Origin of the sequence: Pseudoalteromonas luteoviolacea (assembly GCF_000814765.1) — a bacterium.
GTDB lineage: Bacteria > Pseudomonadota > Gammaproteobacteria > Enterobacterales > Alteromonadaceae > Pseudoalteromonas > Pseudoalteromonas luteoviolacea_H.
Genome location: NZ_JWIC01000004.1, coordinates 57,672 through 173,014, shown reverse-complemented (window position 1 = coordinate 173,014; position 115,343 = coordinate 57,672). Strand labels below are relative to the sequence as shown.

General features: G+C 43.1%; 100 protein-coding genes, 1 other RNA gene and 1 pseudogene (2 of these 102 cut by a window edge). 37 read left to right on the top strand and 65 right to left on the bottom strand.

Annotated elements, in window-relative coordinates:
- The 13 genes from JF50_RS03905 to rsmI form a co-directional block, all read right to left on the bottom strand.
- Window positions 1–748, bottom strand: partial view of an aromatic amino acid transaminase gene (locus JF50_RS03905; RefSeq protein ID WP_039608198.1) — the 5' portion only. It extends 440 nt beyond the left edge of the window; 748 of the gene's 1,188 nt are visible here — the first part of the coding sequence; it begins with the start codon at window positions 746–748; its stop codon lies off the left edge, out of view.
- A 25-nt stretch (window positions 749–773) separates the two neighbouring features.
- On the bottom strand, window positions 774–1,172 hold the full coding sequence (locus JF50_RS03900) for a VOC family protein (protein WP_039608197.1): 399 nt from the start codon (window positions 1,170–1,172) through the stop codon (window positions 774–776).
- Between the two features lie 13 nt (window positions 1,173–1,185).
- Window positions 1,186–1,899 (bottom strand): class I SAM-dependent methyltransferase, encoded by a 714-nt coding sequence (locus JF50_RS03895; protein WP_039608196.1) that lies wholly within the window; start codon window positions 1,897–1,899, stop codon window positions 1,186–1,188.
- Window positions 1,900–1,933: 34 nt separating this feature from the next.
- Window positions 1,934–2,851 (bottom strand): hypothetical protein, encoded by a 918-nt coding sequence (locus JF50_RS03890; RefSeq protein ID WP_039608195.1) that lies wholly within the window; start codon window positions 2,849–2,851, stop codon window positions 1,934–1,936.
- Between the two features lie 19 nt (window positions 2,852–2,870).
- Entirely contained in the window at window positions 2,871–4,199 is a 1,329-nt protein-coding gene (locus tag JF50_RS03885) for a phenylacetate--CoA ligase family protein (protein ID WP_039608194.1), read from the bottom strand.
- Entirely contained in the window at window positions 4,196–5,371 is a 1,176-nt protein-coding gene (locus tag JF50_RS03880) for a hypothetical protein (protein ID WP_152614453.1), read from the bottom strand. The genes JF50_RS03885 and JF50_RS03880 overlap by 4 nt, the downstream gene beginning before the upstream one ends.
- Window position 5,372: 1 nt before the next feature.
- Window positions 5,373–6,332, bottom strand: a complete 960-nt coding sequence (locus JF50_RS03875; protein WP_039608192.1) for a class I SAM-dependent methyltransferase — start codon at window positions 6,330–6,332, stop codon at window positions 5,373–5,375.
- On the bottom strand, window positions 6,319–7,269 hold the full coding sequence (locus tag JF50_RS03870) for a 2-hydroxyacid dehydrogenase (RefSeq protein ID WP_039608191.1): 951 nt from the start codon (window positions 7,267–7,269) through the stop codon (window positions 6,319–6,321). The genes JF50_RS03875 and JF50_RS03870 overlap by 14 nt, the downstream gene beginning before the upstream one ends.
- Before the next feature lies 1 nt (window position 7,270).
- Window positions 7,271–8,416 (bottom strand): pyridoxal phosphate-dependent aminotransferase, encoded by a 1,146-nt coding sequence (locus JF50_RS03865; protein WP_039608190.1) that lies wholly within the window; start codon window positions 8,414–8,416, stop codon window positions 7,271–7,273.
- 26 nt (window positions 8,417–8,442) lie between these two features.
- Window positions 8,443–9,051: an acyl-homoserine-lactone synthase gene (locus tag JF50_RS03860; protein ID WP_039608189.1), complete on the bottom strand. Its 609-nt coding sequence runs from the start codon at window positions 9,049–9,051 to the stop codon at window positions 8,443–8,445.
- Between the two features lie 452 nt (window positions 9,052–9,503).
- Window positions 9,504–16,670 (bottom strand): LamG-like jellyroll fold domain-containing protein, encoded by a 7,167-nt coding sequence (locus JF50_RS03855; RefSeq protein ID WP_039608188.1) that lies wholly within the window; start codon window positions 16,668–16,670, stop codon window positions 9,504–9,506.
- Window positions 16,671–17,033: 363 nt separating this feature from the next.
- Window positions 17,034–17,394, bottom strand: an RNA gene (gene rnpB, locus JF50_RS25985) — RNase P RNA component class A.
- Window positions 17,395–17,440: 46 nt separating this feature from the next.
- Window positions 17,441–18,301 (bottom strand): 16S rRNA (cytidine(1402)-2'-O)-methyltransferase, encoded by an 861-nt coding sequence (gene rsmI / locus JF50_RS03850; protein ID WP_039608187.1) that lies wholly within the window; start codon window positions 18,299–18,301, stop codon window positions 17,441–17,443.
- Between the two features lie 62 nt (window positions 18,302–18,363).
- On the opposite strand from rsmI, the gene JF50_RS03845 reads away from it, so the two are divergent.
- Genes JF50_RS03845 through dolP form a run of 4 tightly spaced genes read left to right on the top strand, consistent with a single transcriptional unit; the run spans window position 18,364 to window position 21,810 of the window.
- Window positions 18,364–20,238 carry a penicillin-binding protein activator gene (locus JF50_RS03845; RefSeq protein ID WP_039608810.1) on the top strand — a complete coding sequence of 625 codons (1,875 nt, stop codon included), beginning with the start codon at window positions 18,364–18,366 and terminating at the stop codon, window positions 20,236–20,238.
- 52 nt (window positions 20,239–20,290) lie between these two features.
- Window positions 20,291–20,656, top strand: a complete 366-nt coding sequence (locus JF50_RS03840) for a YraN family protein (RefSeq protein ID WP_039608186.1) — start codon at window positions 20,291–20,293, stop codon at window positions 20,654–20,656.
- A 1-nt stretch (window position 20,657) separates the two neighbouring features.
- A complete protein-coding gene (locus tag JF50_RS03835) occupies window positions 20,658–21,242 on the top strand; it encodes an SIS domain-containing protein (RefSeq protein WP_039608185.1) in 585 nt (194 codons plus the stop codon).
- A gap of 1 nt (window position 21,243) precedes the next feature.
- Window positions 21,244–21,810, top strand: coding sequence for a division/outer membrane stress-associated lipid-binding lipoprotein (gene dolP / locus JF50_RS03830; protein ID WP_039608184.1), 567 nt, complete (start codon window positions 21,244–21,246; stop codon window positions 21,808–21,810).
- A 43-nt stretch (window positions 21,811–21,853) separates the two neighbouring features.
- Here the strand turns inward: dolP and JF50_RS03825 are convergent, their stop codons facing one another.
- The 9 genes from JF50_RS03825 to zapE form a co-directional block, all read right to left on the bottom strand.
- On the bottom strand, window positions 21,854–22,306 hold the full coding sequence (locus tag JF50_RS03825) for a ClpXP protease specificity-enhancing factor (RefSeq protein WP_039608183.1): 453 nt from the start codon (window positions 22,304–22,306) through the stop codon (window positions 21,854–21,856).
- On the bottom strand, window positions 22,306–22,929 hold the full coding sequence (gene sspA, locus JF50_RS03820; RefSeq protein ID WP_039608182.1) for a stringent starvation protein SspA: 624 nt from the start codon (window positions 22,927–22,929) through the stop codon (window positions 22,306–22,308). The genes JF50_RS03825 and sspA overlap by 1 nt, the downstream gene beginning before the upstream one ends.
- A 98-nt stretch (window positions 22,930–23,027) precedes the next feature.
- Window positions 23,028–23,765 (bottom strand): cytochrome c1, encoded by a 738-nt coding sequence (locus JF50_RS03815; protein WP_039608181.1) that lies wholly within the window; start codon window positions 23,763–23,765, stop codon window positions 23,028–23,030.
- Window positions 23,762–24,985: a cytochrome b gene (locus tag JF50_RS03810; protein WP_052262168.1), complete on the bottom strand. Its 1,224-nt coding sequence runs from the start codon at window positions 24,983–24,985 to the stop codon at window positions 23,762–23,764. The genes JF50_RS03815 and JF50_RS03810 overlap by 4 nt, the downstream gene beginning before the upstream one ends.
- 104 nt (window positions 24,986–25,089) lie before the next feature.
- On the bottom strand, window positions 25,090–25,680 hold the full coding sequence (gene petA / locus JF50_RS03805; RefSeq protein WP_039608180.1) for a ubiquinol-cytochrome c reductase iron-sulfur subunit: 591 nt from the start codon (window positions 25,678–25,680) through the stop codon (window positions 25,090–25,092).
- A 441-nt stretch (window positions 25,681–26,121) separates the two neighbouring features.
- Entirely contained in the window at window positions 26,122–26,427 is a 306-nt protein-coding gene (locus JF50_RS03800; protein WP_039608179.1) for a hypothetical protein, read from the bottom strand.
- A gap of 262 nt (window positions 26,428–26,689) precedes the next feature.
- Complete coding sequence (gene rpsI, locus JF50_RS03795) at window positions 26,690–27,082, bottom strand: 30S ribosomal protein S9 (RefSeq protein WP_152614452.1); 393 nt, start codon at window positions 27,080–27,082, stop codon at window positions 26,690–26,692.
- Between the two features lie 8 nt (window positions 27,083–27,090).
- Window positions 27,091–27,519 carry a 50S ribosomal protein L13 gene (gene rplM, locus JF50_RS03790; RefSeq protein ID WP_023397225.1) on the bottom strand — a complete coding sequence of 143 codons (429 nt, stop codon included), beginning with the start codon at window positions 27,517–27,519 and terminating at the stop codon, window positions 27,091–27,093.
- A gap of 222 nt (window positions 27,520–27,741) precedes the next feature.
- Window positions 27,742–28,830, bottom strand: coding sequence for a cell division protein ZapE (gene zapE / locus JF50_RS03785; RefSeq protein ID WP_039608808.1), 1,089 nt, complete (start codon window positions 28,828–28,830; stop codon window positions 27,742–27,744).
- Window positions 28,831–28,967: 137 nt separating this feature from the next.
- On the opposite strand from zapE, the gene JF50_RS03780 reads away from it, so the two are divergent.
- The 3 genes from JF50_RS03780 (at window position 28,968) to JF50_RS03770 (ending at window position 32,117) form a co-directional block, all read left to right on the top strand.
- Window positions 28,968–29,423 carry a YhcB family protein gene (locus JF50_RS03780; protein WP_039608177.1) on the top strand — a complete coding sequence of 152 codons (456 nt, stop codon included), beginning with the start codon at window positions 28,968–28,970 and terminating at the stop codon, window positions 29,421–29,423.
- 164 nt (window positions 29,424–29,587) lie between these two features.
- Window positions 29,588–30,940: a DegQ family serine endoprotease gene (locus tag JF50_RS03775; RefSeq protein ID WP_039608176.1), complete on the top strand. Its 1,353-nt coding sequence runs from the start codon at window positions 29,588–29,590 to the stop codon at window positions 30,938–30,940.
- 103 nt (window positions 30,941–31,043) lie between these two features.
- Entirely contained in the window at window positions 31,044–32,117 is a 1,074-nt protein-coding gene (locus JF50_RS03770; protein WP_039608175.1) for a trypsin-like peptidase domain-containing protein, read from the top strand.
- Between the two features lie 42 nt (window positions 32,118–32,159).
- Here JF50_RS03770 and murA read toward each other — a convergent pair whose 3' ends face one another.
- From murA to JF50_RS03735, 7 genes are read right to left on the bottom strand one after another with little or no spacing between them, the layout of a single operon-like run.
- Window positions 32,160–33,425 carry a UDP-N-acetylglucosamine 1-carboxyvinyltransferase gene (gene murA, locus JF50_RS03765; RefSeq protein ID WP_039608174.1) on the bottom strand — a complete coding sequence of 422 codons (1,266 nt, stop codon included), beginning with the start codon at window positions 33,423–33,425 and terminating at the stop codon, window positions 32,160–32,162.
- Window positions 33,426–33,437: 12 nt separating this feature from the next.
- On the bottom strand, window positions 33,438–33,695 hold the full coding sequence (locus tag JF50_RS03760; RefSeq protein WP_039608173.1) for a BolA family protein: 258 nt from the start codon (window positions 33,693–33,695) through the stop codon (window positions 33,438–33,440).
- Window positions 33,696–33,700: 5 nt separating this feature from the next.
- Window positions 33,701–33,994: an STAS domain-containing protein gene (locus tag JF50_RS03755; protein WP_039608172.1), complete on the bottom strand. Its 294-nt coding sequence runs from the start codon at window positions 33,992–33,994 to the stop codon at window positions 33,701–33,703.
- Window positions 33,987–34,673, bottom strand: coding sequence for an MlaC/ttg2D family ABC transporter substrate-binding protein (locus tag JF50_RS03750; RefSeq protein WP_039608171.1), 687 nt, complete (start codon window positions 34,671–34,673; stop codon window positions 33,987–33,989). The genes JF50_RS03755 and JF50_RS03750 overlap by 8 nt, the downstream gene beginning before the upstream one ends.
- A gap of 6 nt (window positions 34,674–34,679) precedes the next feature.
- On the bottom strand, window positions 34,680–35,225 hold the full coding sequence (gene mlaD, locus JF50_RS03745; protein WP_039608170.1) for an outer membrane lipid asymmetry maintenance protein MlaD: 546 nt from the start codon (window positions 35,223–35,225) through the stop codon (window positions 34,680–34,682).
- Between the two features lie 12 nt (window positions 35,226–35,237).
- Entirely contained in the window at window positions 35,238–36,014 is a 777-nt protein-coding gene (mlaE, locus tag JF50_RS03740) for a lipid asymmetry maintenance ABC transporter permease subunit MlaE (RefSeq protein WP_039608169.1), read from the bottom strand.
- A 2-nt stretch (window positions 36,015–36,016) separates the two neighbouring features.
- Window positions 36,017–36,832: an ATP-binding cassette domain-containing protein gene (locus JF50_RS03735; RefSeq protein WP_039608168.1), complete on the bottom strand. Its 816-nt coding sequence runs from the start codon at window positions 36,830–36,832 to the stop codon at window positions 36,017–36,019.
- Window positions 36,833–37,064: 232 nt separating this feature from the next.
- Between JF50_RS03735 and JF50_RS03730 the strand changes: the two genes are divergently transcribed.
- From JF50_RS03730 to mgtE, 12 genes are all read left to right on the top strand, one after another.
- Window positions 37,065–38,027: a calcium/sodium antiporter gene (locus JF50_RS03730; protein WP_039608167.1), complete on the top strand. Its 963-nt coding sequence runs from the start codon at window positions 37,065–37,067 to the stop codon at window positions 38,025–38,027.
- Between the two features lie 8 nt (window positions 38,028–38,035).
- Window positions 38,036–39,007, top strand: a complete 972-nt coding sequence (locus tag JF50_RS03725) for a KpsF/GutQ family sugar-phosphate isomerase (protein WP_039608166.1) — start codon at window positions 38,036–38,038, stop codon at window positions 39,005–39,007.
- Between the two features lie 2 nt (window positions 39,008–39,009).
- Entirely contained in the window at window positions 39,010–39,561 is a 552-nt protein-coding gene (gene kdsC / locus JF50_RS03720) for a 3-deoxy-manno-octulosonate-8-phosphatase KdsC (protein WP_039608165.1), read from the top strand.
- A complete protein-coding gene (lptC, locus tag JF50_RS03715) occupies window positions 39,558–40,109 on the top strand; it encodes an LPS export ABC transporter periplasmic protein LptC (protein ID WP_039608164.1) in 552 nt (183 codons plus the stop codon). Before kdsC ends, lptC begins: the two co-directional genes overlap by 4 nt.
- Entirely contained in the window at window positions 40,099–40,629 is a 531-nt protein-coding gene (gene lptA, locus JF50_RS03710; RefSeq protein ID WP_039608807.1) for a lipopolysaccharide transport periplasmic protein LptA, read from the top strand. The genes lptC and lptA overlap by 11 nt, the downstream gene beginning before the upstream one ends.
- Window positions 40,626–41,351: an LPS export ABC transporter ATP-binding protein gene (lptB, locus tag JF50_RS03705; protein WP_039608163.1), complete on the top strand. Its 726-nt coding sequence runs from the start codon at window positions 40,626–40,628 to the stop codon at window positions 41,349–41,351. The genes lptA and lptB overlap by 4 nt, the downstream gene beginning before the upstream one ends.
- Before the next feature lie 41 nt (window positions 41,352–41,392).
- Window positions 41,393–42,907 (top strand): RNA polymerase factor sigma-54, encoded by a 1,515-nt coding sequence (locus tag JF50_RS03700; protein ID WP_039608162.1) that lies wholly within the window; start codon window positions 41,393–41,395, stop codon window positions 42,905–42,907.
- A 26-nt stretch (window positions 42,908–42,933) separates the two neighbouring features.
- On the top strand, window positions 42,934–43,221 hold the full coding sequence (gene hpf, locus JF50_RS03695; RefSeq protein WP_023397244.1) for a ribosome hibernation promoting factor: 288 nt from the start codon (window positions 42,934–42,936) through the stop codon (window positions 43,219–43,221).
- A gap of 2 nt (window positions 43,222–43,223) precedes the next feature.
- Entirely contained in the window at window positions 43,224–43,679 is a 456-nt protein-coding gene (gene ptsN, locus JF50_RS03690; RefSeq protein ID WP_039608161.1) for a PTS IIA-like nitrogen regulatory protein PtsN, read from the top strand.
- A gap of 12 nt (window positions 43,680–43,691) precedes the next feature.
- Window positions 43,692–44,534: an RNase adapter RapZ gene (gene rapZ / locus JF50_RS03685; RefSeq protein ID WP_039608160.1), complete on the top strand. Its 843-nt coding sequence runs from the start codon at window positions 43,692–43,694 to the stop codon at window positions 44,532–44,534.
- The gene (locus JF50_RS03680) at window positions 44,534–44,812 is read left to right on the top strand and encodes an HPr family phosphocarrier protein (RefSeq protein ID WP_039608159.1); all 279 of its coding nucleotides are present in this window, start codon (window positions 44,534–44,536) and stop codon (window positions 44,810–44,812) included. The genes rapZ and JF50_RS03680 overlap by 1 nt, the downstream gene beginning before the upstream one ends.
- 305 nt (window positions 44,813–45,117) lie before the next feature.
- Window positions 45,118–46,476, top strand: coding sequence for a magnesium transporter (gene mgtE, locus JF50_RS03675; RefSeq protein ID WP_039608158.1), 1,359 nt, complete (start codon window positions 45,118–45,120; stop codon window positions 46,474–46,476).
- 34 nt (window positions 46,477–46,510) lie between these two features.
- Here the strand turns inward: mgtE and pmbA are convergent, their stop codons facing one another.
- On the bottom strand, window positions 46,511–47,860 hold the full coding sequence (gene pmbA, locus JF50_RS03670) for a metalloprotease PmbA (RefSeq protein ID WP_039608157.1): 1,350 nt from the start codon (window positions 47,858–47,860) through the stop codon (window positions 46,511–46,513).
- Window positions 47,861–48,010: 150 nt separating this feature from the next.
- Between pmbA and yjgA the strand changes: the two genes are divergently transcribed.
- The gene (gene yjgA, locus JF50_RS03665) at window positions 48,011–48,535 is read left to right on the top strand and encodes a ribosome biogenesis factor YjgA (protein ID WP_039608156.1); all 525 of its coding nucleotides are present in this window, start codon (window positions 48,011–48,013) and stop codon (window positions 48,533–48,535) included.
- Window positions 48,536–48,581: 46 nt separating this feature from the next.
- On the opposite strand, the gene tldD is transcribed toward yjgA, so the two are convergent.
- From tldD to JF50_RS03620, 9 genes are all read right to left on the bottom strand, one after another.
- The gene (tldD, locus tag JF50_RS03660) at window positions 48,582–50,021 is read right to left on the bottom strand and encodes a metalloprotease TldD (RefSeq protein ID WP_039608155.1); all 1,440 of its coding nucleotides are present in this window, start codon (window positions 50,019–50,021) and stop codon (window positions 48,582–48,584) included.
- A complete protein-coding gene (locus JF50_RS03655) occupies window positions 50,018–50,845 on the bottom strand; it encodes a carbon-nitrogen hydrolase family protein (protein WP_152614477.1) in 828 nt (275 codons plus the stop codon). The genes tldD and JF50_RS03655 overlap by 4 nt, the downstream gene beginning before the upstream one ends.
- Before the next feature lie 33 nt (window positions 50,846–50,878).
- Window positions 50,879–54,913, bottom strand: a complete 4,035-nt coding sequence (locus JF50_RS03650) for a YhdP family protein (RefSeq protein ID WP_052262124.1) — start codon at window positions 54,911–54,913, stop codon at window positions 50,879–50,881.
- Between the two features lie 6 nt (window positions 54,914–54,919).
- Window positions 54,920–56,392 (bottom strand): ribonuclease G, encoded by a 1,473-nt coding sequence (gene rng / locus JF50_RS03645; protein ID WP_039608153.1) that lies wholly within the window; start codon window positions 56,390–56,392, stop codon window positions 54,920–54,922.
- Window position 56,393: 1 nt separating this feature from the next.
- Window positions 56,394–56,963, bottom strand: coding sequence for a Maf family protein (locus JF50_RS03640; protein WP_039608152.1), 570 nt, complete (start codon window positions 56,961–56,963; stop codon window positions 56,394–56,396).
- A complete protein-coding gene (mreD, locus tag JF50_RS03635) occupies window positions 56,963–57,439 on the bottom strand; it encodes a rod shape-determining protein MreD (protein WP_039608151.1) in 477 nt (158 codons plus the stop codon). The genes JF50_RS03640 and mreD overlap by 1 nt, the downstream gene beginning before the upstream one ends.
- Entirely contained in the window at window positions 57,429–58,271 is an 843-nt protein-coding gene (gene mreC / locus JF50_RS03630) for a rod shape-determining protein MreC (protein WP_039608150.1), read from the bottom strand. The genes mreD and mreC overlap by 11 nt, the downstream gene beginning before the upstream one ends.
- Window positions 58,271–59,314, bottom strand: a complete 1,044-nt coding sequence (locus JF50_RS03625; protein ID WP_010376642.1) for a rod shape-determining protein — start codon at window positions 59,312–59,314, stop codon at window positions 58,271–58,273. Before JF50_RS03625 ends, mreC begins: the two co-directional genes overlap by 1 nt.
- A 130-nt stretch (window positions 59,315–59,444) precedes the next feature.
- Window positions 59,445–61,457: an SUMF1/EgtB/PvdO family nonheme iron enzyme gene (locus JF50_RS03620; RefSeq protein WP_039608149.1), complete on the bottom strand. Its 2,013-nt coding sequence runs from the start codon at window positions 61,455–61,457 to the stop codon at window positions 59,445–59,447.
- 211 nt (window positions 61,458–61,668) lie between these two features.
- On the opposite strand from JF50_RS03620, the gene JF50_RS03615 reads away from it, so the two are divergent.
- Window positions 61,669–62,571, top strand: coding sequence for a 1-aminocyclopropane-1-carboxylate deaminase/D-cysteine desulfhydrase (locus tag JF50_RS03615; protein ID WP_039608148.1), 903 nt, complete (start codon window positions 61,669–61,671; stop codon window positions 62,569–62,571).
- On the opposite strand, the gene JF50_RS03610 is transcribed toward JF50_RS03615, so the two are convergent.
- The 6 genes from JF50_RS03610 to JF50_RS03585 form a co-directional block, all read right to left on the bottom strand.
- The gene (locus JF50_RS03610) at window positions 62,563–64,209 is read right to left on the bottom strand and encodes an EAL domain-containing protein (RefSeq protein WP_052262123.1); all 1,647 of its coding nucleotides are present in this window, start codon (window positions 64,207–64,209) and stop codon (window positions 62,563–62,565) included. The two genes, JF50_RS03615 and JF50_RS03610, sit on opposite strands and share 9 nt — an antisense overlap.
- Window positions 64,210–64,594: 385 nt before the next feature.
- A complete protein-coding gene (locus tag JF50_RS03605) occupies window positions 64,595–65,392 on the bottom strand; it encodes a formyltransferase family protein (RefSeq protein WP_039608147.1) in 798 nt (265 codons plus the stop codon).
- Window positions 65,389–66,726 (bottom strand): DUF4910 domain-containing protein, encoded by a 1,338-nt coding sequence (locus JF50_RS03600; RefSeq protein WP_039608146.1) that lies wholly within the window; start codon window positions 66,724–66,726, stop codon window positions 65,389–65,391. The genes JF50_RS03605 and JF50_RS03600 overlap by 4 nt, the downstream gene beginning before the upstream one ends.
- 596 nt (window positions 66,727–67,322) lie before the next feature.
- Window positions 67,323–67,982, bottom strand: a complete 660-nt coding sequence (gene ssb / locus JF50_RS03595; protein ID WP_039608145.1) for a single-stranded DNA-binding protein — start codon at window positions 67,980–67,982, stop codon at window positions 67,323–67,325.
- Between the two features lie 107 nt (window positions 67,983–68,089).
- Window positions 68,090–69,457: an MFS transporter gene (locus JF50_RS03590; protein ID WP_039608144.1), complete on the bottom strand. Its 1,368-nt coding sequence runs from the start codon at window positions 69,455–69,457 to the stop codon at window positions 68,090–68,092.
- A 52-nt stretch (window positions 69,458–69,509) separates the two neighbouring features.
- Window positions 69,510–70,199, bottom strand: a complete 690-nt coding sequence (locus JF50_RS03585) for a substrate-binding periplasmic protein (RefSeq protein ID WP_052262122.1) — start codon at window positions 70,197–70,199, stop codon at window positions 69,510–69,512.
- Window positions 70,200–70,619: 420 nt separating this feature from the next.
- Here JF50_RS03585 and uvrA point away from each other — a divergent pair, with 420 nt between their 5' ends.
- The gene (uvrA, locus tag JF50_RS03580) at window positions 70,620–73,439 is read left to right on the top strand and encodes an excinuclease ABC subunit UvrA (RefSeq protein WP_039608143.1); all 2,820 of its coding nucleotides are present in this window, start codon (window positions 70,620–70,622) and stop codon (window positions 73,437–73,439) included.
- Between the two features lie 70 nt (window positions 73,440–73,509).
- Entirely contained in the window at window positions 73,510–74,559 is a 1,050-nt protein-coding gene (locus JF50_RS03575; protein WP_052262121.1) for a hypothetical protein, read from the top strand.
- A gap of 40 nt (window positions 74,560–74,599) precedes the next feature.
- On the opposite strand, the gene JF50_RS03570 is transcribed toward JF50_RS03575, so the two are convergent.
- The gene (locus JF50_RS03570) at window positions 74,600–74,989 is read right to left on the bottom strand and encodes an acyl-CoA thioesterase (RefSeq protein WP_039608142.1); all 390 of its coding nucleotides are present in this window, start codon (window positions 74,987–74,989) and stop codon (window positions 74,600–74,602) included.
- A gap of 29 nt (window positions 74,990–75,018) precedes the next feature.
- On the opposite strand from JF50_RS03570, the gene JF50_RS03565 reads away from it, so the two are divergent.
- Entirely contained in the window at window positions 75,019–75,735 is a 717-nt protein-coding gene (locus JF50_RS03565; RefSeq protein ID WP_039608141.1) for a 2OG-Fe(II) oxygenase, read from the top strand.
- 7 nt (window positions 75,736–75,742) lie between these two features.
- Here JF50_RS03565 and JF50_RS03560 read toward each other — a convergent pair whose 3' ends face one another.
- Window positions 75,743–76,114, bottom strand: a complete 372-nt coding sequence (locus JF50_RS03560) for a YacL family protein (RefSeq protein WP_039608140.1) — start codon at window positions 76,112–76,114, stop codon at window positions 75,743–75,745.
- Window positions 76,115–76,267: 153 nt separating this feature from the next.
- Here JF50_RS03560 and JF50_RS03555 point away from each other — a divergent pair, with 153 nt between their 5' ends.
- Window positions 76,268–77,176, top strand: a complete 909-nt coding sequence (locus JF50_RS03555; protein WP_039608139.1) for an AEC family transporter — start codon at window positions 76,268–76,270, stop codon at window positions 77,174–77,176.
- A gap of 100 nt (window positions 77,177–77,276) precedes the next feature.
- Here JF50_RS03555 and JF50_RS03550 read toward each other — a convergent pair whose 3' ends face one another.
- Complete coding sequence (locus JF50_RS03550; RefSeq protein ID WP_039608138.1) at window positions 77,277–78,539, bottom strand: hypothetical protein; 1,263 nt, start codon at window positions 78,537–78,539, stop codon at window positions 77,277–77,279.
- A gap of 249 nt (window positions 78,540–78,788) precedes the next feature.
- The gene (locus JF50_RS03545) at window positions 78,789–79,013 is read right to left on the bottom strand and encodes a hypothetical protein (RefSeq protein WP_039608137.1); all 225 of its coding nucleotides are present in this window, start codon (window positions 79,011–79,013) and stop codon (window positions 78,789–78,791) included.
- Window positions 79,014–79,325: 312 nt separating this feature from the next.
- On the opposite strand from JF50_RS03545, the gene JF50_RS03540 reads away from it, so the two are divergent.
- Window positions 79,326–80,639, top strand: coding sequence for a short-chain fatty acid transporter (locus JF50_RS03540; RefSeq protein ID WP_039608136.1), 1,314 nt, complete (start codon window positions 79,326–79,328; stop codon window positions 80,637–80,639).
- On the opposite strand, the gene JF50_RS03535 is transcribed toward JF50_RS03540, so the two are convergent.
- On the bottom strand, window positions 80,636–81,649 hold the full coding sequence (locus tag JF50_RS03535) for a site-2 protease family protein (RefSeq protein WP_039608802.1): 1,014 nt from the start codon (window positions 81,647–81,649) through the stop codon (window positions 80,636–80,638). The genes JF50_RS03540 and JF50_RS03535 overlap by 4 nt on opposite strands.
- A gap of 227 nt (window positions 81,650–81,876) precedes the next feature.
- Here JF50_RS03535 and JF50_RS03530 point away from each other — a divergent pair, with 227 nt between their 5' ends.
- Window positions 81,877–83,085: an EAL domain-containing protein gene (locus JF50_RS03530; protein WP_039608135.1), complete on the top strand. Its 1,209-nt coding sequence runs from the start codon at window positions 81,877–81,879 to the stop codon at window positions 83,083–83,085.
- A 25-nt stretch (window positions 83,086–83,110) separates the two neighbouring features.
- On the opposite strand, the gene JF50_RS03525 is transcribed toward JF50_RS03530, so the two are convergent.
- Window positions 83,111–84,190 carry a hemolysin family protein gene (locus JF50_RS03525; RefSeq protein WP_039608134.1) on the bottom strand — a complete coding sequence of 360 codons (1,080 nt, stop codon included), beginning with the start codon at window positions 84,188–84,190 and terminating at the stop codon, window positions 83,111–83,113.
- Between the two features lie 128 nt (window positions 84,191–84,318).
- Between JF50_RS03525 and JF50_RS03520 the strand changes: the two genes are divergently transcribed.
- Both JF50_RS03520 and JF50_RS03515 read left to right on the top strand, forming a co-directional pair.
- Complete coding sequence (locus JF50_RS03520) at window positions 84,319–86,772, top strand: alpha/beta hydrolase family protein (RefSeq protein ID WP_039608133.1); 2,454 nt, start codon at window positions 84,319–84,321, stop codon at window positions 86,770–86,772.
- 213 nt (window positions 86,773–86,985) lie between these two features.
- Window positions 86,986–87,690, top strand: coding sequence for a response regulator transcription factor (locus tag JF50_RS03515; RefSeq protein ID WP_039608132.1), 705 nt, complete (start codon window positions 86,986–86,988; stop codon window positions 87,688–87,690).
- Here JF50_RS03515 and JF50_RS03510 read toward each other — a convergent pair.
- The 5 genes from JF50_RS03510 to JF50_RS03490 all read right to left on the bottom strand — a co-directional run bounded on the left by JF50_RS03510 (window position 87,687) and on the right by JF50_RS03490 (window position 95,420).
- Window positions 87,687–89,198 carry a YifB family Mg chelatase-like AAA ATPase gene (locus JF50_RS03510; RefSeq protein ID WP_039608131.1) on the bottom strand — a complete coding sequence of 504 codons (1,512 nt, stop codon included), beginning with the start codon at window positions 89,196–89,198 and terminating at the stop codon, window positions 87,687–87,689. The genes JF50_RS03515 and JF50_RS03510 overlap by 4 nt on opposite strands.
- A gap of 80 nt (window positions 89,199–89,278) precedes the next feature.
- The gene (locus JF50_RS03505; protein ID WP_039608130.1) at window positions 89,279–89,893 is read right to left on the bottom strand and encodes a trimeric intracellular cation channel family protein; all 615 of its coding nucleotides are present in this window, start codon (window positions 89,891–89,893) and stop codon (window positions 89,279–89,281) included.
- A 534-nt stretch (window positions 89,894–90,427) separates the two neighbouring features.
- Complete coding sequence (locus JF50_RS03500; protein ID WP_039608129.1) at window positions 90,428–93,013, bottom strand: M14 family zinc carboxypeptidase; 2,586 nt, start codon at window positions 93,011–93,013, stop codon at window positions 90,428–90,430.
- A 75-nt stretch (window positions 93,014–93,088) separates the two neighbouring features.
- On the bottom strand, window positions 93,089–94,468 hold the full coding sequence (locus tag JF50_RS03495; RefSeq protein WP_039608128.1) for an ATP-grasp domain-containing protein: 1,380 nt from the start codon (window positions 94,466–94,468) through the stop codon (window positions 93,089–93,091).
- A 4-nt stretch (window positions 94,469–94,472) separates the two neighbouring features.
- The gene (locus JF50_RS03490) at window positions 94,473–95,420 is read right to left on the bottom strand and encodes an ATP-grasp domain-containing protein (RefSeq protein WP_039608127.1); all 948 of its coding nucleotides are present in this window, start codon (window positions 95,418–95,420) and stop codon (window positions 94,473–94,475) included.
- Between the two features lie 179 nt (window positions 95,421–95,599).
- Here JF50_RS03490 and JF50_RS03485 point away from each other — a divergent pair, with 179 nt between their 5' ends.
- Window positions 95,600–96,727 (top strand): M20 family metallopeptidase, encoded by a 1,128-nt coding sequence (locus JF50_RS03485; protein WP_039608126.1) that lies wholly within the window; start codon window positions 95,600–95,602, stop codon window positions 96,725–96,727.
- Between the two features lie 8 nt (window positions 96,728–96,735).
- Here the strand turns inward: JF50_RS03485 and mutM are convergent, their stop codons facing one another.
- Window positions 96,736–97,545, bottom strand: coding sequence for a bifunctional DNA-formamidopyrimidine glycosylase/DNA-(apurinic or apyrimidinic site) lyase (mutM, locus tag JF50_RS03480; protein WP_039608125.1), 810 nt, complete (start codon window positions 97,543–97,545; stop codon window positions 96,736–96,738).
- Between the two features lie 2 nt (window positions 97,546–97,547).
- Complete coding sequence (locus JF50_RS03475; protein WP_039608124.1) at window positions 97,548–98,039, bottom strand: hypothetical protein; 492 nt, start codon at window positions 98,037–98,039, stop codon at window positions 97,548–97,550.
- Window positions 98,040–98,246: 207 nt separating this feature from the next.
- Here JF50_RS03475 and JF50_RS03470 point away from each other — a divergent pair, with 207 nt between their 5' ends.
- Both JF50_RS03470 and JF50_RS03465 read left to right on the top strand, forming a co-directional pair.
- Complete coding sequence (locus JF50_RS03470; RefSeq protein ID WP_039608123.1) at window positions 98,247–99,167, top strand: manganese-dependent inorganic pyrophosphatase; 921 nt, start codon at window positions 98,247–98,249, stop codon at window positions 99,165–99,167.
- Between the two features lie 419 nt (window positions 99,168–99,586).
- Window positions 99,587–100,363 (top strand): hypothetical protein, encoded by a 777-nt coding sequence (locus tag JF50_RS03465; protein WP_039608122.1) that lies wholly within the window; start codon window positions 99,587–99,589, stop codon window positions 100,361–100,363.
- Window positions 100,364–100,929: 566 nt separating this feature from the next.
- Here JF50_RS03465 and rpmG read toward each other — a convergent pair.
- The 3 genes from rpmG to radC form a co-directional block, all read right to left on the bottom strand.
- Window positions 100,930–101,085, bottom strand: coding sequence for a 50S ribosomal protein L33 (rpmG, locus tag JF50_RS03460; RefSeq protein ID WP_005493124.1), 156 nt, complete (start codon window positions 101,083–101,085; stop codon window positions 100,930–100,932).
- An 11-nt stretch (window positions 101,086–101,096) separates the two neighbouring features.
- A complete protein-coding gene (rpmB, locus tag JF50_RS03455; RefSeq protein ID WP_023397288.1) occupies window positions 101,097–101,333 on the bottom strand; it encodes a 50S ribosomal protein L28 in 237 nt (78 codons plus the stop codon).
- 277 nt (window positions 101,334–101,610) lie between these two features.
- On the bottom strand, window positions 101,611–102,285 hold the full coding sequence (radC, locus tag JF50_RS03450; RefSeq protein WP_039608121.1) for a RadC family protein: 675 nt from the start codon (window positions 102,283–102,285) through the stop codon (window positions 101,611–101,613).
- 186 nt (window positions 102,286–102,471) lie between these two features.
- On the opposite strand from radC, the gene coaBC reads away from it, so the two are divergent.
- From coaBC to JF50_RS03435, 3 genes are all read left to right on the top strand, one after another.
- Window positions 102,472–103,671: a bifunctional phosphopantothenoylcysteine decarboxylase/phosphopantothenate--cysteine ligase CoaBC gene (coaBC, locus tag JF50_RS03445; RefSeq protein ID WP_039608120.1), complete on the top strand. Its 1,200-nt coding sequence runs from the start codon at window positions 102,472–102,474 to the stop codon at window positions 103,669–103,671.
- 121 nt (window positions 103,672–103,792) lie between these two features.
- Window positions 103,793–104,380: a nucleoid occlusion factor SlmA gene (gene slmA / locus JF50_RS03440; RefSeq protein ID WP_039608119.1), complete on the top strand. Its 588-nt coding sequence runs from the start codon at window positions 103,793–103,795 to the stop codon at window positions 104,378–104,380.
- A 118-nt stretch (window positions 104,381–104,498) separates the two neighbouring features.
- A complete protein-coding gene (locus JF50_RS03435; protein WP_039608118.1) occupies window positions 104,499–107,252 on the top strand; it encodes an alpha/beta hydrolase family protein in 2,754 nt (917 codons plus the stop codon).
- A gap of 80 nt (window positions 107,253–107,332) precedes the next feature.
- Here JF50_RS03435 and JF50_RS03430 read toward each other — a convergent pair whose 3' ends face one another.
- Complete coding sequence (locus JF50_RS03430; RefSeq protein ID WP_039608117.1) at window positions 107,333–109,546, bottom strand: YgiQ family radical SAM protein; 2,214 nt, start codon at window positions 109,544–109,546, stop codon at window positions 107,333–107,335.
- Window positions 109,547–109,791: 245 nt separating this feature from the next.
- Window positions 109,792–111,990 (bottom strand): EAL domain-containing protein, encoded by a 2,199-nt coding sequence (locus JF50_RS03425; protein WP_039608116.1) that lies wholly within the window; start codon window positions 111,988–111,990, stop codon window positions 109,792–109,794.
- 182 nt (window positions 111,991–112,172) lie between these two features.
- Here JF50_RS03425 and JF50_RS03420 point away from each other — a divergent pair, with 182 nt between their 5' ends.
- Both JF50_RS03420 and JF50_RS03415 read left to right on the top strand, forming a co-directional pair.
- Entirely contained in the window at window positions 112,173–112,706 is a 534-nt protein-coding gene (locus JF50_RS03420) for a hypothetical protein (protein ID WP_039608115.1), read from the top strand.
- Window positions 112,703–113,572, top strand: a complete 870-nt coding sequence (locus JF50_RS03415; protein WP_039608114.1) for a TIGR03899 family protein — start codon at window positions 112,703–112,705, stop codon at window positions 113,570–113,572. The genes JF50_RS03420 and JF50_RS03415 overlap by 4 nt, the downstream gene beginning before the upstream one ends.
- Window positions 113,573–113,651: 79 nt before the next feature.
- On the opposite strand, the gene JF50_RS03410 is transcribed toward JF50_RS03415, so the two are convergent.
- Complete coding sequence (locus JF50_RS03410) at window positions 113,652–114,413, bottom strand: TIGR04219 family outer membrane beta-barrel protein (RefSeq protein WP_039608113.1); 762 nt, start codon at window positions 114,411–114,413, stop codon at window positions 113,652–113,654.
- A gap of 4 nt (window positions 114,414–114,417) precedes the next feature.
- Window positions 114,418–115,343: pseudogene (locus tag JF50_RS03405) on the bottom strand (DUF2333 family protein) (it continues 60 nt past the right edge of the window).

Sequence of the window (115,343 nt, the reverse complement as noted above, 5' to 3'; positions counted from 1 at the left end):
CTCGATACAGTCCCATATTTTTTGAGTAGGATACCGAGATAAACGCATTCTCTAGATGATTAACCAGCAGCCGCAGTCCAGTAATATCTTCAGAGATCCCCTCACCAAATCCTTGGTAAGCGAGATCAATTAAAGGCATAAACCCTTTTCGATGAGCCAGTTCAGCTAAGGCCTGCCACTGCTCCAATGTGATATCTGCACCCGTTGGGTTGTGACAACATCCATGTATTAAAACGAGATCATGAGCACTCGCTTCACTCAGTGCTGCCAACATTGCAGGTTCATCTACTGTTTGGGTCAACGGATCGAGATAAGGATAATAAATCACCTCAACCCCGACAGCTGCCGCAGTTAAAGGATGGTTTGGGAAGGTCTCTTTAGGTAACCATATCCTCGCCTGTGGGCAAAGCTGTTTCGCCAGCTCAACAAACAGCCTAAGCGCCCCGCTGCCACCTGGCGTCTGCAAAGCACTTGCTCGACCAAATGCACCACTACCGCCAAGAATTAAGTGTTTGGTCGCTTCATTAAACGCCTGATTTCCAGCAAGCCCTAAATAAGCTTTTGAATGTTGTGAATCCAGAAGCGCCGCTTGAGCTTTACTCACCGCTGACATAATTGGGGTATTACCTGTCTCATCCTTGTATACACCAATGCCTAACTCTATTTTCTCAGGCCTTTGGTCTTGACTAAATTCAACCATTAACTTCATGATTGGATCCTGCCCAATCTCTTTTAAGTTGCTCAACATTCGACGCTCCTTCTTAACCTTGCTGCTATTGATTCACTTGTTCTACAAATCGGATTAAGTATCCATCTGGATCGCGAAATATCACTTGATTCACACTGGCTACCCCATCAAGTACACGATATTCAATGGTTTCAGTTTCAAGAAATATGTCCTCAGATGGAGTAGAACAATCAAGATCATCCAAGCTCTCTACCTTAAACGCGATGTTCATACCATTACCAAACGGTGTATCATTGCTATGACTCATCCAAGCGGTTTCGCCAAGTTGTTGCAACATCAGTTGAATATCGTTTTTATACAAGAAGAAAAAACCTTGTTCCTCACGTTCAAACAACACTTTAAAACCAAGCTTTTGAGTATAAAAAGACAAGCTGCTATCGATGTCCCGACAAACCAACTCAGGGATGGTATTATTAAATTCCATGACTTATTCCCTATTAAGATGCTTTTATGCCTTCGACAATTAAAAATTGCGCTTTATCTTGATTGTCACCAAATGCTGGGCAGTGCTCGACGCACTTGATATGAGAAAATCCTGCGCGACTGAAAGCATTTAGGTAATACTGAGTCGGCCAATAGACATCTTCAAGTTCTAACGTACCGTGATCAGTCTGCAATTCGGTTGTCATTTTCTCACCTGCAGAATAAACTCGGCCAGCGTCTCCATTACGCAAAAAATCAAATTGAACACCGGTGTATGCCGGATTCATTGTCAACATGGTAAATTTTGCTCCAGGCTTTAACACTCGATAAATTTCTTCGCAGATTGCTATCTGCTCATCATGTGATGGGACCTGCATTAATACGTAGCAAGAAACAACCCCATCGATACTGTTACTGTCAGCAAATGCGAGTTTATTTTCTCCTACTTGGTAAAAGGACAGGTCTTTATTTGTATACTCATTTTCACAGTGATTGATCATTTCTTGAGAGATATCTACACCGGTGATCTTTTGTTTATATTCTTCAGCAAGGTAAGCGGCAAAAAAGCCAGGACCGCAACCATAATCAATAATATGGCCTCGCTTATTGAGCGCATCTTGTTGTGATGAAATCACCCCTAAATATCCCATTTCAATCCATTCTACAGCCGTTGTATGCTTAGAATATTCTGAGACTGAGTCGCCTGACTCTAGGTTTTCGTGGATCATAATTCATTCCTTTTGGATAACTTTGACTAATTTCTTAGCGGTTGCTCTTCGTCGCGAGATTTAACTTATTAAGTACTTGTTGAGCACTGTTGTAGGCAGCAGCTAACGTCTCTTCATTGCTAATTTCAGCCTCAATTAAACTGATCAGCGGGTTATCGCCCGATAGGCTTGCATGAGGTAACACATCACAGTGCACATTTAAGTGGCAGATGAATGCGCGTAATCCATAAAGAGCGCCCAGATTCCAGTACAAGTCTGAGTACTGTGTTAAACGCTTTACAGTTCCTTTGAGCTCTACCACATTAATGCAGTCGACATCCTGTCCGACACGTACAAATGACTCATAATGTGCTGAGTTAAAACACGCTAGATCAGCACTAAGTAAGTCAACTTGCTGATCATTGAGGAGTAAACAACATGCCAATACGGCTTGTTTATAAATAACAATCAACTCACACAACCAAAGTGTGAGCTGCTCATGACTCAAACCACAGGATTGCTGAAAACACGCATATTGAAAAATGCGATGCTCCATTGTTGAACGATGTATATAAGTAAGTGGCTCAGAGTAACGCTGAGGGAGCAGATATTCGCCATGCTCAATAATATGATGGTATACCATGCCCCGTAATGCATAACGAAGTAAGTTACCGGTCTGTTGAGGATCTAGACCAAAAGTGCCTATATGAGTATCTACTTCCAACAACAATTCATGCATCCATAATGATTGCTCATCCGCACTCCCTATCTGATGCAGTTGTTGCTGAAAACGCTCATCCAATAACGTCAGTGCATTGATCACATCAGCAAACTTTTTTTGTGGCAGCGCTCTTATTACCTCATCAACATACCCAATACGTGGGTGTCTGTGAAAATTATCCTTGAGCTTGTTGACCAGATTTTCTTGGATCTCTTGATCAATCTCACAAGCGGCTTGGTAAAAATACAACATACTCGGCAACTCCGCTCATTTAAAGATTTGAAATTATTTGGTTACGTTTACCGCGCGGGGTAATTTTAATGTCATCAACAAACCGAACGGTGACATCAAAATTATTGTGCAATAGGCTATCTATCTCACTGGCAATATCGCCTTTGATTTGGTCAGTCATTTTGCTCGTCGGAATACAATCAAAATACACATTGTCTAGTGTATCTTGGATCAACTGCCACGATGCCAAATGTTCCCCGTATTTCATTAATCGTGTATAGCCGACATCCAACAGATAACCTGGGGAGTATTCCTTACCTTCACGGGTTTTAAACTTGGAGTTGCTGCGCCCTTTAAAGTCACCAATTTGTCTGAAGATGCGGCCACAGGCACACGTTTCGCCTTCCGGTTTTAACTGGATCATGTCACCTTGACGATAACGTATAATCGGCATCGCCCAGTTATACAGGTTGGTCGCAATGAGCTCGCCCAATTCGTCGTCTTCAATCACTTGATCATGCTCATCAACCACTTCTACAATGTTGATATCTTCCCAAATATGGTAACCACCGTGACGACACTGTGCAGCCACAGTACCCGCAAGCTCTTCAGAACCATATTCATCCAAAACAGGTACACCAAAAATCTCACTCCACTGATCACGCTCTTGCTGTAGAGACATTTCTGATTTCACATTAATACATTTCAAATTAGTGCGAATGGCCTCAATATCGGCTTGATTCAAACCTGTCAAAATATCTTTCAGTTTGGATGGGTAAAGCGTCAACATATGTGGTTTTGACGCCACCAGTTTTTCGCGAGAGTCTTCTACACTATCTAGGGTCCAAATATGCGTCAGAGGAAAGCGCCCTTCTGGTAGAGAAGCAAATGGATAAACACCAGTGTAAACATAAGTTTGACGATAGTGATCTGGGTAACCATCCATCATCATGTGATAGATCCGATAGGCAGTAACAACACGTTCAATCATGGTATCGTCGCTATAAGCTACACGCACAACCTTACCACTTGACCCACCGGTAATAGCCGTTTGTACATTGTCTAGGGTGTAGCCCTCAGCGAGGCTGTTATGAGGGAAGTTATCTATCAGATCATCTTTTTCAATGATGGGGAGTTTGGCAATATCCTTAACCCCTTTGATCTGATCAATGTCTACACCATGACGGTCATATTTAGCGCGATACATGGGCACATTGTTATATGCGTGGCGTACCATTTTGACAAACTTTTCATCTTTGAGTTTATTCAGTTCATCACGATTAAGCGTCTGATTATGTTTTAATTCTTGCCATATTTTGTAGCCATCAACGGATAGCTTTTCTAATTCTTCGGTCGTGAAATCTCTCATTTTTTCTCAATTCCTTTATGTTGATAGATAGCAGCTAAATAACGGCCTATATGTTTTGTCGTTAATTCTGAGTTTGAGGTATGCCGTAATGCCAAGGCGTGCCAGTGGTTGAGATTGCATAGCGAGTGATCGATTTGCCTGTCGCCATCAACAGCACCACAGCTAAACTCAAAATGATTTAGGACATCTTGACTAAAATAGCCGCGGCTACTGATAAACGTGCGAGGATCCATGCTTTGGTCATACTGACCACGCTGCCATTCAATGGCTAACAGTAATTCAATCATGTCCTTAGTTACTTGATTGCCAAGCGATCCCAAAGAAATCACACTGATCCCAGCCGACTGCTCGTGCAGGGCCATATCTTGCGTTAGCGACTCGAGTAGCTGCGCACTGTGTGAAGATTGATTGATCCCTGCTCGGCACATTTGAGTGATACAGTCTTGCTCAAAACACGTTGAAAAGAGTGAATTCAGTGTAGATCTTGCAACATCTTCTTTGGTGATGAAGCCAAACTGACTCGGATGAGCGCAAAGCTCCAACTCAGTACGGGTGTAGACGGTACTATCTCCACAGCCAATAATATGTGCCTCGTCAGTGGCCTCATACCCTATCAAAGCCCTTGGGATAGTCAGTCCGACAGAAGCATGCGCACTTTCATGTAAATTAATCAGCAGTTGATGCAGTGCGCCATTAAAATAGATTTTCCACAACAACAGGTCTCCGCCACTGATCGTCGATAATCCATGTCGGTAAGGGCAGCTGATCCCCAAACCACCAGCCCCCCCACTTGACACCTTTTGAATACGCTTTACCCCGTGTTCAAATGCCGCTTTTAAGCAATTAAAGTACGCAAACATCATTTCTGAGGCCTGTTCGAGCGACGTATTTTTAAATATTGGCACCAAGATATTGCCAACCGGTAAGCAATCAATGATGTAATCCGGTTTTAACGTTTGAATTAGCGCCGATAGTCTGTCAAAACCTTCATTGCAGAAGATGTCAAAATGAATGATATCAACGCCATCTTCTTGACCCAGCTCTTTTGTCAACGCTGTGCGCCTTTGCATAGACTTACAGTGCAGCGTTAACTTTTCTACACTATGATCCATCAACAGCCTTTGCGCACAGGCCTGTCCGACCTCCCCACATCCCAGTATCAGCACGTTCATATCATGCAACCTTGCATATCCACACATAGCTGTTATCAACAGCGAGTGGGATCTCTTTGGTAATACTTAAACGGCTATTGTCAAAAATAGACATATAATCTGCACGAGTGCGAGGGATCAATCCTTGAAGTCGGTGAATATAATCAAACCCCTTTGAAAATATGTTATTAATTTCATTTGGCTTTTCACCAGTGACCGTATCAAAAATAACGATGTATTTTAGATTTGGAAAAATTTCACGATAGTTACTCAGCAAGCGCTCTAATCGTTCGTTTGGCTCAATATGGTGTGTGAAGAAAGTAAACATAATGGCTTCAATGTCTTCATGTTGACCTTCAATTTTGGTGATATCTTGCTGTTTAAACTCCACACCGCCGACCCCTGATTTGGCCAGGTTTTGGTTCGCCAATGCAACCGCATTGGCATCCATATCCATACCTACCCCTTTCAAACCAAAGTTTCGACACAGCTTGATTAATCGCAGTCCAGCGCCACATCCCATGTCACACAATGTGCCCGTTAAGTCTAATTCAGCAACGACTTGGTCTAGTTGCTTATCAATGAACGATGAGCCAATTTCCGCGGAGTGTTTTGCAACACTGCCACCATCATAAGGGATGCGGTCGAGCTCTCCATCAAACATACGCTCTTGCTCACTGAGTAAATCACGATAGGCATACAGCCAAAGTTTAAATATCGGGACTTTCTTTTTAATCTTTTCCCGGCTGACCAATAATTGGTATTGCTCTTGCTGCGCTGAAAAAATACCGCCTTCACACAGAGAATTGAGAATTGCGTCTAAATACGACCCTTTATCTTTATATACTTCCTTCAATAGATGTTCACTGACACGGTCATTGTCATCTAGGTGCTCAAAGAGCCCCATATGCTCTGCAAGCATTAAAGCTTTACTGGTAATACAACCAGAAAATGCAATATCAAGATTGTCATACGCGCCCATGGCGACTCCTTTCATGTTGTTTAATATTGTCCACCGCTTTGGCAAGCAAAGCCTGTATTGCTTCTCGCGATTGCGCAGCAATGTGAGTCGTTGCCATAAATACCGAGGGCTCTAACGACAACAACCCATACTGATCGTTTGCAACGCCGGGCGTGTCTAGCCACTCTTGGTAATACCCATCCATGTATGCGGAGCGAATTGTTTTTGTTGTCAGCGCATTCCTTAGTGCTGTCGGACAAATGACGTGTGGGGAGCTGAAGCACAGAAGATCCAGCTCTTGATTGGCATTAGCCAAAACGTTTTCATCGATAAGCGATTCAGTTGTCTCATTGAACGTCACACTGACGACCACTAAATCACAGGTGCTCATGAGTTCAGGTAACGCTAAAAATTCAAGTCGATGGGTATCATGTAACACTTCTTTAGGAGATCTTGCATGATAGTAAACAGGCTGATCACTCACGGTGCGTATCAGCGTGAGCAAGGAGCGATTAATATTCCCAAGCCCGATCAACCCGATTTTCGACCCAGCAAGCTCTTTGTAAGGGGTTTGAAACCACGTGCCTGCTTGCATCTTTTGCCATGAAAAATGAAACCGAGTATTCCTCATTATCATGGTGGCAAAAGCAAACTGAGCCACCGTCTGGGCATTGAGCTTAGGGGTATTCATCACCTTAACCCCGCTCTCAGAAGCAGCTTTAAGATCGATAAAACTACTCGTGCCAGTGCCAAGCACTACCACCAACTCAAGCACTTGAGCAGCACTTAAAAACTGCGCTGAACAATGCTCAGGACCACCGATAATGTAATAATGACTATCCACCAACGCATCGATGATCTGTTGCTCATCTTTTGGCTCTTTGAGGTGACAAATTTGGCAATCTAACTGCGTTAATTGAGTGATATCAACATCGCCAGTAACAAGTAGCTTTTTCATATCACTTTTCCAGGATTCGGGTTACAGCTTCTTTTAACTTGCCAATCCCTTCATAGAATTCCGCATCAGGTTTCATCAGAGAAACTCGGATAAACTGCGTGTGCTGCGATTTTGAATTCCAATAAAAGAAGCGCCCTGGTAACACGGCAATATCATGCTCTTTTAGGCGAGCGGCAAAACTGACGTCGTCGTATCCTGTTGCACTGATGTCTATCCAACAAAGTGGCAGCTGACACTTTTCATCATTGTCAAAAACTTTCAATCCAGTACCCGCTAAGGCATCATTAATGGTTTCACTGCGTCTTCTCACTTCATTTTTAATCGTCGCATCAACACCAAACTTGGCTGTGACGGCAACAAACTGCTTAAGCAATGCCAATGCAAAATTACTGCTACACAGGAAAATCTCTTCATAGAGTAAGCGCATTGTGCTGCTGATGGCCTCTGAATAAACCATCAGGCTGATTTTAAGGTCTTGGGTTGGCCACGTTTTACCTGTATCTTCAATCACAACGTAATCAATGCCAGACTGCTCTAGGATCTGATAGTCATCGAAGTTAGTTTTGCCATATATTCTGAATGTTCTATCTAGCAAAATCGTAATGTTGTGTGCTTTACATTGTTCTACAAGATAGACAAATTCAGACTCAGTCATCTCCAAACCAGTTGGATTATTTGGATTGACTAGAAACAATGCATCGATGTCGCCACTACTCACTATCTGTGCTAATTGATGTTCATTTTTCAATGCCAATTCATCAAACGCACTAATATCAACACCACGACGCTTTAAAAGTAGATATAAATTATCAAAAGCAGGTTCAATCAATGCGGTACGCTTATTCTCCTTATGGAGCCACGCTGCAACAATATCAATCGAGTTTGACGCAGTCGGACACACACTAAAATGATTAGTTGAGTGCAATGTCGATGAGTCAATGAGTTCAGCAAATTGGTTTTTAAACGCTTTCTCCATATCTGGAATAGAGTGATCTTTACCCTCTTGCCAGTAGCGCTGTAAGTTATTAATAATGTCGACATAATGCTCATTAATATCATGGTAAGCATGTCCGTCTGCAAAGTTATAAAGATAACTTAGGCCTTCGACTTCAACTTCAGTCAGACTATCGTAACGATCGGTGTTCATGATGTTTCCTTATCAAATTAATAGTGTTAGCTACAGGTTTCATCCTGGACGGCGAGCATAAACTGACGATTCACCTGAATACTGAGCGCAATCGACTTTGTATTGCCAAGTAAATGTACTTTCTGGTCACCTATGCGAGTAAATGGGATCCCAATGCGCTTAAGAATGCGTTCAACTGCAGTTGTGGTTACCGTGACGTATTCCTTGATGCCGTTTTCAATGGCATAGTCATATATGCCTTTGAATAGCTTCATCGTAATACTGCTGCTTTTATTGGTTTCTGATTGAGCAAGACGCTTATCAACAGCAAAGCGACTCAACTCGTAAACGGATTCGGAAGCAGGTATGGAGTGGCCTTCAAGTAAAGTAGGAAACGTGTTTTTAAGCATATATCTACCCAAAGTTGGGAGAATTCGCCAACATCCATAAATCTGCATGCTATTGTCTGTAACGTAGAGATACTGCGCATTTGAATAGTCGTACTCATCAGACTCAAGCTGCAGATCTAACTGCTTGCTAGTATGTAGCTCCCACTTTAGGCGCTTAACAAAAACTTGATAACGCAAACGACAAATTTGCTGGTATTCTTCTTGTGGAATTGAATTATAATTTACACATTTTGTAACGACTCTCATCGGTAGCTCTCCCCTTACGACGTACCGAAATGAGTATAAAAATTCCAAATCATTTTCATACCTGTCAGATCTGACAGGTATTGCAAAAAACCGGATTAGCGTAACTTTAGGAACTGTTCGCAGCAAGTTCGGGGATATTGAAGTGAAAAAAAGACATTATCACACTTAAGGTTAAGCATTATTACGACTGTAGAGCAGTCGCGCAGATAACGATGTAATACATCATTTCTGTGTAATTACCCTTGTGCGATAGACGTGTTTAACGTCTAACATAGTTATACCGAAAAAGGACTTATCTTGGTAGAGGAGCAGATACATATGAACTTTATGCCCCCAAACTGAGTAAAACTAAATCACCATAACTCCAGTGCTTAAGTGTGTTCATTTGCGTATATGAAAAAGCCGCGACAACATTGGTATCGCGGCTTTGTAAATTTTAAGAATGAATAAACTTATTCAAACTCAATGGTCACAATCTGCTTGAGACTATATCCATTGTTGTTATCGTAAACGACATAACTAAATGAATCGCTGGCGCCATTTGCGCTGCCATTTGGCGTATAGGTAAATTCGCCTGAATATTCATTGATGACCACCTCACCATAAGCAGGCGCATCAGCGAGTCCAAACGTGATACCTGACCCACCAGGAAGCTTGCCGACAAACGAAGCATACTCAGTGGTCGTAAACTTTACATCCAGACCATGATTGACTTCAGCCGCACCAAAAATAGTGCCGTTGTATCTATCGACTGCTTTATTCTTATGGGCTTCCTGTTCAAAGTCATAATATATCAACATGTCTTGTTCACAGCCCAACACCATGTCATCTTTACACACATTGAGCTCATCTTCAGACAAAGCGCGCGTCCATATAGCGACATCGTCAATGTGACCTTTAAAGGTGTTTGAGGACGTATTTGTATGGCTATATGCTCCTATACGAAGTGGTTTATGGTTGCTCAAGTTACGTTTATTACCTAAGCCGTTACCAGAGCTGGCGACTTCATTGCCGTTAATATACAACCTCACCTTGCCACCTTCCCAATCGGCGACCACTGCAACATGATACCAACGACCCGTTTTAAACGTGCCTGCTGCGTAGGTCTTCTTGCCGTCATTGACAGCATCATGGTGATATTGCAATTTATTAGCGCTGTTAACACTTAAGCTCCAACCTTTGTAACCTGCGTTCGCTGAGATTTTTTTCGCAAAAATATTACGGTTTGACCCATTTGAACCTGGCTCTAAATAAATCCAAGCTGAGGCTGTAAAGTTGTCACCAGCAAAGTCTATCGAACCGTCGCTGGCATCAGCAATCTCGATATAATCTCCATTGCCATCAAGTGTTAAGTACGAGTCGTATTTTTCTAACGTTGGCTCGTTAACTAACGTCATGGTACTTTGACCCAACAGATCGGCTACTTGAGCATCAACCACATTATCGAAGTTGTAATAAGACACAAGCCTTGAATCAGTTAACGACGCACTTAATGCACGATTAGCCGCAATCGTCTGTTGAGGTAGCGCTTGGTTCCAAATACGGATCTCATCAATTTGACCATTTAGCTTTTTAGTCACACCATCGTTGCCTGAACCCCATACAAAATACACATTGCTTGAGTCAGCCGCGTCAACTTCAGAAATGATCAATTCACCATCTAAATACACAGATAGTTGCTGTGTCGGCTGATCATAGCTGATGGCATAGTGTTGCCATTGACCAACATTAATTGTTTCTGTCGATTTAAATGTGGTATTCGTTGCTTTAATACGTAAGCGACCATCAGAGAATATTCTGATTGCAGCTTTTGACTTGTTGTCGCTTTCTGTAAAGGTCATTAAGTTTGAATTGTCATCGGGGTTCAATGCATTCACTTTCACCCATGCTTCAATTGTATAAGAGCTATTCGGATTAAAACCTGAGTTCAGAGTTTGAACCATGCTCTGATCCGTGCCGTCAAAGACAATAGATTGACCGAAACCGTTCATAATTGATAGATCTTTGTGGAACGGGCTTTCTACATAGGTCCATTCAGAGCATGTTGGGCTACCAAGATCAGTACCATCGTCAGGTGTCACACAAAATGCCACATAGTTATCAATATCGTCTAATGACAAGGTATACGATTGATAAAGCCCACCTTCAATCACTTGTGCGTCAGTCTCATTGCCAGTTGCAGAGCGATACCATTGGAAACGTGTCGCTTCTTCGATATCCCCATCTGGATCTGAGTAAGCATAAGTCGCAGATACTGTCGATTTACCAATAAACACACCCGTTACTGTGACATCCGAGGCAACAGGCACATTATTGTTGTAAGACAATACCGGCTCTCCGCACACGCCATTGGTATTACATAAGTCAAACGACAAGTGTGTTGTATATGAATTGTCTGCAAGGGTAACTTCTGTTGGACCACCAAAATCCGTATCAGAGAACTCAAACACCCACTCACTATCCATTAACGGACCGTATGAGCCTTTTTCGTACTGAATGCCTTGCTTACCCATGAAGTAAGTTTGTGCATCAGTACACACAGCTTCTTGCACGTTGTAAGAAAACTCTAAGAATTTAAACGGCATTTTATATGACGCTTTCATCTTACTGTTGTTCACAAACTTAGACTGAACATCCACTGTTAATGTCGCGTCGATCATGCCATCGTTATTAACATCATGCGCAAGCTCAGGCGTGAATACGATGTCTTCTTCTGGGTCAAAATAAATTTCTGTGCCATCTTCCAGCACTAAGATTGCTGAAGGTTCAACGTTCAACTCAAAGTCTTGGAATAAATCCAACGTAATACTCACAAAAGTATCTAAGGTGCTGAACTTATAACTACGGTATAAATCTTCGCCCACTGGTGCATAAAAATCGTCAATACACTGCTCAGAAGTGCCTTCGACCGCTTCCATGCCCGCTTTAGCATGCCATTTGGTCCAGTTTGACCCCCAGTATACTTCTTCAGACACCCAATCAATTAAGTCATGACCGGCAAGGAAGCGTAATTTATCTACCTCTAAATTAATCGCTTTCTCAATGGCTTTTCTGGCGCTGTTTGCGACATCAGCAGCCAACGTATCACGGGTTAGATTTTTGATATACAGCGCAATCTCTTCGTCTGTCGTTTCAGCGCGAACAAAAGAGGTGATCGATGCCAATGGATCTGAGTGATCAGTGCTGATGATTTCAAACCCATCGGTCGCACCAAGGTGAGCATAAACCACATCGACAAGGTAATCGCCGTCAACCATGCTGGTGTCATACGTTAGGTTTGAACTCACTTGTTTTGCATGTGCAATGGTCGTTGCTAACGACAATTCATAATGGTGTTCTGCAATGAGCGTAGCAATTTCGTCATCCGTCAGCTCACGCGTTAAGTCATAAACTTCCACACCCTCGTCCAACTTGTAACAATCGGCACGATTTAACGCATTGGCACAGTTGTCACCATAAATACCAAATGACTCTGAACCGACGGTTTTTTCATATGATCCGTACTCTATTTCAGTTTTATCGTTTAGCTTTTCAAAAACATCTGATTGATATTGTACTAATAGGTCTTCAATAATTAATTCTGCAGAAACCTGCACCCCAGGCGATGACGCCATGAAGTTAGCGTTTGAATCTACTTTAAATTGCGTGGTTAGATTAACTGGTTGACCTACTTGAATCTCATCAGGGTACTTCAAGTCCATTGTGAGTGGAATATCGGCTTCAACCCAACCACCAAACAAATCTAAACCACCAACGTAATGAATTTTACCGTGTGCTAAAACTCTGAAGATAGTTGCTTCAGATGGAGTTTCAGTCTCCGGAATATCCCACGTCATTTTAGTTTCAGTTGATGCCCAATCAGGTGAACTCATACCAAGCAATTCAAGCACGGTATTGTTACCCCAATAACTGCCCTCACCACTTGCGTCACCAGAAAAACTGATAGTCATGGCTTCCATATCTAATACATCAACGGTAATGTTTGCCACATCTGTGGTATTGTATTGGTCATAAACGATGACTTCTAAGTTATACGTAGCGGTGTTCTCAAAGTCTAAACGAGAAATGTCAGGGCTGATGCTCAATACACCGGTTTGTGCATCTAGCACTAAGTCACCATCTGTGTTGCCACTTAGAATTTGGAAAGTAACAAAGTCGCCAACATCATTAGGGTCGGCCAAAATAGTGCCAATCTCAGTACCGCTTGCAGAGGCTTCACTCACAGTGAAAGATTGTGCTTCAATAGTCGGTGCATTGTTAACCGCAATACTCACACCATCTTGCACTAACATGGTTGCAGCACCGGCTGTAAACACTTTATAAGTGATATTTTCGATAACTTGCGTTGTGCCTGAGTCAACCCACTGGTTGTTCGCCGCACCAATGTAGTCATCATCATCACCTAAAATGCGCAAGTTTGAGTTACTGCTGACACTTTTATTCAGTGTGATTGAGTTTGCACCTGAGCCTCGAATATCAAACACTTCAACATTACGAACGCGAGATGCTTGCGCGGCGAGATTGAGATTAATACCTGCCCCGTCAAAGATTAACGTATCTGTATTACCGCCCCCGTCGATACGGGTAAACGTATTATCAGAAATGTAAATGGTATCTTCACCGGAACCTGCATACACCGCATCTGCCCCTCCATTGGTGCGAATAACATCATCACCGGTTCCAGTTGCAATATTATCTGCCGTTGCTGCACCTGCGATTGTATCATCACCCACAGTGCCCCACAGTGTCACTAAATTGCCATCGCCGTTTAATACATACACTGCACCGGTATTGCTTAAATTGTTTTTATCAGCAGAAGGCGTACCAAATTGAATATCTTTGATGCCATCGCCATTGATGTCGCCGGCGCTGGCGATGAACTGACCTAACTGCTCGCCCCCGTTACCTTCAGAGTAGAAACCTTGTTTTGTCTCAATGATTTCGCTTAGGTAAACAGGATCTGTACCTGCACGCCCATACACGGCATACACACGACCTTTGTTATCTTCTGCAAACGGGTCGCCAATAATAATGTCGTCAAAGCCATCACCATTTAAGTCGCCTGCCCCACCTATGGAGCCCAAAATAACCTGCAAATCACTGTGATCAATGTTGGACGCATCGTTATGAATAACAAAGCCGCCGTTGCCTTGTGCAATATCCGCTAAATTAATTTCATCGGCAACATTTACGCCACCAAATAAGATATACGCACGCGGGTGGTCAATGGCAGAGCAACACCCTGTATCGGTCAGTAACAAGGCGATGTCGTCAACACCATCGGCATTCACGTCACCAACGTGAGAGGTGGTAAATGAAGGCAGTGTATTTAAGCTTGCGCGGCCAAAATCAAAGCCATAGTTGCCGCTGGCTTCAGGGATGATTTTAATGCCATTTCCACTCGATTTGATGCTGTTGTACTTAATTGATTCACCACCAATACGGCCGTACGCCACATAACTGGTGCCGGACGTATCAACATACAAACCGTGGCTTACGATAAAGTCCGTTAAGCCGTCACTGTTAAAATCCCCGGTGGGTAATACTTGCGCACCGTAGTGCCACCCACTAAACAGTCTTCTGCTTGGACGAGTGATCGCAAAACCTTGCGTGTTGTAGTCTGTTGCAACATTGGCTAACTGAACCACGTTATTGTCTTTTTTACCGTAAACAACATAGGCTAAGTTAGGATCTGCGGTACCATCTTCTAGCAAGTCCCTTAATTCAAATGAACCAGTCCCCGCTAAAAAACGCGTAACCGTTTCGCCGATAACAATGTCACCGAGACCATCACCATTCACATCGCCAACAACTAACGTACCACCGGCATAGTCTTCAGTGTAAGCACCATGAATAGCAAAACCGTAATCGCTCCCGCCAGCATTCATATCAGACAATGGAACATAGTTAGTACCAGTTTTACCGAATACAACGTAGGTTGAACCTGAATTCTTACCGTTAGTACCTGCATAAGGCGCACCAACTACTACATCTGATAATCCGTCGCCGTTAATATCAACGCCTCCAGCAACAGCAAAACCTGCGTTGTCGCCAGACTCAGCTCCCATGATCCCAAAACCACGAGTACCACCGATCACTTCCGTTAGTGATGGGAATGTGCCCGTTGCATCACTGAAAAGAACGTAAGCTGCACCATTATCTTCGTACATAAAGGTGCCATCATTTCTGTAAACATCTGCTTGAGGAGCGCCGACAATGATATCGTCGAAACCGTCACCGTTTACATCCCCTGCTGGGGCTACTGACCAACCAGCCCAATCAGCGGCTTCTAAGCCATCGATTGATTGTGCATTGTTGTTCAGGGAGTCATTAATGTCGTTTACGTTAATGGTAACAGTCGAATCATACGTATTGCCTGCCCCATCTTTTACACGAACCGTTAAGACGTACTGATTGTTACCCAACTCAAAGTCTAATTGTGTTTGGTCAGCAACTTTAATGTCACCTTTGATTGCATCAATTGAGAACACACCCGCATCATTACCCGAGATGATTTCATAGCTATAATGTTCTAGTGGTATATCCCAACGACCCGCTTCAAAAATTTGATAATGTAGTTCAAACTCACCAAAGCGATTTGGTACCACACTTTCATTATCGCCATGCAAATACCCTTGCAGCATCATAGGCGCAACGAAATTGAAGCGCACCGCCGCATCAACGATGTCTTTATCTATTCCGACTGCTTGAACGAATACAACAGGGTTGTTATAAGATTTCGAAAAAGTGATTGAAAATGGCGCATCACTGCCTGAATCAGCGACTTTAATGACGCCCGTTTCACCCACAATCGCCAAGCTTTCTGTAAATAAAAAGCCAGAGCCTTGCAGTGCAAACACATTAACATTTTCAGCCGCATGAGCGTCATCATCAATGTTATCAATGTGTACTTTCACACGGTTTGCAGAGACTTCATCAATCGCTACACCACTTTGAGATGTGCCATTGTAGGATGCTAAGGAGGTTAAAATGGTTGGGGTTTCTGTGATCGGCGCACTAAACGCATGACCATGCACCTGATGTGTCACCGTAGTGCCTGTACTTGAAACTTCAAATGGCTTGTCATTCCAAAGCGCTGAGATGGGCTCAGCAAATGCTATCCAGCCAAGCGTTTCACCCTCACCAGTATTGGTAAAGCTTTGAATGACACTGGTGCCTTTTTTATCTAGCTCAGATTCAAGTACGGCCTCAAAGCCCTGCGCACTGACGTTATCTAAGCGGTGGCGCATCAATAATCTATTGTTGTTTTTGCTCGTTAGGCCAGAGTAAGAGTAAGTACTGACTTCATACTCTACTGCATAGTCACTATTGGATTGGATCTGACCAAAAACAATCGGCGCTTGTGTAAAACTTGAGGCAAATGAGATGGGCTCAAATGCTTCACCATTGGTTACCCAATTTTTTATGTCTGTTTTACCGACTTCCAAGCGCACCGTTTTATCGGATATGCCATCAACAAAACTCACCCGACCTATGGTGGTGTTCGTTTTGGTATTTTCATCAACATGGATTGTTAATGGTGCCATGGCAGCTTGCGCACTATTGGGGACAGTCGCCCCCAAAGTCAGCAAGGCTAGGCACAGTTTAGTCCGCATCATAATATTAATACCCCCTATTAATTGACAGAGACAGTTCAATTTAGGGTTTATGACATGCAATTGTGCCAAGAATATGGAATGGATTAAAATATGCGCAAAACATCATTATTTAAAATATAAGAACAATAAAAGTATGAGAATAACAACAGCCAAAATGTCCAAGAGATAAACTATGACAGCGCTTTGAAGTACCCATTAAAGATCACAAGTAGAGCACATAAGCAAAAATTCAAGCTTGGAATGTACTAAGTACCAGCGGTGGTATTTATGAAGAGGCATTTGAGTGCAACTGTGTGCCAAAGCGCTAAGAAATCGCGCTTTTAAGATTAGAAAGCCGCTTGAAGATTCAAGCGGCTACTAAAATATGTGAGTCGGCCTATAAGCCGGGTTCTGTCCCTCTTGCGAGGTGATAATCATTCGTCTAGGCCTAAAATCGCTCTTAGGCTCAAGCAACCTACCCGGTTCCGATGTGGGCCACACCATAAGGAACCCTATTTGGTCTTGCTCCGGGTGGAGTTTACCTTGCAACCGACTGTTACCAGCGGCCCGGTGCGCTCTTACCGCACCCTTTCACCCTTACCAACCGAGGTTGGCGGTCTTCTCTCTGCTGCACTTGTCGTGGGCTTTCACCCCCCAGCCGTTAGCTGGCACCCTGCCCTGTGGAGCCCGGACTTTCCTCCCCTTGATCATTTTCGTCACAAGCAGCGATTATCCGGCCAACTCGCGGCGCATTATACCTGTTTCTAGCCTAAAGCACAGCGGATTTTTTGCTATTCTTCTCTTTGTGCAATAATCGCTTTGTATAACGCGTTCTTTTTAAGACCAAAGTACTCAGCAGCTACTCCGCAGGCTTTTTTAAGCGGCATTTCAGCTTCCAAAAGCGAAATTAACTTTTGTGCTTCAGGCGTGATTGCCGCTGTTTCTTTGCCTTTACCCGGTAAGATAAGTACTAATTCACCGCGCTGGCGTTCAGGTTCATCCGTTAGAAAAGCAATTAGCTCAGACACTTCACCGCTAAAAAACGTTTCATATGTCTTGGTGAGTTCTTTGGCAAACACCACTTGCTGCTGTTCTCCAAGCGCGCTGACAAGATCATCCAGACTCGCCATAATGCGATGCGTACTTTCATACATAATGCTGGTGATCCCAGACTCAAACGCCTCTTTGAAAAACTGCTGTCTCGCTTGACTTTTTGCTGGCGTAAAGCCAATAAATTGAAACTTATCGGTTGGCAGGCCTGAGCAACTCACGGCAGCAATGGCAGCGCACGCACCAGGGACCGGGGTCACTTTAGCACCGGCCTCACGACATAAATTCACCACGGCATACCCGGGGTCACTGATCAAAGGGGTGCCCGCATCTGAGACCAGCGCAATATCTTTGCCGTCATTCAACCAATCTAATATTTGTTGGGCTTTTTGTTTTTCGTTATGATCATGCAAAGCAAAGGTTTTTGCTTTAATATTAAAATGGCTCAAAAGTTTGCCTGTATGGCGTGTATCTTCTGCTGCAATTAGATCTACGTCAGCTAAGGTTTTCAGCGCCCGTTCACTAATGTCTTCTAAATTACCAATTGGTGTGGCAACGATGTGCAGGGTGCCAATTTTGTCTAAAGTGTCGGCTTTTGTCATTGAGCTCTCCAAGATCAGTCAGTAAGATATTCACATACAAGGTGATGAGTGAAGGTATACGCGTGCAACTGAAAAAATTAAGTCTAGTAGTGGCTGTATTGTCCGGTTTATCGGCCTGTGGCACAACCCCTAAAAACGTACAGCCGACGACAAACCCGCAGACGCAAGTGGCAACCGAGCAACCGACTGAGAATATGGACGCCAGTTCACTGTATACGCTTGCTCTATCAAAACAAGGCGCAAATAGAATTCAGGTACTTTATAGTGCTAGAGAAGCCGCAATCAATGAGCAAAACTGGTCTATGCTGGAGCAGATCTGTTTTGAGTTAGAGTCCAAAGCCAGCGTTGATCATGTGCAAAATAAACTCTACATCGCGTTTGCCCAAAAAGAGCAAGGAAAGTATGAAAGCGCGCACACCATATTGACGAATGTCAGCGACCAGCTTCGCCTTGCGGAACATAAAGGGTGGCATCAATACCTCAAAGGCAGTATTTTTGCCTCTCAAAAACTCCCCAAAAAAGCCCTCGTTCACTATTTTAAAAGCGCCGATATCGCACAGCAGAACAGGCTCAACATTACAGGTTTAAATCAAGATATCTGGGCTGCATTACAACAATTGTCTTCCTATGCTCTAGAACGCTTTGATCGTGGCTCAGTCATTCAGCAAGGCTGGGTGAAGCTCGCCAAATATCATCAAGTTTATTTAGGCTCCACGGTGCAATTACACCAAGCCATGAATAACTGGCAAAGACGCTATAAAAATCACCCTGGCAGTTTTATCATTCCGAATGAAGTCAAATCGACACTTAACTTAGCGCCTTATCAAGCGACTAAACTCGCTATTTTACTACCCCAATCAGGCAGTAGCGAGCGGCTGGGCGCTGCTTTAAAAAATGGTTTTTTGGCAGCAATGGACAAGAGCCAAATTGAAGAGATCTATTTCATCGATGAAATGGATAGTGCCGAGCTCATTGATAGAGAACTGCAAAAAGTCCAAGCCGATTTTATTATCGGCCCGCTATTAAAAAATAATATCGTCAAAGTAAAGTCTAGTCCTTTGGTTGCGCAATCTTCAGCTATCTTTCTCAATGAGGTGGACCCACAAGAAGCGGAGCGCATTCACCAAGAACATTATTATTTTGCGCTCAACCCAGAACATGAAGTCGAGCAAGCTATGGTGCACTTTTTAGCTAAAGGATTTCAAAAACCCATGCTACTAGCACCCAATACACCATCAGGACAACGCTTAATATCGCACTTTAATGCTCAGTGGCAACGCTTTAGCAAAACGGAGCCAGAGAGCGGCTTTTACAACAACAGTGAAGACATGGTCGACGTGATCACTGAGCTACTTGAAGTTGATCGCTCAAAAGCCAGAATTAAAGAGGTTAAAAGCTTATTCCGTAGTGAAGTCGAGAGCGAAACACGCTCAAGAAGAGATATAGATGCGATATACATTTTAGGCGACGCAATCGAAACCCGCTTACTAAAGCCATACTTAGATGTAAACGTCAGCACATTTGCCGAGCGGATCCCGCTGTATGCGAGTTCACGCAGTTACAGTAAGCAAATTGATAAAACGGACAAAGGAGATTTAGAAGGACTTTACTTTACCGAGTTACCTTGGATGCTGCCTGACGCCATTAACGAACGTAATTTAAGAGATACCTACGCTCGCCTTTGGCCTGAACAAGCAGACATAGAACAGCGCTTATTTGCAATGGCTCATGATGCACTAAACTTAATTCCAGAGCTAAAACAACTCAGTAGAATACCAGGTAAGGAGTTCGATGGGTTAACCGGTGCGTTAAGTATCAAAGAAGCCAATCAAATACACCGCAAATTGAGTTGGGGGCAATACCATAAAAATCGGATACGTTTGGTTAGTTTAGATGAGCGCCCTCCGACACCCTTATTCATGCAAGAGGCTGAATAACCGATTTTAGATTTGGTAAGTCATGATGACTTGCCAACCTCAAGGAAAAAGGATGCTAAAAAGGATTTTTACCAACACCAGAAAGAAAGGCCAGTATTTTGAAGAAGCCGCTGAGCATTATCTGAAAAAGCAAGGCCTAACACCAATAGCACGCAATTACTTGTGTCGATATGGAGAAATTGATTTAATCATGAAAGATACCCACACTTGGGTATTTGTTGAGGTGAAATATCGTAAAAGCCAGCAATTTGGCGGCGCCATAAATACACTTTCACATCAAAAACAACAACGTCTAAGGCGGAGTATATATCAATACATGCAAGATTTTACCTTGCATAATGTAGCGCTGCGCGTAGACTTTGTTGCAATACAGGGGGATACCCCACATACGATACAGTGGATAAAGAACGTTTTTTAATATGCAAGAATCTATCAAAGCCATCTTTACCGAGAGTATTCAAGCGCAAATCGCAGCAGGAGAAGCACTGCCGGAACAGTTAGAAACAGCAGCATATGTGATTTCTCAAACATTGATCAACGGTAATAAGTTGATCTGCTGTGGTGTACCAAGTAGCCATATGCTTGCTGAACATTTTGCCAGTTTACTTATTAATTTCTATGAAACTGAGCGGCCATGCTTGCCCGCATTGACTCTAAGCCAATCCAATATCAATTTAAGTGGACAGGCAGCCAGTGGCCAGACAGAACTATTCGCTCGACAAATTCGCGCAGTAGCACAAGAAGGTGACTTGCTTTTTGCCATAGCACTCAATGGTAATGAAAAAGAGGTGATCAGCGCGGTTGAAGCGGCATTAACAAAAGACCTTAAAATCATCGCACTCACTGGTAATGATGGCGGTGAGCTGACAGGCTTACTCGGCCCCAACGACGTCGAGATCAGAGTCCCAAGTAAGCGTGCAAGCCGAATACTGGAATCCCACATGTTTACAGTACACTGCCTAAGCCAACTTATTGACAATATTTTATTTCCTCAGGATGCTTAATATGCTGTTAAAACCCATCTTGTTACTCATTACGCTCTCTTTATTACAAGGCTGTGCAGCTGCTGTAGTCGCCGGGACCGCGGGTGCCGTGTCCGCCGCCAATGATCGACGCACCATTGGTTCGCAAATAGATGATAATAGTATCGAGATTAAAGCCACAATTGCGCTAAAGAAAATTCAACGACTGGCAAAACATGCCAATATTAATGTAGTCAGTGTCAATGGCACAGTCCTACTAACAGGCCAAGTTGCCAATGCAGAAATGAAAACAGAAGCGAACAATGCGGTCAGCTCAGTGATTGGTGTTAAAAAGCTATTTAATCAAATTCGGATCGGCAGCAATATTGGTTTAGCGACAAAAGGTCACGATACGTGGTTGACCTCCAAGGTAAAAACTCAATTACTGGCTAATGATGATGTGAATGGCAGCAATATTAAGGTTGTCACTGAAAATTCAGAAGTCTTTTTAATGGGCATGGTTGCCCCTAAAGAGGCGGATAAAGCCGTTGAGATTGCAAGAAATATACACGGTGTAGAAAAGGTCATTAAAGCGTTTGAGTACCTTTAATGCCTGCGTGTAAATAAAAAAACCTGCCAATGCAGGTTTTTTTTTATTTGATAACACGTAAATGTGCGCCCTTTTTAGGCTTGCCTTCAACCGGCGGCTTCTGCGCCTCAGTTTCTGGGGTTTCTTCAGCTTCTGATATTGCCTCATCCGCAGAGTCATACGCTTCTTCTTCGTATTCCTCCTCTGTGCGTGGTTCTGAGAAAACAGTACCTTCACCATTTTCACGGGCATATATCGCCAACACAGCATCAACAGGCACATACACCTGCATTGGCTGGCCAGAAAAACGCGCACTGAAGCTCAGCGCGTCGTTATCCATACTGAAGTTATTCGCCGCACTTGGGCTCACATTAAGCACAATCTGCCCATCTTGCACAAACTGGACAGGTACCTGTACGTGAGGAAAGTTGGCATTGACAACTATGTGTGGCGTGCACTGGTTGTCCACGATCCACTCATAGAACGCCCTTAATAAATAAGGTCGATTAGATGTCATTAGCTGCGGATCTCGCGCTCAACATCTGTCAATGATGCTTGGAAAGACTCTCGCTCAAATAAACGAAGCATGTAATCTTTAAGCTCACCTGCGCCACTACCTGACAGCTCAATACCTAGCTGTGGTAAACGCCATAATAGAGGTGCCATGAAGCAATCTACTAAGCTAAACTCTTCACTCATAAAATAAGGCGCTTCGCCAAAGATAGGAGCAACTGCAAGTAAAGCTTCAGTTAATTCTTTACGCGCATTTTCAGCATCATTGCCTGATAAAATTTTCTCAGCAAGGCTGTACCAGTCGCTTTCAATACGATGCATCATCAAACGACTACGGCCACGCATAACTGGATAAACTGGCATTAATGGTGGATGCGGGAAACGCTCATCCAAATATTCCATAATGATATTCGCTTGATACAAGCCTAGTTCACGATCGATCAAGGTCGGAACTGTACCATATGGGTTAATTTCATGTAGCGCTTCTGGCAAGTTATCCTTTTCAGCCAGATGAATATCAACACTTACACCTTTTTCTGCTAAAACGATACGAACCTGATGGCTATACATACAGTTTGCACCAGAAAAAAGAGTCATAACTGGGCGCTTATTGGCAGCTACGGCCATGCCTACCTCCATAAATTAATCACAAAGTAATCAAATCACTTTAAACAGCAATAGGGGCATATGCCCCTATTACCTATAATTACCATTGAGTGTTCAAATTAATGAACGTCTCTCCAGTACTCTTTCTTCAATAAGAAAGCTAAGATGAAGAAGATTACCAAGAATCCAAGCACTTTGATACCTATTGCCTCAGATTCTAATCGAGAAGGTTCACCCACATATGCTAAAAAGTTGGTGAGATCTCTCGCTGCTTGGTCATATTCATCGTCACTCATCTCACCGGAGCCGTCAGTTTCGACACCCACTACCTTGGTTACAGTCTCCCCATTTTCAACTACTTCTTCAGTAATTGGCATTGGTAAGCCCTGTAGTTCTTGAAGAACGTGAGGCATCCCCACTAAAGGGAATACAATATTGTTCACACCAAAAGGACGAGATTCATCTTTGTAAAATGACTTTAAGTATGTGTATATATAGTCTGGTGACTTAACACGAGAGATCAGCGTTAAATCGGGCGGTGCCGCACCAAACCATGTCGCTGCATCATCCTTCGACATTGAATTGAGGATATGCGAGCCTACTTTAGAGCCATCAAAGATGAGCGTCTCTTTTCCAATTTCAATTGGGATACCAATGTCACGGAACGTACGTTCATAACGCTGGTATTGCATCTGGTGACAACCTAAACAGTAATTCATGAACAATTTAGCGCCACGCTGCAACGATGCATTATCCCTCAAGTCAATATTAGCGTCCATAAGCGGAACTGATGGACCTGCTGCCATTGTTAAGGTCGGCAATAATGCGAATAAACCGATTAAAAGCTTTTTCATCATTTCGTCAACCTCGTTGGTAGTGGCTTGGTCACTTCATTCTTTGAATAAACATACAACAACACAAAGAACATGAAATACGTTACGGTGCATATTTGTGACAAAATCGTTGAAAATACCGTTTGTGGTGTCGCACCTGCCCAACCTAAAATCAAGAAGGTCACCACAAATTGTGCAATATTCAGCTTATGCCATTTACTGCGATAACGAATTGAGCGTACTTTACCTCTATCAAGCCATGGTAATAATGCCAACACAACTATCGAGGCCCCCATCGCCACTACGCCTGCTAGTTTATCAGGAATAGCACGTAAAATCGCATAGAAAGGCGTAAAATACCAAACAGGGAAAATATGCTCAGGCGTTTTAAGTGGATTAGCCGCTTCAAAATTAGGCGCTTCCAAGAAGAAACCGTTCATTTCAGGCATAAAAAACACGACCCAACAGAATAAAATCAGGAACCCTGCAACACCTAGCACATCCTTCACGGTGTAATACGGGTGGAATGGGATCGCATCCACTATATCTTTTTTGCTGGTATAGTATTCATGGAATTTAAAATTAGGTTTATCTTCTTCAGCAACAGTGCCTTTTTTGCGTTTAACCTCAATACCATCTGGATTGTTTGAACCCACTTCGTGCAGCGCAACAATATGTAGAAATACAAGAATGACCAGTACCAAAGGCAATGCGATAACATGCAGCGCAAAGAATCGGTTAAGTGTCGCACCCGAGATAACGTAGTCTCCTCGGATCCAAAGCGTTAGATCCTCACCAATGACTGGAATAGCACCAAACAATGAAATAATGACCTGCGCACCCCAAAACGACATCTGACCCCAAGGTAACAGATAGCCCATAAATGCTTCAGCCATTAGTGCCAAAAATATCAACATACCAAATAACCACAGTAATTCTCTGGGCTTTTGATAAGAGCCGTAGATCATGCCTCTAAACATATGCAGATAAACAACAACAAAAAATGCTGACGCACCGGTGGAGTGAAGATATCGCAATAACCAACCATATTCGACATCACGCATGATGTACTCAACAGAAGCAAATGCCCCCTCAGCAGAAGGGACGAAATTCATCGTCAACCAAATCCCCGTCACAATTTGGTTAACCAGTACCAAAATAGCTAACGAGCCAAAGAGATACCAGAAGTTAAAGTTTTTAGGAGCAGGATATTGCGCGATATGCATATTCCAAACGCGCGTCATTGGAATACGATCATTTATCCAACCCACGACTGAGCTTACAGTACCAGTGGGTTGCTTACTTGGCTCATCTACAGCCTGATTTTGTTCTTCGTAATTAGTCGCCATTATGCCACCTCTTCTTCTTCACCCACTAGAATCGTGGTGTCATCTAGGAAGGTGTATGGTGGTACTTCTAAATTCAATGGTGCTGGTACATTTTGGAACACTCGCCCAGCCATATCAAATTTGGAACCGTGGCACGGGCAGAAGAAGCCATCTGCTGTACCTTCCACTTTTTCGCCGAATCCACCATTCATAAAGGTTGGAGAACACCCCAAGTGGGTACAGATCCCAACCGCGACAAAAATCTCTTCTCGCTTAGAGCGATAGTTATTTTTCGCCGAATCTAACTGTTGTGCTTCATCAGAGTTAGGGTCACGAAGTTGATCTTCGTGTTGCTTCATTTGTTCTAACATTTTTGGTGTACGATAGATAACCCACACAGGTTTTCCTCGCCACTCAACACGAATTAATTGTCCAGGCTCAAGTTTGCTTATGTCCACTTCTACAGGAGCCCCTGCAGATTTAGCACGCTCACTCGGATTCCAAGACGCAATAAAAGGAACAGCAGCTCCAGCCGCACCAACACCACCTACGACAGAGGTAGCGATAGTTAAAAAACGGCGTCGGCTGTTGTCAACAGGCGCATTGCTCATCCACTTATCTCCACTATGATCCTCAACACTTGCTATATTGAGAACATCAGTTACAGCAGGTTAATTTTAAGATATTTCAAAATAGACGCGATCATTAGCAAAAACCATATAAAAAATATGGTTATTGCTATTCTAATTATGACCATATAAAGTGCTAAGCGCTTCAATAAACAGCCAATACTAGAAACGACAGGTTATGATATGACGTCTTTCGCAATGATTTCCTGACCAAGATCAACCTCTGTCCAGATGAGTGAAAATTTAATCAGATGATATCGCGAATAATTTACTTGCCCTGCAAGTGTAGCAGAGAAATGGTGAAAAATTGGTCAACCTAAAAATAACATTTAGGCTTTTTAGAAAGTTTAAAATAGTACGGCAGGAGTTTTTGGAAGACATACAAAGCGGAATAAACCGCTTTGCTTATATGCTTGAATATCACTACTGAATTAAAAAGTAGCCATTTAATTTGCGGTAATTTTCCCATCCGGCTGAACAGCTTGTAACATCTCGGTCTCGCCAATACAAAGCGACTTCTTTACCTGCTGTATATGCTGTTAGCGCCATTGAAAGCGAAGTTTGATCATCGGGTAATAAAATCCAACGAGTATTGGTATTGTCTAAATAAATTGCCGCTTGATTTTTGTCAGTCCACTTTACTAGTTTAATTATTTTCCCTCTACAGGTCACCTCTGCTTGAGCAGTGAATGTAAATATTAAAATGAAAATACAAATAAGGTATTTCATAATCAGTCCTTTTGAATGTCTAAATTTAAAAATTACCTGTCACAAGCCAATCCTATTGCAAAATAATGCAACAATGGAACAGGCGCAATCGTAAGTTCAAATCAGGTTAAAGAGCACAAAGGCCAGTGACTATTGATTCTAAACAGTTGAATACAGTCAACTAAGTGACAGATCCACCATAACTGTACCATTTTAATATACAAAAAAGAAACAAAAAACCCAGCACAAGGCTGGGTTTTTGCAAATTCTGAAACGTAATAAATTAACGTTTTGAGAACTGTGTCTTCTTACGTGCTTTCTTAAGACCAACTTTCTTACGTTCAACGCGACGAGCGTCACGAGTAACGAAGCCAGCTTTACGTAGAGTAGGACGTAGTGACTCGTCAAACTCCATAAGTGCACGAGTGATACCGTGGCGGATTGCGCCAGCTTGACCAGTCATACCACCACCTTCAACAGTGATGTAAAGGTCAAACTTCTCTGTTAGTTCAACTAGCTCTAGTGGCTGACGAACAACCATGCGAGAAGTTTCACGACCGAAGTACTCTTCGATAGAACGTTGATTAATTACGATGCTGCCAGTGCCTGGGCGTAAGAATACGCGAGCACTTGAACTTTTACGACGACCTGTACCGTAGTATTGATTTGCCATGATAGTGCTCCTTAAATGTCTAGAACCTGAGGCTGTTGTGCCGCATGGTTGTGCTCGTTACCTGCGTAAACTTTAAGTTTACGGAACATTTCACGACCTAGAGGACCGCGAGGTAACATGCCTTTAACTGCTTTTTCGATGATCATTTCAGGCTTTTTAGCTTGAAGCTTCTCGAAGTTAACAGACTTAAGACCACCTGGGTAACCAGAGTGAGCGTAATACATTTTTTGCTGTGCTTTGTTACCAGTTACAGTAACTTTCTCAGCGTTGATAACGATGATGTAATCACCAGTGTCAACATGTGGAGTGTACTCAGCCTTGTGCTTACCGCGTAGGCGAGCAGCGATTTCAGTAGCAATACGACCTAAAGTTTTACCTTCAGCGTCAACTACGTACCAGTCACGTTTTACAGTTTCTGGTTTAGCAACAAACGTTTTCATTTATAAAATCCAAAGTTTTCAGTTAAAACCACAGGTAGTCAGAGGACTACCGCTCTACTAATGGTGCTTCAACCCCTTCGAGTTTAAGACTTTTTTGCCCCTCAAGTCGGTGGCTAAGCCGACGAGGGCTATAGAACGCAACGTGGCAGGCCGCGGATTATAGCAAGGGTAGTTGGGAAAAACCAGCGTATGGCTGATTTTTCCGCCAGAAATGTGATTTTACTAAGCTAGGTGCTCTCTGGATAGATACTCTAATGACTGCATCTCTTGTAAGCGGCTGATACAACGTCTAAATTCAAAGTTTAATGTCCCCTCTGTATAGATTTGATCGATAGGCGCTTCAGAAGAGATTATTAAGGTGACATTGCGCTCGTAAAACTCATCGACCAAAGCGATAAATCGTCTTGCCGCATCGTCGTTAGATTGCCCCATTTGCTTCACATTCGATAAGATAACCGTGTTATATAAGCGGCTAATTTCCATGTAATCCACTTGTGAGCGTGCGGTTTCACATAATTGGGTGAAATCAAACATCGCAATGCAATCAGATACCTTGCGCGTTTTGATCATGCGCCCTTCAATTTCTATTTCCACATCTAGCTTGCCTGGCTCTGGCGAAAGCTTGTCGAAATATTCAAACAAATTGTCATCCGCTTGTGCATCAAGTGGACTATGGAAGATTTCTGCTGATTCTAATGTACGCAGACGATAATCAATACCCGAATCAACATTTACAATGTCAGTATTCGCTTTCACCAACGCAATCGCAGGCAAGAAGCGTGCGCGCTGCAAGCCATTTCGATATAACTCATCCGGCACAATATTGGATGTCGCCACTAACACAATCCCGCGTTCAAACAACGCTTCCATTAATCCGCCCAGCAACATGGCATCCGTAATGTCTTGCACAAAAAATTCATCGAAACAGATAATATCCGTTTCAGCTTTAAAAATGTCTGCCACCACATTTAATGGGTTTTTCACTTCATTCAGCTTTTTTAATTCATCATGTACACGGTGCATAAAGCGGTGAAAATGCACACGCATTTTTCTATCACTGGGTAGCGCCTCATAAAAAGTATCCACTAAGTAGGTTTTGCCGCGCCCTACCCCACCCCAGAAATACAGACCTTTCACCGGCTCTACTTGCTTCTTTGCAAACAGCTTAGCAAAGAAGCCTTTGGGCTCAGGAGGTTGTGCGATTAAATCATCATATAAACGCTGCAAATGCTTGACCGCGTTTTCTTGTGCACTGTCGTATTGAAAGTCATCTCTTTTAAGGTCTTCTTGATACTTTTCCCAAGGCGTCATCATATTTTTTATCAAACTGAGCAGTTTTCTTTGCCCAATATATTAACACGCATCCATTCTCAGCGTATATTTAACCTATCGATAGATGGCATTTTAGTAAAAGTAATAGGTGACACTCACCTTACACAGGAGTATGTATGACAACAATTGCATGGTTGGGCTTATTGATCATCGTAGCGATCAGTGCATTTTTCTTAGGTTCACTCTTTACCAAAAAACAGTTCAAACATGAAGAATTGGAACAACAGGCACAACAAGCTGAACAAAATTTGGAACAATATAGACAAGACGTTGCGGATCACCTAGCCAACACCAAAAAGTTAGTAGGTAAAATGCAAGACAACTATAGCCAGTTGCTTCAGCATGTAGAGGATACAAACCAGCTTTTGCTTGAAGAAAAGCGTAGTCAGCCCAATCAGCCTTTCTTTTCAAAAGAAACCACAGAGCAACTTCAAGCCTCGTTACGCTCTAGACCTGAAAAAAGACGTAACTCAGAGTCTGTCCATAATGCGCCCCCTGCTGACTATGCAGAAGGTGAAAGTGGTTTATTCAGCGATGATCGCGCAAAAAGCGAGCAATTAAAAACTTCTTGATGAACTTTTTTTTAACCCCATAGTCTTTAGAAATAACCACCAAATAACAGAGCGGGCACCACCCGCTCTATAAACTGACTCATATTGCCTCGGTCAACAAAGCACTACTCATTGCGCACCGAGGTAATGTGTTTAACGCTGTTATTTAGGAGAATTTCCAGACTATGAAATTAAAATTAACTTTATTATCCGCAGCGCTATTTTCTTCTAGCTTACTCTTAGCACCCAATAGTGCAGAGGCGAGGCTCCCTGTTGCGGTTGACGGTCAACAACTACCGACATTGGCACCGATGTTGGAACGCGTAACCCCTGGTGTTGTCAGTATTCAAGTTTCTGGTGCTAAAGAGGTGAGGCGACGTGTTGACCCATTTGACTTTTTCTTCGGAAACCCACCTCCTCGTACACAAAAGCGCCCGTTCAGTGGGTTAGGATCTGGTGTCATTATTGACGCAGATGAAGGCTATGTTGTCACCAATAATCACGTGATAGATGAAGCCGACAATATTATCGTCACCCTCAAAGACGGTCGAGAGTTCAAAGCACAGCTCATCGGTGCTGATAAAGAGTCTGATATTGCATTATTGCAAATAGATAACGAAGACCTCACAGAGGTGAAGCTTGCCGATTCAGATAAATTACGTGTTGGTGATTTCTCCGTCGCCATTGGCAATCCCTTTGGTTTAAGCCATACCGTCACTTCTGGTATCGTCAGTGCACTAGGACGAAGCGGTTTAAATATTGAAGGTTACGAGGATTTTATTCAAACAGATGCAGCCATCAACCAAGGTAACTCAGGCGGTGCTTTGGTTAATTTAAAAGGCGAGTTGATCGGGATTAATACCGCCATACTGGGTGCATCAGGCGGCAATGTCGGGATTGGATTTGCGATCCCGTCTAACATGATGAAGAACCTCGTAGACCAGATAATTGAATATGGTCAAGTCAGACGAGGATCATTGGGGATTGTTGGTCGAACACTCAATGCAGGTCTCGCTGAAGCGCAAGGCTTTGATGTTAAACAAGGCGTTTATATTCAAGAAGTCGCCAAAGACTCTGCCGCAGCCGAAGCTGGTGTCAAAGCCAATGATGTCATTGTCAGTATTGATGGTGATAAAGTAGAAAGTATTGAAGAGCTTCGCGGCAAAATTGCCACACTGGGCGAAGGACGTGAAATCGAAGTCGGTATTTATCGCGACGGTAAAAGACGTACATTGGATGTCAAACTGCAAGGCCAAAATGAGCGACAAGCACAAGCAGATAGGATCCACCCCAGCTTAAAGGGTGCAGTACTGGAAAGCGATGAGCGAAACGGTAATCAAGGCATTGTTGTGGTTAGCATTGAAGAGCGCTCTCCAGCAGCACGTGTCGGATTACAAGAAGGCGATGTGATAATGCAAGTAAACCGTCAACGTGTCACCACGGTGCGGGAGATGAAGCGTTTAATTGATGATATTCAGGGTAATATCGTACTGGGAATTAAGCGTGGACGAGACTCGGTTTTCTATTTAATTCAATAAAGAAAGTAAAAAATCACCTAGAATTACACAGCGGCTCTTGCCGCTGTGTTGTTTTGTGTCATGATAGTTTTATCACAAAATAAAATATGTATAACAATAAACCGTGTTTCAATTTATTAGATTTATTCTCGCCCCTGCGCTAATCGGGCTCTGTGTCGCACTGTTGATCCTTTGGCTAAAACCAGAGCTCAGAGAAAAAGCGGCAAACCTAAACGTGCCATATACTGTTCAACACATGAGCTTTTCCACTGGTGTGAGTAGAGCAGCCCCAGCTGTGGTCACCATTTTTTCCGAAAGCTTTAGCTCTGTACCTCGTTTTCAGCGTCAAAATCGCATTCAAGAACTTGGCTCTGGTGTGATCATGAGTTCTGACGGGTATATTTTAACCAATTATCATGTCATTAACAGCGCAGACCAAATTATTGTCTTACTGCCTGATGGTCGCCAGTATTACGGTGTGTTAATTGGGTTTGATACCATTACCGATCTTGCCGTCATTAAAGTGAATGAAAACCACCTGCCCGTTATTCCAATGGATGATACGCTCATGCCTCGAGTCGGTGATGTGGTACTCGCAATCGGTAATCCGCTCAACTTAGGGCAAACCATTACACAAGGCATTATCAGTGCAACAGGAAAGCAAACACTCACTGATAGCCAATACAACAGTTTGTTACAAACGGATGCCGCAGTCAATGTGGGGAACTCGGGCGGTGCCCTAGTCAATTCCAATGGCGCCTTGGTGGGTATAACATCTGCTCAATTTACAACTAGATACAATATTGATATCGAAGGCATCTCCTTTGCCGTTCCTTATAGACTTGCCAAAGACGTCATGACAAAGATCATCAAAGATGGTCGTGTGATAAGGGGCTACCTCGGTTTTAAAGGGAGTGCCGTAGACAATAAAGGGCAAATCATTACCGATGTGTATACCCCAATTATGGGTTTGCGTATCAGTGAACTCGATCCCCTAGGGCCTGCTTGGCAAGCTGGTATGAAAGATGGTGACATCGTCACGAAAGTTGCAGGCAATGCGATTACGAACCCTCAGCAAACACTTAGGACTATCGGCAATACAGAGCCGGGAACAGTGCTGGAATTTGAAGTGCACCGACATGGTGAGCAATTAGTATTCATGGTTGAAGTGGCAGAACTTGAAACGCCGATTTATTAATGCAATCTCAAGCAAATAAAAAGCGAGCAAAGCTCGCTTTTTTTAGTTATGTTTTCGGCGAATATTGGCGCCGAGACGACTGAGCTTATCTTCTATTTTTTGATACCCTCGATCGACATGATAAATTCGGTCAACAACCGTTTCACCTTCAGCGATTATCCCCGTTAAAATCAAACTCGCTGACGCACGTAAGTCGGTTGCCATAACTTGGGCGCCGGATAAACGCGTTGTTTCATCACAGATTGCCGTATTCCCCTCTAAGCGAATATTGGCCCCCATGCGCTGTAACTCTGGTACATGCATAAAACGATTTTCAAATATCGTTTCTGTGATTGTTGCACTGCCATTCGCAACCACGTTTAACGCCGTAAACTGTGCTTGCATATCGGTTGGAAACCCAGGATGAGGCATGGTCTTAATATTTACCGCTTTTAAATCACGATTTCTCATACTGACAAAAATGCTGTCATCGTTAACTTCCACCGCAACATTGGCTTGGCGAAGCTTCTCAAGCACTGGCTCTAAGCTCGTGTGATCGGTGTTGCGACACAAAACTTCGCCTTGACTCATCGCCGCAGCAACTAAAAATGTGCCTGTTTCAATACGATCTGGTAAAATTTTATGCTCACACCCGTCAAGCTTTTCAACGCCTTGTATTTCTATTCGGCTTGACCCTGCGCCTTGTATCTTGGCGCCCATAGCCACTAAGCACTCTGCTAGGTTTATGATCTCAGGTTCACGCGCCGCATTTTCTAATACAGTAGTGCCCTCAGCCAAAGTGGCCGCCATGAGCAAGTTTTCTGTTGCCCCTACAGAAACCGTCTCCATAAAGATTTCCGCACCTTGTAAGCGCTTTCCTTGAGGTGTCTGAGCATTGATGTAACCGTTTTCAACGTTTATTTCTGCTCCCATTTTTTCAAGGCCTGAGATATGAATATCTACAGGTCTTGCGCCGATTGCACAGCCACCCGGTAACGACACCTGCGCCTTACCAAAACGTGCAAGTAAAGGTCCTAACGCTAAAACAGAGGCACGCATTTGTTTCACCAGCTCATAAGGAGCCAGTACTTTGTCAACACAGCGTCCGTCTACTTCAAGTAAATCCCCGCGCCATGTGACTTCAGCTCCGAGTGTGCGCAGCAACGCTTCAGTCGTAACGATATCGCGTAACTGTGGCACATTGCTAAAGGTACTTTTACCATCCGCAAGTAATGCAGCAAATAAGATAGGTAGAGCCGCGTTTTTGGCTCCAGAGATAGTGACTTCACCGTTTAAAGTGGTGCCACCTTGGATAACAAACTGATCCATTGTGGCTCCTAATTATTGTGGCAAGATAAACTTTTGCTCACGCTGCCACTCGGTAGGTGTAAACGCTTTGATGCTTACCGCATGAATGGTGCCATCTTTGATCACTTCCATCAATGGCGCGTAAACCATTTGTTCTCTTTTAACGCGTCTTAGTCCATCAAAACACTCACCAACGGCGATCACTTCATAGTGACTGCCATTCGCTTTTACTTTTACTTCTTCTAAGGTCAAAGATTGCTGTAAAACAGTTTCGACTTGATTTGTTTCCATCGGACTCACTCAAATAAGGTTGTGACCTGCCCCAATTCCATCAAATTTTGTAATTGTTCAGGTCTATTCTTCAACTCAAGGCGCACGCCTTGCCGTTTTAATTTGCCTAAAGAGTGAATTAACCAAGCTAAACCCGCGGTGTCAACCCTTGAGACCTCACAAAGGTCAAAATACAGCACTGACTGCGCATTTTCTAACAATTGATTAAGAAGTGATTCATTTTTTAAGGTGTCCCGAGTCAGTTCTCCTTTCACTGACACCGTATCATCAGTCACCCGACTAAAGTGCAGATTAGGCATTACCATCGTCCCCTCTGAATTGCACTGGTAACTGACTTTTCTTTTCTAAAAGCGTAATAACATGCTCAATACCCTGTTGGCGCAAGATACCATGCAATTCACTTTGCTTGGCATCTAACAAACTGATCCCTTCAGCCATCATATCAAAAGCACGCCACTCGCCTTGCTTGTTTTTACGAACTTTAAAGTCAATTTTAATGTCAGGCTTACCGGCTTCGACAATTTTCGTTCTCACTGTAGCCACATTGATATCGCCAAATGGGCGCGGTGCTTCAAATTCAACTTTCTGGTCTGTATATTGAGTGAACACCCCTGCATAGGTCGCCACCAAGTACGATTTAAACACCTCAATAAACACACGAATGTTCTTAACAGCCTGCTCTTTTTCTTGTTTATCTTTAATATTGCGCACTTTTTGGATATAGCTGCCCAATACACGATAAGCAGCGTATTTATAATCAATGTATGGGAGTAACTCCTGCTCAACAATAATGCGCAGATGCTCTTTGTCTTTAACTATAATGTTTTGGTCTTTTGCGACACGTTGAAAGGTATTATCGGCAACTTGTTGAACCATTTTATACGGGTCCTTCAAATCAACTTGCGCTGCATTGGCGTTAAAAGCAAACAGTGCCAGTATGAAAACACTAATAGTTACAATGAAATGACTCTTTAGCATAGCTGATTACTCACTACTTTGATTAAACAAGAATTGACCGATTAGCTCTTCTAACACGAGCGCTGATTTAGTGTCTGTGATCGTATCACCATCTTTGAGTGCAAGGCTTTCAACACCAAATAAATCATCCAAATCAACTTCATCTTGCGTGGATACTTCATTACCTAAACACGTCTGTTTTGCTGATTCAGAGGCAATGACGGGAGAAATCCCCAAATACTGTTCACCCAAAATGCCTGAGGTCAAAATAGACACGGACGTCGTATCTGAAAACTGACATTCATATGTTTTATCTATACTCATGCTGACCACAGGCACAAATTCTTGAGGATGAATATGAATACCCTCAACACGGCCAATCACAACACCACCGACTTTAATCGGCGCGCGCGTTTTTAGCGACCCGATATTGTCAAACTTGGCTTCTAGTTTATAGGTTTCACCGTTACCACTGATACCCGCATTTGCCACTTTCATCGCCAACATCACAAAAGCAGCAACACCCAATGCCACAAATAAGCCGACTAAAATCTCTATTTTCCGTGTATTCATTTTTCCTAACCCTTAACTCGAAAACATCACTGCTGTTAATACAAAGTCAAACCCTAAAACAGCCAGTGAAGAATGCACAACGGTTTCCGTTGTTGCCTTGCTGATCCCTTCTGATGTAGGGACACAGTCATACCCTTTATATAGCGCTATCCACGTCACAATTAACGCAAACACAAAACTTTTAATGAGGCCATTCATGATATCTTGCTGCAAAGAGACCTGCGACTGCATGATGGACCAAAAGCTACCGGAATCAACACCCAACCAATCAACACCAACCAAGTGAGCGCCTAAAATAGCGATAGCCGAAAAGATTAGCGCTAACAATGGCATACTAATAAAGCCAGCCCAAAAACGCGGTGCGACCACACGTTTTAATGGATCAACGGCCATCATTTCCAAGCTGGATAACTGCTCAGTCGCCTTCATCAAACCAATTTCAGCCGTTAACGCACTCCCCGCGCGCCCGGCAAATAACAAAGCCGTCACCACCGGCCCCAGCTCTCGCAATAAACTTAGAGCGACTAAGGGTCCTAGGCTATCTTCAGCGCCATAACCAACTAAAACGGTATAGCCCTGCAACGCCAAGACCATACCAATAAACAAACCGGATACCATGATGATCAGTAATGATTGGTGACCTACCATGTAAAGCTGTTTGATTAATAACGGCGTACCTTGACGCAGGTTAGGCATATTCAATAATGCCCCCAACAACATTTGGGTCGCCCGTCCAATTGACGCGAAGCGGTTAAGCGTTTTACGCCCTAATTTCTGTAAAAAATCCACGCTTATACGTCTCCATCCAGTAATTCCTCTTCATAAGGCGCTGCTTTAAAATGAAACGGTACAGGTCCATCCGATAGCCCCTGTAAAAATTGCTGCACCAAGGGTGAGCTGTGAGCTAACATTTGTTCAGGAGAGCCACTACCAATCACCCCTTGTTCAGCAATGATGACAACATGATCTGCAATACTCATGACTTCTGTTACATCATGAGTCACGATTAAAGAAGATAGGCCTAATACTTCATTGAGAGATTTAATCATTCTTACTAAGACGCCCATTGAGATCGGGTCCTGCCCAGCAAATGGCTCGTCATACATAATAAGCTCAGGATCCAACGCTATCGCCCGCGCCAGCGCAGCACGCCTTGCCATCCCACCAGATAACTCCGCAGGCATTAAATCTCTTGCACCTCGCAAGCCAACTGCTTGAAGCTTCATTAACACGACCAAACGAATTAAGTCCTCACTTAATTGGGTATGCTCACGCAGCGGAAAGGCGACATTATCAAATACAGACATATCGGTAAAAAGGGCACCACTTTGAAATAGCATGCTCATTTGCTTTCGAGCTTGGTATAACTCGGAGCGGGACATTGCGGGCACACTCGAGCCCATAAACGTAATATCACCACTCTCTGGGCGAAGTTGACCACCTATCAAACGCAACATGGTTGTTTTACCAATACCACTGGGGCCCATGATTGCTGTAATTTTACCTCTAGGCACTGAAAAGCTCATATTTTTATATATGACCCTATCACCGCGAGAAAAGGTTACATCCTTGACTTCAACGATTGACTGCGACAAGTCGCTCTCCATATATCGATTTCACCAATTGGTGAATAATACGTTTTTTTCAACCAAGATGGAAAATGCTAATTGGTAAAATTTTGTAATAGCGCAATTACACGAGTCATTTTCAACCCCCTTTTGTTTGCGCAGGCAATTTTTATTACAACACATTACGTAACTAGATCAGATTATTTATACATTTGACAGCGCATTTGATAATATTTACCGCACTGTAATTTTGTTGCTCGGCATAGGTTTCATGGTTTTATCTTTTGTCATTCTTATCTTAGGTTTTGTTGCACTGGTTTGGAGCGCAGATAGATTTGTCTATGGTGCAGCCGCTTTAGCGAAAAACCTCGGGGTTCCCACATTGATTGTTGGCCTGACAATTGTTGCAATGGGGTCATCAGCACCTGAAATGATGGTTGCAGCACAAGCTGCTTTGTCAGATAAAACAGATACAGCAGTCGGTAATGCTGTGGGGTCAAATATTGCCAATATCTTACTGGTATTAGGGATCACAGCCCTACTTCGTCCTCTGGCGGTTGGCTCTGGCATTTTACGCCGCGAAATGCCTTTACTAATCATTGTGTCACTGGGAGCTTGGTACATCATCAGCGACAATTATTTTAGCGCAACTGAAGGGTTCATTTTACTGGCGGGTTTTGCCGCCTTTATTCTCGGTCTTATCTACATCACCAAAAACAGCAGTAAAGATCAAGAAGATGACCCTCTTGTGTCAGAAGCGTGCGATGAGGTACCTAATGACGTACCGACAGGCAAAGCCGTTTTTTGGTTAGTGGTGGGCATGATAGTGCTACCTGTTAGCGCAGATCTGCTGGTAGATTCGGCAGTAGATATTGCCAAGTTTTTTGGTATGAGCGATCTCTTAATTGGCCTAACAATTATCGCTATTGGTACCAGCTTGCCTGAATTAGCAGCGTGTGTTGCAGGTGTATTAAAGAACGAAGACGACTTAGCACTGGGTAATATCATCGGATCAAATATATTTAATATCCTCGCTGTTTTGTCCATTGCAGGAATACTCAATCCAGCACAACTAGATATGAATATCTCACAACGCGATATATACGTTATGTTAGGTGCAACCGCTGCACTCATCCTAATGAGTGTAAATCTCAGAGGCAAAAGACAAATCAATCGCATAGAAGGTGGTGTACTGCTGACCGCATTTGTTGGTTACATGTACGCAATTATTTAGGTATCAGTATGAAAAACCACAGCCTTATTGAATCTGCAAAACGCGTTTTAGAAATAGAACAACAAGCGATCAGCGAGCTCAATCAATATATCGACGATACGTTTACGCAAGCCTGTGAGCTTATGCTTGATTGCGTGGGTCGAGTCATTGTGATTGGGATGGGGAAATCGGGTCATATTGGCAATAAAGTGGCGGCCACTTTAGCGAGCACAGGAACACCTTCTTTCTTTGTTCACCCCGGTGAAGCCAGTCATGGAGATTTAGGCATGATCACAGCTGATGATGTGGTGCTATTGATCTCAAATTCAGGTGAAACTGGTGAAGTAGTCGGCATTATTCCTGTAATAAAAAGAATCGGCGCGCGCGTCATTAGCATGACAGGTAACCCAAGTTCAACGATGGCACAACAAGCCGATATTCATCTTTGTATCAAAGTATCACAAGAAGCCTGCCCATTGGGCTTAGCACCGACGGCAAGTACCACTGCTACATTGGTAATGGGTGATGCATTGGCTGTTGCTTTGCTCGAAGCCAGAGGCTTCACCGCTGATGATTTTGCACTTTCCCATCCGGGAGGCAGTTTAGGCAAGAGATTACTGCTGACATTAGAAGATATAATGCATAAAGGCTCAGATGTGCCAATGACGCCAGCAGGCAGTTCAATCAAGGAGGCACTGTTTGAGATGTCTGCCAAAGGACTTGGTATGACGGCCATCATTGACGAAAAAGCGCAGCTTTGCGGTTTGTTTACTGACGGTGATTTACGCCGAGTGATTGAACAAAAAGTCGATCTACATAACGATACTATTGATTCCGTAATGACTATTTGTTGTACTACGGCATCCTCAGATATGTTAGCGGCTGAAGCGCTCAATATTATGGAAAAGAAGCGGATAAACGGCCTCATTGTTATTGATGAAAACAAACACCCAATTGGGGCACTCAATACTCAAGACTTATTGCGCGCAGGAGTACTATAAACATGCAATTTAGTGAGCTTTATCAAGCAATCTCTGTACAAACAAGTGACAAAGCAAAATCTATCCAGCTACTAATTTGCGATATTGATGGCGTATTTTCAGATGGCCGCATTTACCTGGGTAATCAAGGTGAAGAGTTAAAAGCATTCAATACCAAAGATGGTTTCGGGATCAAAGCTTTAATTGAAACCGGTGTTGAAGTCGCCGTCATTACTGGACGACATTCAGAAATTGTTAAGCAACGCATGACTAGCTTAAACGTAAAGCACATATACCAAGGCCAAGAAGATAAAGTCCAGGCTTATGAAGCATTGAAAAATAACTTAAATTTGTCTGATGAGCAGATTGCGTATATCGGTGATGATGGCCCAGATATTCCGGTCATGCAAAAAGTCGGGTTTGCAGTGGCAGTGGCAGATGCGCACCCACTGGTAAAAAACCTCGCTCATTACACAACTTTAATGCCTGGTGGGTTTGGGGCTGTAAGAGAGTTAACCGACTTACTTATGTTGAGCCAAGGCAATGAGTTACTCTCTACAGGAAGCAGCACATGACTAATTTACGGGTAATATTACTCGTATTGTTCAGTGCAACAATGTTGTGGCTGTGGTATCCATTTTTGACTCAAACAGAGCAGGCCACTCAGCCAGAAGAGACAATTGCCAAACCGGACTATGTTGCGATTGATTTGAAGCAAACTTCCTTTGCCGAGAATGGGCAATTGAGTTATCAAATCACGGCACAGAGAATGGAGCTCTATCAGGAGCTTGGATTCAGCCACTTTGAAGTACCCATTTTTGTTTTACATAATGGGCAACATAATTGGCAGCTCACTGCCAATGAAGCGACTTTGTATGAAAATGATACCTTGATTTTAGAAGGCAATGTTAAAGCAACCAATTTAAATGATGCGGCTATGATCACGCACATAGATGCAGACAACCTCCGGCTTGAAATAACTAACCGGATGATGCGCTCAGACCAACCCGTGATCATAACCGGGCCTAACGTAACCATTACAGGTAAAGGGCTAATCGCCGATCTCAATATTGAGGTTATTGAACTAATCAACCACACTGAAACGATTTATGATAAGCAATAAATTAAGTGCAACCCTACTATTAACCTGTGCTATCGGACTCCTTCCGCCAAGTGCGTTCGCCAATAGTAACCCTGAGCAAGTCATCATCAGTTCAGGAAAACAACAAGCACAACTACAAACCAATATTGGCGTTTTTGAAGAAAACGTAGAAATTATTCATGGCCAAAGAAAAATCTTTGCTGACCGACTAGAAGTACACCGCAGAGAAGACCTCGGCGAAAATAAACAATTACTCGTAGCAACCGGTTCTCCAGCTATTTTCCAAGAGCGACAGACGGATGGTAGCTTATTGAAAGCCAGTGCAAATGAAGTGCGCTACGATGTCGCAAATCGATTATTGACCATCAAAGGGAATGCAGAAATTAGCCAGGCTGGTCAGAAGATTTCTGCTCAAGAGATCCTCTATGATATGGAAAAACAATTGATCAGCGCGCAAAAGGCAAATAAAGAAGGTAAACGGGTTAGAACTGTTTTACTCCCAGTTGAAAAAGAGCAAGACGGAACCAAGGAGCCACAGTGAGTACACTAAAAGCGACGGCACTGGCCAAAAGTTACAAAGGCAGACAAGTAGTAAAAAATGTTGAACTAAGTGTTGAAGCAGGTAGCATTGTTGGTTTATTGGGTCCAAATGGCGCGGGTAAAACAACCACGTTTTATATGATTGTTGGTCTAGTACCCAGTGATAAGGGCGCTATTCATATTGATGAGCAAGATATTACATTGCTGCCGATGCACAGTAGAGCCCGTTTAGGGATTGGTTATTTGCCGCAAGAATCTTCAATCTTCAGAAAATTAACCGTATATCAAAACTTAATGGCGATCCTTGAAACGAGAAAAGACCTCAATAAGACTGAGCGCGAAAGAGTGTTAAATGAATTACTTGATGAATTTAACATTCAACATATTCGCTCAAGCTTGGGGATGGCACTCTCCGGTGGAGAGCGTCGTCGCGTAGAAATTGCTCGCGCTTTAGCCGCTGATCCAAAATTTATTCTATTAGATGAGCCTTTTGCTGGCGTTGATCCCATTTCAGTGTTAGATATAAAGAAAATTATTGAGCATTTAAAAAACCGTGGGATCGGCGTTTTGATCACAGATCACAACGTACGTGAAACATTAGACGTATGTGAAAAGGCATACATTGTTTCTCATGGTGAATTAATTGCTTCAGGTAGCCCTGAACATGTTTTAGCGGATCAAACCGTTCGAGATGTCTACTTAGGCGAACAATTCAGGCTATAGTTAAGAACAAGCGTAACAACGAAAAGGATTGTTAGAGATACATGAGGCAATCGCTACAGCTGCGCATGGGGCAGCAATTAACAATGACACCACAGTTGCAACAAGCAATTCGCTTGCTGCAATTGAGCACATTAGACCTCCAGCAAGAAATTCAAGAAGCGCTGGACAGCAATCCTTTATTGGAAGTAGAAGAAAACGAACAAGAAGCTTTTGAAAATGGTCTAGATAAACCCCATGAACAGGCGCAAGCAACAGACAAGTCAGAGTCTAATACTGAAGAGCAGGTAGAGCCGCAACTCAGTGATTATGAACAAGACACAGACACCGCGCTCAACAAAGAGACACTCAGTGATGAGATGGCTATGGATGTCACATGGGATGAGTATATCAGTGCGGCGCCAGTCAGTTCGTCTGGTGGACCCATGCCTGAAGATGAAAGTGTTTATCAAGGTCAAACTACCGAAAGCCTTCAAGAGTATTTGATGTGGCAGTTAGAATTAACACCTTTCAGTGCGACAGACAGACTTATTGCACTGTCTATTGTTGAAGGGGTTGATGATTCAGGTATCTTAACCGTCTCTTGCGAAGATATTCTTGAAAGCTTAAATAAAGACAACGACCAAGATCCTATTGAGTTAGACGAAGTTGAAGCGGTATTAAAACGTATTCAACTATTTGATCCGGTTGGGATCGCCGCTCGGAGCCTGCAAGAGTGCCTGATTGTTCAATTAAATCAATTTTCACCGGAGACTCCTTGGCTCGAGCAAACTAAACAGGTCATTGATGAGCACATCGATCTATTAGCAAATCGTGATTATCGTACTATCATGAAGAAAACAAAGCTCAAAGAAGGTGAGCTTAAAGAAGTGATGACGTTAATTCACAGCTTAAACCCCAAACCAGCTGCCAGTATTGTACAAGAAGAAGCTGATTATGTGATACCTGATGTCTCAGTCAAAAAGATAAAAGGTCGCTGGGTCGTTGAACTAAACCCTGATTCTATGCCTAAAATTAGAGTCAACGATCACTATGCTGCTATGTCACGATCGGTAAAATCCAGCAGTGACAGTCAGTTTATCCGCTCACATTTACAAGAAGCCAAGTGGTTTATTAAAAGTTTAGAAAGCAGAAATGAAACTTTATTGAAAGTTACTAATTGCATTGTTCAGCAACAACAGGCATTCTTTGAACATGGCCCTGAGGCAATGAGACCTATGGTACTCAATGATGTTGCTGAAATGGTTGATATGCACGAGTCGACAATTTCTCGAGTAACAACACAAAAATATATGCACACGCCTCGCGGCATTTATGAATTGAAATACTTCTTCTCGAGCCATGTTAGTACCGAGAATGGTGGTGAATGCTCTTCAACAGCAATTCGAGCGCTCATCAAAAAGCTAATCGCTGCAGAAAACTCAGCTAAGCCGTTAAGTGATAGCAAAATTGCAGATGTGTTAGCAGATCAAGGTATCAAGGTGGCAAGACGTACTATTGCCAAATACCGAGAGTCTTTGGCTATTCCACCGTCTAATCAGCGTAAAAGCTTGATTTAGGCGTAACAAAAGAAGGAAAAATGCTTATGCAACTAAATTTAACTGGTCGCCATGTAGAAATTACCGATTCATTAAGAGACTACGTAACAAGTAAGTTTGCGAAGCTAGAAAGGCATTTTGATCACATCAATAACGTTCATGTAATCTTAGATGTCGAGAAACTCATACAAAAAGCAGAAGCGACGTTACATGTGAATGGAGGCGAATTATTCGCGTCAACAGAACATAAAGACATGTACGCTGCCATTGACGGTTTGATTGATAAATTGGATAGGCAGGTCATTAAACATAAAGAGAAGCTAACTCGACATTAACCATGAAACTTAGCACACTAATTTCCGAGGACTGTAGCAAAGCTGCGGTCCTTTTTAATAGTAAAAAAAGAATACTCCAATATATCAGTGAACTGGCACAACAAAAAATACCAAATGCCAATCAGCATGATATCCTTGAAGCACTCCTCAATCGCGAAAAATTAGGCAGCACAGGTATAGGGAAAGGGATAGCTATTCCGCACGGTCGATTATCAGGCCTTAGTGACGTTGTCGCTATTTTACTCGTGAATCAACAAGCCATTCCTTTTGACGCTTATGATGACCGCAATGTCGATATTTTTGTTGCACTCATCGTACCAGATGGTGAAAATAAACAACATTTAGAGACCTTAGCGAGTATCGCTGGTAAACTAAATGATAAACATTTTTGTAAGCGGCTTAGACAAGCGAGTAATGATAACGAGCTTTACCAAGTCCTTGTTGAATATGATAAATAATAGGAATTAACTGTGGAGCTCATAATTATCAGTGGCCGCTCTGGCTCAGGTAAATCTGTTGCATTAAGAGTATTGGAAGACTTAGGTTATTACTGCGCTGATAATATTCCTGTCAACCTGCTACCTGCTTTGGTCCGCAGTGTTTCAGACAGTTACAATAAAATCGCTGTCAGTATCGATGTAAGAAACTTACCAAAAGAACAACAAGAGTTTCACGATATTTTGGAATACTTACCTGGCTTTGCTAAACCACAGGTTTTTTATCTAGATTGTGACGACCAAACATTGGTTAAGCGCTTCTCAGAAACGCGTCGTTTACACCCACTATCATTAAATGACCTCCCCCTGGATTTAGCCATTAAACAAGAAAGAAACTTGCTTGATGTATTAATCCGACGTGCTGATGTAACCATAGATACAACCGACTTGAGTGTACATCAACTGGCAGAGAGTGTGCGTGAAAAAATCTTAGGTCAAAAAGACAAACAGCTGATTATTACATTCGAGTCGTTTGGTTTTAAACATGGTATTCCAAAAGAAGCTGATTATGTCTTCGACGCACGATTTTTGCCCAATCCACACTGGGAACCAGAATTAAAGCCTTTAACTGGTTTAGATCAACCGGTAATAGATTATTTGTCTAGCCATAGCATAGTGCAAAAATTTGTGTGGCAAATTCAAACCTTTATGCAAACTTGGCTCCCGCATTTAGAACGCAATAACCGCAGCTACCTGACGATTGCGATCGGGTGTACCGGTGGTCAACACCGTTCTGTGTACTTGGCTCAAACACTTGGCGAGCGTTTTCAAAGAACGCATTCTAACGTGAAGATTCGTCACCGAGAACAAGAATAATGACACAGTCGCAACAAGGTTTTTTTCTGATAAAAAATAAGTTGGGATTGCACGCTAGAGCCGCAACGGTATTGGCACAACTCTCTACACAGTTCGATGCGGACATTACCTTATATCAGGGAGAAAAAAGTGCGCCAGGTGATAGCGTACTTGCCTTACTGCTATTGGAAAGTAGCCAAGGGAAGCAGGTTAAAGTCACTTGCACAGGCCCTGATGCCCATGATGCTTTAATTGCCATAGGGAATCTGATCGAGAATAAGTTCCATGAAGACGAATAGCAAATAGACATCATCTAAGCCACTGCTCTTCAAATTTGCATTCATAGTACTACCAACGTACTAAAAATGTCATAGATTACTTTTAATTTAAACAGCTATAATCATTATATTATTTTTTCTATTACAATATTATAGGTAGCAACGATTGAAGTCATGAAACTTCAATTTAACGTGCCTCTAATAAGAGCTGACTAAACGAGAACGCGAACTGCATTCGCGTTGATAAGTCGAAAATAACGAAGTCGCCTTCTGTAACGGGTCACAATACACTGTTACTTTTTCTATAATTTGAAATTTGGAAGCCTATGCCTGACGTTTTTGAACAAGACTATACACTGGAACAATTACAACAAGTAACCAAAGCAATAAACAGTGGACAGTTTGTTCAAGTAAGACAAACGCTGGCTGAGATCCCGCCTTGTGACACAGCACTTTTACTCGAGTCCTCTCCACACAAAATAAGAACAACGCTCTGGCAATTAGTTGACCCAGATATACAAGGTGATGTACTCGAAGAATTATCCGAAGACGTTCGCTTAAGCATCATTGCCAAAATGGAGCCTGAGCTCATCGCGGCAGCCACGGAAGATATGGATGATGATGATCTGGGTGAAGTACTCAGAAGCTTGCCAGTGCCCATCTATCAAGACGTTATCAGTGCTATGGACAGTCAGGATAGGGCGCGTGCTACGCAGGCCTTATCCTATAACGAAGGCTCTGCAGGCGCGTTAATGAATGGAGATACAATCACCATTCGCCCCGATGTAAGCTTGGATGTTGTATTAAGATACTTGCGCCTCAAAGAGGAGTTGCCCCAAGGCACTGATGACCTCTATGTTGTGGATAAAGAAAACCACTTTTTAGGCTCGTTACCGATCGGTATTTTACTGACAAACCCACCTGACAAGCTCGTGCAAGAGTTGATGAATGAAGAGCGAGAAACCATTCCTGTTACTATGGCTGAAAGCGAAGTAGCACAACTATTCGAGCGTCATAATTGGATCTCTGCGCCGGTGGTCGATGATCACACTCAGTTACTCGGCCGGATCACCATTGATGATATTGTTGATGTCATCAGAGAAGATGCTGAACACAGCTTGATGAGCATGGCCGGTCTAGAGGATGAAGAAGATACCTTTGCCCCTGTTATGAAAAGTAGCCAAAGACGCTCAATTTGGCTCGGGATTAACCTGCTTACGGCTTTGCTTGCTGCTTTTGTCGCAAGTTTTTTCGAAAGCACCTTAGACATACTCCCCATTTTAGCTGTACTCAATGGCATTGTGCCAAGTATGGGTGGGGTCGCAGGCAGCCAAACTTTAACATTGGTCATTCGCGGTATCGCCCTCGGCCATGTCAATCAAACTAACCAAAAGTTTTTACTCGGAAAAGAGCTCGCTATCGGGGCCTTAAATGGCGTGCTGTGGTCATTGCTGATAGCAGGTGTAGTAGCTCTATGGCAATGGGACTTTAAGCTTGGCGCCGTAATCGCCTTTGCTATGTTTATGAACTTAGTCGCTGCAGGGATAGCCGGTGCCAGTATTCCTTTGATACTTAAACGTATGAAGATAGACCCAGCACTCGCAGGCAGTGTCGTGCTAACCACAGTCACAGACATTGTGGGCATTTTTGCTTTCTTGGGAACGGCGACTTGGTTTTTACTCTGAGCTTAGCTCAGAGTATCTCAAAACTATCAGTGGGTTATTCGCCCGCAACCTGCATACTTTCAATCAAAACTGAACCGGTTTGTACCGCACCGCGTAGTTCAACATCCCCCCCAATCGCTTGGATATTTTGGAACATATCTTTTAAGTTGCCAGCGATGGTAATTTCACTTACCGGATACTGTATCTCACCATTTTCAACCCAAAAGCCTGCGGCACCGCGAGAGTAATCACCAGTCACCGTATTCACACCTTGCCCCATCAACTCTGTGACTAACAAGCCTGTGCCCATTTCATTGAGGATGGCTTTGAGATCATCATGTGTCTTGTTCACTAACCAATTGTGGATCCCACCAGCATGACCCGTCGCCTGCATACCCATTCTTCTCGCCGCATAACTGGCCATTAAATAAGTTTGCAGCTCTCCACCTGCAATGATATCTCTGTCTTGTGTATAGACGCCTTCACTATCAAACGGCGTTGAAGCCAACCCTTGCAAAAGGTGTGGCTTTTCTTGAACGGTGACACATGGGTTAAAAATTTGCTTTCCAAGTGTATCGAGTAAGAAGCTAGACTTGCGGTACAAAGCCCCGCCGCCAATTGCCGACACCAGATGTCCAAATAAGCTATTGGCAATATCCGCACGAAACACAACCGGTACTTTCATCGTCGACAGCTTTTGGCTACTAAGCTTCGCCAGTGTCGACTGCGCGGCTTCCACTCCAACAGCCTGCGGGTCTTTTAAGTGGTCATGCTTTCTCGCAATACTGAAAGCCGAGTCACGCTGCATCATGTCACCTTCTTGGCCAATGACCATCGTACTTAAGGTATGACGTGAGCGAGGAAAGCCCGCCAAAAAACCGTGACTATTACCATATACCCTTAACCCTTGATGAGAAGCTAAGCTGGCCCCGTCTGAATTGACGATACGTTCATCAAACTCTAATGCAGACTTTTCAGCTTCAATACAATGCTCAATCGCTTCTTGTGGTGATAAACTCCAAGGGTGATGCAGATCCAGATCGGGAATGTCTGTTGCCATCAGCGCTTTGTCAGCAAGCCCATTGCACTCATCATCAGCCGTATATTTTGCAATTTCAATGGCTTTTTTAACCACTGAACGTAAAGCTTGCTCACTTAGATCCGCTGTAGAAGCAGAGCCTTTGTGATTGCCAACGTACACGCTGATCCCCAAACTGCCATCTTGATTAAACTCAATCGTATCAACTTCACCCATTCGAGTACTAACAGACAGCCCTGAGGTACGACTCATTGCCGCTTCAGCGGAAGTTGCGCCCAATTCAGAAGCCATAGTTAACACTTCTGAGACAGCACCTTTCACTTCGTCGATTTGATGGTATATAGAACCAGCTTGGTTATCATTCATGTTGCTTTTCCAAATACTTGTAAACACTTCAATCCTAACACAGGACATACAATTTCGCTGAGATAGATTGCGAATGACTTCACTATAGCGATATTTTTCTGCGCTTCTTGGTATAATCAATAATATTGTAATATTAAATGGCCTAATATCATGGCAAAAAAACCAGACCATAACGTCGAAGACGAAGAAATCATCTATGTATCAAAGAGTGAATTGAAGCGAGATGCGCAGCAATACCAGCAACTGGGCATTGATATCGCCGAACTAGGTAAAAAGCAGCGAGAGAAGCTTCCGCTCACTAACGAACTCGTTGAAGCGATGGCCCTTGCGGATAAAATTCGCGGTAAACACGATGCGTATCGTCGTCACATGAACTACATAGCAAAAGTACTGCGTACCACAGACAATGTTGAACAGCTGCAAACGGCTTTGGATATGTTGCTAAATAGGAACAATCAAGCCGAAGTTTTACTTGGTCAAGTCGAAAGAGTACGTGATGATGTATTAAAGCTAGGTGACAGCAAGATTAATGAATTGCTTGAGGCACACCCATCAATGGAGCGCCAAAAGCTGCGCCAACTAGTGCGCCAAGCAAATAAAGAATTGAAAGCTGAAAAGCCTGCAAAAGGTTACAAAGAACTCTTTCAATATTTAAAAGAAGCCATCTTGCCTTAGTATGTTATGTAAGGGGAGTCGCGCCTCCCCTACGCTACACCTATGGCTAAGCCGTGCCACCCACAGTCAGTTGATCAATTTTAAGGCTTGGCTGACCGACCCCTACAGGGACACTTTGACCATCTTTACCGCACACACCGACGCCTCTATCCAGTGACAAATCGTTGCCAACCATCGAGATCTGCTGCATGGCTTCGGGACCGTTACCAATCAAAGTCGCTCCTTTAATTGGTTGAGTCACTTTACCATCTTCAATTAAGTACGCTTCTGACGCTGAGAACACAAACTTGCCTGACGTAATATCGACTTGACCACCGCCAAAGTTGCTCGCAAATATCCCTTTTTTCACTGAGCTGATAATGTCTTGCTGTGTACTCTCGCCAGCCAACATGTAAGTATTGGTCATTCTTGGCATAGGGAGATGTGCAAAAGACTCTCTGCGTGCATTACCGGTTGGCTGAGTCTCCATTAGACGCGCATTGGTTTTGTCTTGCATATACCCTTTTAAAATGCCGTTTTCGATCAGCACATTATATCCTGCAGGCGTACCTTCATCGTCAATATTCAATGAACCACGACGGTTAGCCATCGTGCCATCATCTACCACTGTGCACAGTGAAGATGCCACTTGCTCACCCACACGGCCACTAAAAGCTGAGGCACCTTTACGATTGAAATCACCTTCCAGTCCATGACCGACGGCTTCATGTAACAAGACACCCGGCCAACCCGACCCCAACACCACAGGCATCGTCCCCGCAGGCGCATCAATCGCGGTTAAATTAACACGCGCTTGCCTGACCGCTTCTTTTGCATAACTCATCCAGCGCGGCTGGCCATCTTCTAACTCTTTAAAATAGCCGTAATCTAAACGGGCGCCACCACCGGCACTACCGCGCTCTCTACGACCATTATTCTCAAGTAATACAGAGCAATTTAATCGCACTAGTGGACGAATATCTGTAGCAAACGTCCCATCACTTGCAGCGATTAAGACCTCTTCATAGACTGCAGCAATTGAACAAACCACCTGTTGCGCGTCCGGTGCCAGTTCCCTAATTGCATTGTCTACTTCTCTGAGCAAGGTGATCTTTTCTTCGTCACTCATACTCAACAAAGGTTGCACAGGTTGAAACTGAATTGGCGCCTGAACGTCTGTAAAAACCTGTATCGTTTTGGATTCACCTTGCTGTGCAATCGACCTCGCAGCCTCGGCAGCTTGGTTGATGGCCTCTAAATTAATCGCATCCGAGTAGCTAAACCCCGTTTGCTCACCACTGACTGCCCTTACACCAACACCGCGTTCAATATTGTAGCTACCCTCTTTGACCTTGCCATCTTCAAGCACCCAAGTTTCATTGTAACTGGACTGAAAATACAGATCGGAATAATCCACATTATATTGATGGATATAATTAAGTGTTTGTTCCAGCTGCTCTCTGGTTAACTGGCTATCAGCTAACAAGCTTTTTTCAACTTGATTCATATCATATTGCTCTTAAATCGATTGTGCTTGAATACAGGCATCGCATGCCTAATATCATACAGCTCGGTAAAATCTAACTGTCTTTGAATGGGCTGCAAAGATAGCATACTATCATCCAACACCTCTCCCCATGGAGAAATAATCACACTGTGCCCATAAGTTTCTCGCCCGTTTTGGTGTAACCCAACTTGGGCCGCTGCAATAACAAAACACTGCGTTTCAATCGCTCTGGCCTGTAGCAATGGCAGCCAGTGTGCTTCCCCTGTTACGGTAGTAAATGCACTGGGTACTAGCAATATATTCGCTTGCTGTGCACGTTGAACCTGATAAAGGCCTGCAAAGCGCATGTCGTAACACACACTTAAGCCTAGTCTACCAAATGGACTATCTACAACAACAACTTCACTGCCAGCTTCGGTAAAGTCTGATTCTCTGTAGCGTTTAGATTGATCGCTGACATCCGCATCAAATAAGTGAATTTTATTATACTGAGCGACAAGCTGACCTTGATCATCAAATAAGCAGCTAGCCGCATAATATTTCTCCCCAGTCGCTTGAATAGGAATTGTACCTGCATGCAGCCAAATATTTTTCTCTTTGCAAAGCTGCGAGATTTTCTCTATCCACACATCACTGGATTGAGCGACATCAAACGTATCACTTCCATTTGCACAAAATGCCAACCAAGCTTCCGGTAAGCAAACTAACGTGGGGGATTCAACACATATGGCATTGAGTTGCTCAGTTAAATATCGAAAGTTATCTTCCGGGACACTCCCTGAACACATCGGGATGACGACTAGATTGGCCTGCTTTGCTCTCATCATATTGCTTTAACCCCAGCGTAAATATCTAACTTAAAGTACCATGTCAGTGTTTTCATCGAGCACTTTGCTAGCTTGTTTATCCTTTTTTTCAGCTTTATCAAGCGCTTTATTTGATGGTTTAACGTCTGACTTTTCAGGTTTCTTTTGCCCTTCAACAGCTTGCTGACCTGCTTTGAGATTCACAGGTGCAGGAGATGGTGGTTCGACTTGAACAGGCTTGCTTTGTTCACTCTGATGGGTATCTTGCGCCTCAGTTGATGGAGATGGAGTTGGTTTAGGTTCTTCAGGTGCTTTGACACCCGGTAAAGTGACTTCTCGACTCTTTCTATCAACCTCTGTCACAACGGGCTCTTGCATTGTGCCTGTCACTTTAAAGTTAATTTCAGAAATAACTCGGGCTGAGTGGATCACTTTATCAATAGCTAACGCCGCAAGCCCAGTTACAGGATTCACCATCCAACCCACAATGACCGGTAAACTTGACGTAACTTGTGGCGCAATGGCTAAATCATAATTGATTTCATGAGTCTTTAAATTGACATACCCTGTAATGCTGAGATCCGCAGGAACACCATCCATTTTTGTATCCTGCGTGTAAGCAACCCCATTCTCTATCTGCAAGCTGCCTTCCATCTGGTTATAGAAAAACCCTTTTGCAAATACATCACGAAAGTCTAATTTTAACTTTCGAACCAACGAGTCTAAACTCAGCAATGAAAAAACACGTGCGCCTTGGTCACTGATGTCTGTTAAATGCCCTTCACCAAGTTGCCACTGGATCTCCCCACCCAATGTCTCCCAATCAAAGTCGTACGGTGCTGCGCGCCAATTTAGATCGAAGTCAATATTCGCTTGGGAGTCCTTAACAGTGGAAGTTATATCAAACTCCTCCATTAAATCGCCAAAGTCCGCACTACTTAAATTACCGCTAACATGAGATACACCATCTTGCCAGCGCCCTGTCGCCGAGAGGGTATGTGTGCCTTTATCAACATTGAGGTTACTGATTATCAGTTGCTCACCATTACCTGAAAATGCCAGATTCACCCTATCTAACTGATATTGGTTAATGCGGCAATCATCACAGCCAAACTCTATGGCAGGGATATTGACTAACCACTCGTCTCCCCCAATCTGCGCTTTAGGTGGTTCGGTTGCTTCTGTCTGCTGTGAATTAATCCGTAGATAATCCGCTTGCACACGAATAGGACTGGTATCTTGTCTAGGCAACTGCACCTGTGCCCTAAGCTCCTTACCATTCAAACGCATTTCAAGCCCGTCACTGTCAGGCTTCATAAGCATTTCAACATCGTTGAACAAGATATTGCCAACATAAAGTTGACCTAAATTTGCCCGAATTTCACTAAATTGGGGCAATAAACTTTGGTCTTGCTCAGTGGCGCCCTTACTTTGCTCAATGACTCTATCAAGAAATTCAAACCAACTATCGAGTTGTAATTCATCTTGGTCAATGGTCACGGAGAAACCGGGTCTATCTAAGCCCCTATTCTGCTTGCTGATAACTAAATGTGCTTTATCAAACTGTCCGCTTTGATTATCCAGAATCCCATTAAAGTAAAGTAGATCATTAATGTTTGCTGTGATCAGGTTAGAAATATCATCCCCTCTCACCTCACCAATTAACTTTCCTTTCGTCTGTGCTAACTTGTTATACGGCGCAGGCAGTGTCACAGCAGTTCCACTTAGGTCGGAGCTAAAGCTTGCCAAATAATTAAACCCTTGCTCAGTAAAATTCAATGCCACATTGGTATCTAGCACAGAAGTACCGGCAATAAACCCATCCATCAGGCCAGTCCCATGAGGCAATAACGCTTCGCTGTTCGCAAGCAATGATGTTTGCACATTCACTTCATAGCCTTGTTTATCGTCACTGCCCCTCACAGAGAAGTCGATAGGCATAGTAAGCCAAGTTGCTTTCGCATCTATCAGCTTAATTTCATCGTCATGAAAAGTAAGCTCACCAGCAACATTATCAAGTTGCATGCCCGGCTTACTTAAATAAATTCGGTTGTTATCCAGTAGTACCTTGCCTTTAGCAAGCACATTCAGATCTTTAAGATCGATATCAAGTTCAATATCACCTTCAGCACGCCCTTGCCCTTGCACAACTTCAAATACATTGACTAAAGGATCAGCTATGGGAGTGTCTGCAAAAAAGTCTTTTAAACTGGCAGCCTCAGTTTGCTGCTTAATTTTCACGTAAAGGTTATCGGCTTGTTCAAGATCCGGTAAACTCACGAGCACTTCACCGTCGATAGTCTGATTAGACAGCTTGCCTGAAGTTGCTAATATGTCCATACGTTCATTGTGGAAGTGTAGCTCAACGCCCGCATCTTTGACGCTTTGCCAGTCAGGAGCAAATAAGAACTCCGCACCTTGTATCTTTGCCAATACCTCAAATTGTCCCTGCTTATCACGAAATGGGAATGCTGTTAACGGTCCTGATAGCAGTACTTGGGCACGGACATCTTGCCCAGCAATGATCCCGCGTTCGAGATATTCAACGAGGTTACTGTGCATTAAGTCGAGTGGAAAATAATGGCCTGCAATAGAAGCATCTTTAGCAAATGCCTCAGCATATAAATCAAGCTCAGGGTATTCGAACAATCGAGTATGAAACTCAAGTGCCACAGCAATTTGCTTGTTGCTGGCCCATAAGTTGTCTGAATTAACGTGCCAATTATCTTGCTGATCCTGCCAAAAATGAATATCACCATTGAGTTCATCAATATCAATGGGGGCTTTAAAGCGCGGTCCAGTGACAAGTTGCTGCTGATGAGCACTGACACTGACGACACCTCGCTGTCCTTGCCAGTTAAACTCAAGATTAAGCCCTTTAAGCCCAGGGGCGTTGTCGCTCTCTTGCCAGCCTATATCTTCTAGTTCCCCCCAAGCGGTGACGCCTTCACTGTCACTAAAGGTAAGCTTTGCTTTACTCAATGCGCCATGAAATTCACTTTGTTCAATGCCTTTGGCCCAGCCGTAGTGTGTTAAGGCTAAAGCATGAGCAATGGGCTCTAAATCAAACTGTTGTATCCAAAAAGTAGAGTGTGTGTCAGACCACTTTCCTTGAAAATACATGGGTGGGTAATCTTGCTCATTGCTGCGAAAATGAAACTCAGAACTTGAAAGCGACCAACCATGCTCAGCGGGGGCAAAACGGATTTGACCGGATTCCAGACCTAATTTATTAGTCTGGCTACTATCTAACCATGTGACGTAGCTTGGCTGCACTTCAATCAAGATGTCTTGTAATTTACCCAGCTCTAACTGTGCCCAAAGCTGGCCATTAATACTCGCACTTAAATTTCGATAATCATCATCTAAGTGCTCATCGATAAGATCCAAAACATTCAGATCGTGTGCTTGAAGATAAATATCTCCAGCGATCTCATGTAAGCTTTCTCCTGACAGTTTAACCCGAGTATTCAAGCTGCCTTGTGACAGACTTGGAAAGATTAACCGACCTTCACCGTGATGAGCATTGGTACTATTTTGCCATACCATATCTTGAACAAGTACCTTGTGGTAATTGTCATCCTCGATAAATAACTTTACTTCACTGTTTTGCACCGCAAAATGACCAGTTTCACCTAGAAACAGGCCTTCAAGCAAAGCTTGTTGCTCAAAATCACCTGAGCTTTCAGCTAAATTGAGCCGATCTAAATGAATATTGGCTTTAAAGCCATCCAGTACAAAATAATTGGATACTAATTGCCACTGCCTAAGAGACTGCACCACATTCACTTGCAAACTGGTGTTATCGATATGCAAGGAGATAGGCGCATTTTGATTATCTTCGAAACTTACATTTTCAAGTACCAGCGCAGGTCCAGTCCCCTGCCAACTTGCGCTGATTGAGCCGATACTTAATTCGACATTAAGTTGACGATAAATTAAAGATTCAATGCTTGTTTTGTAATCATTAGCATATGGGAGGCTTAGTTTCAGCAGCGAAACCAAAACCGCCACAATGACCAGCGTAACAGCAAAAACCTGCCAAACCTTGCGAATACAAAAAAAGCAAATTGTTTTGGGGTGCATATCGGCCTACATCATTACCACATCAAACTGCTCTTGGCTGTACAAGTTTTCAGTTTGGATACTCACTTGTTTCCCGATAAACAATTCAAGCTCAGCCAAATTGTGATATTCATCATTCACCAAAGCTTCACTTACTGCCGCTGACGCATATACCATAAATTTATCTGCTTCATATGCACGATTTACTCGCACAATTTCACGCAATATCTCATAACAGACCGTTTCAACTGTTTTCAACGATCCTCTGCCAGAGCATGAAGGGCAGACATCACATAAGATGTGCTCTAAACTTTCTCTGGTGCGTTTTCGCGTCATTTCGACCAGACCGAGTGCTGACAGACCATTAATATTCGCTTTAGCACGATCTTTTGCCAATGCAGCTTCCAAAGAGTGCAGCACGCGGCGCTTATGTTCATCTGAAACCATATCAATAAAGTCAATTATGATAATACCGCCAAGGTTCCTTAACCTGAGCTGACGCGCAATGGCCGACGTTGCTTCCACATTAGTATTAAAGATGGTTTCTTCTAAATTCCTATGGCCAACAAAAGCCCCGGTATTAACATCTACGGTTGTCATAGCTTCTGTTTGATCAATGATTAAGTAGCCACCTGATTTAAGCTCAACCTTACGATGCAATGCTTTTTGAATTTCAGCTTCAACATCAAAAAGATCGAAAATAGGTCGCTCTCCAGGATAGTATTCAAGCGTTTCAGAAAGCTGAGGGACAAATTCTTCTGTAAAAGTCTTTAATTGTTGATAAGTAAGCTTAGAGTCAACTCGGATGCGCTCCATATCCTCGCCGACATAATCTCGTAAGGTACGAAAAGCGAGCGTTAAATCTTCATGTAAGATGCTCGCCTTACTGGTTTTCCTACGTTTGCTGATAATTTTTTGCCACAGTTTTTTTAGAAACTCAGCGTCGTGTTTTAATTCAGCCTCCGCAGCGCCTTCCGCGGCAGTGCGGACGATAAAACCACCATTTTCATCATTATATTCAGCAACAATATGCTTTAGTCTATCGCGTTCTTCCTCGGTTTCTATTCGTTGGCTCACACCCACATGTGTCGCATCTGGCATAAAAACCAAATAACGTGACGGGATAGTAATATCTGTGGTTAAACGTGCACCTTTGGTGCCGATAGGATCTTTTACAACTTGCACCATGATGAATTGGCCCTGTTTAACCAACTCTCTAATGTCCTGCACTTTTTTAATTGGCTGATCGTCGACTGCCTCTTCAATAGACGCACTACTTACGATATCTGAGGCATGCAAGAAAGCCGCTTTCTCTAACCCAATATCAACGAATGCAGCCTGCATGCCAGGCAATACTCGACTTACTTTGCCTAAATAAATATTGCCGACAATGCCCAGGTTGCCTACCCGTTCGACTTGAACTTCTTGCAGTACACCATTTTCAATTAGTGCGACGCGACTTTCACTGGGTGTCACATTGATCAATAATTCGCTACTCATCTCAGCCCGCCATAAATGCTTGAATTAATTCGTCTGTTTCATATAAAGGTAGTCCGACTACTGCAAAATAACTACCTTTGAGCTGTGTTACAAATCGCCCACCTAGGCCCTGTATACCATAACCACCCGCTTTATCTTGAGGCTCTCCACTTAACCAATACTGTTCAATTTCATCATCTGACAGCACTTTAAATGTCACATCGGTCACCACCGTCTGGCTTATGACCTTTTCACTATTTGCTAATGCAATTGCCGTCATCACCTGATGTGTCTTGCCCGATAGCCTTGCCATCATCGATAAAAAGTCGGCCTTATTGACTGGTTTACCGAGTGCTTTACCTTCTGCCACAACGATCGTATCACTGCCTAACACGGGACGATCTTCTTGTCCGATCCCTACTCCAGTTTGCGCTTTTAAACGAGCAAGTCGTTCCACCAATGCCTTTGGATGTTCATTTGGCAGCGCGCGCTCATCCGCATCGACAGAAAATTGCTCAAAGACATAACCAAGTTGACTCAGTAGCGCTTTACGGCGTGGTGAAGCCGATGCTAAATATAGTTTTACTGCCATTAACGGATCCTAAAGTGTCTACGATACTTTCTGAGTAAGAGAAATATCCAAGGCCAACACAGCATGCCCACCAGTGCTGGCCATAAATATGCAGGGTTAAAGTAAATATCTAACAAGAAGTGGTTTAACCAAAACTGCAATAAGTGGTAAAGCGCTAGAAACAAGCCTATTAACATCGCTTGCTGCCACAACGAAAAATTTCTTAACTTCTGAAAATTACTGACCGTAATGTAAATACATACAGAATAAGTCAACGAATTAATTCCCAGAGGCGACCCCACTGCCAAATCCATGATTAAGCCTGTACACCACGCCCAACCAATATTAACTCGATGGGGTAATGCAATAGACCAATACATCAATACCAATAGGACCCAATCCGGCCTAAAAGGTTCTAAAGAAAAAGGTAATGGCATCAACGCCATGATAAGGGCGAGAAATACGCTGAAGGTGATAAAAGAAAAACTACGACTCATTGTTAACCTCTGCGTTGCTTTCTCCTAAAATAACTAATAGCCGGATCCTATCAAGCTGTGCGATTGGCTCAGCGTATACCTTGGCGAAAGGGAGTCCTTCATCTCGATCAATTTCAGTCACCACCGCCACCGGGTAGCCTTCAGGGAAACGACTCCCAAGCCCCGACGTAACTAAAATATCTCCGATTCGAATATCTAAGCTGTGCGATACGTGGGCAAGCTGAACTAGGTTAATTTTACCAATCCCTTCGACCACCATACTGACATCATTTCTTAATATTCGAACCGGTGTAGCATGGGTGGTGTCAGTCATCAGAAGGACACGAGAAGTCGTTGTGCCAACATGTGTGAGCTGGCCGACCAAGCCCAACTCGTCAATAACCGCTTGCCCCTCGGAAACACCATCGATAGTGCCTTTATTCACGACAATTTGATGGTTATAACGATTCGATCGCACCGATAGCACTTGTGCTATTTGGCGACTTTGAGATTGACGGGAAGATGCGCCTAATAGCGCTCGTAGCTCACTGTTTTCTTTGAGTAAGAATTGATATTGCTGAAGTTGTTCGCTTTGTAGCAATTGCTTGGCTCTAAGCAGTTCATTCTCGTTGAGCAGCCTATCACGTGTATGTAAAGTCTGTGCGCCAACGTTAAACAGTTCATAAGGAACATTGGCAGCGTATAATACCGGACTGACGAGCGTATTGAGGGTCGTTCTGACAAAAGTGCCACCAGAGGTATATCTATCACCAATGATTAAGACAATACTAAGCACAACTGCGACAGTAAGTCGCAGTTGTAAAGATATGCTTCGGACAAACAGTAAATTCATCAGTCGTAACTAAATACATCGCCACCGTGCATGTCTATCATCTCTAGCGCTTTACCACCACCGCGCGCAACACACGTCAATGGATCGTCCGCGACCACAACAGGGATCCCTGTTTCTTCCATTAATAATCGATCTAAGTCTTTTAGCAGTGCACCGCCACCTGTCAATACCATACCGTGCGCCGAGATATCAGATGCCAATTCTGGTGGTGATTGCTCAAGGGCCACCATAACAGCACTCACAATCCCCATAAGTGGCTCTTGTAACGCTTCAAGGATTTCGTGAGAGTTCAATGTAAATGAGCGTGGTACACCCTCGGCTAAGTTACGCCCACGAACCTCAATTTCAATCGGTGTTTCACTCTTAAATGCAGAGCCTATCTCATGCTTGATATGTTCTGCTGTCGCCTCACCAATTAAACTACCGAAGTTACGTCTTACATAATTAATAATAGCTTCATCAAACTTATCACCACCGATACGAACAGATGATGAGTAAACCACACCATTAAGAGAAATAATCGCCACCTCAGTAGTACCACCACCGATGTCAACAACCATCGAGCCCGTCGCTTCAGAGACAGGTAAACCCGCACCAATTGCCGCAGCCATTGGCTCTTCAATCAAATACACTTCACGTGCGCCAGCACCCATTGCAGACTCTCGGATCGCACGCTTTTCAACCTGAGTAGCACCACATGGCACACAGATTAATACGCGCGGGCTTGGACGCATGAAGTTATTGTTGTGGACTTGCTTGATGAAATGCTGAAGCATTTTTTCAGTCACGTAGAAATCAGCAATTACGCCATCTTTCATCGGTCTAATCGCTTTTATATTACCAGGTGTTCTACCCAGCATTTGCTTTGCAGCTGTACCTACTGAAGCAACACTTTTCGGGCCACCTGCTCTCTCCTGACGAATCGCTACCACTGAAGGCTCATTGAGAACAATGCCTTCTTCTTTTACATAAATCAGTGTATTCGCCGTGCCTAAATCAATAGACAGGTCATTTGAAAATAATCCACGTAGTTTTTTAAACATGAGGCTGGGTAACCTTAAAGAATTCTTTTAATCACCAAACCGCAGTAACTGTCGCTGCGGCTGAAATATTTAAGTATACAAAGTGCAAACTGCACTTTAACTGAATGCGCCCAACAGGGCGCATTGTAATTTATCTTTCTCGAACTAATCTAAAACCAATATAATTAGCTCTAAAATCAGGCGCTAACGCTAAGCGAGTAGACACTCTAGCTAAGCTAGGCGCAAAGTTCCATGCACCTCCGCGCACCGTGACATCATCTTGAGAAGCACGCTTTTGCGTCCACTCCCATACGTTGCCAACGGTATCATACAAACCATAGTTATTTGGTGAAAATTCACCTACTGGTGATGGGCTTTTATTTGACCACTCACTGCCACACCATCCACAGTTTGCCAGCCCTCGACCAATTTCATTGCCCCAAGGGTATTCTGAACTGGTACCCGCTCGAGCCGCATATTCCCACTCAACTTCATTAGGCAAACGATATTGGATCCCTTGTTCTGCAGACAACCAATTTGCATATGCTTTAGCATCTTCATAAGTCACACACACCACTGGAAAGTTTTCAGCTTGCTCAAAACCTGGATTGCTCCAGTTGTATTCGCTTTCCCAAATCGGCTCACCGTTTTTATAGTGTGCACAGCCCGTCCCTTTCTCAGCTTCAGTTTGATAACCCGTACTTATAATGAACTGCCTGAATTCTGCAACCGTCACTTCATTGCTTTGCATGGCATATGAATGACTCAGTACTTTCTCGACAACCGGGCGCTCATTAGCAAGGCCATTCCCCGTTAAATCTCCCATTTGGAATGAACCTGCAGGGATAATCACCACTTTATTTTCAACCAAGTTGGGCGTCACTGACTTTTGCACAGCGACTTGTCGCTCAACTTGCTCTCTTTTCGGTGTCGGTGCAGCAATCGACTCAGGCTTTTTTATCAGCTTAGCGTTTATCGTTCGTGCGCGACGCACGTCAACTCTTGCCTTATAAGACTCATACCCAAGCTTTCGGATTTCAATATCGTAAGATCCTAAAGGCACACTGACCACAAGCTTAGTCGAACCATAGCTCACACCATCGATAAAGACTTCATCATCATACACATTTGACCTTAGAGTTAGATCGACTTGTCTATCCTGTGGTGATTGCTGAATAATTTGAGATTTGATTTCCGTTTTCGGCTGCATTGCCGTCACGCTAGGCACGCTCGGCGTCGGTTTATCTAGTTCATCTTTAAACGTCAGCTGACTATCACTGAATGTTGTTGGATAGCTTGCTTGATAGCCCACCGATAATGGCGTGCCATATTCACTACAAAAACGGTTATCCAACGCAAGTAGACCACACAAACGGCTATTATTGACGTCGCCTCGCATCGTCACACTTAAGTTAACACTGTAGTTGCCTTGACCACTAAATGCACTGCCAATCACGTGACTACTCACGACCTGCACTTGTGCCCCAGCCAAATGACGTTTTGGCTCAACTGCCCGTTGCTCTGTTAAGTTTGCAAATATTTGGTCGATAAAGCGTTTGGTTGCTTTTTGCAAACCCAGCTGCTGGCCTCTTTGCTCACAAGCCGCTAACGTTTCAGTCCGCTTACAATTAATTGTATGCTCAACCTCAAGAGTGCCCTCTCGGGTAAATTCATTGCGAAGTCGCTCAACGCGCGCAGTACTAAGCTGGTCTTTTAAACTCGCGAGCGTATTAACGAGTGTGTGCTTGCTAACACGGATCTGCTCAATATCCTTGCGGTGCGATGCTATGGCCGCTAATTGCATCGCTATGTCTTCTTTATTCGCTTTATGATCAGCAACAGACTGCTGGTATCGCATCTGTGCCGATGAAATATCAATAGATGGATCATCGATAAGCCGACGATACAAATCATTCATGGCATCGAGTGCCTGATTTTTTTCTTTATCCAGTTCCGTCGAGTTACTCCTCAACAGTTCTAGTTGCGATTGTAAACGGGCTTCTTCAGCCACGTGCTTGTCTAATATCTGAGTATATCTATCTAACTCAGCTTGTTTCTCGGAGCGCTCTGACTCGATAGCTGTCACAGTCGCAGTATCTTGTGCCCAAACACTTACAGACAATAAGGCGGCAGAGACAAAAAGAGATAAAGGAGCAATTCGCATATATTCCATTCCCAACAGCGGCAGTTGTTTTGGTCTTTGTTATTTTTGATGTTTTAATGCTCAATGCTATGTAGTTACGATGTAAAACACAAGCCTTGCACAATTAATATCTGAGTTTACAACTATTAGTCACGTACTTACCAGTGTTCTGAGCACATTTTCATGAAATAATAACCTCAAAGCGTGTATTTACAGATAAATCGAAAATCTAATGAAGACTTCAAGCCACTTAGAATCACCTCTTCAGACCATTAAGCACCCGTTACTAACAGCCAAAAAAATCCAGCTGCAAGTAAAGAGAGATGATTTACTGCACCCAAGCGTGCAGGGTAATAAATGGCGAAAGCTCAAATACAATCTCATAGCGCTAAAGCGCCAGCAGTCTCAGTGTTTACTCACATTTGGTGGTGCATTTTCGAATCACCTCTATGCCACCGCCATGGCGAGTAAACTATTTCATATTCCAGCACACTTTATTGTCCGAGGCCCACATCTTGACTTGAGTAACCCGACAATACGCTTTGCTAAAGCGTGCAAGGTTAATCTGCACCCAGTAACTAGAATTGAGTATAGACAACGCCATGATGTACATTATCTCGAACAACTAAAGCATCAATTCCCCTCTGCCTTCATTATCCCAGAAGGGGGGAGTAACCAGTTTGCATTGCAGGGTTGTAAAGAGTTGGCGCAATCACTTCCGCCGAGTGATTACCTCTGTTGTGCCGTGGGTAGTGGTGGCACACTCGCAGGCATTTTACAAGGCGTACATAAGACGACGAAGGTACTGGGGTTTGCGGTACTAAAAAATGCTGAATATTTAAATGGAGAGGTTACGACACTCAATCCAAGCGCCCTTGAGCTGACCAATTGGCAAATCCTCACTGAATTCCATGGCGGCGGATACGGCAAGTTTTCCACATCACTTTGGGACTTTTGTCAAACCATGAAACGTGATCACCACTTGCCACTAGAGCCCATCTACACGGGTAAAATGATGTATGGTCTATGGCAAATGATTGAACAGGACCAATTCCCACAACACAGTCGCATTATTGCCATCCACACAGGGGGCTTACAGGGTCTAGATGGTCTTCGCTATCGACGCTTAATTTAAACTGTTCTCAAGCTCAAGTAAGGGGGCGCTGAAAAAGTAGCCTTGTGCGCCATCCACTCCTAAGCGTTGAATACAGTTAAATTCATCTTGGGTTTCTACACCTACCGCATAAACTGGGACTTGAAGCTTTTTGGCTTGCCCAACAATTTGCTTAACTACTGCTCGGCGTTTTGCACAGCCATTGATGCCATGAATTAATTCAAATGCTAACTTAATGCCTATGACATTATGTAGTTGCTGTAGTTGGATCACATCTAGCGGCTTATTAACATGATCAAGCACAACGTTCGTACCAAGTGGTGCCAATGAGCAAAAGAATTGCTCAAAATAACTTTTATGCTGATAGTAATCACTGATCATCAGCTCTAACGTCACATCACTCGCACGGCCAGAGTCTCTTAATACCCCTATCAGCCAGTTGAGAAAAACGCTATTTGACCAGTTCACAACATGCAAATTAACACTGACCGAAAACCCCTTCGGTTCCTTGGACAAAACTTTTAAGGCCTGCATCACAATTGCCTTGTCCAATTCCACCAAGTGTTGATTATGGTGAATTTTATGAATAAATTGTCCCGCAGTGATCAGCCCCAGCGTTTTATGACGTACCCGCAATAACGCTTCGCTTTGGATCACGTCTTGTGACTTAAAATCAAATAAAGGCTGACAAAATAACACAAACCGACCAGCTCTAATGTCTTGCATAATATGGGTTTCTGCATCCAGTAGACTTTCCGCAAGAGTATGGTTAAGCGGCAACATATGGATATGCTGCCACACATGGTTTTGCGCGATACTCAAAGACGATCTAGCTATCTGATAAACTTGCGTTTGGTCAGCGCCCTCGCCATAGAAACATGCACCGCACTTCACAGCACTGCGAGACAAGTCTCCTCGAAAGGCCAACAGCGCCTGGTAGACAACTTCGTGTAAGCGCTTAATCGTCTGCTCGACCTCATCTTTACTTACATCACTGAGTGTGACAGTCAAAGTGCCTGAAGATAAATACTTTGCTGAACAATATTTATATTTGTTAAAACATTTAGCTAATGTAACGCTAAAATGGCTTTGGGGTTCAATATGTTTGGGGAGCTCACATCGCCATTTAAACATAGCAAACACTGTAACTTGCTTATCTGTCGTGACATGTTGGACACCAGTTGAGCGCCCTTTGTCTATCGGTTTTTGTCCTCCACTGAATGGCGCAGCACGCCGGCGATCTGCTCGTCTATTCCCGCGTTTTACGTACAACACCCAAGCCCCCACGGCAAGGCACATTAACATAGCATTAAGCCACAACGCCCATGTAATCCCATTATTCACAATGTCTGTCGGGTGCAGGCTCAGTGCATCTTCTCCCATTTTAAATTGTTGGGGTGATGACAGCCAAGCCGTTACTGCATCACTGCTGGGAAAAACACTAAATCCAAATTGCTTAACTAACGCATTAAGTTCATGAGAAGAAATAGGAACAATATAGTAGGACAGCTGCGTATCTAAACGTTGGGCTTGCTCGTCGATCCACCCACTCGTTAATTGCACTATTGATAAATTACAAATAAACAAAAGAATACACCACGCGCCTACAACCACGTACTCACGTTTAACTGTGTGTTTTGCAAGTGCGAAGTGGAACATAATAAGGCAGCCATTAAGTAGTCTGATTAAAGTTTTGTTCAATCTAATACAAAACTCAAGGACACCAGATTAAGATTCCTAAAAGCTGCTGATCTTGCGGATATTATTTTTTCGCGAATGCCTGAGTGAAATCTCTCCCGAAAACAATAGGCGTAAGCTCACCTTGCACCCACTCACCTAACTGCCTTTTCTATCATAGTTAAATAGTGGGCTGTGCTCGGTTCGCACATTACCCAGCGCACATAAATACGCCACCAACGCAGCATTGGTGAGCAAAACGCTCGGTTTCATTACCTAGTATTTATAAATAACCAAAAAGAGCGCTTCATTTTACGATTCACATGACATGCGTAAGTCATACTCATGTCATGTTCACCGAAACACTTTAAAACTGTCGGTGTAGCTTTAACTCACTTTTACCAAATTTGCCATCGAGGTAATGATCAACAATATCGTCATTATAAAACTGATAAATGAGCTTTAAATGCTCTGGGCGCCACTGACTGCCAAGCCATAGTTTGCCTGTCGTAGTATGCGCTAGCTTGGTAATCGAGTTTGCCCCCTGTTCGTATAACATGCCCACCAATTGAGGTAGCTCATCACCGATTTTTAACACCGCTCTCGCCGCTAATTGATGAAGCCCATCTCCTCTGTACAACGGTGCGACACATTGATGAACGACGGCCCCAGCATCTAAGTCTTGAGTTAACTCATGTACTGTCATACCCGTTTTGTGTGGCTCAAGCATGTAACTTGGCCAGAAATGTGTAATGGCTCCTCGGTACCACGGGGACAATCCACCATGAATATTCCATTTTTCACCAGTGGCGCACGCCAATGTATCATCACTCAACATATGGCAGCCATAAGTGATTAACAAGTCGGGATCAGTGGCTGCTATATGCTGTTTAACATACTCAGTGTTGAGCGCTTGCACATCAATATTGACCGTTTCCACATCTGGCCATCGTGGCGCCCCAAACATTTCAAACTCAGCCTCTTCTCGCTTAGCAAAATGCGCGCGAAATAATGACTTTAATTGAGCATCAATGTCTGCAGGCGGCGCAGGTAAATGCGCCTCTCGTTGCTCAATAATCACTTTTTTTAATTTGCCTGTGGCTGCCAAACACCGGGCTATGTAAGCATGTCTTGGGTGATTACCAGTGATAAAAACGATACTCATAACACTTCTCCAGTATTAAACTCAATCAGCCGATGTTGTTCCAGTTCATCAATCACAGATTCCAATGAGGCCAACTCCAACCCCAATGACTGTGCAATGTTCACCATCGCTTTGGTGCCATCAGACTCACTTAATATAGTCAAAATAGCGTTCAGCTTTGTGCGACCATCCACCAAACTGTCACTAGATTTATCAGCATGAGCAAGGGTATTCATATTTGGATAGAGGTTTCGTTTCCCAAGCTGTGGTTCACCAAATGGACTTTGATTAACGGCATTCCCCGCAATTTCCCCCAACTTTAAGTAGCGCTCAACCTCATCGATTGACTGAATGATGCGTGCCATGTTCATCGCATCTTTATCATCCATAGAAGTGTGATATGGCACCTCAGTAACATTCAATGAACGACTGACTTGGGCAACAGGTAAGTTGAACCCAGGTGCACAATACTGACGTTCATCAGAGCCATGCAAAGGCGTAAACTCAACAAAGCGAAGGCTATCCGAATCGCTTAACTGCCTAGCCAGTTGATCAAAAACGCTGTCACCTCTGCGGCTCGCTTTATACCTTAACGAGTCCACATCACCACCCATACAAGTGAGGATCAGACCTGCTTCTAAGTTTTCAGCGAGTGATTGATAGTGTTTGTGTAAAAAGCATAACGAACCAATAGTTTCTGGATTCAGTAAAAACCGATAGGAAAAGCGCCTTTTTGGCCATTGCTTGATTCGATTATATAAACCAAGTAACACCAGTGGCCCACTGAGTTCATTGTTAGCAAGCGAAGGGTGACAAAGATAGCTGCTAAGCAAGACTTCTTTTTGGCTTTGCCCCTCAAGCAGCGTTTGCGCAAATGGCACTCCCCCCTCAGGATCAAATTCAGATTCTATCAAAACTCGGTAACGCCCCTGCTGTAATGCTTGTCTGTCTTTATCTTTAAGACAAAACCCCCATGTTCTTTGATAATAACTTGTCACGTAAGGGATAGCATCTGGCAGCGTTGGTAAACTATGTAAGTGCGGCTGCAACTCTTCTAAGGTGAGGTATTTATCGACGGGCTCAGAATAACTAACAACATGTAAATTATTGATATTAGTGTCACAGATCACCTCCCCGTCAGGCCCCCAAAGTCGTGCACGTCGGAAGTTCCATTGGGCAGGCACAACCCAATCAAAAACCTGAGTGCCACTTTTTACTTTATCGAACGTCAATGGCATATATCTACCGATGATATCCATAGATGCTTCTATACCATGACCTGTGATGGATCTGCAGAGCGGGAACAGTTCATCAAACAAACTATCAAGTAGCTTATATTCACTGTCTTGAGTCATCTCATTCCTTTATTGTCTTATTTTAATCGCGATGACTATACATAAAATAACACCAATAAAACATCTTAATGACGACGTTTCTCACAAATAACTCAGCAATATTTAACCATAAAAATCAAAGTATAAATACCAAACCTCAGTTCAAACCTGAATGAGTTAAACAACTTAATAATACGATATATAGCAATACTCTAACCATTACAGAAAACACCCTTTTTTATAACATAAAAAGTACAGTGTTGTTTTATCGGTAACTCTGTTATACCGATGTAAAATGAAAATAAAGTACGCTAAAGTCATCAATGTACGTCGCAACCGCTTTTTAGCTCATAACATTCCCTCGTGACTCATGCTGTTCTTGTTGGGTAGGTATCTTTTAAATATGCCTATGCTTGATATAGAAGCATGATTGACGCAATCACATTGGCGTACATTTCATCCTTATTAGGTATGCGCTATTTAGGTAAGGTGCAAATGAAGAACTAATACTTTTCTATACAAAAAAGCCCTTTGCACAGCTCAAAATCGACACCGATTATTGATATGCGCAAAGGGCTTTCTAAAAACTAATTTTATGACTTTAGACGTACTGGCTCTTAGAACGGAATATCGTCGTCAAAATCTATTGGTGGCTCCATCGGGTTAGAAGCACTACCCTGCTGCTGTGGTGCAAAACCGCCTTGAGACTGACCACCTTGCGCAGGCGCACTCTGTGCTTGTCCACCAAAGTTACTATTTTGTGGCTGAGGCGCACTTTGCTGAGGCGCTTGTTGCTGTGGTGCAAAACCGCCTTGCTGTGCTGCTGGCTGACCATATTGCTGCTGGTTGTTTTGCTGTGGTGCAAAACCACCTTGTTGCTGACCATAACCGCCTTGGTTGCCGCCTGACTGGTATTGACCGCCTTGCTCATTGCGGCCACCTAGCATTTGCATTTGGCCACCCATGTCTACCACTATTTCTGTTGTATACTTGTCTTGACCGCTTTGATCTGTCCACTTACGCGTCTGCAAACGGCCTTCAATATAAACCTGTGAACCCTTACGTAAGTATTCACCAGCCACTTCAGCTAACTTACCGAATAACACAACTCTGTGCCACTCTGTACGCTCTTGCAGCTGACCTGTGTTTTTGTCTTTCCAACTATCAGTGGTTGCAATACTGATATTCGCCACACCGTTACCGTTGGGCATATATCGAACTTCAGGATCTTGGCCTAAGTTACCCACCAAGATTACTTTATTCACACCGCGTGCCATGGCACCCTCTCCTCACACAATTACAAGCATTGCTTAGTTTCATTCTATATATCGATTGTATACCGATTGCACGTCGAATTCGACTCCTCATCGCAACCGAACCCTCGTTATGAAGAATATAAAATTTGCTTAGCTTGGTTTAAATCAAATTTACTTTCATCCACTTTTAAATAAGCGCGATTTTCTTCACTGACTACAGTCGCCTCTAGCACGCCCGGTAATGTAACCAGTTTATCAGCAAGTGTTTGTGCATGCTGGGGTTTATCGAGTTCCGTTACAAAGCTTAACGCTTTACTACGTGGAGGGACTTGCATGCGCCATGCAATAGCCAGCCATATTACCCCAATTCCTGCTGCCGCAGCAAATACAGTTTGCGTTTCGTAATGCTGTGCTAAAAAGCCACCAAGGACGCCCCCTAAAAACGCCCCCAAGAACTGTCCCGATGAAAATACTCCCATCGCTGAGCCTTTTTGCGTTGCTGGAGATATACGAGACACTAACGCTGGCATGGTCGCTTCTAAGAAATTAAATGCAATAAAATACAGAGTCATCGACAAAGCGATCCCCCATAAACTACCCGATAACCAAATCAACAAAAACGTACTCATACTTAATATGGCAATCGCAGCTAAAAATACTTGCTTCTCTTTTTGCTTTTTAATGGCCACTATCATCAAAGGTGCCATCAGGACAAAAGCTAGGATCAGCACTGGAATATAAATTTGCCAGTGAGATTGTGCCTCTAATCCTTCATTGATAAGCTTCGCAGGCAGCACAACAAACAAGGTTGTCAGCGTTAAATGGAGGAGTAACACCCCGATATCCAGTCGTAGTAATTGTGGGTGTTTAATTAAGTTTTTGATATCCCCTAACGATGCGACGGTATCACCTTTCGGTGCTTTATGAACGGCATTTGGCACCACAAACAACACAATTACAATGCCCACCAAAGCCAAAATCGCCGTCAACCAAAATACCCCAGCAATACCAAATGATGCCGCTACCATAGGGCCCACCAGCATTGCCACTGCGAAACTCAAACCTATGCACATGCCAATTACAGCCATCACTTTAGGCCGCTGTTCATCACGACTCAAATCAGATGCCAACGCCAACAGTGCACTGGCAATCGCACCCATCCCTTGCAATGCTCGTCCGGCGGTCACCCAATAAATAGAGTCCGCGGTGGCCGCAATAACAGAACCGATGGCGAACACCACCAGTCCTCCAATAATAATCGGTTTTCGGCCGAATTTGTCTGATAACCATCCCATTGGGATCTGCAGCAATGCTTGGGTCAGACCATACGCGCCAATGGCCAAACCAATCCAAAGCGGCGATACATCTTCGAACGAATCACTATAAATAGCCAGCACAGGCATCAGCATAAATAAGCCAAGCATGCGAAAAGCAAAGACGCCTGCTAGTGAAAAAGCGGCGCGTTTTTCAATTTGGTTTAAAGATTGATTGGACATAAAGTAACGTAAAGTCAAACAGTAAAAAATCGCGAGCTAGTTTAGCAAAAACTCAGTCCAACTGATATTTTTTTAATATTTCACTAAAACGCCCAGTTTTATTCAATCTGTTATACGCGCTTACCAAGTGTTCTAGTTGCTTGTCAGACACACTTTTTTTACTAAAGGCAAAATAGACCGGTGATTGATTCACCACCAGCGGTGCGATTTTTATGGTCATAAAATCAGGGTGATTGGTTGACTGAAAAATAATATTAAACTTTTCTTCTAAAAATCCAGCAATCCGTCCATGTTTGAGCAAACTGAGTTTAGTTTGATTATCAGGAACAAAGATGAATTGGGTTTCATCGCCTAACCGTTTGCTATACCGTTCGGTAAAAGTACGCCCGTAAAATGCGCCTTGCTGTATCGCAACAGGAACCGGTAGAGAAAACAAATCATCCATGCTATCAACGTTGAACAGACGCTCAGCATTCATCGCAAACACGATGGTTTCCATGCGCTGAGGACCCACAAAATAGGCAAATTCAGTGCGCTCTTGCGTGCGGGTCACGCTGAGTACCAAGTCAATATTACCCGCTTCTAGCATTTTCAATGAACGTCCCCATGGAATACTGACGAACTTATAACTGCACCCAGCCTCATCCAATAAGGCTTTGGCAAAATCAACATCCATTCCGTGCCAGCCCTTTTCTTCATCCAAACGAGATTGCGCGGCGTAATTTTCAAATCGCACCGTCATTTCACATGCCCACAAAGGCGGTAGAAAAAAAAGACTCAAAAGCAAAAAACGCACTTGCACCACTCAGTAGGTGATATTCAAAAATAAGTTTAGTTGTTTATTTTTGCAAAAGCTTAATTTTGTATGTCGGATGCGCTAACATGCGCGCTTATTCCGTCTATTCTTGCAATCAACCTCAGCGAGTGAGCCAGTACATGGCTTAGCACGTATCAAAGGTGGAATAACCGCAGCTTTTAGTATACTGTATGTGTATACAGCTACCCATAATTTAGTTTGCAAACCCTAAGCGTGATCACCTAGGTTAATTAAGTACGTATCAAAGATACACACATTTCACAACGGTGAAATAGCAAACACCGCAAATCGGGATATACGTACCAAATAATGGTTGCAAGCACATGAGATTCACATAAGGCCACTATGGATAAAATAGAAGTAAGAGGTGCGCGTACGCACAACCTCAAAGACATCTCTTTAACTATCCCAAGAGACAAGTTAATTGTTATTACTGGACTGTCTGGTTCAGGAAAATCTTCTCTTGCTTTCGATACATTATACGCCGAAGGCCAAAGACGCTATGTCGAGTCTCTCTCCGCTTACGCTAGACAATTTTTATCCTTGATGGAAAAACCCGATGTCGATCACATTGAAGGACTTTCTCCGGCTATCTCTATCGAGCAAAAATCTACGTCGCACAACCCACGTTCAACTGTAGGCACCATTACTGAGATCTACGACTATTTACGACTTTTATTCGCCCGAGTCGGTGAGCCACGCTGTCCAACACATGATCTGCCACTTAAAGCGCAAACAGTCAGCCAGATGGTCGATACCGCACTTGCACAGCCAGAGGGCAGCAAACTTATGTTGCTCGCACCTGTGGTGAAAAACCGTAAAGGTGAACACGTAAAACTGTTGGAACAGCTTGCCAGCCAAGGTTTTATCCGAGCACGTATTGATGGAGAGGTATGCGATCTCTCTGATCCCCCCACATTGGAACTCCACAAAAAGCATACTATTGAAGTCGTCGTTGACCGCTTTAAAGTAAAAGATGGCCTGCAACAGCGATTAGCCGAGTCCTTTGAAACAGCACTTGAATTAGCAGATGGCATTGCGCAAATCGCCAGTATGGATGACCCGGATGCAGAAGATTTAATTTTTTCTGCCAACTTTGCCTGCCCCACTTGTGGCTATGCCATGACCGAATTAGAGCCTCGCCTATTTTCATTTAATAACCCGGCTGGTGCGTGCCAAAGCTGTGATGGCCTTGGTGTAAGACAATACTTTGATCCAAATCGTGTCGTACAAAACCCTGAGCTGAGCTTGGCAGGCGGTGCTATCAAAGGCTGGGATAAACGCAGCTTCTACTATTTTCAGATGCTGACGTCGGTTGCACAACATTATGGATTCGATTTAGACATTCCATTTGGTGAGCTCCCTGCATCCGCACAAAAAGTCGTTTTAGAAGGCTCTGGTAAAACGAAGATCGCATTTAGTTACCGCAATGATCGTGGAGACTTAATCACCCGCAATCATGAGTTTGAAGGCGTTTTAAATAATATGAATCGCCGTTATCACGAAACTGAGTCTACCTCAGTGCGTGAAGAGCTCGCTAAATACCAAACCAGCCAAGCCTGTCCTAGCTGTAATGGCTCGCGACTGAGAGAAGAAGCAAGACATGTATTTATTGGTGATACCAACCTACCGGTCGTGACTACCATGAGCATTGGCGAAGCATGTCAGTTCTTTGAAAATCTCACTTTGTCAGGTCAAAAAGCGCAAATCGCAGAAAAGGTACTCAAAGAGATCCGTGACAGACTGTCATTTTTGATTAATGTAGGTCTGAACTATCTCTCACTCGAACGCAGTGCTGATACCTTATCAGGAGGTGAGGCGCAAAGGATCAGACTGGCAAGTCAAATTGGTGCGGGTTTGGTTGGCGTCATGTATGTCCTCGATGAGCCTTCAATTGGCTTACACCAAAGAGATAATGACAGACTTCTTAGTACACTTACCCATCTTCGTGATTTGGGTAATACGGTTATCGTGGTTGAACATGACGAAGATGCCATTCGCGCAGCCGATCACATCATCGATATTGGCCCAGGTGCTGGTGTGCATGGCGGCCATGTAGTTGCTGAAGGTGCTCGTGATGACATCATTGCAAACAAAGACTCGTTAACAGGTCAATACTTGGCGGGTACCAAGCAAATTGTCGTGCCACAAGAACGTCACCAACCAAACGATAAATGGTTGGAGTTGTTTGGTGCCACTGGGAATAACTTAAAAAATGTCGACTTAAAGATCCCGTTTGGTCTAATGACGTGTGTCACAGGTGTATCTGGTTCTGGTAAATCAACACTGATCAACGACACACTGTACAAGCTTGCACATCGCGCCTTGAACGGTGCCACGGTGTCAGAACCTGCACCACATAAAGACATTCAAGGCTTAGATCATTTTGATAAAGTCATCGACATCGATCAAAGCCCAATTGGCCGCACACCACGTTCTAATCCAGCAACATATACTGGGATATTCACTGCGATTCGAGAATTATTTGCAGGTACGCAAGAAGCACGCTCTCGCGGCTACAAAGTCGGGCGCTTTAGCTTCAATGTGAAAGGCGGACGCTGTGAAGCTTGTCAAGGTGACGGCGTATTAAAAGTCGAAATGCACTTTTTACCGGATGTGTATGTCCCTTGTGATGTATGTACAGGTAAACGCTACAATCGAGAAACACTGGAAGTGCTCTACAAGGGTAAAAACATTCATGAAGTACTCGAGATGACGGTCGAAGATGCGCGCGAGTTCTTTGATAAAATTCCTGCTATTAAACGCAAACTGCAAACATTGATGGATGTTGGTTTGTCTTATATCCGACTTGGTCAAGCGGCTACGACACTCTCAGGTGGTGAAGCTCAGCGAGTTAAGTTAGCAAGAGAGCTCTCAAAGCGTGATACAGGTAAAACCCTATATATTCTTGATGAGCCAACCACAGGTTTGCACTTCCATGATATCCAACAGTTATTGGTCGTCCTGCACCGTTTACGCGATCATGGTAATACCGTGGTTGTGATCGAGCATAACTTAGATGTGATTAAAACTGCAGACTGGATTGTCGATCTTGGCCCTGAAGGTGGCTCAGGTGGTGGACAAATTTTAGTATCAGGCACACCTGAAGACGTCGCACAACACCCGCAATCACACACTGGTCGTTATCTTAGCCCTATGTTATAACTAACCAGTCGCAGTGGTAATACATTCACCACTGCGACTTAGTTTTAAACAGTAGGGAATTAACATAACAATGAATCACCCCGCATGGACCACAGTTAAGCAAACAGCTAAAAAGATCAGTGCCCCCTTTGAGCGTTTTTGGCATTCACTGAATACACCGCAAAGACTGTACTTCTCGTCCCTATTTATCAGTCTCTACGCCATTCTATTTGCTAATCAAGATAATACTGGCTGGTTTAACTTGGTGGCAGTACTGGTCCTGTGCGCCATGATCTACGAATTTTGGCCAAAATTTCTTGTGTTTTGGGAGAGCTTGCCAGGTAAAGCGATTATTTTACTCTTCTATGCCTTTATCGCTAACTATGCATTAGTGCAAGCCGCTGGCATGATCAACGACATTACGGGCGTCAGTTCAGATCCCCTGCCCTACAGTCACAACCTCAGTGTACTGCTCTCATTACCCACTTGGTTTTTTCTCACCACCATCGTATTGCTGTTGCTCTTGCAAATTATTCAGCCGTTATATTTGTTAGCGCTGATATTATTGAGGCCATTTGGCCTGCACCGTATTTGGCAACCTACCGATTACAAGTTCCCGGTTACCACTGGGCTGCTACGCTTTATTTTTAGCTTATTTATTCTTGTACAAGTCGCTAATTTATTATCACACACAGGCTTGTCTGGCGGTGTAAACCAATTTCTCAGAGGTTGGTTTGAAATCATTACTAACCAACCAGTTACTGTTGCAGTGTCAAATAATGAACTCCCGCAAACCAACGAAGTTAATCTCTTAAAAGTTGAGCCCGCAGAGAACGTTGAAGAAGATCCTGACTTTGAAGCGTTTAAAGTGAGCATTTCAACCGTCAGTGAAAACACGGTGAAATACGAAACCCATTTAAAACGTATATTGGCGCATTTTATTTATGAATATGAAGCAGACTCGCGTTCGCGCTGTGAGCATGCCCCCGGAACACGCATCATCGAGTTAAATGATTATGAGATATTGCAAATCACCAAATTAGATGATGCCAATACCTTATCAAGCTACCAATACGATGTGCTCCCTTGTATTTCTGCAGCGCTGGGGCATCAATTTAAAGCACACATTACCACCAAGTAACCCTTAAATGGCGCTGTGTACGCAGCGCCACACGACCGCTTTACAAAAGATACGTGGACAATGCCTCGCGCTCAGTATCACTTAAAAGCTGAGAAGACTTGCTTGCAAAATCATAACGCACCATAACGGTACGTCCTTCTGCACAGCATTCACCGTGTTGCCAAACTTGCTGCAAAATCACAAAAGAGCTATTTCCTAGCTTTTCAATCATGGTCTTTATTTCTACTTCTTGGCCATAAAAAAGCTCCCCTTTGAAGACAACTTCTACCTTGGCGACAATCAGTTTCCAGTTATGTGGATTTAAATCAGGTGTAAATATTTTGAAAATAGGTGCTCTAGCAGCTTCAAACCACACTGGGAGTACGGTATTGTTTATATGGCCAAGCACATCGGTTTCACTGAAGCGCGGCATGATTTTTTCTGTAAGCATAATAATTCTAATAACCTTTGAGGATTGAGATGACTGATTTTATTCGCGTTTATGACAATGCACTCAGTGCAGAGTTTTGCAACAAATTTATGCAAACCTTTGATGAAAGTCCACATTTAGCTCAAGGACAAACGTCTGGCGGCGTCGATCTCAGCAAAAAAGTCAGCCAAGATTTGTATCTCAATAATCACCCTGAATATCAGAGTCAACTGCGCGAAATTGAACAAGCCACCTCAAAATATTTATTTGAGTATATAGAAGAGCACTTTTTTATGATGCTTGGTGCATTTGGCTTGAATGTCTATCATCCGCAAACAGGCCAACCAGTCAACCTAACTATGGATAACTTCGAAGAAATCGGTAAACCGCAGCTGCCTATTTTAACGCAACAGCTATTTCGATTAGGGCCCATTCAGGCACAAAAATATCCGGTCAACAAAGGCGGCTACCCATATTGGCACAGCGAGGTTTACCCACAGCTCCATCATAATGAAGCACTGCACCGCGTACTGTTATTTATGTTTTACCTCAATGATGTGGAAGATGGCGGAGAAACCGAGTTTTTCTATCAAAATAAAAAGCTTACTCCTAAGCAAGGCAGTATGGTGATTGCACCGAGTTACTTCACGCATACCCACAGAGGCAATATGCCTTTATCCAATGACAAATATATCTTAACCTCTTGGGTGTTATTTCAAAGAGCTGAGCGCCTATACGGTGCACCACCGCAAAACGCCACTGCTTAATTGAGAGTTATCTTCGGCCCTGTGTAAACGCTTGCCAATCCAGCATCAGGGCTTGAAAGTCTTCAAAACCGCATCCTGCGACAAGGCCATCCTCGTCTAGCTCTAAAAAGTCATCCTCATACCGAGATAAATCAACATCATTTTGATACAAAGAGTGCGCTTCAAACAGGGCTTCGTCTTTAGATAAGATCAAACGGACTTCACGTCCTTCTATACGGATCTCATCCTGACTGCTGACGATGCTTTTCATTTGCTCAACAAAGGACTTTACATCGGCAATCGTCAGCTCTTCATTGAGCCAGCGTCCAACTAACGCATGCTCCTGTGACATTCGCACACGATAACCTGTGATTGGATCTCTAATAAACTGATATTCCATACTACTCATACTCACACTGGACAGTGTTTTATTATATCGCGGAATAACCCCAAATGGGCAAGAGAATGACACACTAAAAAGTCCGAAATAAAGTCATGAAAAAAACCTTCATGCTCGTATAATGCACTTCTCATTCACTCGCACCGTTTTGCTATGACCCCTGTTGAAATTCTATTCCCCTTAATATTTTTAGTCCTTGCGGGGTTTGTATGCGGTAAAACCGGTTTTATAGCCACCAACCAACTTGAAGGCCTCAGACGCTTTATATTTTACTTGGCGATCCCCGTTTTTTTATTTCTTAATATGTACCAAGCTGATCTATCAAAGGTGGCATCTGCAAAACTATTACTGGCTTTTTATCTCCCTGTCGCGACCTGTTACTTCTTAGTGCTATTTGCAAAATGGATGACACATAAAAATGCACTGAATGAAGCCGCCATGTGGGGATTAAGCGGCACCTACTCAAATACCGTACTGGTTGGTTTACCCGTAATTATTGCAGCGCTTGGCACTGATGCAGGTGCTATGGTATTTATGATCATCACCTTCCACAGCGCTTTGTTATTCGCGCTCAGCTTCCTATTCTCAAGTACGGTGAAGCAGTCCCTCATAGGTACCTTCAAACCCTTATTCATCAATCCCATTGTATTGAGTATTAGTCTTGGGCTGTTGCTAAATGCACTTGAGTTTTCTATTCCTAAATTAATGCTCTCTGGATTGGATTGGCTGGCCAAACCTGCTATTGCGGGGGCGCTGTTTGTTCTGGGGGTAAGTTTAGTGCAATATTCACTGCAACAAGCATGGCAAAGTGCACTCATTTTAAGCCTCGTGAAGCTGCTGCTTTTGCCTGCCATGGTCTGGGGGTTTGCTTCTTGGCTCGCATTACCGACAATGCAAATCTCTGTGCTTACTTTAATGGCCGCATCCCCGCTGGGGGTCAATGCTTATCTTGTCGCCAGACAACAACAGTGCGCACAGGCTACACTTGCCAGTAGCGTGGTCATGTCCACTCTACTCAGCCCACTGACTATGAGCCTTTGGCTATATTGGCTTGTCCTTTAATACTTATTAAATAGGGTTGCAAAGACCACCTATGCAACCCTCTAAATTTTACGATTGAATAAGCTCAGCAACACTATCCTGTGGGATAGCAATGACTCGTTTATTCAAGTACAAGCTCAAACTCACCTTCAAGCTGTTCATCAACAGCCGTAGAACTTGGTAAAGTTAAATCGAAAGTCCCTTTGAAATTCACAGGGGTATTTCCAAATTCAAATTTTAAGAAGCCACGAGAAGCCTCACCACCGAGCTCTGCATAGCTATCTGATTGAATAATAGCTCTATTTTCAGCACCAATAATACCACCTATTGAAACAAGGAAGTCATCGGTCGTACCCTCAAAGCTAAACAGCACCTCAAAATCATTGCCTTCATATTCAGTAATTAGACGAAAAGCAGTCGCCTCAACACTGACCAGCACTTCATTATCCTGGTTAATTGACTCAACTTCCGTTGAAACGACAACACCACATGCACTGTTATCGAGCTTAGGGTAATTATCAAAATTGATAGTTAAGTTACCAAAATCAGTGATCGACTCTGCACTTTTTTGTTTGAATGTGCTTTGACCAATGACAGTATCATCACACTTTTCAACAACAGAGAAACTGCCATCTTTTTGGAAAAACTGTCGCGTTCTATTGCCAGAGTCACAGCTTACACCGGCAAATACTGAAGCGAGATCAACGGAAGTCAAATCCTCAAAACCACAGTAATTAGTTGCAATCGTCTGATTATTTTGATCAACGGCTCCTAGGATAAATGAACGCGTAAGCTCCGTATGAATCGCTGTATATGTATTATCTAACTGAGCTTGCTTGGTATATTGGTTTTGAGTTTCTATCCAAGTACTCCCAGCCACCATCGCAGACATATCGATTTCTGTAACGATAGTGCCCAGCTCACTTTGCGGCCCTGTCGTCGGCTCAGTAGGCGTTAAATCAGCAACATTGACCGTTAAGAATTGATCTTGAAAGCCAAAAGTATTTGCTTCACTACTGTCCGACAATGCCACCCTAACCTGAACTGTGCGGCGACCGTCTACTTGAGGGGCAGTAAACGAAATCGTATCAGAACCTTGACCTGAAATTGTTAAAGGTTGATTGTCAAAACTGACTTGCCAGTCAAATTTTAAATCTGATGCACCACTTCCCTTTGTATTAAGCGATAAGCGAACTTGCTCGCCTTCATTAACGTCAACAAACGAAGGTAATGCCTGATAAGTAATTGTTTGTGTCGTTACAGCTGGAGTGGTGTCCTTTGACCCCCCTGAACCACCGCCACATGCACTAAGAGATAACGCAACCGCAGCGGTTAATGCCAGCTTTTTAGTCATCATGACCTGTTTTTCAATTGTAGACTGCATTGAAATTTCCTATCTATTAAAATCCAGCCATATGGTATTGCAAGGCCTGCTACGTAACAACATGCAAAGCAGATTAAACGCGCTGATTTGTAAATAGATTTAAACAAGAGGGAGAGAAAAGCGTATTAAGCCTAAAAAGCCATGTGTTATTCAAGGTGTCTCTGGCTGATAATCAACCTGCCAAGCTCAGTGGTATAACTCTATCCATACAACTGAGCTAGTTTTCCTTATAAAGAGTAGCTATCTAAGCTAATCTCGAGGAGAGTACTTAGCAGCATCAATAATTGCCCACAAGTGAACAACTGCTGCAATAATCGCTGGCACCACTAAAAACCACAATGCGTAACCACCTACCGTAATAATCGCAAAAATAATCGCAGCTAATATACGGCCTTGAACGAGTTGGCCCAACCCAGGAAAAAATATATTACATATCGCTGCGATAACATTACCGCCAGAACCTTGTCCTGCCATAAATACCTCTCTTTGTTGTATGTTTATTCCAAAAACATCAAATTGTGACAGAGTGTGTAGAAGCTCCTTGCTTCATTCACTATGTATAATCTTAATCACAATGTATGCCAATTTTTTAATTTAAATATATCAATAACTTATACAAATAAAAACAACTCTACACAACTAACTTTAGTCTAAAAGACTAACTATTAGCGATTTCGTTAGTTATATTACTCAATATGACCACTTTAGCTTAGCACGCCAATTGGTATTCCCTTAGCGATATACACTGTGCCATGCGAGTCGAAATAATAAAAACAGGACTTTAACATGCTAAATAGAATCACCCGACCACTCAGTAGCGCGGTAGAGCGTTACCTACCCGATCCCTTTGTTTTTGTCATTATACTCACCTTGTTTGTGATGTTTATGGCAACTCTTTTCACACCAACCACACCAATTGAAACCATCCAAATTTGGGGGGCTGGGCTGTGGAATTTACTGACATTCGCCATGCAAATGTTATTAGTATTGATCGCGGGATTTATGCTGGCAAATACACCAATATGCGGCAAGTTTCTGAATCGACTAGCTAAGCTCGCAACATCTCCCAGCCAAGCCATCTTGCTCGTTACACTGATATCCATGCTCGCAAGTTGGCTAAACTGGGGGTTTGGATTAGTCATCGGCGCATTGTTTGCAAAAGCACTGGCTCGACAGATAAAAGTAGACTACCGCGTACTCATTGCTAGCGCCTATTCCGGCTTTATTGTTTGGCATGGTGGATTGGCAGGCTCAGTACCGCTTGCGGTTGCCTCTGAGGGACACTTTGCCGAGTCCCAAATTGGTATCATAGCCACTGAACAGACTATTTTTTCCTATTTTAACCTCATCTTACTTGCAGTGATGATGGTGGTTTTACCGCTGTTAAACCGCGCAATGCTACCGCCAGACAATGAACAAGTTTTCGTCGATAAAAATAAACTACAAAGTACACAGAAAGCAGCGCCCAAACACACACTCACCCCTGCAGAACGCTTAGAGCACAGCCCTGTCCTAGGTGGACTCATCGGGCTCATTGGGTGCGGTTATTTAGGCTACTACTTCCTCGTTGGAAATGGGGGACTCAACCTCAATATCATCATCGCATTATTTTTATTTTTAGCCATTCTTTTACATGGCTCCGCTACACAGATACTCAATTCACTGCAAGACGCCATCAAAGGAGGAGCTGGTATTGTGATCCAATTCCCATTCTATGCAGGGATAATGGCCATCATGGTACAAACAGGCCTAGCAGAGCAAATCTCTGCAGGATTTGTCTCTATCAGCAGCGCCCAAAGCTTACCTTTTTGGAGTTTTTTAAGTGCGGGCTTGGTAAATATTTTTGTGCCCTCAGGGGGGGGCCAATGGGCGGTACAAGCACCTATCGTGATCCCTGCGGCTCAAGCACTGGAGGCAGATATCGCTCGTGTTGCCATGGCCGTGGCATGGGGAGATGCATGGACTAATTTAATTCAACCATTTTGGGCGCTGCCTGTACTCGCCATCGCAGGTCTTAAAGCTCGAGATATCATGGGATTTTGCCTGTTACAGCTCGTGGTAACAGGCATTGTTATTGCGACGGTTTTAACGTTTGTTTAGCTAGATAACACCTTCACTGGCAGACTCAGAATGACGTTATCTGAGTCTGCGAAGTGCCACATCACGGCAATATGTCCCACCGCAACCAGCACATATAACGCCGCAGACACAATTTGTCCATAGCGATCTAATGGCAATAAATGTGTTTGGTGTCTACCGCGCCACTCCAATAAAATCTCTATGCTACCGATAAAAATAAACACGACCAGCAACATTAAGCCAAATTCATAACTAACCCATAACCCTAGTGCAAGCCCACCTAGGCACGCCATAAGCCCAACCCAAGAACGCATGGAAAAGCTAATACTTTTCAATACATGCCCTCCATCTAATGGCAGAATAGGCAACAAATTTAAGAGGTTTAGCAATGCACTTAATACAGCGACACCTGCGAAAATTTCAGCCTCGGTGATATAGTATAAAACCATCCCCAATATCGAAGTGAACAAACCAAATGCAGGCCCCATCAAGGAAATAATCACATCCTGCCAGCGTGTCGTCATTTTGTCTTCACTCATGGCTAACCCCCCAACAAATGGGATCAGGTAAAACCCTTTGGTTTTTAGCCCAAAGTATTTCATCGCTCGCACATGGCCGTATTCATGAACAACGAGGCAAACCACTAACATGAAAGCAAACTGCCATGAGAATAGCCATGCATAGCCCGCCACCGAAGCGCCAATGAGCGCCGTTTTTATCACCTTAGCGCTTTTAAATAGCTTAATGCCCAACACCGCTAAGCCTAACCAATTACCTCGTCGTTTACCCTCAACATGGGGGACTTCCACCCATTGCCATGGTGACTGATCAACGGAGATGGCAAGCGCGTTTGTATGGAGTTCGGAGGTATCGAGTTGCAGCTGATGATCGCCCAGTTCAACCCATAATTGATGTTCACCGTGCACTTCTATAGGGACTGCTTGCTGTTCTTTGTAAATCTGCACAACTTTTTGCTGATTTATCATGACAGAAATCATCATGTCACCAATGGGAAGTTCAATTCTTGTCATTATGCTCACTGCATTCACGAAATTTCTCTTATTATCGTCAATTCTCAGTATCTATTGAAGAGACATTGGGTGAATTATTACTAAGTTGTACTACGCTTATGGAGTTGTTTAGAGACACACTTTATGATCAGTTTGAAATACTTTGGTCATAATGTGAAATCAGCAAAGCTGGTAGGGTTTTAAGCCTAACGAGCAAATATACAATTCAGCCCTAGGGACAGGAAATTATGAACAATCGTAGCCGACGTATACTTGTTGTAGATGACTCCCAAGCAATTCTTGTCGTGATGCAGGCTATCCTCTCTGAGCTCGATGTCGAATATATTACTGTCGTCGATAGCGCTGTAAAAGCATTAGAAAAAATACGCCAGTCCCCTCACCCTTTTGATGCCATTTTTACCGATCTCAATATGCCAGAAATGGATGGGATGGAATTTATTCGCCATTTGGGGGAATTACATTACCCCGGAGGGATCATCATTATTTCAGAGATGGAAAATCGCATCATCGATCTTGCGGCAAATTTAGCAAGGCAGCACTGTACCCACTTAATTGGTAATATTGCCAAACCAGTACAACTACTAGATGTTGAAAGGAATTTAAAAAAGCTCGACAGCTTTGTTGGGACAGAAGAAGAGTACGAGCAACCTATCTCGGAAGATAAGCTGCTTGAGGCGATCAGCCAACATGAGATCACCCCTTTTTATCAACCAAAAGTGCACCGTGGTACCAAGCAAATCAAAAGTGTCGAAGTACTTGCGCGTATCGTTTCCAAAGACCAAGGGCAAGTGATGCTACCCAAGCGCTTTATTGGCGTTGCCGAAGATCTTGATTTGGTGAACTTACTCACTTTTCAACTATTTGAGAAAGCCGCAACCGAATTTCAATTGATCAGGAACGAATTAAATTACCCCTTTAAGCTGGCGTTTAACCTCTCCCCCATACAGCTTAATGATACTAGCTGCCCAGACAAACTCGCTTTGATATTAGAGCTTAACCGCCTAAAGCCACAGGAAGTCATTGTCGAAATTACCGAAAACCAGCCAATTGTGACCAGCTTACAACTCGAGACCATTAATCGCTTAAGGTTGCGAGGCTTTGACCTTGCATTAGATGATTTTGGCACGGGTTTTACCAATATTCATCAACTTAAAACACTGCCTTTTACTGAAATCAAAATTGACCGTTCGCTGATCACCTATATCGAGTCCGATCGCTTTTCACAAGTGTTAGTAGATAGCTTGATAGACATTGCCCAAAATGAGCAACTGGATATCGTTGCGGAAGGTATTGAGCGAATTGAAGAATTACAATACCTAGAGCGGTATAAATTCAGTTTGCTCATGCAGGGCTATTTGATCAGTCGACCAAAAGCTCTGCATGAGTTCGTACGTTGGATCCATTCATGGCAAAGAATGATCAACTCTAACCCTTAGGGGCGGACGTACTACACCTTGAAAATCATTTTTTTTCCTGCTCTTCAGGTTCATTTTCTGTGACGATCAGGTGACTGTGATTATCCACTCGTTGCTGCCACTTTTGCTTTGCAGCGGCCTGCATATCACTGGTCTGCTCTCGCTCGTCAACGATGTCCATGCCCATCAGGGATTCCAATAAATCTTCTAAAGTAACAATACCTTGAATGTCACCATATTCATCAACAACCAGCGCAATGTGAATGCGTTTTTCTAGCAATGTCTGGAATAAAGTAGGCGCAGCCAAGGTTTCTGGCACCGTATATAACGGTTTCATCAGCTTGCTGATTTTATAGTCTTCGCCAAGGCGGTGGTAAGCCAACATGATGTCATTTTTATGTACAAAACCAACAATGTCATCACTATTTTGATCGAAAACTAATACTCGAGAAAATGACACTGATCCATGATCCGCAAGATAATCGTGCACCGTCATATCTTTGTGTATTTTAAAAAGCACCGTTCTAGGGGTCATCAGGTTTTCTAATTTCGCATGCCTAAACTGCAATAAACTGCGAATAGTCGCTGACTCTTCTGCCTGCAATGCGCCAGCTTGAGAGCCCATTTCAGCCATCGCTTCAATTTCTTGACGAATATAGACTGACTCATCCCCTTTTTTGCCAATAAGCTTTGTCAGTTGATCTGACATCCATACAAATGGCTTAAGCAGACGTACCATCCATACCAATGCAAAGCTGACGCTCGGAGTCAGTGCACGCCAGTAAGTCGCACCTAGTGTTTTTGGAATAATTTCAGACAATACCAAAACCAGCAATGTCATTACGGCAGAAGCCACCCCCACAGCAGCATCCCCAAAAACAACCGCTGCTTGTGCACCCACACCCGCAGCACCCGCAGTGTGTGCCACAGTATTAAGTGTTAGAATAGCTGCTAGAGGTTTATCAATATTGTCTTTCAACTTTTGTACTCTGGCAGCCAAAGTTGGGTTTTGTTGCTTCATCATCCCAACATGGCTAGGCGTAATACTCAGTAATACCGCCTCCATTACCGAGCACAAAAAAGAAATCGCGATAGCTAGTAACATGTAGCTAATTAACAAAAACAAGGTCTACTCCTCATGTAACAACCATTTATTTAAATCTTAACTGTGCAGCACTTAATCGCACAGCCCATAGTAATCTTTATGAATATGTTATATTAACGCAAATTATTTACCTACAATAGGCGCATACTATGAAATTTAAGTCAGCGGTTACTTTACTATTTTCCGCAATAGCTACGCAACTCAGCGCAGCGCCAATCGATACTCAATACATACAGTTCATTGGTCCTATCGGCCAAAATATTCAAACGAAACCGCACCATACTGGACATCAGTCGGCTATTGTAAAAAACCTAGCAAACAAGCTCAGCACTGATAATGACGCATTAGAAGTATTTGGTGAGCGCATAAAGTGGCAACCACTTGCTGATGTGAATGCCCTAACTATGGGTGGTTTACAGGCACTTAAGTTAGAGTTTTCTACAGGTCGCTTCGTACAAGGTAAGCTAAACCTGACCGGTATTGAGAAAGCACATGTATTTCTAAATGGTCAGCTGCTTGATGGGAAAAATACTCACCAGATCAGTGCCGTTACAGGTGATCATCAATTACTCATTATCGCCGAGCAAGTCAGTGATTGGAAAAAAGTGGCTGTAGATTTCACAGGTAAAGCCGAGCATGATCAGCTGGTGTTCACCCAAAAAAGCACCAAAGCGCTCTCTGCGAAACAACTTTTTGATTCTCCAACCATCAGTGCTATCTCATTATCGCCAAACGCGGATTACTACGTTGCCACTGAGCAACGCTATCAAGATAACAAGGGCAATTCAGCCTTGCGAGACACAGCCTTATACAATGAAGACGGCGATGTTATCTATCGACTCCATGGCGTTAATGCAAATGCTGTTAAGTGGAAGAGCGACTCTAAAAGCGTGGTATTTGTGCAAAACAAGCAGCTTAAAACGCTCGATATTAAGTCACTAAAAGAAACCGTAATTGCAGAAGACTTAGCAGGCGCAAGTGGGTTTCAATATTTTGATGATACGACCCTGATCTTCACTTGGACTAAAACAGCGCCTGAAGGCGACAAAATCGTTAAGCACTACAAAGGTCTTGAAGACCGCTGGTCTTACGCTCGTAATATCAGCCAAGTTTACTTGATGGACATCAGTACAGGTCTTATTCAAGCAGTAACTGAACATAACTTAAGTCACTCGTTAGAAGACTTTGACGCAAAGAACAATCGTATTTTGGCAACGCGCTCCCCGCAAAACTATGCTGCGCCATACCATAGTGTGACAGAACTGGTTGAATTCGATTTGAGCAACAACAGCAGTAAAGTATTGGGTCAATATGGTACGTTTAAAGATGCACGTTATGGTAACGATGGTATCTACGTCTCAGCAGGTGCTGAGTTTGGAAATGGTTTAGGTCGCTCATTAAAAGAAGGCGTACTGGCAAACAACTATGACACTCAGCTGTTCTGGATGAATGCACAAGGCCGCGATATCAAAGCGCTCAGCAAGCAATTCGATCCTTCTATTGATTCATTCAAAGTGCTTAACAACGGTGATTTAGTACTCAAAGTGACTGACGAAGATCGTAAAAAGCTATACCTTTTCGATGAAAGTAAGAATAAATTCAAGTCGTTAAAAACGAAATTAGATGTCGTTGATAAATATAGCGTTGCTGATAAACGTAGCCCTGTAGTACTTGCCAGTGGTACAACGGCTTCAACCCCGAACAAACTGATACAACTGAGTGTCAAAAGCAATAAAGCCAGCACGGTATGGGACTCTCAGCCCATTGCATACAAGAATGCCGAAATCGCGACACTTGAAGAGTTTAACTTTACAAACTCTGTCGGTACAGAGATCAAAGGTCGAGTGTATGTTCCTCATGGCTTAGACAAGAGTAAAAAACACCCTGCGTTAATTTACTATTATGGTGGTACATCGCCAGTGTCACGAGGCTTTACAGGTCGCTATCCATTTAATTTCTGGGCAACAAACGGTTACGTTGTCTATGTATTGCAACCATCAGGTGCCACTGGCTTTGGTCAGGAGTTCTCAGCAAAACATGTGAATGATTGGGGTAACCGCGCAGCGGACGATATCATTGAAGGCACCAATGCATTCTTAGATGCATATCAATTTGTCGATAAAAAGCGCTTGGGCAACTTAGGTGCATCATACGGTGGCTTTATGACAATGACTTTAGCGACTAAAACAGACATGTTCAGTGCATCCATTTCTCATGCTGGTATCTCGAACCTAACCTCTTATTGGGGTCATGGGTGGTGGGGTTACCTCTATTCAGCAGAGGCATCAAAGCACAGCTACCCTTGGAATAATAGTCACCTTTATAGCCAACAAAGCCCGGTATTCAATGCAGACAAGGTCAAAACACCACTCTTGTTAGTTCATGGTGATGCGGATGTAAACGTACCTGTCGGTGAAAGCCACATTATGTACACAGCGCTTAAAATGCTTAATCAAGATGTCGAGTTGATCGAATATAAAGGTGCAGATCACCAAATTTTTGCAAGAGACCGTCGTTTTCAATGGTGGGACACCATGTTGGCCTACTTCGATAAACACCTAAAAGATGAGCCACAGTGGTGGCAGCACATGTACGGTAAATAAAACCTTGTAGCAGCACTTTAGTGCTGCTATTTTTTTATGTGTAAGTAATAAAAAGCTAGAACTATTTCATTATTTTTAAAAAGTGACTAAATAGCGTACTAATTACTGTCGCTTTTCATTAGAGTTTTTATATAAAAATAGATAACTTAGGGTTCTCAGCCGAGAATTCTCGGTGCTAAGATAAAGATTAATTATTGAATAAGTTTCGAGACCATGAGCATAAACGTATTATTAGTCGAAGACGATGAGTTACTGGCTAAAAGAGTCGAAAGTCACTTTGCACAAACGGAGTTTCAAATCACCGTTGATAATACCGGTGCTCAGACACTAGAACGTGTGCAGGAGCAAGCCCAAACGGGTACTCCTTTTATGATGGCTATCATCGATATTGTTCTACCAGCCACCGATGGCCTACAGCTGGCGAAAGAACTTAACACATTGACTGATCTTGGTGTGATTATGTTATCAAGCCGTGACTCTCAAGCTGACCGTATTGCAGGCTTAGCGCAAGGGGCTGATGATTACGTCTGTAAGCCAGTTGACTTACTAGAGTTAGAATTACGTATGCGTGCTCTGTACAAGCGTTTAGCTGGCGCGCGCAATGAAGACGAGTCTGAAGAGTTTATAGAATACGCAGACTTTAAACTTCACCCTGATAACCGCACCTTAATCAACCCTAACGGGGATGAAGCTAGACTCACTGAAGCTGAGCATAAAGTACTCATTTGCCTGATTGCCAATGCAGGTAAAGCCACGTCACGGGCAAAAATTTCTGAGGACATCGGGCAGCCAGACTGGAGTCCAAGTGATCGCACCGTTGACGTATTAATCGGCCGATTACGAAAAAAACTGGGTGATGAGAAAGACCAAAAACGCATTGTTACGGTTCGTGGCAAGGGCTATATGCTGTCTGCTTAGCGAGTCAATTGAGAAAGTAAGCGCTCAAAAGCACGATAGCTGAGTGCTTCTTTCAAATCAGACAGCGCAATCACATCATGTTTATTTAGATCCGCGATTGTTCTCGCGACCTTAACCACGCGGTGGTAGGAACGAGGCGATAACTGCAGCTTTTCTGTCGCTTTTGCCAAATATTCACCCACGACCTCTGATAATGCACAGTACCTTTCAAGCTCTTTAGTGGAAAGCATGGCATTTTCTTTGCCTTGACGCTCTATGGCCATTGAACGTGCTAGTGCAACTCGCGCACGAATACTGGCACTGGCTTCAGCTTCATCCTTTGACTGTAACTCTGACGTACTGAGTCTTGGCAACTCAATTTGTAGATCAATGCGATCAATAAATGGCCCTGATATTTTACTTAAGTAGCGCAATACTTGATCTGGTGTTGAGCGTTTATCATGATGGCACCCAGTGGGGCTCGGGTTCAATGCTGCGATGAGCTGGAACCGTGCAGGGAAGTCTACCTGTTGTGCTGCACGCGAAATGTTCACAGTGCCTGTTTCCATCGGCTCTCGCAAAGAATCTAACACTTTTCTTTCATACTCAGGCAATTCATCAAGAAACAAAATACCATTGTGAGCCAAGGAGATTTCCCCTGGTTTAGGGGTTGAAGAACCGCCAACTAATGCCACCGCTGAACAAGTGTGATGCGGCGAACGAAAGGGTCTTTGACGCCACTTTTTGGGATCTATACTTTTACCGATCAATGAATACACCGACGCGGTTTCTAGAGCTTGTTCTATCTGCATCGGTGGCATAATGGTCGGCATCCGCTGTGCCAGCATCGACTTGCCTGTACCCGGAGGGCCTAAAAATAAAACATTGTGTGCCCCTGCCGCAGCGATTTCAAGTACCCGCTTCGCAACTACCTGGCCTTTCACTTCATTCATATCAATATGCATATTGAATTGTTCTTCATCAGGACACACCATAGCTTTATCAAAAGACAGTGCTTGCTGGCCACCTAAATCCATCCATACATCTCGCAAATTACCTGCTGATTTACGTGTGCCATAAGTAACTAAACTCGCCATCACTTGATTCGATTGAGGTATAAAGCAACAACGCTGCGCGTTTGCTGCAGCTATTAATGCAGGGATCACCGCTGTGACCTCACGCAACTCTCCCGTTAAGGCCAACTCACCATAGAATTCATACTCATGTATGTGGGCGTTTTGCAGCTGACCTGATGCCAATAAAATGCCAATCGCGATGGCCAAATCATATCGACCACCTTGCTTAGGTAGGTCTGCTGGGGCAAGGTTAACGGTAATACGCTGCTCAGGAAATAAAAAGTGACAATGCGCTAATGCGCAACGTACACGCTCTTTTGACTCTTTAACTGAGGCTTCTGGCAAACCAACCATATTAAACGCAGGTAAGCCATTACTTAAGTGAACTTCGACGGTCACAAGTGGCGCATTAACGCCCACTTGTGCTCGAGTATAGGTTTTAGCTAGTGACATCCGTTGTCTCACATCTTATTTTTCTAGACTAATCCCTGGGTAAATTACGACTAGAAATTTATATTAACACCATGATATGGCTAAGCTTTATATTGGAATACATGTAACACCAAATGCCAACGAATAGCAGCAAGACGCAACAATAAAATAGTCAACATCGACACCACCATAGTGACTTCAAGTGAGACGCCCAAATGCATCAATTGCGTATACACTATTCCCCCAATAATACAGGTAATAGCATAAAGCTCACCTTTGAGTAATATTGGCATCTCATCTGCTAATACATCCCTGACAACGCCACCAAAACACCCGGTTAAAACCCCCATGATAATGACAGTGGTATCTGGCATATCCAAGCTCATGGCTTTTTGCATTCCCATCACGGCAAAAAAGGCCAATCCAAATGCATCGGCAGTCAATAATCGCTGTTTGGGCACCGTTTTTTGCCGATTAATCCACCAGATACATAATATAACCGCACTAAAAATAGCGATAAAATAGCTACTATCATGGAGCCAAAATACCGGGGTATCTAATATCACATCCCGTATTGTGCCACCACCAATGCCAGTAACCGTTGCAAGCACAACCACACCAAAGCCATCCATATGCTTGCGATAAGCCAATAAAGTACCAGAGATTGCAAAGACCATAACACCCAGCAAATCAAACCAGTGATATAGTTCAGTCATACACGTTTTTCACATTTACTATAAAACCTAAATGGTAACTGACATCCCAGGTACGCGCCAAGTATAAAAACCGGTAGCGCACTTTCACGCATGTAACAAAGCGTCCATGCGTATCACTCTTATCTTAGCAATCCATTGCCTTGATCGAACATAAAATGGGTCACCCAATTACGGACAGTTTGGCCACCCTCCCGTTCCCATACAATTCACCCTAAAACCTGTTCATGCGCCAATAAAAAATAGGGAAGAGCGATACACTTAGCGAGCGAGCACTGCACTTCAGCGTGTGCAGCTGTACTCTATAAGACACTCATAGGTGTTAAATTAACCTCGCTCACTGGCGATAAAATTAGCAGGTGACTCGGGAATTTTTCTTACCATCGACAGGCAGCATTAAGAACTAAAAATAATTAAATTAATGGGTTACGGTATAAAAGGACGCTCCATACGCTGTAAATTAATTTATTAATTTTAAGTTTATTTTTAGTTAATTGAATTAAGACAGATTCAGGGGGGTCCCCTGAATCAAGTTACTTACTCTTCACCAGAGTAATGTAGAACCAAGGGAGCTGAATAATTTGGCACATCATCATAGCTAAACACAGCATAGTACTTACTCAACTTCGCGTTACCAAAGTTATCCAGCGTATATGCATCTTTTCCGCCATAAAGCTTAACCCCATCAAAAGGAGAGCGCGGTGGATGAAAACGGTTTCGTACCACAAAGCAGCCGACAAAATCTTCGTCTTCAGGGTTTTCCCAAACTAATTTAACAACACCGCCTTCTACGTGTGCCGACAAGTTTTGTGGTGCTGTGACAGCATGTTTGCGCCTGGTAATATAATGAATGTTTAACTGGGCTGGATGTTGGTCCTGGCAAGCAGTCCAATTCACGAGCGCATTGGTGGCTTGAGATTCAGATGTCGCACGAATAATAAAATAAAAAGGCGTATGCGCCTGATGAAGCCGCTCTAGTGCCTGTAGGCTATAACTATCGAAGATAAAATGATGCTCTGCGCGTTCTCGCAACTGCTCATTACTCACTTCATAGCCGATATACTCTATCTTTTGACGTTGTTTAACAGCTTGAAAATCAACATCTTGAAGCTCCACTAGCTCAATAGTAAAACGTACATCTTTAGCGCTGGCTATGCTATTGCAGCTACGCAGTGTTAGACACGCTTGTGTGAAAACCGTTTTGTCCACCGGTAAATCTGCATTTAATGTAAAGGCCATTTGTCCATATACAATCTCGCCATGCTCATCAAATCCAGAGGCCAGTCTATCTGCTACGACTGACTCCTTATAGATGGTATTGCAACGCGTAGGCAGTAAGGTTAATTGCTGTTCTGGCACCTGATAAACAAGCTCTAAATTAGGCCGGTAGTGCAAACCGCTACCAAAAGGGCCATAGCCAATATCAAATTGCATTACCTGCGAGTCATTACCAATGGGCAATGTTTTGGGACCTTGTAAGCGTAATAGCAAACTTTGTCGTTTAATTAATGAGTTTAAGAGTGTGCGCTCAACGCCATTAAATTGCCACTTCATCCAGATCCCTTGCGTCATTTTATCTGATTCAAACGTCTGTCCTAAGGTATGAAGTGGTTTAGCCTCACTCACAGCCTGATAATCATAAATATCTGACACACTATGCGCATCAATAATGGCCACTGACCACTCGCCGTATTGTTCAATTTTGGCAGCGACTCGATTCATCGGGTACAGGGAAAACTCCGCCCGCTCGATATCAGCACCGACAGGTAAAGAGCTTAAATCAAACTGCACGACGCCAATACTCACCCCACGCTTTTTATCCACTCCAATAAACATCGAGTTATAACCAAAGTGCTCCTTATTCTTAGAGAGATAGTTTTCGCTCAGATAGCCGACAAACTCCTTGGCAGGAAATAAAGTGCGAGCACTTTGATGTCGATCTAGATGTGTTTTTAATCGCAACTCAGGACTAAAAGGCGATTTTATCTTTGTTACCTTATCTACAGCACGGATATTATAAAAATAGCTCTGTCCACTGCGCAGCTGTGAATCTCTGAAAGACAATGACTTGGTTATAGCGATTAGGCTTTCCTCACCGCAGGGGCTTTTATTACTCTCACTACGATACAACTCAAAGTAAATATCATCTCTATTGTCATATTGCCACTCAAGCTCAACGCCCTCATGATCAATTTCCTTGATAGTAAACCCGACAACACGTTCCGGTGCCAGAGGCGAGTAATTAATCGCTTCACTTAGCGCGTGTACAATTGCCGGAATATTTTCAGCGACGCTTTCCGACATATTTTTCATATAATCTGGAATGTTTCTCGTCCCCACCTCAACAACGGTGGCAATAATGCCTTTACGATAATAATATTCTCGACCACTGCCATGAATGAGCTGAGCGGGAGGCTTGCCGCGATGAATGCCATATTGCCTACCCGTCACTTTTTTAATCTCATGATTCATGTTGGCGCATAAGATATTTAAATCAGCCCCTTCTATTTCTACTTCATGGTTAAATTTGTGCGCAGGAAAAAATACATTCCCTTGAGAGTGATAATCTAGCGCAATACGAATATTGTCATGCAGCTCAACAAAATCTCGGATCGCACACGTCTCGGGCTCAGAAAACGCGTGTGGCCCACCATAGGTATTTGATCCCATATTTTGATTACGCATAAACTTAGCATCAAAATTACGGTTTAAGTCTACTCCATAAGTGCCATCACCATTGTTGCGACGATTCTTACGCCAAAACGAAAAGTGATTGCGAGAATATTCAAAACCATCCGGGTTTAAACAAGGCACCATGTACAAAGTATTGCGCGTCAAAGCATTCTGCAACTTGGGGTTAAAGCGATAATTTTCAGTAATGTACTGAATAAACTTGAGTGCCAATTCATTGCCTATCCACTCTCTGGCATGAATAGAGCCGGTGTACAATAGAGCGGGTTTATCATCGGCGTAAGTGACGTCTAAAGAGACCGTTACCAACATGATCGGTCGCCCCTCCCACGTTTGGCCAATACTCTGAAGTCGAATTAAATGCGGGTGTTCACTCATTGCAGATTGCAAAGCGTCGATAGTATCTTGATAGGAAGCGTATTGAATTTTCATAGCACAGGCTTACTCGTTGAACGAAAATAGACGGCGGCAACAGCCCCCGTCACTTGGTCTATCTGTTGGTATCCATTAGATTTGCCCAGCATGGTTTTGCCAGTGCTCGACTATTTTTTCTAATTTCTTATCCTTGAGGTTTTTCACAACACACAACTTTTGTGGATCAGTATTTAATGCTTCAACAACACCATGTGCACCGAATGTCGTCATAATGTCATCGACCATTTTTTCGCCCACACCACGGACTTGACTCAGTAACGCTCTCACTTGCGCTTCATCAAATTGCGGGGCATCATAATTATTCAGATCTTCAGCTAGCTCATCACTGGCAGGGATTGGCTGCATCGCCTTAGCCGCAACTGTTCTGGCGCCCAACACAAAGTTATCTTGCAGATTCCACACTTCACTTGGCCACTCTTCTCCCAATTTAAAATCAGTGTCTAGAATAGGAAAAGCCTGCTCATCCAGTTGCTTGAATACTTCACCGCAATCTTGGCTTGGTGTGTACTGAGAAAATCCAATGTGGCGCATCGTGCGCAGTAAACGCGCGTCAATTTTGCCGAGTTCTTCCCAGTTGTAGAGCGGGATATTAGGCTTTCTGAAGTATCCACTCGACAATAACCACATCAAGTATTGACCAATCCAATCTCGAATGTAAGGGAATGCAGCAAAGGCTGTTGCACATTCTAAGATACGTAATTTACCATCTTTACCCAGAGCAATATCACATGCCCAATACTCTGCATTTGCCGCTTTAGAAGCCGCTGTTGCGAGTTTTAATACCGACTTAGGCACCGCTTGGTAATCCATACTCCCACCTTGGCTGGTGTTGGTTAACCATTCCCCTTCAGGAGGTCTGCGCCAAAAAGCACATACAGGTTTATGCCCAATCAGCATCACACGAATATCCGCTTCCATAGGCACAAAATCTTGAATATAAAGTGGGTAATACTTTTTCTCACTCAATAAAGTCTTGGCTTCTTCAGCACTATCTACTTTATGAACAAAGTAGCCCCCATAATTTGAAGGTCCATAAGAGCGCTTAATAATTTTTGGATACTGTGCATTTGCTAGATATTGCTGCGCTCTCTCTGGAATATAAAATATTTCAGTATGTGGTGCTGGCAGCTTATATTTGCGGCAAAAATGCGTCACATTTTCTTTAGATTTATTGGAGAATTGGCTGTCCAATGAAGGCAAAAACCTGACTTCTGGCAATGCTCTGGCGATCTCTCTAAATGTTTCATATGCCGTTGCCGGAATATTGCCGATCAGGACATCTATTTTTTTACGCTTTACCTCAGCAATAAAACGCGCCTTGTCATTCCCCCAGTGAAATACCACAGTTTCAATTTTATCGGGCCACCCTTTAAAATTAGACTTGTCAAAAAAGCGCAGTACATAATCGAGATAAAGTAGTCCGATTTTAGGTAATTGTGTTTTATTTTGCATGAGATTAGGCCACCTTGGCAGATTGAAATGAAGTTTTATTGGTCACTGTTTTTTCAATCAAACCCACCATAGCTTGGATTTTAGCTTGATTAAATGTCAGTCCTAACTGCTCTTGCTCTGGGGTGGCAAAGGCAGGAATTGTGTTCACCTCTAACACCACATATTGTTCTTTTTCGCGGTCGTAAATTAAATCAACGCCAGAGATTTCAAGACCCAGCGCTTTAGTTGCTTTTAATGCCAGTGCCACCACTTCATCATTGGCTTCACGCACAAAAACGCTCCCACCGCTGGTTACATTGGTTTTCCAATCATCTTTAGGAGCTTTTCGGCCATAACAGCCAACAAACTGCCCATCTACAACATCAACACGATAATCGGTATTGTCATAATTGATAAAACGCTCAACGTAAAAGTAACGTAAATCAGTACGACTTAAAAAAGGCATGATCATATCCAGCGCCTGTTCGCCTTCTATTTTTACAATGCCGACGCCGCCCCAACCATCTGTGGGTTTATAGACTAACTTCCCCCCAAAATCGTGCAGCGCAGCACGCAGACCATCCATGTCATTTTTATGGCATAAACGATAATCTGGTGTACAGATCCCATGGCTATTGAGCAAGTGTGACGTACGAAACTTGTCTTCTGCCAATGCAAAAGCGCGATAATTATTCAGTGTAGGGATCGTTTCGTTTAGAGTTTCATAAAGGTAAAGCTGATATTGCGTTTGCTGACCCGCGTTGTAGCTCAAAAAGGCATCTAACTGCTCCATGGACACACCATTACATTCAATTCCACCATCTCGCGCTCTAGCATCACGCAGATTTAGACCTGTACTAGCTTGGATCCCACGCTCAGCTAAAGCGTGAACTAACTGTTGTTCAATTTCTCTTCCCCCGCCATTTTCGTACATCCAAATCCCGACATGAGGCGCCCGCGATACGGCAGTCATAAAGTATCTCCTTGGTTTAAAAATAGGTGCAAAAACAGAGTGATGTCTTACTAGTTAAGACCATCTGTATGACAAATTTTTGATCCTTTTACTGAACTGAAAACTGTTCATAAAAGCTTCACCGAACTGCAACCGAAAAACGCCACGATGAGCCAAACCTTCACAGGGAGAAGATTAGGATGAATCTAAACTATGCAGAATTAGCAGACTTAATACGCTGTAACTCGCACAGTAAAAATAAAGTCGGGGTGGATCAACACGGTGAACAAATGATCGCTCTCATTGAACCGCTTGGCTTTTCACTGACACGCTACCAACGTGAACATATTGGTGACCATTTACTGTTTCGCTCACCTCGTAGTTCAGGCAAACGCATATTGTTATTAGGACATCTAGACACCGTCTTTCCCAAAGATACTTTCACCGAGTTTTCCGAAGACGACCGCTATGTTTATGGGCCTGGTGTGTGTGATATGAAAGGCGGTAACTGGGTGGCACTGAACGCACTAAGACGCCTTAAACAGCAATATGGTCAACTCGCAAATATAGACTGGTTGCTAGTGAGTGATGAAGAAATTGGCAGTGACGACAGCCAAGCTTTGACGACGAAGATAGCCAAACAATATGATGCATGTTTTGTATTTGAAGCCGCAGGAAAAGAGCATGAGCTTGTCGTGGCCAGAAAAGGCATTGCAACCTATCACATCACAGTGACAGGCAAACCTGCCCATGCAGGTAATCACTACAGAGATGGCATTGATGCCAACTTTGCTATGGCAAATATGTTGTTAGAAATGGCCTCATTAACCGACCTCAAAGCGGGTAGTACTGTGAATGTCGGTAAAGTGCAAGGCGGCATTGGTGCGAACACCATTTCAGGTAAAGCAAGTATGCAGGTTGAAGCGCGATTTACAAACCAAGCAGAACAACAAAGGTTATTGGAAGGGATTGAAAACATTTGTATGGCCATCGAAATCACTGGCGTGGAGGTGGAGATACAGGGAGGATTGCAACGTGGCGTGATGGCACCAAACGCCGCACAACAGTCACTGCTCGAAGAAATTAACGACATCCTTGGGGAAGCTCAACCAATTGAACATCGTGGTGGCGTATCAGACGCAAATACAGCTTCTGCCACAGGGACGCCCACATTAGACGGCTTCGGCCCCTATGGCGATGGTGATCACACTCGCAATGAGCGTGCACTCAAGTCCAGTTTCGAGTTGCGCACTGAACAAATGACGGCCATATTATCTGAACTCTGTTTTCGAGCGAGCATAGCGACACCTGCGGCACATCAAGCATAGGGATTTTGTCAGCGTTGGCACTTAGTGCAGTACACAGTGCTACGCTGCCCTAATCGGATCTCTTGCAACGTGGTATCGCATTGCACACAGGGCTCGCCTTTTCGACCATACACTAAAAGCTCTTGGGCAAAGTAACCCGGCTTACCATCACTTTGAGCAAAGTCTTTTAGGGTTGTTCCACCTTGTTTAATGGCTGCTGCGAGCGTTTCTTTAATGATTGGCGTGAGCTTTTGATAACGTGCTAGCGAAATTTTACCAGCTTCACGTTTTGGGTGGATCCCCGCTTTAAACAAAGACTCATTAGCATATATGTTGCCAACCCCGACGACCACGTGGTTATCCATAATGAATTGCTTCACCGCAACTTTTTTACCACGACTGGCTTGATATAAATGATTGGCGTCAAAAGCATCTGTTAACGGCTCTGGGCCCAACTTAGCAAAAACACTGTGTTGCTGTTCGGGGTCTTGCCATAAAAATGCGCCAAAACGGCGTGGATCATTAAGCCGCAAGGCTAAACCGTTATCAAAGAGCAATTCAACATGATCGTGTTTTTTCAAAGGTTCACTGTGCTCAACGACTCGTAAATTGCCAGACATCCCCAAATGAAGGATCCCAGTGCCCGCTTCGCTGTCTAACAGTAAATATTTAGCTCTGCGTCTCACCGCTGAAATTGCTTTTCCCTCTAAACGCGCAACATCTTCAGGCACAGGCCAGCGTAAACGGCCATTATGAATGCGGACTTCATTGACAACATGGCCTTTGATATGAGGCTCAATACCTAAACGGCTGACTTCAACTTCTGGTAATTCTGGCATAACTATAATTCTATTGGTTTAAATAATTGCGTTGCTATATCGGCATTAAGTTCCAGCCACAGCTGTTGACGCTTAGCATAGAGCAAATACAGCTCATCAGTTCGATATAGCTGATAACTTAATGGTAATTCCTCTCCAGCTACCCAAAAAGTCGCAACCGAAATTGCTGACTCTGGATTGAGCTGAGGTGGTGCTATCGATTGTAATTCCGTGTGTTGCCAAAGCTGAACTATCTGAACAAGCTCTTGCTCGGTATAGGCTGTTTGCACTTTACCACCCAGCTTATTTTCAATACGCCACGTAGTGCCTATACGCTCTATCTTAACCCCTGGGTAGGCCATAGCCAGTACAAAGCTGTGCTCTGGCAATACCATAACCCTCTCAAATTCAGCTTGTTGCGGATTTAACTTATGATGTAGCCCATTGAGAAAGAAGATCATAATCAACATGGAGAAAATCACCACATTGTTCCAGGCTTTTCGGCTTAACCCCATAATGGCCCCATACATACTCACAGGAAGATGACTTAGATCACACTACTATACCTTGCAGTATTGCGGACCTGTACTTTTAATTGTCCAATCTACGTTATTTCATAAACACAGCTTAGACTATTTTCTAGGTCCAAAACCCCTCTGAGACTGTATTAATGTGATTAATTTTTGCTAAAATAAGCGACAAAATTTTTTAGGAGTCCGTCAATGGCAATGTATGTAGTGGGTCATAAAATCCCTGATTCTGATTCAATTTGTGGTGCAATTGCACTGTCTTATCTTAAAAACCAAATTGGTGAAGAAGCAATTCCTACTCGTTTAGGTGATGTATCACCAGAAACACAGTTTATTCTAGATCGTTTTGGCTTCGAAGCCCCAGAGCTTAAATTAAGCTATGCAGGTGAAGAAGTGTATATCGTTGATCACACAGAAAAAACACAAGCACCTGATGACATTGACGAAGCCACTGTTGTAGGTGTAGTTGATCACCATAAACTAGGTGATTTAACCACTTCAACGCCACTTGAATGTTGGATCCGCCCAGTCGGCTGTAGTAACACCATCATCAAGATGATGTATGACTTTTACGGTGTTGAAATTCCTAAGGACATCGCAGGCCTGATGTTAGGCGCGATTTTATCTGATACGGTTATTTTCAAATCACCGACATGTACAACAGCAGATATCAAATGCGTTGAAGTACTGGCAGAAATTGCTGGTATCGAAGATTTCAAAGCATTTGGTATGGAAATGTTCAAAGTAAAATCAGCGGTTGAAGGCACGCCTGCTCGCGATCTTGTAATGCGTGACTTTAAAGACTTTAACATGAACGGTAATTTAGTGGGCATCGGCCAGCTAGAAGTTATCGACCTCGCTGTGTTTGACGAAATCAAAGCAGACCTTGAAGCAGATATCGCCAAACTAAAAGAAGAAGGTGGCCGTCACTCAGTACTACTACTGCTTACTGATATCATGAAAGAAGGCTCTCAAATGCTGATTGCATCTGATGATGAAGGCATTATCCAAACAGCATACGGTCAAGCGCCTGAGCAAAGCCGCGTTTGGCTTGATGGCGTTCTTAGCCGTAAAAAGCAAGTGGTACCGCCACTTCAAGATGCATTTGCTTAATCGCCTCTGTTTAAAAAAAACCGAAGCCATGGCTTCGGTTTTTTTATTGAAATGCTAGCACTATACTTAACATGCAACCGACAAGTTAGTATTCCCGATACTATTATTACTTTTTATCACTGCAATAGAATATTTAGTGCATTAAAAAATGAATAAAGCCATATGCAATTCAATTAAAAAAATCACTCACATTTAACTTTACACAAAATAAAAAACCTAAAAACAACATAAAACCTTAATAAATATGAATTTATTTTTATAATTACACATTCTACCGCCACTAACCTTTAACATAAAACAAAGTTCCCAAAACAAAAACATTGACAAATAAAATCAAAAATTTAACAATGTTTACACTTCATCATCTTGAAGTATTATTATAAAAAGTTACTTAACTAGTAAATAAAAAGGAATTATTTATGCAAAGAAAACTATTTTATTATGCATCTCTAATGGCGTTCCTGCTATCCCCAATATCTGTCAGCGCTTGGCAAGTTGGAGGCACATATTTTAAATCGGGTAGTACTGAAGTCAAAGTTAAACACACATCATCCAGTAATCGAATAAACTCGTTAAAGTTTGATATTACTTGTTATTCCTCTCAATGTAATCGAGATCAAGAAATATATACCATCATGTATAACTTTGTGAGTGCAGTTAGAAATAATCGTTTATACACATACAGATCGTATACTCCACCACCAGGAGGTTGTACTGAACAAGCATGCAGACAACCAGAGATGATTGATTTAGATGATGAATACAGTATGCAAAATGCAGGTGTAGGATCTACCCGCTCTAGAATATTAGAAGGGCTAGTTACTGGTGCAGCGGCAGAAGTTGGATCCACGTCAATTTCAGCAATAACAAATAAACTTATCGATAAATCAAAAAACTCAAATTCTCTGGCTACTTATATAATTACAGCTAAAGTAATTGGCGGACAAAGAAAACCTATATCCATGTGTAAAGTAAGTACAGCCGGTACTTGTGACATAGAAGAAGACGTCGTATTTACACATAAAAGTGGCGACCGCGTCGACTCAAGTTTTAGACTAAGAGATGGTTCAACATCAGATCTGCGCAGACAATTACACATCCTTGAGTCGTTTAACAGCTTCAAAATGAGATGCCGTACCACTTACACAGGCTCTGGATTATGGCGAGTTGTTAATATGGTTTGCTACCCAGAATAAGGGGAGATTTAGATATACAAAATAAAGTTATTGCTTGTAAAGCTAGTTATCTTTATTTTAAATAAAAAACCGAAGCCTTCGCTTCGGTTTTTTATAAATATCACTATCAACGTGCTTATTTCGCGATACAACATACAGCATATAATTCCCCCTATAAATCAGTCGTAAAGGCCAACCAAATAAAACTGCGCAATTACCGATAAAATACGCTTTTAGAATATATTAAGATAAGAGATAAACTGTATTATCGCTTTATTTTTATATTTAAAATACTTTAAAGCTTAATATTTTAATCTACTGTAACTGTAGTAAATACAGTAACTCTCGTTATAACAAGCCATTTGATTTCACTAAACGACATAATGACAGAGAGAAAAAGTAGCCACAGTAGCATTATAAGATATCTTTGCTCATCTGTGTTATTAGTGTAGTTATATTGAACTTAAAGTTATGTAAGGTGGTGTAGTATACACGGACCTCACACTTTAGCTTACCCTCAAAAATATTAAATTGCAGGCAACAAAAAACCCAGTACAAGACTGGGTTTTTCAATTCTCAAAGCAAAATTATTTAATTTTTGCTTCTTTGAAGATCACGTGCTTACGTACTTTAGGATCGTACTTTTTGATCTCCATTTTTTCAGGCATGTTACGCTTGTTCTTGTCGGTAGTGTAGAAATAACCAGTACCAGCAGTTGAAACTAAACGGATCTTATCACGCATGATTTAGCTCCTTATACTTTTTCGCCGCGAGCACGGATATCTACTAATACCGCGTCGATGCCTTTTTTATCGATAATACGCATACCTTTAGTAGTAGTGCGTAGAGTAACGAAACGTTTTTCACTTTCAACCCAGAAACGGTGTGTTTGTAGGTTAGGTAGGAAACGACGCTTAGTTGCGTTGCGCGCGTGTGAACGGTTGTTACCAACAACCGGGCGCTTACCTGTAACTTGACAGACTTTAGACATGTCTATGTATCTCCAATAACTTCGCTCGAGCTTAATTTCCCCTTAGGCCTTACACTGGTGTGCCCCGGGTAAAAACAAAGGGCGCTCTTTATACAGCATCTGCAGGCAGAGATCAAGGATCTGATGATATCCTAGTCAGCTCATGGGTAAAATTTGATAGCGGCCAATTATAATGATCATAAGCCCCTGTGGAAAGTAAAAACTGCATTTAAATTAAACTATTTTATAAAATTTAAGCGAAATAACGGTTTGCAGGTAGAAAGTGGTCAATTAAAACTCATAATAAGCCCATATCGGCAAATGAAACACAGCGGTTACCCGCCACAATGACATGATCTAACACCTTGATATCCATCAATGACAACGCTTTTTGCAATTTGTCCGTTAAAATTTTATCTGCTCGACTGGGGTCACTCACACCGGAAGGATGATTGTGTGCACAAATTATTGCCGCTGCATTGTGCTTGAGCGCAGCTTTGACCACTTCTCTTGGATACACTGAAGCACTATTGATTGTTCCGCGAAAAAGTATTTCATCCTTAATGAGCTGATGCTGACTGTCTAAATATAAAACCATAAAGACTTCATACTCGAGCCCTTTCAATTGCATGCTTAAGTAATCAAAGACCATAGCAGGACTCTCAAATTTAAACGCGCGCTCACAGCCTTCTTTTAAATATCGTTTACACAGCTCCAAAACCGCCTGAAATTGCACATATTTGGCCTCTCCGACACCTTTCAGTGAAATAAACTCAGCTTGTGAGGCATTAAAAAGTCGCTGTAAAGACTCACACTGTTGTAATAATGAATCCGCCAATTCAATGGCGTTCATACCACTTACTCCTGTGCGTAAAAAAATTGCCAATAGCTCAGCATCGCTCAACGCACTGGGACCATCGCTGAGTAACTTCTCTCTGGGCCTTGCATGTTTTGGTAATTGCGTTAGTTGCATATTTGCTCCTTTAAAGATATTGGCCGAATCCATAGCATCCATTTCTTATTTACCATGTCAGTTGATAAAAAAAACGCTCAAAGCCTATCTATTTGTTACGTTAATCACAGACTTTGCATTCGATGATTCAAAACAACCTCATGGCTGTGATATCTTTAGCCCAGTTTAAGTTGTGAGAATGTGAAGATGAGCTTATCTGGCAAGAAAATAGTTTTGGGGATCAGCGGTGGTATTGCCGCATATAAATGTGCAGAGCTTGTGAGGCGCTTAAAGGAGCAGCAATGCGAAGTCAAAGTGGTTATGACAGACTCTGCCAAACAGTTTATTACGCCGCTGACTATGCAAGCCGTTTCAGGCGACCCCGTTTCAGACTCTTTACTCGACCCACAAGCTGAAGCAGCAATGGGCCATATAGAATTTGCCAAATGGGCAGACTTAATCTTAATTGCACCTGCAACCTGCAATACCATTGCCAAAATGGCAGTGGGCATTGCTGATGATTTACTGACAACCTTAGTACTTGCCACACCAGCAAAGGTCGCCATTGCTCCGGCAATGAACCAACAAATGTATGCCCATCCAGCAACACAAAACAATTTAGCGACTTTATCGTCTTATGGCGTTTCAGTTTGGGGACCTGGTAGTGGAGAGCAAGCCTGCGGTGATATTGGCAAAGGGCGCATGTTAGAGCCTCAAGAACTGCTTGAGCACTGTATAACAGCTCTGAGTCCAGCTCCTAAAATACTTGAGGGGCGCACCATCACTATTACTGCGGGGCCCACTCGTGAAGCACTGGACCCTGTTCGCTATATCACCAACCATAGCTCAGGCAAAATGGGCTATGCCCTCGCACATGCAGCACATTCGTTGGGCGCAACGGTGAATTTAATTTCGGGACCCGTCAATATTCCAGCGCCACAAGGCATTAATATCACTTCTGTGAGTAGTGCCGTAGATATGCATGAAGCTGCACTAAATTTAGCGACACAATCAGATGTTTTTATTGGCTGTGCTGCCGTTGCTGATTATCGTGCAGCGGATATCGCTGACCAAAAGATTAAGAAGCAAGGAGATGAAATGACGCTCACTTTAGTCAAAAATCCCGATATCATCGCTTCAGTCGCAGCATTAAAACAACAGCGCCCTTATACAGTCGGTTTTGCCGCTGAGACACAAGATGTCAAACAATATGCACTTGGTAAATTAAAAAACAAACATCTCAATATGATTTGTGCTAATGATGTTTCACAAGAAGGCCTTGGTTTTAACTCAGATAACAACGCTTTAACCTTGTTTTGGGAAAATGAGCAGTGTAGTTTGCCAGCATCAAGTAAAAAGGAGTTAGCACTCACTGTCATTAAAGCAATTGCGAGTAAACTTAGTTGACCTAGTGTTAAAAGGCTGGAAAGAAGCTGAATAAAACATTAACATAGGTCTTTATTGAGTATGGACCTAATAAAAATACACCATACAGACCAGAATAACGATAATTATTAAAGGAAAGTTCATGCCAGCGACTAAACGCAGTAATCGCAAAGAGCAAATTCTTCAATCTCTTGCGCAAATGCTTGAAACTAGCCCAGGTCAACGAATCACAACTGCCAAGCTCGCAGCAGAAGTAGGCGTTTCTGAAGCCGCTTTATACCGTCATTTCCCAAGTAAAGCGAGAATGTTTGAAGGGTTAATTGAATTTATAGAAGACACGCTACTTTCGCGGATCAATATCATCTTAGAAAATGAAAAAGATACACAAAGTCGCATTTATAACATTCTTCATTTACTACTGACCTTCTCTGAGAAAAACCCCGGTATTACACGTATTTTAACCGGTGATGCACTGCAAGGTGAGCAGGAACGTTTAAGAGAGCGTGTTCAAAGCCTATTCGAAAAGCTTGAAACGCAATTTAAGCAAGTATTAAGAGAAAGAAAGCTCAGAGAGGGCAAAGCATTTAACAGTGACGAGGCCACCCTCGCAAACTTGTTTTTAGCGCATGTTGAAGGAAAAATGAATCAGTTCGTGCGTAGTGACTTTAAGGCTAAACCAACAGCAACGTTCAATAATCACTGGCAAGAACTGCAACGTATTTGGTTGTAAATATAAGCGGTACAATACCGCTTCCAACGCTTTTTCACTTCCACACAACGCACCATGATTTTGTTTAAGCATTAAAAGTGTTACAAAGACACACTCAATAAATAAAATAGACAGAATCATGAAGTATACTTATTCGCTTATCGCAGCGGCTTTGTTTTCTGGTCAAGTAATGGCCAGCAAAGCCCAACTCGAATTCTCCGATGTTTTTGACTTCAAATATGCCCAAGGCACACAATTAGCTGAAGATGGCAAAGTGCTCGCATTCAGTGCAAAGCCTTATCGAGGAAATGCACAGGGACAAGTATATGACCTAGCTACGAATAAGCTGCTCGCGACTGTTGAACGTGGTACAAAAGCACATTTGAATAAATCGGCTACTTGGGCTGCGTTTATTCAAACTCCGACTTTGCTTGCGTTGGAAACTGCCAGTAAAAAAGAAAAAAAAGCACTAAAAAGCGATCTGGTACTTGTAAACACGCAAACCGGAAAACAACAATACTTCGAGCAAGTCAAAGACTATCAACTCAGTGATGATGGACGCTGGTTAGCCTATCGCGAAGATAAAAAAGCAGAGTCCAATAGCGCAGCGTCAAACGTTGATGCCCCTAAAATCACCGCAGATAAAAAAGATAAGCCGCTTACATTAGTAGTTGTCGATTTAACAACAAGCCAAACACAACGCTTTGATAATGTCGTTAACTATGGCCTAAGCCCCGCCGAATACGGTGTGCTATTCAGTCAACATGATGAAACTGGTGCCAATAATCAAGTTCAGTATCTCGACTTAACAAATAACACAACCAGTCCTTTATTTAGTGAGCCAGGCGTTACCGTCAGTGCCATAGCGTGGCATCCGTATTCAAGTATTGTGGCATTCAATCTTGGTAACTATGTTAACGAAGATAAACGACGTCGCAGCTACGAAGTGACGCTTTGGGACGCCAACACAGACAAACTAAATACCATAGAAAACCCAGCTGGCTGGTATAGTTCAAAAACGGCAAACCTCGAATGGTCAGAGCAAGGTGAACGACTTTATTTTGAAAATCGCCCGCTGCTGAGTGATAAGTTAGAAAAGCTCAAATATGATGATAGCGCCTCTTTGAGAGACTTTAATACCATTCGCCAACAATCTGGGCTACAAATTTGGCACAACAATGACCCTGAAATTAAGACCCGCGAGCAAAATACGTGGAAAAACACCAATCGAGAGCGCCAGTACCAAGCGGTTTATCATATAGAGTCGCAAAAAGTTGTTCAGCTGGCTGATGAAACGGTGCGCGATGTCACCCTCAATACAGAAGCCGATTTCTTGCTAGGTAAAAATGACCAGCCTTACCTAGAAAAAATCATGTATAAAGGCTTTTATGCCGATTACTATGCGGTCAAAGTCAGTACCGGTGCCAAAGGGTATATCGTCAAAGATTCCCCAAACCAGCCTTCACTTTCCCCAACAGGCAGACATGCGGCTTACTTTCTTCATGACCAACTATGGCTTAAAGATTTACATCAACAAAAAGAAACAGCGGTTAGTAAAGCGGTTAACCAAGCGATATTCGCGGATGACCAACACGACTACCCTGAACCAAACCCAGGCTATGGTTTTGCTGGATGGCAAAAAGATGGCAGCACCTTGTATGCATACAGTAAATACGATATCTGGGCTTTTGATAGCGCGACAGGCAAGGCTAAGCGCTTAACGTCTGGAAAAGAAACCAACACTCGTTATCGTGTGATCAAACTAGATAAAAAGCAGGTTGGCTTTGAAAAAGACGATACGCTCTTCTTATCTGCCCATAACTTACAAAATAAGCAAACACATGTTGCTAAACTAAGTCTTGAAACCGGTAAACTAGAAACCGTACTAGAAGGGAAAACCCGATTTGATCTGGTGAAAAAAGCAAAGCATGTTGATAAGCTGATTTTCACTCAGCAAAGCTATCACCAGTTCCCTGATTATTGGCAAACAGATAGTCAATTCACACAAGCTCAACAAATTACAAATCTTAACCCGCAAGTGAGTAAATTTGCTTGGGGTCAAAAACCTGAACTGGTTCAATATAAGGGCTACAATGGCGAAAACCTGCAAGGTGTGCTTATCAAGCCTGCTGATTATAAACCTGGTCAAAAGCTCCCTGTGGTTATTTATTTCTATCGATACATGAGTCAACGCATGTATGACTTCCCTAAAATGGAACTCAACCACAGACCTAATTTCCCAATGTTCACGTCCAACGGTTACGCGGTATTTTTACCCGATATTCGCTTTGAAATTGGTAAGCCGGGACCATCATCAACACAAACCTTGATCAATGCAGCGCAAAAGCTGATTGATATGGGCGTTGCTGACAAAGATAAAATTGGTTTACAAGGTCACTCTTGGGCCGGCTATCAAAGCGCTTATGCTGTGACGCAAACAGATATGTTTAAAGCCGTCGTATCTGGTGCACCTGTATCAAACATGACTTCTGCATATAGCGGCATACGTTTAAAGTCAGGCCTTGCTCGTCAATTCCAGTATGAAACAGGACAAAGTCGAATTGGTAAAACGTTGACGGAAGCGCCTGAGCTATACATTGAGAACTCGCCGGTATTTTTTGCAGATAAGGTGAATACGCCGATTCTACTGATGTTTGGAGACAAAGATGGCGCAGTACCATGGCAAGAAGGTATCCAATACTACTTAGCACTGCGACGCCATAATAAAGACGCCATCTTCTTACAATATGAAGGTGAACCACATCACTTGAAGCAGTTCCCAAATCAAGTGGATTTCTCCGTGCGCATGATGGAGTATTTTGACCACTACTTACGTGGTATGCCTGCACCTGAGTGGATCACATCAGGCAAGGCCTATCGCCCTGAAGATTGATACCGTCTAGTAGTGGTTTCAATGCTATTTAGGACGGGTCAAACGTCATAAAAAAGCCGCACTAAGCGGCTTTTTTTATTTTAATGATGTGTTGGCTTACTCTTGTTCGGCTTGCGTTTATTTTTACCGACTCTAGGTTTCGTATTAGCTTGATTGAACTGGCTAAACCCGGTGTGCTTTGTCAGTGCTTTATTGCCACGTTTTTGCCCTGAGCCCGCTTGTCTACCTCGCGTGTTTTCATCAGGTACCAAGCACTCAGGTCCTCGACCGATTAAGTGTGCTTTACCCATGTTTTTCAGCGCTTCACGGATCTGTGGCCAGCCCGCAGGGTCATGATAACGTAAAATAGCTTTATGCAGACGACGCTGACGCGCGCCTTTTGGTACCGGCACTTCCTCATGATTGTTTTTGATGTTGCGCAACGAGTTCATTTCAGTGTGGTAAATCGTGGTTGCGTTGGCCATAGGCGATGGATAAAAATTTTGTACCTGATCTAACTTAAAGTCATGTGCTTTCAACCAAAGCGCCATATTCACCATATCCTCATCCGTTGTGCCTGGATGCGCAGAAATAAAGTAAGGTATCAAGTATTGCTTTTTGCCTGCCTCTTTTGAGTATTTATCAAATAACTCTTTGAATTTATCATAGGTGCCCATACCAGGCTTCATCATCTTCGACAGCGGGCCACTTTCTGTATGCTCAGGTGCAATTTTTAAGTAGCCGCCAACATGGTGGGATACCAGCTCTTTGACATAACGCGGATCTTCAATCGCCAAGTCGTAGCGAACACCTGACGCTATCAAGATCTTTTTAACCCCTTCAACATCTCGTGCTTTGCGATACAGCTCTATTGTCGGGGTGTGATCTGTGTCCATATGCTTACAAATATCAGGATACACACACGATAAACGACGACAGGTGCTTTCCGCTTTTTTACTCTTACAACGCAGTTTATACATGTTTGCAGTCGGGCCGCCTAAATCAGAAATCACCCCAGTAAAGCCAGGTACTTTATCTCTGATCTGTTCTATTTCTTCGATAATAGACTCTTCTGAACGGCTTTGAATAATTCGACCTTCATGCTCAGTGATCGAGCAGAAACTACAGCCCCCAAAGCAGCCCCGCATAATGTTGACTGAGGTTTTGATCATGTCATAGGCTGGGATCTTGTCATCGCCATAAGCAGGGTGTGGAATACGCTGATAAGGCAGTCCAAATACATGATCCATTTCTTCTGTTTCTAGCGGAAATGCAGGTGGGTTTACCCAGACTGAGCGATCGCCATGACGTTGGAATAGTGCTCTGGCACACCCTGGGTTTGTTTCTTGGTGCAAGATACGCGAAGCATGGGCATATAATGGCTTATTCACGCTCACTTGCTCAAAAGCAGGCAGCTTAACATATACCTTTTCCCACGGCTTTAATCTTGGCGGCTGTACGGTGATAGGCTTTGCCGCCTCACTTTTTAAATCGATACCCGCTTTGGCAAATTCGGACTTGCTACACCCCATATCATCGGCACCATATGGATTTGGAATAGGGTCTATCTTCCCTACTTTATCGATGGCAGTTGAATCACTGCCTCGCCAACCTTCAATTGGCGTCTTACGAATAACCGCGGTACCTCGCACATCTTGAATTGTGTCAATGGTCTCGCCGTTGGCAATACGGTGTGCCACTTCGACCAGTGGACGCTCAGCATTACCGTAAATCAAGATATCCGCTTTGGCATCAAAGATTACACTGCGGCGAACTTTTTCTTGCCAGTAATCATAATGTGCAATACGGCGTAAGCTGGCCTCAATACCACCAATCACAACAGGTACATCTTTATATGCTTCACGGCAGCGTTGGCTATACACAACGACGGCTCTATCAGGACGCTTACCACCAATATTACCAGGTGTATAAGCATCATCATGGCGGATCCGCTTCTCAGCAGTGTAGCGATTGATCATAGAGTCCATATTGCCAGCCGTCACACCAAAAAATAAGTTTGGCTTACCCAATGACTCGAAGGCTGTTTTATCGGACCAATCCGGCTGCGCAATAATACCTACTCTGAAGCCCTGTGCTTCTAGTACTCGACCAATTACCGCCATACCAAAGCTTGGATGATCGACATATGCGTCACCTGTAACAATGATGATGTCACAACTGTCCCACCCTAAAGCATCCATTTCAGCACGGCAAGTTGGTAAAAATGGGGCTGGGCCAAAGCATTCAGCCCAGTATTTAGGGTATGAGAAAAGCGAACGTTCCGCTTTTAACCCGGAGACCTTTGATGTATTCATAGAGTGACGGCTCAAATAATTTGCAAGGTTCTTATTATACCTCAGCGATGCATGCTACCGCACTAAATGTGTCGAAATATCAAACTAAAATATCTAATTTACTGTAATTATTAGTCTAAAATAAAATTTATATCTAAATAGAGTAATGCATATTGTCAACTTATCCGGTTATATAAGTCGTATATCGTGCTTTGCTATCAAGCACGATGATGCGTTTTAGATAACTATTGCACTGCCAATTTGGCTCACTGAGCGCCATCACTGGCGCCTAAAAACTTCAAAAGTTCACCTTTAGGCATAGGCTTTGCCAACAGGAAACCCTGCACTTCGTCACACCCAAGCTTTTTGAGCACATCTGCTTGCTCTTGCGTTTCGACCCCTTCTGCAATGGTTTTTAACCCAAGGTGTCTGCCTAACGAAATAACAAGTTCAGCGATAGCACCACTATCGGAGTCAGGGATCCCCTTCACAAATGCTCTATCGATTTTCAACCGCGCCAGCGGTAATTGCTGTAAATAACTTAATGACGAAAAGCCAGTGCCGAAGTCATCAATGGCCACTTCCACACCAAATGTTTTGAGCTCCCCCAGCGTTTCAATCACTGTTTTTATTTCGTCCATCACCACGCTTTCTGTTACTTCCAGTTCGATTTTTTCTGGTGAAACGTGGTGGCTGACAATGGTGCTTTTTACTTGCTCAGCATAATCACTCACTTTAAATTGAGGGACTGATACGTTAACTGCAACACTAATATCTATATTTTGCGCACTCAGCTGCTGTTGTAATTTACACGCTTGCTCCAGCACCCACTGCCCAATATCAACAATTAAACCTGAATCTTCAGCAAGTGGGACAAAAATCCCAGGCGAGATATAGTCACCATTTCCGGAAGGCCAGCGCAGTAAAGCCTCACAACCAATCACTTGATTCGTTTCCAAACTGAATTGAGGCTGATACCAAATTTCTAATTTGTTCAATTCAAAGTCTTGTCGAAGCTGTCGAATAAGTCCCAGCCGCCAAGCCATTTTTTCTTCTAAATCTGGTGTATACCAATCTAAAATCTTATTGGCTTGCTTTGCTTGATTCAAGGCAATATACGCCAGCTTTAATGTCTCCAACCCCAAATGATGAAAGTCTGTTTGGCGACAAACACCAATATGAAAATGCATCGTCAAAACATGCTCACCTGCTTGGTAGGGTACCGTAATCGTATCTATAAAATTCTGTTCATCAAATATTTGGCTAGGGAGTAATAAACCAAACACATCTGCCCCTATGCGTGACAGTAACTGACTTTGAGGAAACTCCATACATAGCCGTTCTTTGACTGCCAACAACAGCAAATTACCGACTTCTTGACCCAGTCCATTATTAATATCTGAAAACTGTGCAATATCGAGCAAAACAAATACGAGATCATCGCTACCAGGCTGATAATATTGAGCAATTAAATCAACGAAGTTGGCGCGATTCGGAAGGCGCGTTAATGTATCTTTGTAGGCAACATCTCGCAATTCGTTAATCAGTTTAATATTATCGACACCAACACCCACGTTCGTTAGAAAAATTTCCGCAAACTGGAGTTGTGAAGGCGTAGGTGGAGTTTCAATTTCTACGAAAATTGCAGCTTTGCGGCTTTTGCCTTTCAATAAAAAGGTAATGTCGTGATCCGTGTGTTGATGCACCTCTCTATCGAAGCAGTTTTGAACTTGCATGATCACTCGACCATTATCTAGCTGCTCAAGCCCCTGACCGATAAATTCATCAAAATGCTCTGTGCCTCCAAAGATAATCACCCGAGATCCATTACTAACCCCCGCAACCAAGCCATTGCTATGTGCACCAATTATTTTCGCCAATTGTAATACCACAGCCTTGCCGAATGAGACCATGTCTGTATGGCCCAAAATGGCTTGAGATGCATCTAAGATATTTGCTAATGCAATGCTTTGCTGCTCTAGTTCGCAAATCTGTTGATATGATCGAATCGCAGTCATCAATGAAGTGACGAGCTTACCGCGAGTAAGCTCTGTTTTCATTTTATAATCATTGATGTCGTATTCACGTATGACTTTTTCTTCTGGTGCATATCCAGGCTGACCAGTACGTAAAATAATACGTACCGCATGGTTACCGATCTCTTCTCGAACCTGTTTTACTACATTTAACCCAGCATCATCACTTTCCATTACTACGTCTAGTAACAAGACGCATACTTCAGGTTGGTTTTTCAGAGACTCAACGGCTTCTTTACCAGAGTATGCATGGTGGAAACGCAAGGTTTTCCCCCAAAACTCAACACCAGACAATGCGAGCTTAGTCACAGAGTGTATTTCAGGATCATCGTCCACAACCAATACGTCCCAAAACCCCGTTTCACTCTCCTGGGTATCATGGGAAACTTCTTGATCTGCAAACAGAAAATCTTCTTGCTCAGACGCCATCATCCACCTTATGCTTAATCACATCAATTCTGCAAGAGCAGCTTTCTCTATGGTTCATCTTATAAAATATGATAGGTTTTTACTATCGTGTTCTACATTCATTAACACCCAAGTAATATTATAGACGATGTTCAAATACTTGCGCTCAGTAAAGGCGTAAATAAAACGTCCAAGGAGCTCAAGTGCAACTATTTCAAACAACTTTAAAAGTGATTATTTTTAGTGCCCTTGTTTGCCTGCTTACCGTCAATATATTACCTACAACCTATCGTCTTACTGTCTCAACTCCTATTTCGAACGCGGGTCCAAATACATCAGAGTTTCTACTTTCTACAAGTAGCTGGGTACAAGCAGTTAGCGTTTTGGAGTCGAGTAAAATACAACTCATCACTATGCAGAATGCGGAAAAAGTAGGAGGGTTCGTTGCCTTCAATCACTCTGGAGGTAGAGTCGATGCGACACTGATTGAAAAAAAATCTCATGAACTGCAATACCATCTCCGTTTTCATGATGAGCATCAGGCTAGAATGCGGATTCATTTACAACCAGCAACACAACACCTCACAATAGTCGTTCAAGGAGAAGTACTGTCTCCGCTTGTCGGTAGCTTGAATGCGCTATTGACCAAACATTATTTAGAAAAAATAATACAAACAGCTGTCAATGAAATGAACTCCCAACTCCAACTACAAACAATGGGACAATCCGAAAGATGACCATAAAAAGTGCCCAAGCAAGATCCAGCTTAGCTTTACTCATAGAGGAAAAGCTTGGCTATGCCATGACAAAACAGATTAAACCAGCACAACCAAACGGACGTTATACCCCGAATAACGCCCAGCAGAATAATTTTTTTATCAGTAGTCAACATGGCACGTTAAAACGGGCACTCAAGCGACAACAATTAAAAAAGATACAGCGACAACAGAATATTGAGGCTGTCATGGGGATGTCATTAACCTTATGCCCTGACGTCACCAGCCGAGGACGCCCAGATCCAGACTGGCTAGAACACTTTATCTCTCTCGCAGAAGACATTGCCAATCACACAATGCAAAAACTGTGGGCCAAAATTTTAGTCGGAGAGTCTATTTCCCCAGGTACATTTTCGATTAAAAGCTTGCAAACTTTAAAACTTATGACGCAACGTGAAGCAGAAGCCCTACAAAAATGCGCATCTCTGTGCGGATACCTAGAAAAAGAAGATAGCTATCTCATTATACTAGGCTTCTATAAAAAGCCCTCAATTCTAGATTTACTGCGCAAGGGAAGCACCGAAACGATCAACTTGGCACAGGCTGGGTTGAGCTTTCCACATATTTTAACGCTCATGGACATTAATTTAATGTACCGTCAAGAAATAGAATCAGCCAGCTTGCAAAAAGGACAGTCGCTCACATTAATATATCAAAATAAAAAAGTGAACTTTGAAGCAAAAAGCAATGACCTCGTACTCAGCTATTATAAATTGACACAAACAGGAGACGAGCTGAAAAAACTAATCAATACACCAGTCAATAAAACCTATCGGCAGCTGCTCAGTAAAACGCTGGAAGACGAATTTACCCTAACCTTCGAATAGCGTTGGTCTATAAAAAAACCCACTGACAATACTAATCATCAGTGGGCTATTCGGTCATTATCAATGAATCATTATGTGCTTAGAAATGCACCTGTAAGCCAGCAAATGGGCCAGAAGCATCAATGTCTGAGTCAAAGTCATCAATATCATCTAGTTCAAGCACTAGAGAGCGGTAACCTGCTCTCACCGCAACATCCACAGCTAGATTATCAATAAACTCCCAAGCGATACCAACTTGATAGTCTTGGATCTTACTGTCATCAATAGCCAATAAACTTCCCTCAGCAAACACGCTTAATCCAGTCAAAGGCAAACCAACTTCAGCTCTTAAGTAACCAAGCGGAACAAAACCAGAAAAATCAACGGCTTCTGTTATTTGAGTGCCATTTACATCACCAGTCACAACAACATCTGCATCAAACTGCTTGGCATTAATACCGAAGTCAAAAGAAACGAGGTCGTTGTCAAATAACTCATAGTAAAAAATATAATCAATGTGGTTTAAGTCTGCGACTGTATTGGCTGTCGTACCAACTGTGAAGTTGCTGTCACCGAACTCAAAAGTGTCAGTCAGCGTTGTGCTACCTACCAACTCAAGCTCAGTGTATTTCAGCTTAACATTTGGTACGAGAGGGACAGGGTGCTCAAGCGCGGCATAGAAACTAGAAAAAGTTTCATCTTCAAAATCAAACGTTTGAAGGTTGCCTTTTTCTGCAAAGCTGCCTTCAGGATCATTACTCCACCCTTCGGCTCCTAAATATAAACCTAATAAAGTATCAGCATGTGCTGCAGGTGTAAGGCAAGCCAGAGACAACGCTGCCGCTAAACAATACTTTTTCATTTTTTTATCCTTGCGCTAAAAGTTCACTGAGTTCAATTAGAGCTGCATTCGCTCTAGAGATATAATTTGCCATCACCAATGAGTGATTTGCCACAACACCAAAACCGCTTCCATTTAAAATGACAGGGCTCCACACCGTTTCCTGTGTGGCTTCTAGTTCCCTGATAATTTGCTGTAAGCTAATTTTGGCATTTTTCTTTTCCAGTACATCAGAAAAATCATGCTCTACTGCTTTTAAAAAGTGCAGTAATGCCCATGTCGCACCACGAGATTCATAAAATACATCATCGATTTTCCACCATGATGTTTTCACTACAGACTGTTGCATACCCGCAGTTGCCTGTGCTGCGGAAGCATCTCCGGCTAAATCCGTATTGATACGCTCTTGACCCACGCTGGCACTAAGGCGCTGGCTCAAACTGCCCATCCGCTTCTCAGCTTCTTTTAACCAGCCTCTTAAATTATCAGCTCGTGCATAAAACTGACTGTCTACCTGTGCCTGACTCGCAATTTGAGTCTGATATTCAAGTAAATAGTTAATACCTGCTTGATATTCACTCTCAGCGCTCGGCAGTATCCAAGCGGTTGAACTAATATTAAATTTAGGCTGTGCTTTTTTAAACTCGGGTGCTCTGTCGACTGTGATTGTGAACGGCTGAAATCTTTTCGCATAGATAAAGCCAAATCTCGAGACATTTCTAGAACACCAAACTCCCACGCAGGCATATTGTCCATTAATACGCTTGGAGGCAACACGTCGTTTGATAAATAGCCACCTGGCTTATTCAACAAAGTTTGCATCACTTCAACTAACGTATTTGTGGTTACGTAACCAGTTACAAGCGGAGTACTTTGTTCACCAGCGCGTATTTTGGCACGCTCCACAACATCGAATTGTTCTGGTTCAAAGCTCCAATACACTGCCAGTAA

Coding starts and splice junctions, on each gene's coding strand:
- ptsN (WP_039608161.1), top strand. CDS start 43,224: ATGAAACTTAGCACACTAATTTCCGAGGACTGTAGCAAAGCTGCGGTC.
- JF50_RS03465 (WP_039608122.1), top strand. CDS start 99,587: ATGCAAAGAAAACTATTTTATTATGCATCTCTAATGGCGTTCCTGCTA.
- JF50_RS03475 (WP_039608124.1), bottom strand. CDS start 98,039: ATGGGGTTAAGCCGAAAAGCCTGGAACAATGTGGTGATTTTCTCCATG.
- JF50_RS03900 (WP_039608197.1), bottom strand. CDS start 1,172: ATGGAATTTAATAATACCATCCCTGAGTTGGTTTGTCGGGACATCGAT.
- zapE (WP_039608808.1), bottom strand. CDS start 28,830: ATGACGCCTTGGGAAAAGTATCAAGAAGACCTTAAAAGAGATGACTTT.
- uvrA (WP_039608143.1), top strand. CDS start 70,620: ATGGATAAAATAGAAGTAAGAGGTGCGCGTACGCACAACCTCAAAGAC.
- JF50_RS03555 (WP_039608139.1), top strand. CDS start 76,268: ATGACCCCTGTTGAAATTCTATTCCCCTTAATATTTTTAGTCCTTGCG.
- JF50_RS03895 (WP_039608196.1), bottom strand. CDS start 1,899: ATGATCCACGAAAACCTAGAGTCAGGCGACTCAGTCTCAGAATATTCT.
- mreD (WP_039608151.1), bottom strand. CDS start 57,439: ATGAGTCGTAGTTTTTCTTTTATCACCTTCAGCGTATTTCTCGCCCTT.
- JF50_RS03750 (WP_039608171.1), bottom strand. CDS start 34,673: ATGCTAAAGAGTCATTTCATTGTAACTATTAGTGTTTTCATACTGGCA.
- JF50_RS03560 (WP_039608140.1), bottom strand. CDS start 76,114: ATGGAATATCAGTTTATTAGAGATCCAATCACAGGTTATCGTGTGCGA.
- JF50_RS03585 (WP_052262122.1), bottom strand. CDS start 70,199: ATGACGGTGCGATTTGAAAATTACGCCGCGCAATCTCGTTTGGATGAA.
- JF50_RS03680 (WP_039608159.1), top strand. CDS start 44,534: ATGACACAGTCGCAACAAGGTTTTTTTCTGATAAAAAATAAGTTGGGA.
- ssb (WP_039608145.1), bottom strand. CDS start 67,982: ATGGCACGCGGTGTGAATAAAGTAATCTTGGTGGGTAACTTAGGCCAA.
- JF50_RS03545 (WP_039608137.1), bottom strand. CDS start 79,013: ATGGCAGGACAAGGTTCTGGCGGTAATGTTATCGCAGCGATATGTAAT.
- slmA (WP_039608119.1), top strand. CDS start 103,793: ATGCCAGCGACTAAACGCAGTAATCGCAAAGAGCAAATTCTTCAATCT.
- JF50_RS03425 (WP_039608116.1), bottom strand. CDS start 111,990: ATGGCGTCTGAGCAAGAAGATTTTCTGTTTGCAGATCAAGAAGTTTCC.
- JF50_RS03610 (WP_052262123.1), bottom strand. CDS start 64,209: ATGTTCCACTTCGCACTTGCAAAACACACAGTTAAACGTGAGTACGTG.
- JF50_RS03890 (WP_039608195.1), bottom strand. CDS start 2,851: ATGTTGTATTTTTACCAAGCCGCTTGTGAGATTGATCAAGAGATCCAA.
- JF50_RS03485 (WP_039608126.1), top strand. CDS start 95,600: ATGAATCTAAACTATGCAGAATTAGCAGACTTAATACGCTGTAACTCG.
- rpmB (WP_023397288.1), bottom strand. CDS start 101,333: ATGTCTAAAGTCTGTCAAGTTACAGGTAAGCGCCCGGTTGTTGGTAAC.
- yjgA (WP_039608156.1), top strand. CDS start 48,011: ATGGCAAAAAAACCAGACCATAACGTCGAAGACGAAGAAATCATCTAT.
- rsmI (WP_039608187.1), bottom strand. CDS start 18,301: ATGACAAAAGCCGACACTTTAGACAAAATTGGCACCCTGCACATCGTT.
- JF50_RS03880 (WP_152614453.1), bottom strand. CDS start 5,371: ATGAACGTGCTGATACTGGGATGTGGGGAGGTCGGACAGGCCTGTGCG.
- JF50_RS03730 (WP_039608167.1), top strand. CDS start 37,065: ATGGTTTTATCTTTTGTCATTCTTATCTTAGGTTTTGTTGCACTGGTT.
- dolP (WP_039608184.1), top strand. CDS start 21,244: ATGCTGTTAAAACCCATCTTGTTACTCATTACGCTCTCTTTATTACAA.
- JF50_RS03700 (WP_039608162.1), top strand. CDS start 41,393: ATGAGGCAATCGCTACAGCTGCGCATGGGGCAGCAATTAACAATGACA.
- JF50_RS03825 (WP_039608183.1), bottom strand. CDS start 22,306: ATGACATCTAATCGACCTTATTTATTAAGGGCGTTCTATGAGTGGATC.
- JF50_RS03875 (WP_039608192.1), bottom strand. CDS start 6,332: ATGGGCGCGTATGACAATCTTGATATTGCATTTTCTGGTTGTATTACC.
- JF50_RS03735 (WP_039608168.1), bottom strand. CDS start 36,832: ATGGAGAGCGACTTGTCGCAGTCAATCGTTGAAGTCAAGGATGTAACC.
- rplM (WP_023397225.1), bottom strand. CDS start 27,519: ATGAAAACGTTTGTTGCTAAACCAGAAACTGTAAAACGTGACTGGTAC.
- JF50_RS03620 (WP_039608149.1), bottom strand. CDS start 61,457: ATGCGAATTGCTCCTTTATCTCTTTTTGTCTCTGCCGCCTTATTGTCT.
- JF50_RS03435 (WP_039608118.1), top strand. CDS start 104,499: ATGAAGTATACTTATTCGCTTATCGCAGCGGCTTTGTTTTCTGGTCAA.
- pmbA (WP_039608157.1), bottom strand. CDS start 47,860: ATGAATGATAACCAAGCTGGTTCTATATACCATCAAATCGACGAAGTG.
- JF50_RS03835 (WP_039608185.1), top strand. CDS start 20,658: ATGCAAGAATCTATCAAAGCCATCTTTACCGAGAGTATTCAAGCGCAA.
- mlaD (WP_039608170.1), bottom strand. CDS start 35,225: ATGAATACACGGAAAATAGAGATTTTAGTCGGCTTATTTGTGGCATTG.
- JF50_RS03520 (WP_039608133.1), top strand. CDS start 84,319: ATGAAATTTAAGTCAGCGGTTACTTTACTATTTTCCGCAATAGCTACG.
- JF50_RS03575 (WP_052262121.1), top strand. CDS start 73,510: ATGAATCACCCCGCATGGACCACAGTTAAGCAAACAGCTAAAAAGATC.
- JF50_RS03655 (WP_152614477.1), bottom strand. CDS start 50,845: ATGAGAGCAAAGCAGGCCAATCTAGTCGTCATCCCGATGTGTTCAGGG.
- lptC (WP_039608164.1), top strand. CDS start 39,558: ATGACTAATTTACGGGTAATATTACTCGTATTGTTCAGTGCAACAATG.
- tldD (WP_039608155.1), bottom strand. CDS start 50,021: ATGAATCAAGTTGAAAAAAGCTTGTTAGCTGATAGCCAGTTAACCAGA.
- rpmG (WP_005493124.1), bottom strand. CDS start 101,085: ATGCGTGATAAGATCCGTTTAGTTTCAACTGCTGGTACTGGTTATTTC.
- JF50_RS03500 (WP_039608129.1), bottom strand. CDS start 93,013: ATGAAAATTCAATACGCTTCCTATCAAGATACTATCGACGCTTTGCAA.
- mreC (WP_039608150.1), bottom strand. CDS start 58,271: ATGAATTTACTGTTTGTCCGAAGCATATCTTTACAACTGCGACTTACT.
- JF50_RS03860 (WP_039608189.1), bottom strand. CDS start 9,051: ATGAGAGTCGTTACAAAATGTGTAAATTATAATTCAATTCCACAAGAA.
- JF50_RS03590 (WP_039608144.1), bottom strand. CDS start 69,457: ATGTCCAATCAATCTTTAAACCAAATTGAAAAACGCGCCGCTTTTTCA.
- JF50_RS03615 (WP_039608148.1), top strand. CDS start 61,669: ATGAAGACTTCAAGCCACTTAGAATCACCTCTTCAGACCATTAAGCAC.
- JF50_RS03540 (WP_039608136.1), top strand. CDS start 79,326: ATGCTAAATAGAATCACCCGACCACTCAGTAGCGCGGTAGAGCGTTAC.
- JF50_RS03530 (WP_039608135.1), top strand. CDS start 81,877: ATGAACAATCGTAGCCGACGTATACTTGTTGTAGATGACTCCCAAGCA.
- JF50_RS03775 (WP_039608176.1), top strand. CDS start 29,588: ATGAAATTAAAATTAACTTTATTATCCGCAGCGCTATTTTCTTCTAGC.
- radC (WP_039608121.1), bottom strand. CDS start 102,285: ATGCAACTAACGCAATTACCAAAACATGCAAGGCCCAGAGAGAAGTTA.
- JF50_RS03415 (WP_039608114.1), top strand. CDS start 112,703: ATGACCATAAAAAGTGCCCAAGCAAGATCCAGCTTAGCTTTACTCATA.
- JF50_RS03780 (WP_039608177.1), top strand. CDS start 28,968: ATGACAACAATTGCATGGTTGGGCTTATTGATCATCGTAGCGATCAGT.
- coaBC (WP_039608120.1), top strand. CDS start 102,472: ATGAGCTTATCTGGCAAGAAAATAGTTTTGGGGATCAGCGGTGGTATT.
- JF50_RS03810 (WP_052262168.1), bottom strand. CDS start 24,985: ATGACGCGCGTTTGGAATATGCATATCGCGCAATATCCTGCTCCTAAA.
- JF50_RS03760 (WP_039608173.1), bottom strand. CDS start 33,695: ATGGAAACAAATCAAGTCGAAACTGTTTTACAGCAATCTTTGACCTTA.
- JF50_RS03470 (WP_039608123.1), top strand. CDS start 98,247: ATGGCAATGTATGTAGTGGGTCATAAAATCCCTGATTCTGATTCAATT.
- JF50_RS03550 (WP_039608138.1), bottom strand. CDS start 78,539: ATGCAGTCTACAATTGAAAAACAGGTCATGATGACTAAAAAGCTGGCA.
- JF50_RS03410 (WP_039608113.1), bottom strand. CDS start 114,413: ATGAAAAAGTATTGTTTAGCGGCAGCGTTGTCTCTGGCTTGCCTTACA.
- petA (WP_039608180.1), bottom strand. CDS start 25,680: ATGAGCAATGCGCCTGTTGACAACAGCCGACGCCGTTTTTTAACTATC.
- sspA (WP_039608182.1), bottom strand. CDS start 22,929: ATGGCCGTAGCTGCCAATAAGCGCCCAGTTATGACTCTTTTTTCTGGT.
- JF50_RS03625 (WP_010376642.1), bottom strand. CDS start 59,314: ATGTTTAAAAAACTACGTGGATTATTTTCAAATGACCTGTCTATTGAT.
- JF50_RS03565 (WP_039608141.1), top strand. CDS start 75,019: ATGACTGATTTTATTCGCGTTTATGACAATGCACTCAGTGCAGAGTTT.
- murA (WP_039608174.1), bottom strand. CDS start 33,425: ATGGATCAGTTTGTTATCCAAGGTGGCACCACTTTAAACGGTGAAGTC.
- JF50_RS03495 (WP_039608128.1), bottom strand. CDS start 94,468: ATGCAAAATAAAACACAATTACCTAAAATCGGACTACTTTATCTCGAT.
- mgtE (WP_039608158.1), top strand. CDS start 45,118: ATGCCTGACGTTTTTGAACAAGACTATACACTGGAACAATTACAACAA.
- JF50_RS03865 (WP_039608190.1), bottom strand. CDS start 8,416: ATGAACACCGATCGTTACGATAGTCTGACTGAAGTTGAAGTCGAAGGC.
- kdsC (WP_039608165.1), top strand. CDS start 39,010: ATGCAATTTAGTGAGCTTTATCAAGCAATCTCTGTACAAACAAGTGAC.
- JF50_RS03800 (WP_039608179.1), bottom strand. CDS start 26,427: ATGAAATACCTTATTTGTATTTTCATTTTAATATTTACATTCACTGCT.
- JF50_RS03885 (WP_039608194.1), bottom strand. CDS start 4,199: ATGAGAGATTTCACGACCGAAGAATTAGAAAAGCTATCCGTTGATGGC.
- JF50_RS03570 (WP_039608142.1), bottom strand. CDS start 74,989: ATGCTTACAGAAAAAATCATGCCGCGCTTCAGTGAAACCGATGTGCTT.
- JF50_RS03870 (WP_039608191.1), bottom strand. CDS start 7,269: ATGAAAAAGCTACTTGTTACTGGCGATGTTGATATCACTCAATTAACG.
- JF50_RS03650 (WP_052262124.1), bottom strand. CDS start 54,913: ATGCACCCCAAAACAATTTGCTTTTTTTGTATTCGCAAGGTTTGGCAG.
- JF50_RS03605 (WP_039608147.1), bottom strand. CDS start 65,392: ATGAGTATCGTTTTTATCACTGGTAATCACCCAAGACATGCTTACATA.
- JF50_RS03855 (WP_039608188.1), bottom strand. CDS start 16,670: ATGATGCGGACTAAACTGTGCCTAGCCTTGCTGACTTTGGGGGCGACT.
- JF50_RS03515 (WP_039608132.1), top strand. CDS start 86,986: ATGAGCATAAACGTATTATTAGTCGAAGACGATGAGTTACTGGCTAAA.
- JF50_RS03840 (WP_039608186.1), top strand. CDS start 20,291: ATGCTAAAAAGGATTTTTACCAACACCAGAAAGAAAGGCCAGTATTTT.
- JF50_RS03505 (WP_039608130.1), bottom strand. CDS start 89,893: ATGACTGAACTATATCACTGGTTTGATTTGCTGGGTGTTATGGTCTTT.
- JF50_RS03815 (WP_039608181.1), bottom strand. CDS start 23,765: ATGATGAAAAAGCTTTTAATCGGTTTATTCGCATTATTGCCGACCTTA.
- rng (WP_039608153.1), bottom strand. CDS start 56,392: ATGAGTAGCGAATTATTGATCAATGTGACACCCAGTGAAAGTCGCGTC.
- hpf (WP_023397244.1), top strand. CDS start 42,934: ATGCAACTAAATTTAACTGGTCGCCATGTAGAAATTACCGATTCATTA.
- JF50_RS03640 (WP_039608152.1), bottom strand. CDS start 56,963: ATGGCAGTAAAACTATATTTAGCATCGGCTTCACCACGCCGTAAAGCG.
- mutM (WP_039608125.1), bottom strand. CDS start 97,545: ATGCCAGAATTACCAGAAGTTGAAGTCAGCCGTTTAGGTATTGAGCCT.
- JF50_RS03510 (WP_039608131.1), bottom strand. CDS start 89,198: ATGTCACTAGCTAAAACCTATACTCGAGCACAAGTGGGCGTTAATGCG.
- JF50_RS03430 (WP_039608117.1), bottom strand. CDS start 109,546: ATGAATACATCAAAGGTCTCCGGGTTAAAAGCGGAACGTTCGCTTTTC.
- JF50_RS03535 (WP_039608802.1), bottom strand. CDS start 81,649: ATGACAAGAATTGAACTTCCCATTGGTGACATGATGATTTCTGTCATG.
- JF50_RS03490 (WP_039608127.1), bottom strand. CDS start 95,420: ATGACTGCCGTATCGCGGGCGCCTCATGTCGGGATTTGGATGTACGAA.
- JF50_RS03725 (WP_039608166.1), top strand. CDS start 38,036: ATGAAAAACCACAGCCTTATTGAATCTGCAAAACGCGTTTTAGAAATA.
- JF50_RS03600 (WP_039608146.1), bottom strand. CDS start 66,726: ATGACTCAAGACAGTGAATATAAGCTACTTGATAGTTTGTTTGATGAA.
- JF50_RS03755 (WP_039608172.1), bottom strand. CDS start 33,994: ATGCCTAATCTGCACTTTAGTCGGGTGACTGATGATACGGTGTCAGTG.